We start from the raw sequence: 114,224 nt of genomic DNA on the forward strand, positions 1-114,224 counted from the left end.
ACGACAACCTGGGGGTCCCCCCGGCCGGAGGCTGGGGGATGAGCGTGCGTGCCAGGCCCCACCGGCCAGGAGGGACTTTGACGACACGACCTAGACCGCGCTGCCGCAGATCACGTCGTACGGCCGGCCGATCGACATGGTCAGTTCCATCGGCTCGGTGGTGCCGGCCGGGCACTCCTCCTTGGTCTTGGCGAGCTCCAGGACCTTGAACCCGTCCGCGCCGGCGGACGCGCAGGCGACTTCCTGCGCCGTCGAACTCACGCAGTCGCCCTTCACCAGCTGTCCGCCGCCCGCGCCCGCGTCGCCGGGGTGGTCGCCGGAGAGATTGCGTCCGCAGACGGTGTGGGTCGGGATGCCCCCGCCCTTGTTCTTGTCCTTGGAGGAGGACCCGTAGGAGATCGACACCCGGATCATCACGTCCGTGCCGGCCGGGCACTGGATGGAACCGGGGAGGATCCCGGCGGAGGTGACCTCCAGGGCCTTGAACGTCGCACCGGAGTCACCGCAGTCGAAGGCCCGGAATCCGTCCGGCGCGTCGTCGGGGTCGGGTCCGCCGCAGTCGCCGATCTTCCACGTCCCCTCCTTCTGCGACGAGGAGGACGAGGAGCCCTTGTCGCCGGACAGGCCGCCGGTGCACGCGGCGGTGAGGCCGAGGACCGCGGCGACTATCACCGCCCCCGCGACACGGCCCATGCGCCCGGGGCCGGGGGGCGGGGTACTGCTGTGCGCATCCATGCTGCTTCTCCTCGTGAAATGGCGCCGGCGTCGTGCTCGGCGCGATGTATCCGGTGTGGCCGATGTATCGGGTGCGGCCGGTTCGGCCGGTGCGGGCGGGTGGGGTGCGCGGTGCGCGAACCGGTCGGCGGCGCGCCGTCCGAGCTTCTCGACGGGCAGCACGCCCGCGGCGGCGGCCAGTCCTTGCCCGCTCGTTCCTTTGCCGTTGACGACCGCCCACATCCTGTGGTGGAAGGTATCCGAGGCCGAAGCGTACGCGTAGAGCTTTTCGCGGAGCATGCACGGCATGGCGAGGAGCGCCGGCACCCAAGGGTGCACCGCCCAGCGCACCGCGCATGGTGAGACAGTGACGCTCTCTGTTGCCGCCCGGACACCGGGTCAGCGCCACGACCGCGGACTACGACGAGCACCATCTGCGCCGACTGCGCCTGGTGCGTACGCTGATCCAGGTCGGCCGGGTGTCGGTGGCGACGGCGCGCGAAGTGCTCCGGCACATCGACGACGACTCCCTGGGCAGGACGATCCGACTGGGCGCGGCGCTGTGGGCGCTGCCGCACGTACCGGAGCCGGACGAGGGCGACGAGGCCGTGGTCACCGCGCGCCGCGAGGTGGACCGACTGCTGGAGATGCTGGGCTGGTCGGCCGCCCGGGAACTCGCCACATCTCGCCCGACCACCGGGCGCTGGTGGTGGCGGTGGCCTCCCCGATCCGGCTCGACTATCCGTGGGACGCCGAACTGATGGCACCCTACGCCCGGTTGACGCACCAGGTGGCCGTCCGGGACCTCGACTTCGTGGACACCTACCCCTCGGAGTCGGAGAAGGTGGAGGCGGCGGTCGCCGCCGCGATCCTCTTCGAACCGGTGCTGAAGGCGATGCACCGGCTGGCCCAGGAGGAGGAGGCGGCCCGCGGGGACGGGCTGTCGTGACGGCGGGCCGGCCGCGCCCGACGGGCGGCGTCGCGCCCGGATCGGCTCAGCCCGCGGCGAGGGCCTGCGCCAGACCGAGCGCGGGGCAGCCGAAGAGGTCGGAAAGCACGCGCTGTTGGCGTTCGGTCAGGGAATGGACGAAGACCACCGCGTCGGCTCCGGTCAGCTCGCGGGCCGCGGCCACCTCACGGACCTTTCCGTAACGGAGCACGGTCCGCGAGGAGTACGGCAGGGCCATCTTCCGCACACCGCCGTCGGAGACGCCGCGGCGCTGTACGAATCGGCCCACGATCCGGGCGCCGCGCACCGTCAGGTCCGCGGCGGCCGCGTCCATGACCGTGGTGAAGTCCTTCCGCTTCGCGGAGAAATACCCGACGAGCACGAACTCGGCCCCCGCGAGGGGCGGCAGCGCGACCGGTGCGTTCCGCCGGCCTGCCGTGGTCCGGACACGACGGCCGGGGCGCCGGGCCCGCTCGCGGTGCTGGTGCATGCCCGCCACCGTAGGGCGTGGCGGGCGGCGACCGCGACGAGTTTCCCCGCGGCGCCCTCTCCGCCGCGCCTTCCCCCGGCTCGCCGGGCGGCCCCGGGCTACTCGAAGCGCGCGGTGTCGCCGGCGCCGCGGCGTACGATCTCCGCCTCACCGCTGGAGAAGTCGATGACCGTGGTCGGCCTGGTGCCGCAGTCGCCGGAGTCGACCACGGCGTCCACCTCGTGGTCGAGCCGTTCCTTGATCTCCCAGCCGACCGTCATCGGCTCGTCCTCGTCCGGCAGCAGCAGGGTGCTGGAGACCAGCGGCTCACCGAGCTCGGCGAGCAGGGCCTGGGTGACGAGATGGTCGGGAATCCGGACGCCGACCGTCTTCTTCTTCGGGTGCATCAGCTGGCGCGGCACCTCCGACGTCGCGGGGAGGATGAAGGTGTAGGGGCCGGGCGTCGCCGCCTTGATCGCGCGGAACACCTTGTTGTCGATGTGTACGAACTGCCCCAGCTGGGCGAAGTTCTCGCACACCAGGGTGAAGTGGTGACGGTCGTCGAGGTCCCGGATCGACCGGATCCGCGCGAGGCCGTCACGATTGCCCAGCTGGCAGCCGAGCGCGAAGCAGGAGTCCGTGGGGTATGCGATGAGCGCGCCGGCCCGGATGCTGTCCGCCACGCCGCTGATGGTGCGCCGCTGGGGATTCTCGGGGTGCACGTCGAAGTACTTGGCCATCCGCCGAGCCTACGGGACCCCCGCCCCCCACTCGGCCGGCCCGGCGGCGGCCTCCTGGGGCAGCGCGGTGCGCAGGGCCGACCTGTTCTCCCGCCAGGCCGTACGGATGTGCGCGGCGAGGCGGTCCTCCAGCAGGGCGGTCGCCGCGCAGCCGAAGGCGACGTCGGCCTCCAGGGCGGGCTCGTCGGCGAGCAGGCCGCCGATGACGTCGCGGCGTACGACCTGTTCGTGGACGGCGTCGGCCTCCACGTGCTCCGCGTAGAAGTGCTCGGCGGCCGGCCCCGCTCCGCAGCGACGCATGGCGTGGGCCAGGCGGCGGGAGCCGGGTGAGGAGGTGACCTCGACGTGTGCGAAGTGTCCGACGAGGGCACCCCGCAGCGCCCGGTGCAGGCCGAAGAGGGACATCAGGTTGACGGTGGCGAGCAGCGGCGCCGGGGCCTGCTCGACATAGCGGCCGTACGTGGGGTCCAGGCCGAGGTCCGTCATGAGGTCGGCGAAGAGGCGGGCGTGGATCCGGTCGGCGTGCCCGGCGCCGAACTCGTCGTACTCGATGGCCACCATCGCGGCCTTGGCCCGGCCGGTCAGCCGCGGGATGACCCAGGCGTGCGGATCGGCCTCCTTGAGGTGGTAGAGCGAGCGCAGGGCGGCGTACTCGCGCAACTGCCAGAGCTCGCCCTCGGTGCGCAGCTGGTGGCTGAGGCTGCCGGAGAGGTCGACGGGCTCGACGAGCAGCGGGGCGAAGGCCTCCTCGACGGTCCGCGGCGCGTCGGCCAGGTCGGCGCACAGGGCGTCCAGGAAGCGGGATTCCAGTGCCTGGCGCAGCCGCAGGAGGTCCGGATCCCATTCGCGGTCGTCGTCGACGCCGCCCCAGCCCCGGTAGTGGAGTTCGTACAGCAGGCAGAGGGCGAGCTGGAGGTCCTCGCCCCAGGGGTCGGCCTCCACGACGGATCCGGAGGAGTAGGCGGGTGGCAGGCAGGTACGCAGGGCCGTGACCACGGCGCCGGACAGCTCGCCGCGCGGCTGCGGCAGGCCGGGGCCGGTGGGGCGGGCGCCGGTCGGGCGGGGGGCGGCGGTCATCGGGAGGTCCTGTCCTCGGGGTCGGGGGCGGCGCCGGGAGCGGTCCGCTGGCGGGGGCGGTGGCTGGTGTCGCACCAGGGATAGGCGCGGCTGCGGCGGCAGGTGCACACCGCGACCATGAACCGGTCGGAGCGGGCGATCGTCCCGTCGTCCAGGACGATCTCCACCGGGCCCTCGACGAGCAGCGGGCCCTCGGGGGTCCCGGGGATCTCGGGGGTCTCAGAGGTACCGCGCACGGATGATCACCAGCTCTTCCCATTCCTCACCGTGGTCCGCCAGGCCCCTGCTCTCCAGCCAGGCCCGCCGGGAACGCAGTACGGGCCCCCACCGCACGGGGTCGCGCGAGGTCACCCCCGCGGACAGCCCGGCCCGACGCAGCTGGTCCACCGTCCGCTGGGCCCCGCACATGTCCGAGTGCACCATCAGCAGGACGCCGCCGGGGCGCAGCAGAGCCGGGGCCCGGCCGCAGATCCGGTCGATGACGTGACGCCCTTCGGGCCCCGCGTCCCAGGCCCGCCCGGGGCCGCGCGACGGCGGCAGGGGTTGGGGCGAGGGTACGTACGGAGGGTTCGCGAGGATCATGTCGAAGCGCCGGCCGCGGGTGCGGTCCACGAAGTCCCCGTGCAGGACCCGCAGCGGCAGCCGCTCCCGCAGGGCGTTCAGCCGGGCGGTGGCCACCGCCGGCCAGGACACGTCCACCGCGGTCACCCGGGCTCCCCTGGCCGCCGCACGCAGGGCGAGGGCGCCCGTGCCGGTGCCGATCTCCAGCACGTCCGTCGCCGGTCCCAGCTCCTCCCGGACCAGTGCGTCCGCGAGGAGACGGGTGTCGGCCTGGGGGCGGTAGACACCGGGCAGCGCGATCAGCTTGTGCGGGTCTTCTCCTGTGGTCGGGATCAGGACGGATCGGGGCACCTCTCACCTCCGGCTCGGGCCGTGGTCCGCGCTGCGGATCAGGGCGTGGACTCGACAGAGGGCGGCTACCCCGTACCGCCCGCTTCATCCGCCCCGCGGATCTGCGGGCGGCGGGGTGGACCGTGGGCGTTTGAACCGGCGAGACGGCGGCAAGGCGCCGCACATGACGCGAATCGGGTACACGATGATGACCGAACAGGCCGGACCCCGTGAGCTGGTGAACCACGTGGTCGGCGCGGAGCGGGCGGGTTTCGACTTCTCCGTCATCTCCGACCACTACTTCCCCTGGCTCGACTCCCAGGGACACGCGCCCTACGCGTGGAGCGTCCTGGGCGCGGCGGCGCAGGCCACCACCCGCATCCCACTGATGACGTACGTGACGTGTCCCACGTTCCGCTACCACCCCGCGGTGGTCGCGCAGAAGGCAGCCACGATGCAGCTGCTCTCCGACGGGCGCTTCCGGCTGGGGCTCGGCTCGGGGGAGAACCTCAACGAGCACGTCGTCGGCGGCGGCTGGCCCGCCGCGCACGTCCGTCTGGAGATGCTCGAAGAGGCCGTCGACATCATCCGGGCCCTCTTCGGCGGGGGTCTGGTCAGCCACCACGGCCCCCACTTCGACGTCGAGAACGCCAAAGTGTGGGACCTCCCGGAGGAGCCGCCGCCGATCGGCATCGCCGTGTCCGGCGACCGCTCCTGCGAACTCGCCGGCCGGCTCGGCGACCTCGTGATCGCCACCGAGCAAGAGCGGGAACTGCTGGACGCGTTCGACCGCAACGGAGGAGCGGGCAAGCCGCGCGTCGGCCAGCTCCCCGTCTGCTACGACACCGATCGCGACGCGGCGGTGGCGCGGGCGCACGAGCAGTTCCGCTGGGCGCTCGGCGGCTGGAAGGTCAACGCCGAACTGCCCGGCACCGCGGGCTTCGACCAGGCCGCGCAGCGGACCCGTCCCGAGGACGTGGCGGACGCCATCGCCTGCGGCGACGATGTGGAGGCGGTCGTCGAAGCGGTACGCCCCTACGCCGAGGCGGGATTCACCGAGGTCGCCCTCGTCCAGATCGGCGGCGGCCACCAGGAGCCCTTCCTCGACTGGGCCGAGGCGAAGCTGCTGCCCGCCCTGCGGGAGCTGTGAGCGCGGACGGTCTCAGCCGCCCCGGCGCTGGTCGCGGGTGTCCCGGCGGAGCCGGTCGGTCTGCTGGACCAGGGCGTCGATCCGGGCGGTGAGGTCGGGATGGCCGGCCTGGAGATGGGAACGGGCCGCGATCAGCGGGGCCACGAGCGCGGCGGCGTCGTCCCCGGCCAGGGCCTGGTCCAGCACTCCGATGGGTGTCCGGGCGGTGGCGGGCAGGCCGGGGAGGGCGGTGACGGCGGCGGCGAGCCGGCGCAGGTCGGCGGCGTGGGCGCGGGCCCAGGCGGTGACCGACCGCTCGGCGGCCCGCAGGTCGCGCGTGGCCTGGACGCGCTCATCGCCCGTGCTCCCGGCGGTGCCGGGGCGCAGCCGCAGGTAGCGGCGTTCGGCGGCCTGCCGACTGGCGACGCCGAGGGGGCCGGCGAGGTCGGCCCAGCTCGCCCCGGCGTCCCGGGCCGTTTCGATCAGACCGCTCTCCCAGCCGGCCAGCTGCTCACGGACCTGGCGCAGGAGCAGGAGGGCCGCCATGGCCTCGACGGGATCCGCCGTACCCGGGCCGGGTTTCCCTGGGCCGGGCGTGCCCGTATCGGCCGAGCGAGCCGTGTCGAGGGCCCGCTCGATGCTGCCCAGGGCGGTGGCGGCGGCGAGGAAGGACGTGGGACCGGGCTCGGGGGAGGAACGGGGGTGGTCCGAGGGCATCGAGGCCTCCTGAGCTGATTGTCATCGATCTGGTGACTTCTTGCTTGTCATCGTTTCGATGACATGTTACAACGGTGTCGAGTTGAAGCGCATGGGCAGTGCCTGCCCGAGTCGACTGGAGGTGTTTCGCGATGCTGATGCGGACCGACCCGTTCCGCGAGCTCGACCGGATCACGGAGCAGCTGATGAACCCCGGCACGTGGTCGAGGCCGACGGCGATGCCGATGGACGCCTACCGCGAGGGTGACGAGTACGTCGTGGCCTTCGACATCCCGGGCGTCTCCACCGAGGCGATCGACATCGACGTCGAACGCAACATGCTGACCGTGAAGGCCGAGCGCCGGCCCTCCGGGAACACGGACGACGTGCAGAGGGAGCTGTCCGAGCGACCGCTGGGCATTTTCTCCCGCCAGATCATGCTTGCCGACACGCTCGACACCGAGCACATCAAGGCGGACTACGACGCGGGTGTCCTCACCCTGCGCATCCCGATCGCCGAGCGGGCCAAGCCCCGCAAGATCGCCATCGGCGGCACGTCCGAACCCAAGCAGATCAGCGGCTGAACCGGTAGTCCACCGTCCGCGGAGGGCGGGGACCCCGACCCCCTCCGGCATCCCCGTCCTCCGCCCACCACGCGGGGGCACCGGCCGCCTCGACCGGCGCCCTCCTCGCACCGAAAGGAAAGCGCACCCCCATGTACCGTCGGCCCGCACCGGCACGTCCCGCACCGGCCCTGACGTTCGAGCAGCTGCTGGAACGCGTGCAGTACGAGGGCGCCTACCCGAACCGCGAACGCGCCGAGCGGGCCGTCCGCGACGTCCTGGCGGCCCTGGGCCGCCGGCTCACCGGCGACGAACGCGTCGAACTCGCCAGCCGGCTGCCCGCCCCGGCGGCACTCGCCTTCACCGCGGAGATTCCCGACATCCGGCAGCTCACCGGCTGGGAATTCGTGAAGGACCTCGCCGCGCGGTGCGGAGGCACGCTCGCCACCGCACGCTGGGACACGGGAGCCGTCCTCGGCCCCGTCGCCGACCTCGCCGGTCCCGAGCTCGTCGAGCGGATCCTGGCCGGGCTTCCCGACGGCTATGCCCTGCTCTTCGGCCAGGCGCAGCTGCGACCGCCCCGGGCCGCGGCCTAGACTTTCGTACGATTCCCGACGGGTCGCCGGACGGAGGAAGGCTCATGAACGAGGAACCGATCGCGGACGTCGAGCCTGCCGCCATCGAGCCCGCCGCCGTCGAGGTGGGGTCGGAAGTGATCACCGTCCGCCCCACCGGCGCGATCGACCTGGAGCACGTCGAGGGGCTGCGCGCGGCACTGCTCACCGCGCTCGCCCACACCGGCGGCCCCGACGAGGTCGTCGTGGACCTCAGCGGTCTGACGTTCTGCGACTCATCCGGACTGAACGCGCTGCTGCGGGCGCGGATCGTCGCCGAGGATCGCGGCCGGACCCTGCGCCTGGCCGCGCCCACCCGGCAGTTCCGCCGTCTGCTGGAGGTCACCGGCACCGAGAACCTCTTCGCGATCGACGAGACCCCGCCCGCCTGATCCGCGCCGCCGGGAGGAGCGCGTGTGCTCCGTGCGGGTTCACTTGGGTCCCCGTTCGGCCGCAGGGCCGAGTTTATGATCATCGTTTTGGCTCCGGATCGTTTGGATGCTGCCATCCGGCCGTACGAGATCTGGGAGGGCCCGCATGGTCATGCCGCGGACGCAACGGACCACGAGGACGCGACCAGCCAGGGTGCTGGGCGCCGCGGCGGTGGTCGCGGGAGCCATGCTGGTCGTCGCCGCGGCGCCGGGCCGACCGCCCGGGTCCGACACCGCGCACAGGTCGTTGGCGGGCGCCCCCCGGGAGGCGGCGGTCACGCTGCTGGTCGGGCGGGCACTGGACGAGAGCCCTAGGTCCGTCGGCGGTGGCTGGTGCGCGGCGAGGACGTTCCGGACCGGGCTGTGCGGCGACTGGCGGGAGCAGCGCGTCCTGGCCACCGCCGGGGGAGTGGGCTCGCTCCTGTGGAACCCGCCCCTCGGCGACGCGGCGCACGCCGCCCGCGCGGACGTGCCGGCCACGGACGCCGGCGGTCCGCTGGAGATCGCCCTCGCGGACGCGGGACGCCTCACCGATGTGACCGTGAGCGACGGGCACGGCCGCCATCTGGCCGGTGACCTCGCCCCCGACAGCGGGCGCTGGCGCAACACCGAGCCGCTGCGCGCGGGCCAGAGTTACACCGTGCGGGTCGCCGCACAGGACGCGGCCGGCACACCGGTCGGCGTGAGCTTCGCGTTCCGCACGGCGCCGCCCGCGGCGGCGAGCGGCCGGCTGACGGTCGAGTTCGGGCCCGGCCCCGGCACCTACGGCGCCGGGAAGATCGTGACCGCCACCCTCAGCCGCCCCCTGCCCGCCGACGACCTCCAGGCCCGCGCCCGGCTGGAGCAGGCACTCCAGGTGACCTCCGAGCCCCACGTCGAAGGGGCCTGGCACTGGGTCGACGACGAGACGCTGCACTACCGGCCGCGTACGTACTGGCCCGCCCACGCCGAAGTCCGCGTCAGCAGCGGTCTCGACGGAGTGGAGTTCGGCGAACACGGCTACGGCGGTCCCTCCGACCCCCTGCGGTTCACCGTCGGAGACCGGATCGAGGCCGTCACCGACTCCGCCGCCCACGAGATGACGGTACGCCGCAACGGACAGGTCATCAGGAAGATCCCGGTCACCACCGGCAAGGCCGGCTTCCGGACGCGCACCGGCATCAAGGTGGTCCTGCGCAAGGAGTACAAGGTCCGGATGCGCGGGGACACCGTCGGCATCCAGCGCGGCACGAAGGAGTTCTACGACCTGCCCGTCTTCTACGCGACCCGGGTGACCTGGAGCGGCGAGTACGTCCACGCCGCGCCCTGGTCGGTCGAGTCCCAGGGCGAGGAGAACGTCAGCCACGGCTGCACGGGCATGAGCACCGAGGACGCGGCCTGGTTCTTCCACACGGTCCGCGAAGGGGACATCGTCGAGGTGGTCAACAGCGGCGGCGAGAAGATGGCCCCCTTCGACAACGGCTTCGGCGACTGGAACATGGACTGGCGCACCTGGCTGGCGGGCAGCGCCCTGACCGCCGCCGAGGTACCTCCGCAGGACAGCACCCCCCTCACCCCCTCCCGGCTTCATCCGACGACATGACGGTCGGCGCCGGCCTGCGAGCGGGTTCCGGTCCGGAGTCCGATCCGGAGTCCGATCCGCTGGACCCCGCCTCGACCCGGTCGCGCCGCGCGCTGCTCGCGGGAGCGGTCGGCAACTTCGTCGAGTGGTACGAGTTCGGGGTGTACGGCTGCTTCGCGACCGTCATCGCCGCCCACTTCTTCACCCCTCAGTCGGTAGCGGGCACGGCAGGGGCGGGCACGGCGGGCGCCGGGCCGCTGGTCGCCACGTACGCCTCCTTCGCGCTGGCCTTCTTCTTCCGCCCCGCCGGAGCCCTGCTGTTCGGCCGGCTCGGTGACCGCATCGGCCGCCGCCCCACCCTCATCCTCGTCGTCGGGCTCATGACGCTGGCCACCACCCTGATCGGGCTGCTCCCGACCCAGGCGACGGCCGGCGCTGCCGCGCCCTGGCTGCTCACCCTGCTGCGCGCCCTGCAAGGCCTCTCCGCGGGAGGGGAGTTCGGCGGTGCCGTCGCCCTGATGACCGAGTACGCGCCCCCCGGCCGGCGCGGCCGCTACGGCGCCTGGCAGTCCTTCACCGTCGCGCTCGGCCTGCTCACCGGCGCCGCGACCGCCGCCCTGCTGGCCTCGCTGCTCTCCCCGGCCGCCCTGCACGACTGGGGCTGGCGCATCCCGTTCCTGCTGGCCCTGCCCCTCGGACTGGGCGCCCTGTGGCTGCGCGCCGGCCTCGCGGAACCGCCCGGATCCCCGGCGGCGGCCCCGGCGACCCCGAAACCCCCGACCGCCACCGCCACCGGCACCGGCACCGTCGGGGCCGTCGCGCTCGGCATCGGGCGCATCATGGGCTGGTCCGCGGCCGGGTACACCTTCCTCGTCGTCCTGCCGTCCCACCTCCAGTCCACGCTCGGCGCGTCCTTCCAGGAGGCCCTGATCGCCACCACCCTCGCCAACCTCGGCTTCGCCGCCTCCATCCTGCCCGCCGGAATGCTCAGCGACCGGATCGGCCGGCGCCCCGTCATGCTCTGCGGGGCCCTCACCGTCGTCGTGTTCTCCCTCCCGCTCCTGCACCTCCTCCAGGACCCCGCCGCCTCCGCACCGGCCAAGGCGGTCGCCGTCCTCGGCGCGGGCGCGGCGGTCGGCCTGCTCGCCGGACCGGGTCCCGCGATGCTCGCCGAGATGTTCCCCGCGTCCGTGCGCTGCACCGGCCTCGGAGTGGCGTACGCCCTGGCCAACGCGGTCTTCTCCGGCTGCGCCGGCCTCGCCATCACCGCCCTGACCGCCGGCACGGGCAGCACCGACATCCCCGCCTACTACGCGGCCGGCGCCTGCGCCCTGAGCGCCGTCGCCCTGGCGGGCCTGCGCGGCGACGACCACCGCCGGCCGCTGCGATGAGGGTCGTCGGCCTGATGTCGGGCACCTCGTACGACGCCGTCGACGCGGCGGCCGCCGAGCTGACGATCGAGGCCGGGAGCGAGGGGGAGGGGGACGTGGTGCGGCTGGTTCCGCTCGGCATGGTCAGCGCCCCGTACGACGACGCCCTGCGCACCGCGCTCGCGGCGGCCCTGCCGCCCGCGCCCACCACCATGGCCGAGGTGTGCCGGATCGACACCCGCATCGGACAGGCCTTCGCCGGGCTCGCCGTCCGGGCCGACCATGAACTCTGCGCAGGACGCGCGGAGTTGATCGCATCGCACGGGCAGACCGTCTACCACTGGGCGGCCGGCGGCCAGGTGCGCGGCACCCTCCAGCTCGGACGCCCCGCCTGGATCGCCGAGGCCACCGGCTGCCCCGTCGTCTCCGACTTCCGCCCCGCCGACGTCGCGGCCGGCGGCCAGGGCGCCCCACTGGTGAGCCTGATCGACCTGATGCTGCTGCGCGGGCGTCCCGGTGCGCCCGCCGCCCTGAACATCGGCGGGATCGCCAACCTCACCGCCCTGCCCGCCACCGGCGCGCCGGTGGCCTTCGACACCGGCCCGGGAAACGCCCTCCTCGACACGGCGGTCCGCGAACTGACCGCGGGGCGGCTCGACTACGACGAGGACGGCGCCCTCGCCGCCGCCGGCCGGATCCACGAACCACTGCTGGGCGCGCTGCTCACCGAGCCGTACTACCGGCTGCCGGCCCCCAAGACGACCGGCAAGGAGCTGTTCCACCCGGGATACCTGGGTGCGGTGCTGGCCGGCTTCGGCGCCCTCGCGCCGCAGGACGTCCTGGCCACCCTCACCCGGCTCACCGCCCGCACCATCGCCGACGCGCTGCGTCCCCTCGGCGTCACCGAGGTCATCGCCTCCGGCGGCGGCACCCGCAACCCGGTCCTGATGTCCATGCTCCGCGAGGAACTGGCCGCCGGAACCGCACTGCTGACCTCCGACGCCCTCGGCCTGCCGACCACGGCGAAGGAGGCGTACGCCTTCGCCGTCCTCGGCTTCCTCACCCTCCACGGCCTGCCCGGCAACGTCCCCGCGTGCACCGGCGCCCGCGGGCCCCGAGTCCTCGGCTCCCTCACTCCGGGCCGGCGCCCCCTGCGGCTCCCGGCCGGCCCCACCCGCCCGCCGAGCTCCCTCGTCGTCGCGGGAGAGGCGAGCGGTGGGCACCGCCCGGTCCGACGTACCGCCGACCGAGGGCAGACGGGCCGACTTCCCGCGCGTCCGGAACCGGGGCGCGGCGGCGGTGGTTGACTGGGCGGCATGCCGCTCGACGCCTACGGTGTGCTCTCGGGGACGCTGCACCGCCACTTCCGCGACCAGCCCGACACGCAGGGGGACTGGTTCCACGTCAACCTGGAGGTCGACGCTCCCGCCGGCCGGTACCACTGCGCCATCGACGTGGACAGCAAGCAGTCCACCACCGGTGTCCAGTGGAAGGTGTTCACGCTCGCCGCCTCGGTACTCGACCCGGTGCCCGGCCTCGGATACGGATACCACGAGCTCTCCATGACCTCGGGCTCCGGCGCCCTCGACTACCTCAGGCATCCCGCCCTCGTGGACCGCCCGGGCTGCCTCTTCGTACGCAGCCCCCCGGCCTGGCTGCGGGCTCTCCTGGACCGGCTGAACCCGCCCCGGCCCTGGATCTCGGGCTCCAACCTCGACGCGGCCCGGGCCCTCGAACCCCTCCTCGTCCCCGGCAGGGGGATCCTGATCTTCGGGGAGCCGTTCACCTTCGGCCTCGGCATGCACAACATCCACCAGAACCAGGGTGATCCGTACGGCACCCAGTGGTGGGCCGAGAACGGCATCTGGCAGGACGGGGCGACCCTCACCCGGCGGCTCGACGGCCAGTACGACGTCTTCCTGAACAAGTTCTCCACCCAGGCCGACCAGACCGACGCGGCCGGCCATCCGGTCCAGGTCGTGTCGGCCTAGAAGCTCACGACCGGGCCACGCTGTGAGGGATACGCATGACCGAGAACGAGACCTCCCCCGCTTCCGCCCCGACCAGCCGTCGGGCGGCGCTGCTCACCGCCGGATCGGCCGCGGTCGCCGCGCTGACGGCGGCCTGCTCCGGCCCGGGCGGGATGCGGACGGCCGCCGGAGCGCCGTCGGCCGGCGCGGCCGCACCGACGCCCTCGGGCGCCCGCAGCACCCCGGCCTGCGTCCTGACCGCGGAATCGGGTGCCGGACCGTACTACCTCGACCTCGACAAGCTGCGGTCGGACATCACCGAAGGCAGGCAGGGAGTGCCGCTGCGACTGGAACTGACGGTGGTCCAGGTGTCCGGGGGCTGCCGGCCGCTGCCGTCCGCCGCGGTCGACGTATGGCAGGCCGACGCCTCCGGCACCTACTCCACCGGCGGGGCCACCTTCCTGCGCGGCACCCAGGTCACCGACGCCGCCGGGCGGTGCGCGTTCCGCACGATCGTGCCCGGCTGGTACGCGGGTCTGGCCCCGCACATCCACTTCAAGGTGCGCCCCGACGCCCGTACGGGGACGACCGCGCAGTTCTTCTTCCCCGAGGACTTCCTGCTGAAGGTGTACGCGCGCGAGCCGTACGCGCGCCGCCCCGTGCCGAAGCACCCCAACGGCCGGGACAGCCGCTACCGCGCCTCCGGCGCCGCCACCACGCTGGCGCCGGTACCCGACGGCGCCGGATACCGCGCCGCGTACACGGTGGGGATCGCCTGAGGAGGTCCCCCCGCGGCGTAACTCGATTCCGCGGAGCCGGTCCCTCTGCCACCCTCGGCGTATGCCGGAAACCGCCAAGCCCCGTCAGGACGACGGGATGGCCCTGAACCGTGCGCTGTGGGACGCCCGTGCCCGCGTCCACGGCTCGACTCCCGCGGACAGGTTCTGGCAGGGCTCACGATGCGGCACCTCGGCGAACACACCGCCACCGAACTCGACCCCCGCGGCATGCTTCCCCGAGGTGAGGACGGCCTGTACCGGCTCCCGTTCGGGGACTCGTACCTCCCGGTCCTCTACTCCCTGCGCGCGGTGTCACCGGGCTCCGGCCGGCCCTGAGGCGGGACCTCATCCGTACGCGCGGTCACGTGCGTGGGCATCGGCGTACCGGCCGGGAAGGTCTCGCCGAGGACGGTGTCGAACAGCGTGGTGACCTCGTGGGCGCTCAGGCCCCGGTCGCGGGCCTGCCGCATCCACGCGCCGAGCTCCGTCCGTGAAGGGGACTCCGGCGCGGTCTGCGGGGTGGCCAGTGAGCGGGTGATGAAGGTGCCCGAGCCCTGCCGTACCTCCACCAGACCCGACCGCTCCAGCTCGCGGTAGGCCTTGAGGGTGGTGTTGGGGTTGACCTTCGTGGTGGCGGCGACCTGCGCCGCGGTGGGCAGCTTGTCCCCCTCGGTGAGCGCGCCCATGCGCAGTGCCTGCTCCACCTGGTGGACGATCTGGAGGTAGGCGGGCAGACCGCTGCGGCGTTCGATGCGGAACACGACCACGGTGCCCGCCTCCTTGATCTTTCGTAGGGGCTTTCAGACTAGGTGTTCGTCCATCGGGGTCCGCGCTAGAGCGGCCCGCGACGCGTGCGCCACAGGAACACGGTGATGCTGACCGCGGTGAGCGCGAGGAAGCCTCCCGCGGCGGTCCACTGCATGCCCGCCATCTGGTCGCGGCCGAAGTACTCCCAGACCGAGTCGACGATGCCGAGATCGGCCCGGCAGGCCTGCGGGGACGTCTCGTGTACGCAGGTGCCCCATCCGTAGAGCTCTCCCGACGCCGTGCCGATCCACTGGTCGACCTGGACGACGCCGTCGAGTACGGCAGGCTCCCGGCTGTCGAGGGGGAAGGTGAGCCGCCGCGGTGTGGCCAGCTGGTCCCTCAGCATGCCGGCCACGAACAGGACGACGGTCGAGGCGACGAACGTGGCCGCCATGGCGGGCACGGCCCGGCGGGCCAGCGCGCCGATCGCGATCCCGAGCGACGTGGTGCACAGGGCCGTCGCCACCAGGACCGGGCCGGTGGTGTCGAAGAGGGAGCCGGTCAGCCAGTCGGCCGGGGCGAACGGTCCGAGCGAGCGCCACCACCAGGCGTAGAACAGGCTGAGGATCCCGGTCGTCACCGCCACCAGTGCCAGCGCGAAGCACAGCTTCCAGAGCAGCCAGTGGCCTCGGGACACGGACTGCGTGGTGACGAGCCGCGCGGTGCCTTGCTCCTGGTCCGACGCGATGAGCGGCGCGCCGAGGAACACGCCGAGCAGCAAGGGAAGGAACGCCAGGTTGCTGCCGAAGGAGTCGAGGTCGTTGCTGATCCGGTTCCGCACATCGCTGTCGATGGCATCGGCGGGCTTGGTGGGCCAGCCGGCGGCTTGGAGGCTGTCCAGCATCGCGCCGCGCTGGTAGACGATCCAGGCCGCGCCGAGGACGGTCACCGCCGCGCAGACGATCAGGGCGGCGCGGTGCTGGCGGGCCAGGAGCCAGGCCAGCCCGCGCAGTCGGCGGGGCTTGGCGGGTACGGCGTCCTGGCCGGTCCGGCCGGGGGTCAGCGTGCTCATGCCGCGTGCTCCTCTCGGTGACCGGGGACAGCGCTCGGGGAGAGCAGTGCGGGCGCCTGCGGGGAGCGGAGATAGGAGAGCAGGAGCTCTTCCAAGCTGGGTTCCGTCAGCTGCCATTCGGCGTTCATCGGTCCCTGGCGTCGGACCATGGCGGTGAACTGCCGTCCGGAGGTGCGCACTTCGATCACCGTGTGCGAGCCCAGGGCGGCCGGCAGGCCGTCTTCGGTGGTCAGCCCGGTGACCAGGGTGTGAAGGGGGACCAGTTCGTCGGCGTCGCCGGCCATCCGCACCCGCCCGCCGGCGAGTACGAGTACGTAGTCACACATGTGCTCTATCTCGCTGAGCGCGTGGGAGGACATCAGTACGGTCGTGCCGTGCTCGGCGGCCTCGGACAGGAGCAGCGAGCCGATCTCGTCCCGGGCGACCGGGTCCAGATCGGCCATCGGCTCGTCGAGGAGGAGCAGTTCGGGGCGCTTGCCGAAGGCGAGCGCGAACGCCACGCGGGTGCGCTGGCCGCCCGACAGGTCTGCGATCTTCGCCTGCAAGGGCACGTCGCCGGCGCGTACGATCCTGGCCGCCACCGCCTGGTCCCAGGCGGGGTTCAGCTCCTGCCCCATGCGCAGGGTCTCCGCCACCGTGAACCTCTTGAACAGCGGCTTGTCCTGTCCGAGGTAGGCCCACCGGGTCATCGAGTCGCGCGCGGCGACGGGCAGGCCGAAGACGCTCAGCTCACCGGCCGACGGCTCGACGAGACGGGCCGCCAGGCTCAGCAAAGTGCTCTTGCCGGCCCCGTTGGGCCCCACCAGGGCGGCGATGCGGCCGGCCGGGATCCGAAAGGAACAGTCCCGCAGCGCCCAGCCCCGGCGGTACCTCTTGCCCAGCCCGCGTGCCTCGACGGCCCACCGGATGTCGGCCGCGTCGGAAGTGGTCATGTCGCCCACGGCGTCCCCCTTTTCCCTAATTCCACTAGATGACTAATGGAATCATGGACGCATGCCGAAGTGGGTGTCAACCGCGAGGCCCCGAGCCCTTGGGCCCGACCGGATCAGAGGCCGCCCGGCTGCGCCGCCAATCGGTGCAGACGCAGCGCCAGCTGGAGTTCCAGGGCTCGGCCCGGACTGTTCCAGTCCTGCCCCAGGAGGTGCGCGATCCGCTCCAGGCGCTGCACGACGGTGTTCACATGGACGTGCAGCACCGCTTTGGTCCGGGTGAGACTGCCGCTCTGCGCGAAGTACGCCTCCAGCGTGCCGGTCAGGTCCGTGCCACGGGCGGCGTCGTAGTCCAGCACGGGCGCGAGCGTGCTCCGTACGTACCCGGCGACCCCCGACCGGTCGCCGAGGAGTACGCCGACGAAGCCGAGTTCGCGCAGGGCGCCGCCCTGACCGCTCTGGCCCAGTGAGCGCAAGGCGCACAGACAGCGGTGCGCCTCGGCGTGCGCGGCCGGCAGACCGGCCGGACCGGTGGTGGGACCGGCCGCGCCGACGGTGACCTCGGCGGCCACCGCCTGCCCCAGTTCGGCGGCGAGCGTACGGGCGGACGCCCCGGGGTCCTCGGCGGGTACGACGAGCACGACCTGACCGTGGTGCAGCCCTGCCAGCCCGTCGAGGGCCTGCGCCCGACGAGCGGCCGCGGCGAGCAGCCGCTGCCGGTCCGCCGTCGCACTGTGGGTGACGAACACCCCCAGCGGACGGCCCAGGCCGATGCCGAGCCGGCGGGCACGGGCGGCCAGACTTCCGGGATCCGGATCCCCGGTCGTGGACAGCAGATCGTTCAGCAGTTCGCCGCGGACCCGGTCCTCGGTCTCGGCGACCGAGCGGCGCACCAGCAGGAGCAGCGCCGCGACGACGCCGGCCCGTTCGAACAGGAGCCGGTCCGCGTCCGAGAGGTCCTCGCGCCCGGTCAGGGCGATACTGCCGAGCAGTTCGGGCCCCGCGAGTACCGCGCACACCCAGGTCCCGTCGAGCGCGACGGCCCGGCCGCTGGTCCGGGAGGCGGCGACGGCCCGGGCGGGCGGGGCCGCCGGGTCGCACGACCGGGCCCCCGTACGGGCCAGTTCGGCCCCTTCGGAGTCGTGGATGAGGACGCCACCGCCGAGGATGGCCGCGATCTCGGTGGCCACGGCGGTGGCGTCGCCGCCGCGCAGCACCAGGTCGGTGAGCTGGTCGTGGGCGTCCTCGGCGCGGCGCAGGGCCTCGCTCTGGGCGCGGATGGTCGCGGTGGCGGAGTTCAGGTCGACGAGCGCGGCCCGGGTCTCCTCCAGCAGCCGGGCCCCGTCGATGGCGATGGCGGCGTGGTCGGCGAGCGAGGACAGCAGCGCGACCTCGTCGGGCGTGAACGCGCGCGGCGTGCGGTCGGCGGCGTAGAGGACCCCGATGACCTGGGCGCCCACCCGCAGCGGCACGCCCAGGATCGCCCGCAGCCCCTCTTGGAGGACGGCGCTGTCGATGCCGTCGGTGTGGTGGAAGCGGGTGTCGCCGTGGTAGTCACCGGTGGCGTACGGGCGGGCGGTCTGGGCGACGAGGCCGCCGAGCCCTTCCCCCATGCCGAGCCGGACACGCTGGAAGGCGGCGGCGACCGAACCCTCGGTGACCCGCATGTACGTGTCGCCCGCCGCCTCGTCGTTCAGGGACAGGTAGGTGACGTCGGTGCCCAGCAGCATCTTGGCCCGGTGCACGATGGCCCGCAGTACGGCGTCCAGTTCGCGCAGGGCCGCCAGGTCGCTGGCGGTGTCGAAGAGCGCGGTCAGCTGGGCCTCGCGGCGGCGGTGCTGGCTGAGGGTGCGCCGGATGCGCAGCGCCACCTCGGTGTCCTCGGCCAACGCGGCCAGCTCGCCCGCGGACGCGCCCGCCGCCTGGGCGCGCTCGGTGGGCCGGGCGAACTCCTCGGCGGCCGCGCCCCGGGCCAGGAGGTCCAGCAGCTGCCGCGGACCGGATGGGGTGGTCACGGTGGGGAGCATACGGCGGCCGGCTTTCGGGGGGCAGATGCCCGCCGTACGAGGCCCCGGGGAACGGAAAGGCGAACGGGACCGGACGGCACGGCGGGCGCGGGAGCGGGCGTATCGGAAGGAGGCGGTCAGCCGCCGAGCGGGAGCGAGTCCCGCGCAGGCGCGTCGCGGCGCTTGCGGGGGAGCGAGGCCGCGGGGCCGTCCTGCGCGAGGTCCCGGCCGCGGGTCTCCTTGGCCACCAGAACGGTCAGGGCGGTGACCAGGGCCGCCGCGCAGAGGTAGACGGAAACGGGGACGGAACTGCCGTAGTCCTTGAGGAGTTCGACCGCGATGATGGGGGCGAGCGCGCCCCCGATGATCGAGGCGAGCTGAGAGCCCATGGAGGCACCCGAGTAGCGGACCTTGGTGTCGAACATCTCGGAGATGAACGCGGCCTGCGGCCCGTACATCGCCCCGTGCAGCAACAGGCCGACGGTCACCGCGAGCGCGATCACGGGGAAGGACTCCGTGTCGAGCAGGGCGAAGAAGGCGAACGCCCAGCCGGCCATGCCGACCGCGCCGATCAGGGTGACGGGACGTCGCCCGATCCGGTCCGAGAGGGCGCCCCAGAGCGGGATGGTGACGAAGTGGACGGCCGAGCCGATCAGTACGGCGTTCAGCGCGTCGCTCTTGGGCAGCCCCAGGTGCACGGTGACGTAGACGAGCAGGAAGGCGGTGAGGATGTAGTACGAGATGTTCTCACCCAGCCGCGTGCCGATCGCGGTGAGCACCTGACGCCAGCTGGTGCGGAACACCTGGACGACCGGAGGCTGCTCCCTGACACCCGCGGCGGCTTCCTCGGCCGCCTTGCGCCGGGCCTCGATGAACACCGGGGATTCGGAGACGGAGAGCCGGATCCACATGCCGATCACCACGAGGACGCCGGACAGCAGGAACGGGATGCGCCAGCCCCAGGCGAGGAACGCCTCCTCGGACTGGACGGCGGCCAGCAGCGCCAGCACGCCGGTGGCCAGCAGGTTCCCGCCGGGCGCCCCGGCCTGCGGCCAAGACGCCCAGAAACCACGACGGCGCTCCCCACCGTGCTCGGAGACCAACAGGACGGCGCCACCCCATTCACCCCCGAGGGCGAAGCCCTGAACCAGCCGCAGCACGGTCAACAGGATCGGGGCGCCGACACCGATGGTGGCGTGCGTGGGCAGCAGACCCATCGCGAACGTGGCTCCGCCCATCATCAGCAGGCTCACCACCAGGAGCTTCTTACGGCCGACCTTGTCGCCGAAGTGCCCGAAGACGATCCCGCCGAGCGGCCGGGCGGCGAAGCCGACGGCGTAGGTCAAGAACGCCAGCATGGTGCCGACCAGCGGATCGCTGGAGGGGAAGAACAGGGTGTTGAACACCAGGGCGGCCGCGGAGCCGTAGAGGAAGAAGTCGTACCACTCGATGGTGGTGCCGACGAGGCTCGCTGCGACGATCCTTCGGATACCTGACCGGTCCGGCGAAGCCGATGCGGGGGAGACCATGTACACCACTTCCAGCGCTGGGCGGGGACGTTCCCGTGTCGGCACAACGTAGAAGCCCCCAGGTCAGCGGCGTATGTGGCAGCACATCACAATCCGGCACCGCCTTATGTGCCCGGCCGCTACACCACCTGAGCCGACGCCTCCCGCGCCCCCGACGGGAGGGCTCCAAGCCCGTACCGGAATTGCAGAGTTGCACCCGATTCGGAAGGGCGGTGCTGGCTCCCGTGCTGGTTCGGTGCTGACTACGGAGAGTTGATGGCGTCCCATGTTGCTCTAAAAGGGTGCACGCCTGACCGGCGGGCGGGCCGGCGCGGGAGGCGGCCACGGGTCGGGTGCGTGCTGATCCCGTGGGCGGAGGGTTGGTGGTGTGCTGCCAGCGGTTGCGGACGGCGGTGAAGTCGGCGAGCGCGCGGCGGCTTCCGGTGACCCGCTGGTGAGGGTTGGCCGGGTCGTCGGCGTACGCCTTGACCCGGGTCGCGGTGGTGGCGGCGGTTGCGAGCAGGGCACGGGTGAGGATCCGTTCTCCCCAGTGCTCGGGCGCGCCGGCCGGTGTCGAGAGCAGGGCGAGGAGGTCTGCCGGTGGGAGGTCCTCCGTGAGCAGGCCGCAGTGCTGCGCTTCCCATAGCACCGCGACGTTGTCGACCGGGTCGCCGCGCTGCGCGAGGGCGGTAAGGCACCGGAACAGCTGTCCGTACAGGGGCACGGCGAAGTCGCCGGGGTGCAGCCGCCGCATGGACTGCAGGTCACCGGCCCGGGCGATGGCCGTTTCGACCCCCGCCTTGGCTCACCCGCCTCTCGAACGGGCCGTCACCAGCTGAGGACGCCCGAGCCGCTGCCGCTCATCGTGCGGGTCTGGAGGGTCCTATGCGGACCGGTCCCACGCCGGGGGAGGTGTGGACCAGCGGACGGCCCACGGGGGGAGGCAGTCCGGCGCTGTCGGTCAACGACTGCTCCAGCTCTACGAGGCTCCCGTGGTACAGCGGCCAGGGTTCGTGCTGCACAGGTGTTCGCCAGAGGCGGCCCGCGCGCATCGAGTAGGCGGACCATCGTGCGGTCAGCCACCGATCCAGCGGGGCCGCCTCGTCGACCGGTGCTCCTGGCCGAACGTGGATCCGGTATGTGCCTGCCCCGTCTTGCCGTCTGCCGCTGTAGCGGAGGCTTTCCCCGTCGGCCTGCACGGTGAGGTCCGCCAGGTGGTAGGGCACGCCGACGCACCGGGCTGCGAGCATCAGTGGGTTGGCTACGTCGAGGCTGAGGAACCACAGGCCGCCGCTGCCATCGGGTCGCCGCACATAGGTACGCAGATTCGTCTCCGCGAAGTCGGAGCGGGGCAGCGTCAGCAGGCCCACGAGCTTGACGTCGCTCATGACGAACGGCGTGATGCTGACCCAGGCCGATCCGTCGAACAGGTCGGCGCGCAGCGCGGGCGGCAGCAGCGCCTGCACCGCTTCTTCGGGGCAGCGCCAGTGCACCATCGTCTGGTATCGCCAGTGCATGGTCAGCATCGGCAGCCGCACCGCGTGCGGCGCCACGGCCGGTGGAGGTCCACCGGGCGGTGTGGTGTTCACGGACGCCCCCTTTCCGGGCGCACGCTGCGTCGCGCGCGCTTGTCAGTCGCTGCCTCTCCGCACGGGGGGTCTACCCGCTGGGTGCGGGTTGGTGCGGTTCCGCGCGGTCGCCCGTACGGCGGGCGAAGCGTGCAGGTCGCCCGGGCGCTGGTGGCGGTGTGGTTTGGGCTCGTGCGTGGTGGACAGGCGCCGGGCGTGCCGTCCTCCGGTGCTCCCGGGTGGCAATCGGCCCACCGACCGGTGGCGGCGTGCGGGAGGTCGTCATGAGAGGTACCAGGTGGACCACGGCGGCAGTGGTAGTGGCCGCGGCGGTGGGGCTGGGCGCGTCGTCGGTGGTGGCTGCGCCGAGTCCGGGGAGCGCGGACGCGTCGTTCGTGCAGATGGCGCACCAGGGCAACCTCGCGGAGATCGAGGCCGGGAAGGACGCGCAGAAGAACGGGCAGGACACGTGTGTGAAGGATGCGGGCGCCCTGCTGGTGCGTGATCACACCAAACTGGACGCGGACCTGTCCGGTCTCGCCGCGAAGGGCAAGGTGGAACTGCCAGACGCGCCGACACCCGAACAGCAGGCCACACTGAACAAGGTCACGGCCCTGGCCGGCTCGTCGGGCTATGACAAGGCCTGGCTGGCCGCTCAGGAAGAGGCCCACACCAAGACCCTCGCGATGATCGACAAGCAGATCAGCCAGGGCAAGGACGCCGAGACGACCGACGCGGCCAAGAAGGCCCGTCCCGTGGTGGCCATGCATCTGGACATGGTCCGTGGCGGCACCTGCCACGCCGTGTAGATGGCTGTCACCGGGGTGGCAGCCATGAGTGGCTCATGCCGTCAGGCTCGCGGTCAGTGCATGAGACGGGCGTGATATCGGCACCCCACCGGCCGGGCCGATGGCGCGGGGCCGGATGAGCAGGTCCAGGAGCAGGCGCCTGTCAGCTCTCGGAGATGCCCAAGTGGTCGTGGAGGCGGTGCTGCGCGGCAGGCTGACGGGCGCTGGCTGCCTGGCCGCGTCCTCCCCACGGTAGGCGAGTCGCACCCGAAGCCTCGGTCCCAGCCGGAGCCACCCTGGGAATCCACCACGAGGCACTCACGCCGAGGGCTGTGGCGCCGAGGTGGTCGTACCGACGGCCGCGGTCGGGGTTCGCGCGGCATGCGAGCTGTCCGCCGGGTGCGCGGGGCTCGTCGGGGCCGAGGGCGTGGCTTCCACCTGGGTGGCGGCGGGGGCCGCCACGACGGCCCCCACCTCGCTCTTGGGGCCGGGGAGCAGGGCCGTCACCAGGCAGACGAGGACCCCCGCTGCGGTCAGCATCACCGCCGTTCCCGTCATCAGCCTGTGTCTACGCCTGCGCTGCCGCGCGGCCTGCCGTGCAGTCTGCATGTCTGTCCTTCGGAGATTCGAGTCGAGGTGCACCGCTTGGTCGCCGCAGGATGCGAAAAGGTTGCCGACACGGGCCGGGCAACCGGGTCCCGTATCGGTCCGCTCACCCGGCGGGGGAGTGCGGGGAACCGGGCTGGGCGGCACGGATGCCGCGCGGAGAGGCTCCGAACGCGCGGCGACAGGCCTTGTTGAACACCTGTAGGTCGGGAATGCCGACCGACGCGGCGACGGCGGGGACGGAGAGCGTGGTGGCCTGCAGGAAGTGGCGCGCCCGTGCCATGCGCCGGGCCCGGATGTAGCCGACGACCGTCTCCCCCGTCGCGGCGCGGAAGAGCCGCGTCAGGTGGTTGTGGGAGACACCGGCAGCCGCCGCGATTTCCGGTACCGTCAGAGGTTGCCCCAGCCGCGCCTCGATGAGGGCCACGGCGGCTGCGACCGCCGGATGAACGGCCCGCGTGTTCCGCTCCGTCGGAGGGGCGAGCTGGGCGACCCGCCACAGGGCGGCCCACACCTCGGCAGCGGCCCGTGCCGGGGTGTTTGGCCAGGCGGCCAGCGCCTGCTGCAACTGGGCGGTGAGCGAGGCGAGATCGGGGCCGGCGTGCTGGACCATCGGAATGCTGCGGGGGGTTCCACCTGAGCCCAGGCGGAGGTGGACGTAGAGGTGTGGGGAGCGGCCCCGGTAGCGGTAACGGACCTCGGCGCCGGGCGGTACGAGGCTGACCCGGCCCGGGCGGATCGCGTACTGCGTGCCGTTTACCGTCAAGTCGGCCTCGTAGTCGTACAGATGGAGCTGCCAAAGATCCGGCAGTGAAAACACGTCCACGTGGCCGGCCGGCCCGTGCACGCCGATGCCGACGGCGGCGAGAGTCGGAGGCTCGTCAAGGTGGGCGAGGGCCGTGTGCGTGGTCACGTGTTCTACCACTGTGTCCGCAAGCCCGCTTCGGGGTCGCGAGCCTCAACCCCGCGTGCTGGGCACCGTGGTGAGAATCGACCAGTGGAGGGTGAACGTGGCCCACGCGGCGCGCGGCCGCCGGGCCTAGCGTGAACGCCGTGGAGAACAGGCAAGAGCTACTCGATTCGGTGCGGATGGCGCGGTTCGTGGCGCGCGGGTCGCTGCGACTGGACGCGGTGGTCCCGGCGGAAATGAACACTGATGGCCTGGCGGTACTGGCCGACGGGGTGCCGCCGGTGCGGTACGGGACGCCGCTGTCCGAGGCCTATGCGCAGGGATCCTTCGTCCGTCGGCTGCTGGATCTTCCGCAGGTGGCAGGGGCCCTGCACAGCCTCGTGGGCCCGGAGCCGTGGGTGGACCACCACTTCGCGCACACCCGCGAGCCCCACGGCGGCGACGCGCAGCCGCTGCACGGGGACGCCATCATCGACGTCCGGCCGGACGCCTTCGACGTGCAGTTGATGTACTTTCCGCAGGCGGTGACGCTGGAGATGGGCGGAACGCTCACCGTGCCGGGCAGCCACCTCCGGCGGATCAACGAGTCCGACACCGGCCGCTACCAGAACCTGCGCGGCCAGGACCGACTGGTCTGCCCGGCCGGGACGGTGGTGTTTCTGCACCACGGCCTCTGGCACGGGGGCCGGCGCAACGACAGCGACGCGATGCGCTACATGTTCAAGATCCGCTTCAATCCCAGGGTGCGTCAACAGCGCCTGTGGAACACCTCGGATCTCGACGACCCGCAGGTGGCCGCGGAGCTGGACTCGATGTTCGCGTGGTACGAGTCGGCGACCGGTCGACTGGAGCGGTACAACCGCATCCTGCTGTGGCGGGTGCTGACCGGCGACGACGACTTCGACCTCGACCACTGGGTGACCAGGGTCTCCAACCGCCCTGCGGAGGCACAGGCATGACGACCGAAGCGATCCTCCCCGTGCCGGCGGAAGGCGCCGCGCCGGTGCTGCGGCAGCAGGTGCTGGTCCTGTACTTGGCCACCTCGGCGCTGGACTCCCATGTCGTGGGCTGGTCGCTGTAGACGGCACGGGCCGCACCTCGCCCACCACGGGCGACAGCGACGAGCCGCCGTACGAGTCGGGGGTGGCGGCGCTCCGGGCAGGCTGGCGGCTGATCCAGGCCGCTCAGCTGATCCCGCCGTACCCGGGTCATGAGTACGACGTCTCCTTCCTCAAGCACGAGTTCTTCTTCGAGCGGATCGTCGACGCGCGAGCGGAGCCGCAGGAGGCGGACTCCCGGTAGGCGGGGCACTCCTCCTCGTGCGGGCGGCCCCGTGCCGAGGAGGGGCAAGGTCAGGCTCCGGCCTTCCGCTTGTTGTAGACGTCGAAGCCGACCGCAGCCAGCAGTACCAGGCCCTTGATCACCTGCTGGTAGTCGGTACCCACGCCGACCAGCGACATGCCGTTGTTCAGCACGCCCAGCACCAGACCGCCGGTGAGCGCACCGAGGACGGTTCCCACACCGCCGCTCGCGGAGGCGCCGCCGATGAACGCGGCGGCGATCGCCTCCAACTCGAAGTTGATGCCGGCTTGCGGCGTACCGGCGTTGAGTCGCGCGGCGAAGACCAGCCCGGCCAGAGCCGCGAGGACGCCCATGTTCACGAAGGCCAGGAAGACGACCCGCTTGCTCTTCACCCCGGACAGCCTCGCCGCCGCCTCGTTGCCGCCGATGGCGTAGGTGTGCCGGCCGAGGATCGAGTTGCGCATCACGTATCCGAAGCCGACCAGCAGGACGCCGAGGATCAGCAGAACGATCGGCACCCCGTGGTAGCTGGCCAGCAGCAGCGTGAAGGCCACCACGGCCGCGGTGATCGCGCCGAGCTTCACCAGGAACAGCCCGGCCGGAAGCGGTTCCAGCCCGTACGAGCGGGCCCGCCGCCGTCCGCGCACCTCCTGCAGGATCGCGACGGCCAACACCACGAGGCCCAGCAGCAGGGTGAGGTTGTGGTAGTCGGTGTCGGGGCCGACCGAGGGGAGGAAGCCGCTGCTGATGTTCTGGAAGCCCTTGGGGAACGGAGCCACCGACTGGCCCTGCAGGAGGATCTGGGTTCCACCGCGGAACAGCAGCATGCCGGCCAGCGTGACGATGAACGAGGGGATCCCGAGATAGGCGATCCAGAACCCCTGCCAGGCTCCGGCGAGCGCCCCGATCAGCAGCGCGGCCACCAGGGCCACGGGCCACGGCACCTGGTGCTTGACCATCATCACCGCCGCGGCCGCCCCGACGAAGGCGGCGAGCGACCCGACCGACAGGTCGATGTGCCCGGCGATGATGACGATCATCATGCCGATGGCCAGGATGAGGATGTAGCCGTTCTGCTGGATCAGATTGGTGATGTTGAGCGGCTGGAGCAGGATGCCGTCCGTCCAGATCTGGAACAGCAGCACGATCAGGGCCAGCGCGAGCAGCATCCCGTACGGGCGCAGGTTTCCGCGCAGGGCTCGGGCCAGTACGGCACCGGCCGACGGTCGTTGGCCGGTCTCCGGTGTGCCGGGCGTGGTGTCTGGGGTGGTTTCGGTCTGGGCCATGCCTCACACCTGCTTGTCGGGGTACGCCGCGCTCATGGTCATGAGCCGCATGAGGGATTCCTGGGTGGCGTCCGCGCGGGTCACCTCACCGGTGATCCGGCCTTCGGCCATGGTGTAGATCCGGTCGCACAGGCCCAGGAGTTCGGGGAGTTCGGAGGAGATGACGAGTACCGTCTTGCCCTGGGCGGCGAGTTCGGCGATGACGGTGTAGATCTCCGCCTTGGCGCCGATGTCGATGCCCCGGGTGGGTTCGTCGAGGATCAGCACCTCCGGCTCGGCGAAGATCCACTTGCTGAGGACGACCTTCTGCTGGTTGCCGCCGCTGAGCTTGCCGGTCTCAGCGAACACCGAGGGGGCCTTGATGTTCATGGTCCGCCGGAACGATTCGGCGATCCGGGCCTCCTCGTGCCGGTTGACCCAGCCTCGCCGGGCGACCTTGCCGAGGGAGCTCAGCGAGATGTTCCGGCTGATGTCGTCGTTGAGGTGGAGGCCGAACTGCTTGCGGTCCTCGGTCACGTACGCGATGCCGTGCCCGATCGCCTCCGGCACCGTCCGGGTACGGATCTCCCGGCCGTGCAGCCGCACCCGGCCGCCGGTCCACCGTCCGTACGAGCGGCCGAAGACGCTCATGGCCAGTTCGGTGCGGCCGGCGCCCATGAGACCGGCGATGCCGACGATCTCGCCTCGACGGACGTTCAGCGAGGCGCCGTCGACCACCCTCCGCCGGTGGTCGATCGGGTGTTGGACGCTCCAGTCCTCGATCTCGAAGGCGACCTCGCCGATCTCCGGGGCGCGCTCGGGGTAGCGGTGTTCCAGGTCGCGGCCGACCATGCCGCGGATGATCCGCTCCTCGGAGATGCCCTCGGGACCGATCGCGATGGTCTCGATGGTCCGCCCGTCGCGCAGGATGGTGACGGCGTCGGCGACCCGGGCGATCTCGTTCAGCTTGTGCGAGATGAGGATGCAGGAGATGCCCTGAGCCTTGAGTTCGAGGATCAGGTCGAGCAGCTTGCGGCTGTCCTCGTCGTTCAGAGCGGCCGTCGGCTCGTCCAGGATGAGCAGCTTGACCTTCTTGGCGAGCGCCTTGGCGATCTCGACCAACTGCTGTTTGCCCACGCCGAGATCGGCGATCCTCGTGTGCGGGCTCTCGTCGAGTCCGACCTGCCGGATCAGTTCGGCGGCGTGGGTCAGCGTCCGGTGCCAGCTGATGACGCCCCGAGTGGCGTGCTCGTTGCCGAGGAAGATGTTCTCGGCGATGGACAGGTAGGGCACCAGCGCGAGTTCCTGGTGGATGATCACGATGCCGCGCTGCTCGCTGGCCCGGATGTCCCGGAACCGGCAGGGATCGCCCTCGAAGTAGATCTCGCCCTGGTAGCCGCCATGAGGGTGGACCCCGCTGAGTACCTTCATCAGTGTGGACTTGCCGGCGCCGTTCTCACCGCAGACGGCGTGCACCTCACCCGCGGCGACGGTCAGGTTGACCTCGGAGAGAGCCTTGACACCGGGAAACGTCTTGCTGATCGACCGCATCTCGAGAACGGGTCGGGCCATGGTTGTGCATCCGTATCGTCTGGGCGGTGCGGTGCCGGGCGGTCTCCCGGGCGTCGCACCGCCGGTTCGGCGTCGCCGGACCCGTCGGTCGGGCCCCGGGGGCTACTTGAGCTGGTCCGCGGTGTACTGGCCGCTGTCCACCAGGACCTTCTGGTAGTTCTCCTTGTCGACGCTGACCGGCTGGAGCAGCTGCGCCGGTACGGACTTGACGCCGTTGTCGTACTGGCCGGTGTCGTTGACCTCCGGCTTGCCGCCGGTCAGCAGCGCGTCGCCCATCTGGACCGCGGCCTTGGCCAGTTGGCGGGTGTCCTTGTAGACGGTCTGGGTCTGCTCCCCCGCGATGATCGACTTCACCGAGGCCAGCTCGGCATCCTGGCCCGTGACGACGGGCAGTGACTGGCCGGTGCCGTAGCCGACGCCCTTCAGCGAGGAGATGATGCCGATCGAGATGCCGTCGTACGGCGAGAGCACGGCGTCGACGCGTGCGGCGGTGTACGACTTGCTCAGCAGGTTGTCCATCCGGGACTGGGCGAGACCGCCGTCCCAGCGCAGTGTGGCGATCTGGTTGAAGGAGGTTTGGCCACTCTGCACGACCAGCTTCTTGTCGTCGACGTACGGCTTGAGGACGCTCATCGCACCGTTGAAGAAGAACGTGGCGTTGTTGTCGTCCGGCGAGCCGGCGAACAACTCGATGTTGAACGGGCCCTTGCCGTCCTTGAGACCGAGCTTGTCGACGATGTAACTGCCCTGGAGGACGCCGACCTTGTAGTTGTCGAAGGTCGCGTAGTAGTCGACGTTCCCGGTGCCGCGGATCAGCCGGTCGTAGGAGATGACGGGGACGTGGGCGTCGGCGGCCTTCTGCAGCACGTTGGTGAGCGAGGAACCGTCGATGGCGGCGATCACCAGCAGCTTGGCCCCCTTGGTGATCATGTTCTCCACCTGGGAGACCTGGTTCTCCACGACGTTGTCGCCGTACTGGAGGTCGGTCTTGTAACCCTTGGCCTGGAACTCCTTGACCATGTTGTTGCCGTCGTTGATCCAGCGCTCGGACGACTTGGTCGGCATCGCGATGCCGATGAGGCCCCCTTTGGCGTCCCCGCCGGCCCCGCCGTCGCCCGCTCCGTTGGCGCTCTGGCCGCAGGCTGCCAGCGACAGCGTCAGACCCACGGTGACAAGGCCCGCTGAAAGCTTCCGCACAGTTCCTCCAGTGATGTTCCGCGACCGGCACGGTGCGACCCGGCTGGGCGACCGGAAGCGGTCGAGCGGGGCCGGCCGGGAGCCGTTTCCTCGCGCCGTGCGAAGTCGGGGGTTGCACCGGCTCCGGCCTGGCGATACCTGAGTGTTAACGCTAACAAGAGTGCCGTCAAGGGTCTGTTCGGATCACGTCGCGCGAGCACCCGGGAGCGGGTGCTCGCCGCCATCCGGGAGCTGGACCACCGGCCCAACTCCGCTGCCCGGCCCGATTACCCCTCCACCCTCCTGCGCCCGGGGGGAGGAGTGCCGCTCGACGACGGTGTACCGCTTCTCGGTCGAGTAGGAAGACTGGCCTCGTCCTCGCGGGCAGCAGCTGGACAGTGGCGGCGGCATCGCCCCTCGAAGTGTCGAAGCGCTTGAATGCGTGGCGCGGCCCACGAGGCGTTGCGCGTTCGGTAAGGGCCTGAATAAATATAAATCTTGTTTTATCAGGGACGGTTGACAGTGGCACTGGTTCGTGTCAGCGTCGAAGCGCTTCGACGAATGGTCATAACGCCCAGCCTGCCGAGGGGTTGTCCACGTGAGTTCCCTGTCCGCGTCCGCAGCCGGACTGCCTCCCTTCCGTAATCCAGCGCTACCGCTGCGCAAGCGGGTCGACGACCTGCTCGAACAGCTCACGCTCGACGAGCGGATCGCGATGCTGCACCAGTGCGCACCGGCCGTCCCGCGCCTCGGCGTCGGCTCCTTCCGAACCGGCAGCGAGGCCCTGCACGGGGTCTCCTGGCTGGGGGTGGCGACCGTCTTCCCGCAGGCCGTCGGTCTCGGCGCCACCTGGGACGAGGGCCTGGTGCGCCGGGTCGCCGAGGCGGTCTCGATCGAACTGCGCGCCTTCCACCGCCACCGCCCGCCCGTTGTCGGCAGCGCTCCCCACAGCCTCCAGGCCTGGGCGCCCGTGCTGAACCTGCTGCGCGACCCGCGCTGGGGGCGCAACGAGGAGGGATATTCCGAGGACCCGGTGCACACCGGCCGTCTCGGGGAGGCGTTCTGCCGGGGCCTGTCCGGCGACCATCCGACCTACCTGCGGGTGGCCCCGGTGCTCAAGCACTTCCTCGCCTACAACAACGAGGACGACCGCTGCACCACCTCCTCCGGGCTGCGCCCGCGCGTGCTGCACGAGTACGACCTGGCCGCCTTCCGCCCCGTCGTCGCATCCGGCGCCGCGACCGGCGCCATGGCCGCCTACAACCTCGTCAATGGCCGTCCCTGCCACGTGAGCCCGCTCATCGAGTCGGAGCTGCGCCGTTGGGCGGAGCCGACCGGCCACGAGCTGTTCGTGGTCAGTGACGCCGAAGCCCCGTCCAATCTGGTCGACCTCGAGGAGTACTTCGACGACCACGCCGAGTCCCACGCGGCGGCGCTCAAGGCCGGCATCGACAGCTTCACCGACCACGGCGAGGACAGCGCGACGCCGGTCGGCCGTCTGCGCGAGGCCCTGGAGCGCGGCCTGATCGACGGGACCGACGTGAACCGCGCCGTCGGGCGGCAGCTGGAACTCCGCTTCCGGCTCGGCGAGTTCGACCCTGAACTGGACCCCTACGCCGGTATCGGGCCCGAGGTCATCGACTGCACCGAGCACCGCGAGCTGGCGCGGCGTGCCGCGACCGAGTCGGTGGTGCTGCTCAAGAACGACGGCCTGCTGCCGCTCGACGCGGCGCGGACACCACGGATCGCCGTCATCGGCCCACTCGCCGACACGCTGTGCGAGGACTGGTACAGCGGCACCCTGCCCTACGAGGTCGGCGTCGCCGCCGGACTCGCCGAGGCGCTCGGCGTCCACGGCGGCGAGGTGGTGTGCGAGGAGGGCGCCGATCGGATCGCGCTGCGCTCCGGCACCACCGGGGAACTGCTCGGCAAGACCGCCTTCGACGTGGCCGACTGGGGCCGCGGCGTACTGACCCTGCGCGCCGCCGACACCGGTCGCTACCTGAGCCTCAAGGGCGACGACTCACTGGCGGCCGACCAGGAGGTGCTCAAGAGCTGGGAGATCCACGAGACCTTCGGGCTCGAACCGGCCGGGGACGGTGCCGTGGTGCTGCGCTCCGTGCTCACCGGACGCTACGCCGCCGTGGACCCGGCCGACGGCGGGGTGAGCGTCACCGCCTTGACCCCGGACGCCGCCGAGCGCTGGCAGCGGGAGCTGCTGCGCGACGGCGCGGCCGAGGCGCGGGCGGCCGCCGAGATGGCCGACGTGGTGGTCGTCGTCCTCGGCAACCACCCGATGGTCAACGGCCGCGAGACCGAGGACCGCGCGGGCCTCGACCTCCCCGAGACGCAGGACGCACTGCTGCGCACGGTCGCGGCCGTCTGCCCCGAGACGGCGCTGGTGGTGATGAGCAGCTACCCGTACGCCGTCGACTGGGCCCAGGAGCACCTGCCCGCCGTGGTGTGGACCTCCCACGGTGGGCAGGAGACGGGCCACGCGCTGGCCGCGGTGCTGCTCGGGGAGGCCGAGCCCGCCGGCCGCCTGCCGCAGACCTGGTACCGGGGCGAGGACCCGTTGCCGGACCCGCTCGACTACGACGTCATCAAGGCCGGCTGGACCTACCAGTACCACCGGGCCGCGCCCCTCTATCCCTTCGGCCACGGGCTGTCCTACACCGACTTCGCCTACCGCGACCTGAGCCTGTCGCAGCCGTCGATCGGCCAGGACGGCTCGGTCGACGTCACGGTGACACTGGCCAACACCGGCCGACGGACCGGCAGTGAGGTGGTCCAGCTCTACGTCCGGGCGCTGGACGCCCGCTACGAGGCCCCCCGGCGGCGCCTCGCCGACTTCCGCAAGGTCCGCCTGGAGCCGGGCGAGAGCCGGGAGCTCAGGTTCTCGCTCCCAGTCGACAGCCTCGCCCACTGGGACATCGCGACCGGCGCCTTCACCGTCGACCCCGGCGGATACGAGATCACCGCCGGCTGCTCCGCCGAGCACCCGGTCCTCACCGCACCGCTCACGGTGACCGGGCCGGCTCCCGAGCCCCGCGTGGTCGTCGGCCGACGAACCCTGACCGTCGACTTCGACGACCACGCGGACACCACCATCGTCGACGCCACCCGCGCCGCCGGCGACGCGGTGACTCCGGCCGATCCGGCGCGGCCCGCGACGCTCCTCTTCCGTGACGTCGATCTCTCCGGGGCGGTCCGCGTGGAGGCCGAGACCGCCCTCGAGAACGCGGGATCCGGGGAGGCGCGGCTGGAACTCCGGGCCGGTGACCGGCTGCTGGCGGAGATCGGTGTTCCCGTCACCGGCAACCGCTACACGTGGACGACCGTCGCGGCCGAGCTCGCCGCTCCGCCGGCCGGCGTCCACGACCTGCGGCTGACGCTGCACGGCGGCTTCCGTCTGGCCGCCTTCAGCTTCACCACGTCCGGCGGGACCGCCTGAGGCCCGCACCCGCGAGACCGGCGGCCCGTCCGAGGGGGGCGGGACCGCCACCCCTCCCCGCACCAGTGCCCGGACCCGCGGGGCAAGGCTGACTGTGGCCGCCGAGCTCCGTTGCCTCGTCACCTCTCCGACCGGAGGAAACCCCCATGCCGCTCACAGACCTCGACGCGGACGAACTCGTCCGCTACCGGCCAGAGTTGTCCGACCCGGCGGATTTCGACGCCTTCTGGCAGCGGACCCTTGCCGAAGCCCGGTCGCACGACGGGGCGACCAAGGTGGAACGGGTCACCGCCCAGCACCTGCTGAGCACCGTCGAGGTCGACGACGTGCGCTTCCCCGGCTGGAACGGCGAGCCGGTGGCCGCCTGGCTGCTGCGGCCGCGCAACGCTGCCGGACCGCTGCCGGTCGTCGTCACCTACATGGGCTATGGCGGCGGTCGAGGACTGCCCACCGAGCACCTGTTCTGGTCCGCCGCAGGCTACGCCCAACTCGTCGTCGACAGCCGGGGCCAGGGTCACGACACCCCGGACCGGGGCGTGGGTGACGGTACGCAGTGGGTCGAGGGCTTCATGACCCGCGGCATCGACTCTCCAGACGACTACTACTACCGGCGATTGGTCACCGACTGCGTGCGCGCCGTGGACGCGGTCGCGGAGCTGCCCGGACTCGACGGCCGTCGGATCGTGGTGGCCGGAGGCAGCCAGGGCGGCGGTCTGGCGCTCGCCGTCGCCGGTCTCGCCGGGGACCGCGTGGCGGCGGCGATGCCGGACGTCCCGTTCCTGTGCCACTTCCGCCGTGCTGCCGCGATCTGCGGCGACGGCCCGTACCAGGAGATCGCCAAGTACCTGCGCTGGCACAGCCGCCACCGCGTGGAGCCGGCCTTCGCCACCCTCGACCGCTTCGACGGCGTCCACTTCGCCCGGCGGGCCACCGCGCCGACGCTGTTCAGCGTGGGCCTGATGGACCCCGTCTGCCCGCCCTCCACGGTCTACGCCGCCTTCAACCACTACACGGGAGAGGACCGCACCATGACCGTGTGGCCGTTCGGCGACCACGGCGGCGGCTGCGGCTCCAACCCGCCCGTCCAACTGGCCTGGCTGCGCGAGCGCGGCCTGGCGCCGGAGCTCTGACCGCCCCGCACCACCGGACCGCGCGCCCGGCCGCTCCACGCACTGAGCCCCGCCCCGAGACCGAGGAGCCCGACAGACCTATGAGATGCCGCCCATGACCACCCCGGCCTTCCCGGAACTGCCCGCCGGGTTCCGTTTCGGGGCCGCGACGGCCGCCTACCAGATCGAGGGCGCCCACGACCAGGACGGCCGAGGCCCGTCCATCTGGGACACCTTCAGCCACACTCCCGACCGTACGCTCGACGGCGCCACTGGCGACACGGCCTGCGACCACTACCACCGCCACGGCGAGGACGTCGCCCTGCTGCGCGGGCGGGGCGTCAACTTCTACCGCCCGATCACCGTCGCCGCCGCCCCGCACCGCGAGGCCGACCCCGAAGTGCGCACCGCCGTGGACATCGGCGTCACCGAGCTGGACCCGTACGGGACCCGGCACACCACCATGGGATGGCCCGTCGTCCCGGACGCGCTCACTGAATTGCTCCGCGAACTCCACGCCCGCTACCCGCGGCTTCCGCCGGTCTGGATCACCGAGAACGGATCCGCCGAGGCCGACACCGTCGGCCCCGACGGCCGGGTGCACGACACCGAGCGGATCGACTACCTCGCGGACCACCTCGCCGCCGTCGCCGACGCCATCTCCGCAGGGGTGGACGTGCGCGGCTACTACGTCTGGTCGCTACTGGACAACTTCGAGTGGGCGCGCGGCTACGGCCGGCGCTTCGGCCTGGTCCACGTCGACCACGACACCCTGACCCGAACGCCCAAGGACAGTTACCACTGGTACCGGGGCCTGATCACCGCGCACCGCGCGCGGACGGAGGAACCCGCACGATGAAGTTCACCGACGGCTACTGGCTGATGCGTCCGGGCGTCACCGCCCGCTACGCCACCGAGGTCGCGGACGTCCGGGCGGACGAGCACCGGATGACCCTCTACGCGCCGGTGAAGCACGTGCGGGGCCGCGGCGGCACGCTCAACAGTCCGTTGCTGACCGTCGAGTGCTGGTCGCCGGCCGAGGGCGTGATCGGGGTCCGCGTCACCCACCACGCCGGTTCGGTGCGGCGGGGGCCCGAGTTCGCGCTGCCCGGCGCGCAACCGGATGCCGGAAAGGTGTACCGGGACGGCGCGGTGGTCGAGCTCAGTACGGGTGAGCTGTCGCTGCGGGTGGACACCTCACAGCCGTGGCACCTGGAGTTCACCTCCGGCGGGCGGATGCTGACCTCCGTGGGCGAGCGCGGCACCGGCTTCGCCACCGACGCGGCCGGCCGGCACTTCATGCTGGGGCAACTTTCCCTGGGTGTAGGAGAGTCGGTGTACGGGCTGGGGGAGCGGTTCACCCCGTTCGTCAAGAACGGGCAGGTCGTGGACATCTGGCAGGCCGACGGCGGCACCAGCAGCGAACAGGCGTACAAGAACATCCCCTTCCACCTGACGAACCGGGGCTACGGGGTCTTCGTCAACCACCCCGGCAAGGTCAGCTACGAGGTCGGCTCCGAGTCGGTCGGCCAGGTCCAGTTCAGCGTCGAGGACCAGGCGCTGGAGTACTTCGTCGTCCACGGCCCGACCCCGAAGCAGATCCTGGAGCGCTACACCGCGCTCACCGGCCGCCCCGCCCTGCCGCCGGCCTGGGCGCTGGGCCTGTGGCTGACCACCTCGTTCACCACCGACTACGACGAGACCACCGTCAACCGCTTCGTCGACGGCATGGCCGAGCGGGGCATCCCGCTGAGCGTCTTCCACCTCGACTGCTTCTGGATGCGCGAGTACCAGTGGTGCGACTTCGAGTGGCACTCGGACACCTTTTCCGACCCGGCCGGCATGCTCACCCGGCTGGGGCAGCGGGGACTGCGGATCAGCGCCTGGATCAACCCCTACATCGCCCAGAAGTCGGCGATGTTCGAGGAGGGCATGCGCGACGGCCATCTGGTCCGCCGCCCGGACGGGAGCGTGTGGCAGTGGGACCTGTGGCAGCCCGGCATGGCCCTGGTGGACTTCACCAGCCCCGCCGCCCGCGACTGGTACACCGGGAAGCTGCGCACCCTGCTGGACCAGGGCGTGGACTGCTTCAAGACCGACTTCGGCGAACGCATCCCCACCGATGTCGTCTGGCACGACGGTTCCGACCCGGAGCGGATGCACAACTACTACACCCACCTGTACAACCAGGCCGTCTTCGAGCTGCTGCGCGAAGTGCGCGGGGAGGGCGAGGCGCTGCTCTTCGCCCGCTCCGCCACGGCGGGCGGCCAGCAGTACCCGGTCCACTGGGGCGGCGACTGCGAATCCCACTTCAACGCCATGGCCGAGTCACTGCGCGGCGGACTCTCCCTCGGCCTGTCCGGCTTCGGCTTCTGGAGCCACGACATCGGCGGCTTCGAGGGCACTCCGACCCCGGCCGTGTTCAAGCGCTGGGTGCAGTTCGGTCTGCTCTCCTCGCACAGCCGGCTGCACGGCAGCAAGTCGTACCGAGTGCCGTGGGACTACGGGGAGGAGGCCGTCGAGGTCACCCGGGAGTTCACCCTGCTCAAGCACCGCCTCGCCCCGTACCTCCAGCGCGCCGCGCAGCAGGCGCACACCACCGGTGTCCCGGTGATGCGCGCCATGGTGCTGGAGTTCCCCGACGACCCGGCCGCCGCCACCCTGGACCGGCAGTACATGCTCGGCGACGACCTGCTCGTCGCCCCGGTCTTCACCGACGACGGCACGGTCGAGTACTACGTGCCGGAAGGGGTATGGACCAATGTGCTGACGGGTGATCAGGTCACCGGTCCGCGCTGGGCCCGTGAGCAGCACGGCTTCCACACCCTGCCGCTGCTGGCCCGCCCCGACTCCGTCATCCCGCTCGCCGCCGACGACCAGCACCCCGTCTCCGCCTGGGCGGACGGAGTCGAGCTGCGGGTACACGCCTTCGCCGACGGCGCCGAGCACACCGTCGTGATTCCACGCACCGACGGCCCCGGTGAGGTGGCCCGCTTCAGCCTGCGCCGCCAGGGCGACCGCCTCCATGTGACCACCGACAGCCCGCGTCCCTGGCAGCTACGGTTCGGCGGGCCGGCCGGAACCGTCCACGCCCAGCCCGCCGGCACCCTGGAGGCCGGCCTCGTCTACCCGGCCTGAGCCGGGCGCCGGGCGAAGGTGTCGGCCCCCTGGCGGCTGGCTCGTGGCGGCTGGTTCGTGGCGGAGCCGGGCCGTGGAACGTCACGGCCCGGCTCATGGGGACACCGGCTCAGCGGGCGCCGAGGAGGTGTTCGAGGGCGAGCTGGTCCAGGTGCTCGAAGGCCATGCCGCGACGGGCGGCGGCATCGACGTCGAACTCGTCGAAGGCGGACCGGTCGGCCAGTAGCCCGGCCAGGCCGTCCTCGGCGGTGGGGAGGGCCAGTTCGGGCAGTCGGGAGGCGTCGAGTGCGGCTTGGACCTCGGGATCGGCCCGGAATGCGCGGGAACGCTCCGCCAGAAGCAGGTAGTTGCGCATGCAGGCGGCCGCCGAGGCCCAGACGCCGGCGGAGTCCTCGGTGCGCGGCGGCTTGAAGTCGAAGTGGCGGGGGCCGTCGTAGCCGGCCGACTCCAGCAGGTCGACCAGCCAGAAGGCCTGGCGCAGGTCGCCCGCGCCGAAGCGCAGGTCCTGGTCGTACTTGATGCCGGACTGGCCGTTGAGGTCGATGTGGAACAGCTTGCCGTGCCACAGGGCTTGGGCGATGCCGTGCGGGAAGTTCAGCCCGGCCATCTGCTCGTGGCCGACCTCCGGGTTGAGGCCGACCCGATCGGGCCGGTCCAACTCGTTGATGAACGCCAGGGCGTGGCCGATGGTGGGCAGCAGGATGTCGCCGCGCGGCTCGTTGGGCTTGGGCTCGATCGCGAAGCGCAGGTCGTATCCCTGGCTCTCGACGTACTCGCCCAGCAGGTCGAAGGCCTCCTTCAACCGGTCGAGGGCGGTGCGCACGTCCTTGGCCGCGCCCGACTCCGCGCCCTCGCGGCCGCCCCAGGCGACGTAGACCGAGGCGCCGAGTTCCACGGCCAGGTCGATGTTGCGGATGGTCTTGCGCAGCGCGTACCGGCGCACGTCCCGGTCGTTGGCGGTGAAAGCGCCGTCCTTGAACACCGGGTGGGTGAAGAGGTTGGTGGTGGCCATCGGCACCTTCAACCCGGCCGTGTCGAGTGCGGTGCGGAAGCGCTTGACCGCCTGCTCGGGTGCGGTGTCCCCGGCGGCGAAGGGGATCAGGTCGTCGTCGTGGAACGTGACCCCGTAGGCGCCGAGTTCGGCCAGCCGCTGGACGGTCTCGACCGGGTCGAGTGCGGGTCGGGTGGCGTCGCCGAAGGGGTCCCGGCCCTGCCAGCCGACGGTCCACAGGCCGAAGGTGAACCTGTGCGCGGGGGTGGGGACGAGCGGGTCGCTGGTCATGAGGCGCTCCGGATCAGGGCCGAGGGCTATTTGTAATGACGAAAAACAAATTAGTATGCCGAGACGCCAGAAGGAACCCCACCGGAGGAACGCATGTCTGCTCAGCGTGTCGTGATCGGTGTCGACAGCTCGACCCAGTCCACCAAGGCCCTCGCCGTCGACGTGGAGACCGGCGCCGTCCTGGGCGAGGGCCGCGCCGCGCACACCGTCAGCGCGGGCGCCGGACGCGAGAGCGACCCCGAACAGTGGTGGCGGGCGCTCGGCGAGGCCGTGGCGCGCACCGGCTGGGCGGATCGCGCCGCCGCCTGCTCCATCGCCGGCCAGCAGCACGGCCTGGTCACCCTCGACACCGCCGGCCGGCCGGTGCGCCCGGCACTGCTGTGGAACGACGTCCGCTCCGCCCCGCAGGCCGCCGAACTCACGGCCGCGTTCGGCGCGGCAGAGCTCGCCCGCCGCACCGGAAGCGTCCCGACAGCCGCCTTCACGGCCACCAAGTGGGCCTGGCTGCACGCGAACGAGCGTGCCGCCGCCGACCGCGTCGCGGCCGTCCGGCTTCCCCACGACTTCCTGACGGAGCGGCTGACCGGTGAGGCGGTGACGGACCGCGGTGACGCCTCGGGAACCGGCTGGTGGGGCCCGGACGGCTACGACCAGGACGTCCTCGGCCGGATCGGCCTCGACCCCGGGCTGCTGCCACAGGTCCTCCCGCCGGGCGCCCCGGCGGGCGTCGTCCGAGCCGGGATGCCACTGCGCGAGGGCGCGCTGGTGGCCACCGGGACCGGTGACAACATGGCCGCCGCCCTCGGGCTGGGCCTGACACCCGGACGGCCGGTGCTGAGCCTTGGCACCTCCGGCACCGTCTACGCCGTCGGCCGCACCCGGCCCGCCGACCCGAGCGGAACCGTCGCCGGCTTCGCCGATGCCCTCGGCGGCTGGCTGCCGCTCGCCTGCACGCTCAACTGCACCCTCGCTGTCGACCGCTTCGCCGCGCTCGTCGGCCGCGACCGCGAGGACGTCGAGGGAGGCGGCACGGTGGTGGTACTTCCCCATCTGGACGGCGAGCGCACTCCGGACCTCCCGTACGCTTCCGGCCTGGTCCACGGCCTGCGCCACGACACCACGCCGGGACAGCTCCTCCAAGCCGCCTACGACGGCGCCGCCCAAGCCCTGCTCGCGGCCCTGGACGACGTGCTGCGCGCCGGAGGCGAGAACCCCGCCCCCGACGAACCCCTGCTGCTGATCGGCGGCGGAGCCCGCGGCAGGGCGTGGCAGCGGACCGTCCTGCGGTTGTCCGGCCGAGCGGTTCAGGTGCCCAAGGCCCAGGAACTGGCAGCGCTCGGGGCCGCCGCCCAAGCCGCCGCACTGCTCACTGGTGAGCCCGCCGACACTGTCGCCCGGCGCTGGCGGACCGCCGAGGGCCGGGTACTGGAACCCGTGGCCCGTGACGACGCCACGCTCGAACGGATCACCAGTACGCTGCGGCGGGCGCGGGCGTTGCAGGAGGTCCCGCCGGGAGAGCGATAGGAGGGTCGGCTCCATGACGGGGATCGGCAGGGCGAGCGGGGGCATGGAGCCCGCGCCCGCCTCGCAGCAGGGGATGCGGCGGCAGAACCTCGCGGTGGTGATCGGAGCGGTCGCCGCGCACGGCCCGCTCTCTCGGGCGGACGTCGCCGGGCACACGGGCCTGACCAGGCCGGCCGTCTCCTCCATGGTCGACGAGCTCATCGGTCGCGGAGCTCTGACCGAGACGGAGACCGCGCCCAGCGGACGGGTCGGCCGCCCCGGACGGGCACTGGCCCTGAACGATCGGGGTCCCGCTGGCCTCGGCCTGGAGATCGGAGTCACCCATCTCGCCGCGTGCGTCGTGGACCTGCGCGGTGAGCCCCGGGTGTGGCGTCGCGTGGAGCGGGCCAACGCGGGCCGGCCGGCCGGGCAGGTACTGGCGGAGGCCGCCGCGCTGGGCGCCGAGGCGGAGTCCGAGGCCGCCGCCCTCGGGCTGCGCGTCGAGGGCCGCGTACTGGCCGTGCCGGGCGTGGTGCCGAACGAGCCGAGCGGGCTGGTCGCGAACGCGCCCAACCTCGGCTGGCAGGCAGTGCGCCCCGCCGACCACTGGCCCGACCCCGACACCGTGCCCGAGCCGGAGAACGAGGCCAACCTCGGGGCCCTGGCCGAACAGTGGCACCGGGGAAACCCGGCGGAGACCTTCGTACACGTCTCCGCCGAGGCCGGAATCGGCGCCGCGCTGGTCGTCGGCGGACAGCTGTTCCGGGGCGCCCGGGGCTTCGCGGGCGAACTCGGCCACCTGCCCGTCCACCCGGAGGGCGCCCCCTGCGCCTGCGGGGCGCGCGGCTGCCTGGAGCAGTACGCGGGCGAGGCGGCCGTGCTGCGCGAGGCCGGGCTGGCGGCCGTCGGCGACCCGGTGACTCTGCTGGCCGAGCGGGCGGGCGCCGGGGACGCGTCGACCCTGCGCGCCCTGGACCGCGCAGGACGGGCCCTGGGCCTCGCCCTCACCTCGGCGGTGAACCTGATCGACCCGGACCACCTCGTTCTGGGCGGCGCCTACGCCGAACTCGCCGACTGGCTCCTCCCGTCGATACGCGCCGAACTGGCCGCCCGGGTCACCGTCCGGCCCTGGACCCCGGAGGCGGTACGCCCCTCCGCCCTGGGGCGGCGCGGACCGGTGCTGGGCGCGGCATGGACGACCGTCCGACAGATCATCGCCGATCCCACCCGGCTGCCGGCCCCTCCCGCACCGTGACGACGACGCCGTCGGCGTCACCGGAGCGCGGGCACGACCCGCCGCCACCGGGTCGCCGTGGGAGGAGGGGCCTGGGCCCGCGGGGGTGGAGGTGCGACGGGGCGGTCAGTCGTCGATCGCTCGCAGCGGGTCGTCGCCCAGGCTGGCGGCCAGCCACTGCTCCACGGCCGTGATGTGGACGGTCGCGGCGGAGGCGGCCAGCAGGGCGTCGCGTGACTGGAGCGCGCGGAGGATCTGCTCGTGGTCCTGGTGGGCGTTGTCCAACGCGTGACGGGTCCGGCTGCCGCGGACGATGCGGACGCGCTGGGTGCGGGTGGAGAGTACCCGCAGGAGCATCGACAGCACGGGATTGCCGACGGCTTCGACGATCCTGAGATGGAAGGCGATGTCGTGGGCGACGAACTCCTCCACGGTGGTGGCGGCCCGGGACCTGTCGAGGATGTCGCGCAGTTCCTGGAGGTCCTCCGGCGTCAGCAGGGCAGCGGCCAGCCCGGTCGCCTGCGGTTCCAGCAGTCGGCGTACCTGGACCAGTTGCAGTGCCGTGTGGCCCTGGGAGACATCGGCGGCGAAGGAAAGGCTCTCCAGCAGGAGATGGGGCTCCAGGCTGGAAACGTACGTGCCATCGCCCTGGCGGGTGATCAGGATTCGCATGGCTGTCAGCGCCCGGACGGCCTCGCGCAGCGAATTCCGGGACAAGCCGAGTTGTCCGGCGAGGATCTCCTCCTTGGGCAGGCGGGAGCCGGGCGCGAGTTCGCCGTCGAGGATCATCGCCTTGATCTTGTCGATCGCCTCGTCCGTCAGTGCCACTAACGTGCCTCTCAGTGCCGGGTGTGTGCGGAGCCGCTTGCGGGACGTGGCTATTCCTGCTTCTCGCCGGACGCGAATCGGGAGATGACCAGGGCGACGATGATGATGGCGCCATTGAGGAACTGGTTCCACAGGGGCGGTACGCCCGCCAGCGTCATGACGTTGACGACGAGCTGGAGGGTGAGGATGCCGGTGAGGGCGCCGAAAACGGAACCCTTGCCGCCGTTGAGGCTCACTCCGCCGATGACGGTCGCGGCGAAGACCTGGAAGATCCAGCCGCTGCCCTGCGTGGCGGAGATGGAGCCGTAGTGCCCCGTATAAAGTATACCGGCGAACGCGGCGAGCACGCTGCCGAGGATGAGGACGACCCACACGGTGCGGTCGACGCGGACGCCCGCGGTGCGGGCGGCCTCGGCATTGCCGCCGATCGCGTACAGCGCCCGGCCGTGCCGGAGCCAGGCCAGCGCACTGCCGCCGACCGCGAAGAGCAGCGCGCACACCCAGATCGCGGCGGGCACGCCCAGCCAGGACGCCCTGCCCAGGTAGGTGAAGGACGAGGGCAGCTCGACGATGGACTGGCCTTCGGAGAGGGCGACTTGCAGTCCGCGGAGCAGGGTCAGGGCGCCGAGCGTGACGATGAAGCCGTTGAGGCGCAGCTTGAGGATGAGGAAGCCGTTGACGGCGCCGATCAGCGCCCCGACCAGCAGGCAGAGCGGGACGGCCGTCCACTCGGGGAAGAGGCCGAGTCCGGTGAACCGGCCCCCGCTGGTGGGCAGGATCAGCCACACGGCGATGACGGGAGCCACGCCGATGGTGGACTCCAGGGACAGGTCCATCCGGCCGGCGATCAGGATGAAGGTCGTGGCGAGCACCAGCAGGCTCAGCTCGGTGGACTGCTGAGCCACACCGATCAGGTTGTCGGCGGTGAGGAAGGCCGGCGAGACGATGTACCCGATCAGGCCCAGGACGTCGCCATGGTGGATACCGTCCTTCGTGTACGGAGGCTGGGGCGATGAGGGGGTGTGGGGAGAGGCCGCGATCGGGGGACGGGGGGTTGTCCGTTCCCGACCGCGCGCGGTGCGGGGGCCCGCCGGTCATCAGCCGACGTTGTTGCCCCACAGGGTCGGGTCGTCGACGTTGTCCTTGGTGACCAGCGGAGCGGGGAGCTGGTCCTCCAGGCCGTTGGGCAGCTTGATGATGGTGGAGCCGTGGTCGGTCGCACCCGGCTGGAAGGTCTTGCCCTCGGCGGCGGCCTTGGCGTAGTACAGCGCGTACTTGGCGTAGAGGTCGGCGGGCTGGGAGACGGTGGCGTCGATCCGGCCCTTGCGGATGGCGTCGAACTCCTGCGGGATGCCGTCGTTGGAGACGATGCTGATGTGGCCCTTCTGTCCGGCGGGCTGGAGCAGGCCCTTCTGCTCCAGCAGGGCAAGAGTGGGCTGCAGGAAGACACCGCCCGCCTGCATGTAGATGCCGTTCAGGTCCGGGTGCTGCGCGAGCAGGCTCTGCAGTTTGGCGGAGGCCACGTCGCCCTTCCAGTCGGTGGGCAGCTCGAAGACCTTGATCTGCGGGAACTTCGTCTTCATGCACTCCGCGAACGCCTCGGAGCGGTCGCGACCGTTGATGGAGTCGAGGGCGCCCTGGAACTCGGCGACCTTGCCCTGGCCGCCCAGCTGCTTGCCGAGGAACTCGCACGCCTTGGTGCCGTACGCCCTGTTGTCGGCTCGGACAACCATGTAGACGGCGCCCTTGTCGGGCCTGGTGTCGACGCTCACCACCGGGATCTTCTTCGACGCGAGGGTCTCCAGGGTGGAGGTGACGGCGCCGGTGTCCTGGGGTGCCATGACGACGGCCTTGGCGCCCGTGTTCTGGAACACCCGCATGTTGGCGACCAGCTTGGTGACGTCGTTCTGCGAGTTGCTCAGCGGTAGCGCGTTGATGCCGTCGGCCTTGATGTCGTTCTTCAGGTACTGGGCGTAGGAGTTCCAGAAGTCGGAGTCGGAGCGGGGCAGGTCGATGCCGATGACCGACTTGCCGCCGCCCGGGGCGGCCGAGCCGGCGCCCTCGCGGTTGCACGCGGTAGCGAGGGCCAGCACCGCGAGGACGGCTGCGGCTGCGGCGGTGGAGCGGGTTCGAGTGGGCTTCATGGCCGTGTTCTCTCCTCAGCCAGGGGCGCGGGGCGCAGGGCGACGGTGGGCGGGGTGGCGTACGCGTCTTGCGGAAGGCGGCGGGGGCGCCGGACGGGCGCACCGAATGATCCGGCCAGTCCTCCGATGTATCTCGGACGGGACGTTACGACGACGTTGCCGAGGTTGACAAGAGTGCGCGACCAGGCGATGTGCTGGGCCATCGCGCCGCAGAGCGTGGTGGTATCGCCCCGACTCCGTTTGACCCGCCCGATGTCCGACTGCACGGGCAACGGCGTTTCACGGAACGTGCCCCGGACCGCCCGGGATTCATCGGATGGCGGGGCGTGCGGTGTTCCCCTGTCCCCGGGCGACCAGGGGAAGAGCCGCGCTGTGAGAGCGCCGACGGAAACGGCGAGGAAATACATCCGAGGAATCCATTGTCAGCTGCGATCTCCGTGCCTAAAGTCGCTGTGGTCCGGGATACATCCGATGACTGACAGGCCACGCGGATGACCGGAGCCCGTACGAACGGCAAGGGAGCTGCCCGGTGAAACTGCTACGAGTCGGATCCCCAGGTGAAGAGCGGCCCGCCGTACGCGTCGACGACGGTCGGCTGCTGGACGTGTCCTCCGTGACCCGGGACATCGACGGCGTCTTCCTCGCCTCCCGGGGGATCGACCGGGCCCGTGCGGCGGTCTCGACGGGAGAGCTGCCCGAACTGGACCGCGACGGCCTGCGCATCGGGGCGCCCGTCACCCGCCCCGGCAAGGTCGTCTGCGTCGGCCTGAACTACCGCGAACACGCCGCCGAGACCGGCGCGGCGGTTCCCGCGCGTCCGGTGGTGTTCATGAAGGACCCGGGCACGGTTGTCGGCCCGTACGACGAGGTGCTGATCCCCCGTGGATCGGTGAAGACCGACTGGGAGGTCGAACTCGCGGTCGTCATCGGCCGACGGGCGCGCTACCTGGACGGACCGGATGCCGCGCGGGCCGTGATCGCGGGGTACACGATCAGCCACGACGTATCGGAGCGGGAATTCCAGCTGGAGTACTCGCCGCAGTGGGACCTCGGCAAGTCGTGCGAGACCTTCAACCCGCTCGGCCCGTGGCTGGTCACCTCCGACGAGGCCGGCGACCCGCAGAACCTCGGCCTGTACCTGAGCGTCAACGGTGTGAAGCGGCAGGACGGTCACACCAGCGACATGATCTTCACCGTCGACCACATCGTGTGGTACCTGAGCCAGTACATGGTCCTGGAGCCGGGCGACGTGATCAACACCGGTACGCCCGCGGGCGTGGCTCTGGGCCTCCCCGGCACTCCCTACCTGCGCCCCGGCGACACGGTCGAGCTCTCCGTCGACGGCCTCGGCAGCCAGCGCCAGACCTTCGCCCAAGCGTGAAAGGCAGCACCACCTTGACTGCAACCTCCGCTCGGATCACCGCCGTCGACACCTACGATGTCCGCTTCCCCACCTCGCGGGAACTGGACGGCTCCGACGCGATGAACCCGGACCCCGACTACTCCGCCGCCTATGTCGTACTGCGCACCGACGCCGGCGACGGACACGAAGGACACGCCTTCGCCTTCACCATCGGACGCGGCAACGACGTCCAGGTCGCCGCGATCGACGTACTGCGGCCCCACGTCGTGGGCCGCTCCCTATCGGAGCTGTGCGCCGATCCGGGATCGGTCAGCCGCGACCTGATCGGCGACAGCCAGCTGCGCTGGCTCGGCCCCGAGAAGGGCGTGATGCACATGGCGATCGGCGCCGTGGTCAACGCCGTGTGGGACCTGGCGGCCAAGCGGGAGGGCAAGCCTCTGTGGCGGCTGCTCGCCCACGCCTCGCCGGAGTGGCTGGTCTCCCAGGTCGACTTCCGCTACATCGCCGACGCCCTCACCCCCGAGGACGCCCTCACGCTCCTCCGGGAGGGCCGCACGGGGCTCGCGGAACGTGAGGCAACCCTGCTGGAGAGCGGATATCCCGGCTACACCACCTCCCCGGGCTGGCTCGGCTACACCGACGACAAGCTCACCCGGCTGGCCAAGCAGGCCGTAGCCGACGGCTTCACGCAGATCAAGCTCAAGGTCGGCGCCGACATGAGCGACGACATCCGCCGGCTGCGCACCGCCCGTGCCGCCGTCGGTGACGGCATCCGCATCGCCATCGACGCCAATCAGCGGTGGAACGTACCCGAGGCGATCAGGTGGACCACCGCGCTCGCCGAGTTCGACCCGTACTGGATCGAGGAGCCGACCAGCCCCGACGACGTCCTCGGCCACGCGGCCGTACGGCAGGCCGTTGCCCCCGTGAAGGTGGCCACGGGCGAGCACGTGCAGAACCGGATCGTCTTCAAGCAGCTCCTCCAGGCCGGCGCCATCGACGTCCTCCAGATCGATGCGGCGCGGGTCGCCGGGGTCAACGAGAATCTCGCGATCCTGCTGCTCGCCGCGAAGTTCGGGGTGCCGGTGTGCCCGCACGCCGGCGGAGTGGGACTGTGCGAGCTGGTGCAGCACCTGTCGATGTTCGACTACCTTGCCCTCTCCGGAACCACCGAGAACCGCGTCATCGAGTACGTCGATCACCTCCACCAGCACTTCATCGAGCCGGTGGTGATCCGGGACGGGCACTACACCGCGCCGCTCGCCCCCGGCTTCTCCGCCACCATGCGTGAGGAGTCCATCGCCGAGTACCTCTACCCGGACGGCACGTTCTGGGTGGCCGACCGCGCCGCGCAGAAGGAAGCGGCATGACCGAACTGACCGGCCTCAGGGCTCTCGTCACGGGCGGCGCGTCCGGTATCGGGCTCGCCACGGCCCGCGCGCTGGCGGCGCGGGGCGCGGCCGTCGCCGTACTCGACCTCGATCCGGAAGGCGTACCCGAACCGCTGCTCGGCCTCAAGGCCGACGTCGGCGACGACGCCTCCGTACGCGCCGCCGTGGAGGAGGCGGCCACGCGGCTCGGCGGCATCGACATCCTCGTCAACAACGCGGGCATCGGTGCCGCCGGCACCGTCGAGGACAACCCCGACGAACAGTGGCACCGCGTCCTGGACGTCAACGTCATCGGCATGGTCCGCACCACCCGGGCCGCCCTGCCCCACCTGCGCCGCGCTGCCATTGCCCGTCCGGGCACTGCGTCCGTGGTCAACCCCTGCTCCATCGCGGCCACCGCCGGACTGCCGCAGCGCGCCCTGTACTCCGCCAGCAAGGGCGCCGTGCTGTCCCTCACCCTGGCCATGGCCGCCGATCACGTCAGTGAGGGCATCCGCGTCAACTGCGTCAACCCCGGTACCGCCGACACCCCGTGGGTGGCCCGGCTGCTCGACGCCGCCGACGACCCCGAGGCCGAACGGGCCGCCCTCAGCGCCCGCCAGCCGATGGGCCGTCTGGTGACCGCCGACGAGGTGGCGGCCGCCGTCGTCTACCTGGCCGGTCCGGCCGCGGCGTCCGTCACCGGCACCGCGCTCGCGGTGGACGGCGGCATGCAGGGACTGCGGCTGCGCCCGGCGGCCCGGTCGTGAGGACCACCAGCCTGGGCGGCACCGCGGTACCGGTCTCGGAGCTCGCCCTGGGCTGCGCGGCCCTCGGCAACCTCTACCACCCGGTCACCGACGAGGCCGCCCGCGCCACCGTGGACGCGGCCTGGGACGCCGGTGTCCGCACCTTCGACACCGCCCCCCACTACGGACTGGGCCTGTCGGAACGGCGGCTCGGTGCCGCCCTGCGCGGCCGCCCCCGCGACACCTACACCCTCTCCACGAAGGTGGGCCGGCTCCTCGTGCCGAGCCCGCGGGGCGGCCCCGGGGACGAGATGGACCACGACCTCGCCCACGGCTTCGCCGTCCCGGCCACCCACCGCCGGGTCTGGGACTTCAGCGCCGACGGAGTGCTGCGCTCCCTCGAGGCCAGCCTGGAACGCCTCGGCCTCGACCGCGTCGACATCGCCCTGCTGCACGACCCGGACGACCACGCCGAGCAGGCGCTGCGCGAGGCGTACCCGGCGCTGGAGCGGCTGCGCGGGGAAGGCGCGGTCGGGGCGATCGGCATCGGCATGAACCGGTCCGCCCTGCCCGCCCGCTTCCTGCGCGAGACCGACATCGACGTGGTGCTCCTGGCCGGCCGCTACACCCTCCTGGAACAGGACGGGCTCACCGAACTGCTCCCGGAGGCGGCCGCCCGCGGCCGCAGCGTCGTCATCGGCGGAGTGTTCAACTCCGGTCTGTTGACCGCCCCCCGGCCGGGTGCCACCTACGACTACGGGCCGGCCCCGCAGCCGGTGCTCGACCGGGCACTGCGGCTGCTGGCGGTCACCGAGCGCCACGGCGTGCCGTTGCGAGCCGCCGCGCTGCGCTTCCCGTTCGGCCACCCGTCCGTGGCGAGCGTCCTGACCGGTGCCCGTTCCCCCGAGGAGGTGCGCGACACCGTCGAGCAGTTGCGGCGCCCGATACCGGACGCCCTGTGGGACGAGCTGCGCGCCGAGGGCCTGCTGGACCCGGACACCCCCGTACCCGTCACCGCGCCCATAGGGGAAACCCCGTCGCCGAAGGAGCCGTCATGGAAGGAGACGTCATGAAGGTCGCCCTGCACACCAAGGTCCGCGTCGACCGCACCGAGGAGTACGACGCCGCGCACCGGCAGGTGCCCGAGGAGCTGACCGCAGCCATCCGCGCCGCGGGGGTGAGCGAGTGGACGATATGGCGCAGCGGCACCGACCTGTTCCACGTACTGGAGGTCCAGGACTACCAGGCGGTGATCGCCGAACTCGAGAAGCTGCCGGTCAACATCGCCTGGCAGGCGCGGATGGACGAGCTGCTGGACGTCGTCCACGACTACTCCGCGCAGGGCGCGGACGCCTCGCTGCCGGTGGTGTGGGAGCTGTGACCGGGGCGGACCACGGGCCGGGAATCGTGGACGCCCACCACCACGTGTGGGACCTGTCCGTGCGCGACCAGGACTGGATCACCGGGCCCGAACTCGCCCCGCTGCGCAGGGACTTCTCGCTCGCCGACCTGACACCGCAGGCCCGCGCGGCCGGTGTCACCGCCACCGTGCTGGTGCAGACGATCACCGTGCCGGAAGAGACCCCCGAGTTCCTGGCCATGGCCGCGCGCAGCGACCTGGTCACCGGCGTCGTCGGCTGGACCGACCTGACCGCACCCGACGTCGCCGACACCCTCGCCGGGCTGCGGGCCGGCCCCGGCGGGGAGCACCTGGTGGGCATGCGCCACCAGGTGCAGGGCGAGCCGGACCCCCGCTGGCTCGTGCGCCCGCAGGCACTGCGCGGCCTGACCGCGATCGCCGGAGCGGGACTCGTCTACGACCTCGTGGTGAAGCCGCACCAGCTCGCGGCCGCCGTAGAGGCCGCGCAGCGCCTGCCCGGCCTCACCTTCGTCCTCGACCACCTCGGCAAGCCGCCCATCGCGTCCGGCGAACTCGCCCCCTGGGCGGAGCGGATCAGGCGCCTCGCCGCCCTTCCCAACACCGTCTGCAAACTCTCTGGCATGGTCACCGAGGCCGACTGGGGCTCCTGGACGGTCGATGACCTGAGGCCGTACGCCGACACCGTCCTGGACGCCTTCGGCCCCGGGCGGCTGATGTTCGGCTCCGACTGGCCCGTCTGCCGGCTCGCCGCCACCTACGCCGAAGTCGTCGCCGCCGCCGGCGACGTGACGGCCGGGCTCAGCCCGGCCGAGCGCCGCGACGTCTTCACCGGCACGGCCGTGCGGACCTACGGCCTAGTCACCGCACCCCCGGTCCCGCCCCAGGAATCCCCATGCGCATAGCCCTTTTCATCACGTGCTTCAACGACACGATGTTCCCCCGCACCGGCCGGGCGGTGACCGCACTGCTGGAACGCCTCGGCCACACCGTGGAGTTCCCGCGGGACCAGACGTGCTGCGGCCAGATGCACTTCAACACCGGCTACCGGCCCGAGACCATGCCCATGGTGCGCCGCTTCGCCGAGGTCTTCGCGGGCTACGACGCCGTCGTCGCTCCCTCCGGGTCCTGCGCGGGCATGGTGCGCGACCACCACCGGGTGGTGGCCGCCCAGTACGGGGACGCCGCCCTCACCGAGGCGGTCGAGCGAGTGGCGCCGACGGTGTACGAGCTGTCGGAACTCCTCGTCGACGTCCTCGGCGTCACCGACGTAGGCGCGTACTTCCCGCACCGCGTCACCTACCACCCGACCTGCCACTCGCTGCGCATGCTCCGGGTCGGCGACCGGCCGCTCAGGCTGCTGCGCGCCGTGAAGGGCATCGACCTCGTCGAACTGCCCGCCGCCGAGTCCTGCTGCGGCTTCGGCGGCACCTTCGCGCTGAAGAACGCAGACGTGTCCAACGCCATGCTCGCCGACAAAATGCGCCATGTCATGGGCACCGGGGCCGAGTTCGTGTCCGCGGGCGACAACTCCTGTCTCGCGCACATCGGCGGCGGCCTGTCCCGCCTGCGTACCGGCGTCGGCACGATGCACCTGGCCGAGATCCTGGCCTCCACGGAAGGGGACGTACGGTGAGCGGCGCCGACAACGTCGTATGGCTGGGCACCCCGGCCTTCCCCCAGGCGGCGCGTACCGCGCTCGCGGACACCCAACTGCGGGCGAACCTGCGCCGGGCGACCGGCACCATCCGGGACAAGCGGCTGGCGGTCGCCGCCGAACTGGAGGACTGGGAGGAACTGCGCGAGACGGCCGCAGCCGTCAAACGTCACACCCTGCGCCACCTCGACCACCATCTCCTCCGCCTGGAGAAGGCAGTGACCGCCGCGGGCGGAGTGGTCCACTGGGCGGCGGACGCCGCCGAGGCCAACCGCATCGTCACCTGCCTGGTGCGGGCGACCGGCGGCAGTGACGATGAAACGCGTGAGGTCGTCAAGGTCAAGTCGATGGCGACCCAGGAGATCGGCCTCAACGAGGCGCTCGCCGACGCCGGCATCCGCGCCTACGAGACCGATCTCGCCGAACTCATCGTGCAGTTGGGCCGCGATCGCCCGTCCCACATCCTGGTGCCGGCCATCCACCGCAACCGCTCCGAGATCCGGGAGATCTTCCGGCGGGAGATGGGGGAGTGGGGAAGGCCGGCTCCCGAAGGGCTCTCCGACGATCCCCGCGATCTCGCCGAGGCGGCCCGGCTCCACCTGCGGGAGAAGTTCCTGCGGGCCAAGGTGGCCGTCTCGGGCGCCAACTTCGCCGCCGCCGACACCGGGACGGTGGTGGTGGTGGAGTCTGAGGGCAACGGGCGGATGTGCCTGACCCTGCCCGAGACGCTGATCACCGTGATGGGCATAGAGAAGGTCCTGCCGTCCTTCGCCGACCTGGACGTCTTCCTCCAGCTCCTGCCCCGCTCGTCGACGGGCGAGCGCATGAACCCGTACACCTCCCTGTGGACCGGCGTCACCGAGGGCGACGGCCCCAGGAACTTCCACCTGGTCCTCCTCGACAACGGCCGCTCCGCGACGCTGGCCGACGAGGTGGGCCGCCAGGCCCTCGCCTGCATCCGCTGCTCGGCGTGCCTGAACGTCTGCCCGGTGTACGAGCGCACGGGCGGCCACGCCTACGGATCCGTCTACCCCGGCCCGATCGGCGCCGTACTGACCCCGCAGCTCGTCGGCATCGAGAACGCGGCCTCCCTGCCCTTCGCCTCGACCCTCTGCGGCGCCTGCTACGACGCCTGCCCCGTGAAGATCGACATTCCCGAGGTACTGGTCCATCTGCGTGCCAAGGCCGTGGAGGCAGGGCGGCGGAACAGGCGCCTGCCCACCATCGAGGCGCTCGCCATGAGGGCCGCGGGCGCCGCCATGTCCTCCCCGGGCCGACTGGCTGCGGCCCAGAAGCTCGCCGCCCTCGGGGCCCGGCTGGTGGCCCGTGACGGCAGGATCGGCGCCCTGCCGGGTCCGTTCGCCCGCTGGTCCGACAGCCGTGACACGCCCCTGCCGCCCCGGGAGACCTTCCGTGCCTGGTGGCGCCGGACGAGAACACCCGTGAACGAGGACAGCCCTGCGACGACGGAGGGGAAGGGAGAACGATGAACGGCCGCGAGACCGTCCTGAGAGCGGTACGGGGAGCCCTGGCCGACGTGCCCGGATCGGAGAACCCCGACGACATACCGATCCCGGCCACTCCACGCGCCGACCACGCGGGACCGGACGTCGTCGGGCTGTTCGCCGAGCGTGCCGGCGAGTACCGCGCCACTGTGGTCCGAGTTCCGGCGGCCGGTGCGGCGGCGGCCGTCGGGCGCGCGCTGGCCCGCACCGGTGCACGGACCCTGGTGGTGCCGCCCGGGTTTCCCGAGTACCTGCTCCCGGAGGGGCCCTGGTCGCGGCTGGAAGACACGCCGCCGCTGACGGTGGGACAACTCGACGGGGCGGACGCCGTGGTCACCACCGTTGCCACCGCGATCGCCGTCACCGGCACCGTGGCCCTCGACCACGGACCCGGCCAGGGACGCAGGGCCCTCACCTTGTTGCCGGACCAGCACGTCTGCGTGGTCCGGGTGGACCAGATCGTCCCCGACGTGCCCGAGGCGCTGAGCCGGCTCGACCCCCGCCGGCCGCTCACACTCATCTCCGGCCCCTCGGCCACCAGCGACATCGAGCTGGAGCGTGTCGAGGGCGTGCACGGGCCCAGAACCCTGGACATCGTCCTGGTGGTGGACGCATAGCGCCCGGTGCCGTGCCGCATCACTCACTGAAACGTTTCGTCATCCCCAGTCCACGCCCATCCATTTCCAGGAGTCGAACGATGTCCTCCTCCCCCCTCAGCCGACGCTCCCTGATCAAGGCCGCTGCCCTCGCCGGCGGCGCCGCGGCGTTCGGTCTGCCGCAGGCCTTGTGGCCCGCCACCGCCCAGGCCTACAACGTCCCCTCGAAGCTGGACTGGTGGTACCAGGCCAGGTTCGGCATGTTCATCCACTTCGGGTCCTACTCCTACCGCGGCCACGGCGAGTGGGCGTTCTCCGCCGAGAACTGGAACAAGGCCGACTACCAGACCCAGGTGACCACCCCGTTCAACCCGAACAACTTCAACGCCGCCACCATCGCCGAACTGGCCAGGAACGCCGGCATGAAATACCTCGTGATCACCGCCAAGCACCACGAGGGCTATGCGATGTGGGACTCCGACGTCGCGGGCTTCACCGACACCACCGGCACCAAGCAGTACAACCTGCGCGACTACAACGGCTACCAGCCCGACCTGCTGGCCCAGCTGAAGACCGAGTGCGAGAAGCGGGGCATCAAGTTCGGGCTCTACTACTCGATCCTGGACTGGAGCCACCCCTCCCAGACCATCAACCGGGGCACCCTCTTCTCCGACATGTCGTCGCAGACCGCCCGCACCGCCTACATCAACGACATGAAGGCCCAGCTGCAGGAACTGCTGGACCGCTACGACCCGGCCCTCCTGTGGTTCGACGGCGACTGGTGCGCCAACCCGGCCGGCCCCACGCTCACCGACTGGTGGACCAAGGCCGACGGCGAGGACCTCTACAGCTGGCTGATGGCCCGCAAACCAGGACTCGTCATCAACGAACGTGTCAAGCGGGACCTCGGTCTGGGTGACTTCGCCTGCCCGGAGCAGACCGTGCCCGCCACGCCGCTGGACCGGCCGTGGGAGACCTGCGCCACCATGAACGGCCAGTGGGGCTACACCGACTGGGCCGAGGACAACTACAGGCCCGTGAAGGACATCGTCCAGGAGATGGTCACGGTCGTCTCCCGGGACGGCAACTACCTGCTCAACATCGGCCCCAAGGGTGACGGCACCGTGACCGCCGCGACGACGACGGTACTGGGCGGACTCGCCTCCTGGATGGCCACCCACGCCGACAGCATCCACGGCACCAGCGGCAGCCCCTTCGCAGGCGAGCCGTCCTGGGGCAGGATCACCAAGAAGAACGGCAAGCTCTTCGCCCACGTCTTCACGTGGCCGACGGGCGGCACCCTGCCGATCCCGGCGGTCCACAACACGATCAGCCGCGTCTACTTGATGAACAATCCATCGGTTTCGCTCTCCTACACGGCCAGCGGCGGCCAGATCAACGTCAGCGTGCCGCCCACAGCGCCCAGCGCGACCGACTCCGTGGTCTGCGTGGAGGTCAGCGGCATGCCGGCGGTCCTCGCGGGCGGCGTCTACCGGCTGGTCAGCGCTCACAACGGCAAGGCCCTCGACAACGCCAACACCACCACCGAGGGCGGCCAGGTCATCCAGTGGACCCCCAACGGAGGTTCCCCGCAGCAGTGGACGGTCACCGACCTGGGCCATGGCTACTACAAACTGCTCTGTGTCCGCAGCGGCAAGGCCCTCGACGACAACGGCAGCACCTCCGACGGCGCGGTGATGGTGCAGCGCACCGACAGCGGCGGTCAGGGACAGCAGTGGGCGGTCACCGCGCTGGGCGGGGGTGCGTTCCGGCTCACCAACCGGCACAGCGAAAAGGTGCTGGACAACTCCTACGCGAGCGGGGACGGAAACCCGGTCATCCAGTGGTCCGCCAACGGCGGCGCCGCGCAGAACTGGAACATGACCAAGATCGGCTGAGCGTCCTCGGGGTGGCGTGCCGAGGGCACGCCACCCCGGCGCGCTCGGGCTTGATGCGGACCTCAGACGGAGAAGGCGACGCGCGCGAGCCGCACCGGGCCGCGCAGTCCGAGTCGTCGGCGTACCAGGTTTGCGGGAGGCGGCCGGCGGGCGAGACGTCGCCGGCCAGCGTCCGGGCCAGGGCCGTGCCGGCCGCCTGGCCGCCTGGCCGCCGTGGGCCGTCCACAGCAGCGCCGGCACCTCCGCGTGATCGACCGCGTACGGCGCCGAGGTGAGCTTCGGGTCCTCCGAGTAGCCCTCCTCGTTGCGGCCCAACAGAGGGTGGTCCGATCTTCTCGTCGGGGGTGAGCCGCGACAGAAGGTCGTCGACGCGCTTCGCGACAGGCAGCTGAGGATCGCGGAAAGGTGGTGGTGTGTGCGGCGTGTGTGCGGACATCTGGGATCCCCCTGAGTGGAGCGATGAATGTATTCGAAGCGCTTCGATGCTCATCAGGCACCAGGGTGAGTGTCAAGAGATCAGCACCGTTACATCAAGCAGGGCAGACGAAGAGTCCCTGCCAGACCTCGGAAGAATCTCGGAAGCGACCCTTGTGCGCCCCTGGGTGTTCCCTTAACCTCGCTGCAACATCGAAGCGCTTCGACTGCCAATCGCGTCGCAGTCGTTTTGGATGACCGCTTCAGCTCCGTCAGTTCCAGTCACGACACCGCAGCCGACGGCCCACCGCCGGGTGTCCAGGTGCGCCATGAAGGGTTGACGCAATGACGCCGAATGCCGCCTCCTCCGGACCGAGCCGGAGAAGCTTTCTCGCCTCCACGGCGATCGCCACCGCAGCGGTGGCCGGGGGGATGCCGCTGCTCACCGCCTGCGGCGGTTCGGGCAGCGGGTCGCCAGAGGGGACCACGGCGGGCAAGGGCGCCGACAAGCTGCTCCCGACATACGTCGCCAGCACGGTCGCCAAGCCGGACCTTCCGTCGAAGAACGGTTCGTCGGACGGCTACATCGCCAAGGTCGACCTCGCGGCCCTCGCCACCTCGGTCCCGGACAAGCTCGGCACCGGCGCTCCCCTCAAGGTCATGTCCCCGCTTTGGGGCACCCCGCCGAAGGCCGGGTGCGCGTACTACGAGGCGGTCGACGCGGCGGCGGGCACCAAGGTCACCTGGCAGAACCAGGACGGCATCACCTACGGCGAGAAGCTCGGCGCCGTCCTCGCCTCCAACTCCGTACCCGACATGGTGGTCGTGGCCAACTGGCATCTGGTCGGCAAGATCGCGAACGCGGTCACCGCGAAGTTCATGGACCTCGGCCCCTACCTGGCGGGCGACAAGGTCAAGAAGTACCCGAACCTGGCCGCGATTCCGTCCGACGCCTGGCGCATGGGCATCTTCGGCGGCGCGCTGCGCGGTATTCCGATGTCCGCCGCCCCCGCGAGCTTCATCGTGCCCTACTACCGCAAGGACCTCTTCGACAAGAACGGCTGGTCCGTACCCAAGTCGGCCGACGAGTTCCTCAGCTGGGCCAAGGACGCCACCAGTGCCAAGGCCAAGGTGTGGGCCTGCGGTGACATGAGCTGGGTCTCGGGGAGCATCTTCGGCGCCTGTCCCAAATGGAACATCGATGACGACGGCAAGCTGAGGTACGCCATCGAGCGGCCCGAATACCTCGAAGCCCTGGAGTGGACCCGCAAGCTGTTCGACGCCGGCGTGGTCCATCCCGACGACAGCGCGCGCTCCGGCGACGCGGGCCAGCGCTTCACCGCCGGACAGATCCTGGTCTTCAACGGAGACATGTCCGCCTGGTACCAGAAGGCAGCCGAACAGGCCCAGGCCAACCCGGGCTTCCAGATCGACGCCATGGACATCTTCGGAGCCGACGGCGGCAACCCGACGCTGTGGGCGTCCTCGCCCGCCACCCTCTGGTCGCTGATCCGCAAGGGCGCCTCGAAGGAGACCGTGGAGAACGCGCTGGCCGCCGCCAACTTCTCGGCAGCGCCCTACGGCACCAAGGAGCGGATGCTCGTCGACTACGGCGTCGAGGGCACGCACTACACGGTCAAGGACGGCGCCCCCGTCAAGAACGACCAGGGCAACTCCGAGGTGATCAACGCCTGGTCGATGCTTGCGGCCCCGGCTCCCTACTTCGCCCACCCCGACTTCCCCGATGTCGCCCGCAAGCAGGTCGAGTGGCAGCAGCGGATGGGGACCTTCATGAAGAAGACGTCCACGTACGGCATGACCATCGTCGAGCCGACCCGCTACGCCAACATCGCCAGCCAGCATGAGCAACTGCAGATCGACTACGTGCGGGGTAACAAGAAGCTTTCCGACGTGCAGGCCGCCATCTCCACCTGGAGGTCCTCCGGCGGCGACGAGCTGCGCGACTGGTACAAGGAACTCCTCGACAAGAACGGCAGCGGCAACTGATGTCCATCACGGCCGGGAGCCGGCCCGACGGGACCCGTGCCGCCGCGGCCGTCGAGGAGCCGACGGTCGCGGTCGCCACCGCCGCGGCGAAGGCACGGGCGCCGCGCGGGACGAGCACGGCCGGCAAGGTTCCCTGGCGGATCCGGCTGCGCCGCGACCGCACGCTCATCCTGATGACGGTGCCCGTCATCGTGCTGCTGTTGCTCTTCAACTACGGCCCGCTGCTCGGCAACATCGTCGCCTTCCAGGACTACGACCCGTACCACTCCAGCAACGGCATCACGGCGATCTTCCACAGTCCCTGGGCCGGCGTGGAGCAGTTCGCGCGGATGCTCGACGACCCGCTGTTCTGGAGCGCCACGAAGAACACCCTCGTGCTGTTCGTGCTCCAACTGGTGCTCTTCTTCCCGATCCCCATCGCTCTCGCGCTGCTCATCAACAGCGTGATCCGGCCCCGGGTGCGGGCCGTGGCGCAGGCGATCATGTATCTGCCGCACTTCTTCTCCTGGGTCCTCGTGGTCACCGTCTTCCAGCAGATCCTCGGCGGCGCGGGCATCCTCGCGCAGACCCTGGAGCAGCACGGGTGGAGCGGCTTCGATCTGATGACCGACGCGGACCTCTTCAAGTATCTGGTCACCGCGCAGGCCGTGTGGAAGGACGCAGGCTGGGGGATCATCGTCTTCCTCGCGGCCCTGTCCGCCGTCAGCACCGACCTGTACGAGGCCGCCGCCATGGACGGCGCGGGGCGCTGGCGACGCATGTGGCATGTGACGCTGCCCGCGCTGCGCCCGGTGATCGCGCTGCTGCTGGTCCTGCGGGTGGGCGACGCGCTGAGCGTCGGATTCGAGCAGTTCCTGCTCCAGCGGGACGCGGTCGGCGCGGGGGTCAGCGAGGTCCTCGACACGTACGTGTGGAACATGGGCATCCAGAACGGCGACTTCAGCTACGCGGCCGCGGTCGGTCTGGCCAAGGGACTCATCGGAATCTGTCTTGTCCTGGGCGCGAACAAGTTCGCGCACCTGCTGGGCGAGCAGGGGGTGTACAAGAAATGAGCCTCAACACGCAGCTCATCCGCAGCCTCAAGGCTCCCGCCCGCCCCGCGTGGGAGGAACCGCCGAACAAGGCAGGACTCACCGCCAAGAGCGGCTTCCTCCTGCTCTGCTGCCTGGGGGTGCTCGGTCCGCTGTGGATCGTGATCATCACCAGCCTCTCTCCCAAATCCGTGATCGACCGGGTCGGCGGCCTCGTCGTGATCCCCCAGGGCATCACCTTCGTCAATTACACCGAACTGCTCAGCGGAGGCCAGGTCAGCCGGGCGATCACGGTCTCGGTCGGTGTCACGCTCTTCGGCACGCTGTTCTCGATGACGGTGTCGGTGCTGGCCGCCTACGGCCTGTCGCGGCCAGGGAGTCTGGGCCATCGGTTCTTCCTGATGACCATGATGGCGACCATGTTCTTCGGGGCCGGGCTCATTCCGACGTACCTTCTGGTGCAGTCGCTGGGCCTCACCGACTCCTACCTGTCGCTGGTCCTGCCGAGCGCGGTCAGTATCTTCAACATCCTCGTCCTGCGAGCCTTCTTCATGGGGATCTCACCCGAACTCACCGAGTCGGCACGCATCGACGGGGCCAGTGACCTGCGCATCCTGCTGACCATCATCATGCCGCTGTCGCGCGCGGTGCTGGCCGTCATCTCGCTGTTCTACGCGGTCGGCTACTGGAGTGCCTGGTTCAACGCCTCCATCTACCTCACCGACCAGGAGATGATGCCACTGCAGAACGTGCTCATCCAACTGGTCCAGAAGAACACCGAGGCGCCGACCGGCCTCCAGCAGGCGGTCCGCACCGGACAACTCTCCTCGCTGGGGCTGCAGATGGCCGTCATGGTCCTCGCGCTGATCCCCGTCGCGGTTGCCTCCCCCTTCGTCCAGCGGCACTTCAAGAAGGGCATGCTCACCGGAGCCGTCAAGGGCTGAAGCCCCTTTGGTCCGAGTCCCGCCGCAGTGCGCAGCTCGACTTCCCCTTCGCAAGGACCGAGGTATGTCATGAGCACGTCTCACCTCAGCAGACGCTCCGTTCTCTCCGGGGAGCCCGTCTGATGCCCGGCCTGAGCGATACGACACGAGGCCGTCTGCTCTTCGGCGGCGACTACAACCCGGAGCAGTGGCCCGAGGAGACCTGGCACGAGGACGTACGGCTGATGAAGGCGGCCGGGGTCAACTCGGTCACCCTCGGAGTCTTCTCCTGGTCGACGCTGGAACCGGAGCCGGGCGCCCGGGAGTACGGCCGGCTGGACACGCTGATGGACCTGATGCACGAGAACGGCATCGGGGTCGTCCTCGCCACCCCGACCTCCTCGCCCCCGCCCTGGATGGGCCGGCTGCACCCGGACACGCTGCCCGTCACCGAGGACGGCCGCACCGAGTGGTGGGGCGGCCGGCAGCACTTCTCGCACTCCAGCGCCACCTACCGGCGCTACGCCGCCGCCATCACCGAGGACCTCGCCGCCCGCTACGGCGGCCACCCGGCCCTGACGATGTGGCACGTCAACAACGAGTACTGCACCTTCGACTACGGCGACGAGGCCGCGGCCGCCCTCCGCCGCTGGCTGCGCGAGAAGTACGGCACCCTCGACGACCTCAACGAGGCCTGGGGCACCGCCTTCTGGAGCCAGGGCTACGACACCTGGGAAGGCATCCTGCCGCCCCGCCTGCCCCACTACACGCGCAACCCCACCCAGGTGCTGGACTTCCGGCGCTTCACCTCCGACATGCTCCTGGAGTGCTACGTCGCCGAGCGGGACATCGTTCGCCGCTACACCCCGCACCTGCCGGTCACCAGCAACTTCATGCCGCTGTGGATCGGCCAGGACGCCTGGCGCTGGGCCGAGGAGGAGGACGTCGTCTCCGTCGACATCTACCCGGATCCGCGCGACCCGCTGGGCGCCCAGAGCGGCGCCCTCGTCCAGGACATGACCCGCTCCCAGGCGCGCGGGCCGTGGATGCTCATGGAGCAGGCCGCCGGACCCGTCAACTGGCGGGGCGTGAACCATCCCAAGCCCCGGGGTCTGGGCCGGCTCTGGTCCCTGCAGGCCGTGGCCCGGGGCGCCGACGCCGTCTGCTACTTCCAGTGGCGGCAGTCCCGGCAGGGCGCGGAGAAGTTCCACTCCGGCATGGTCAGCCATGCCGGGGAGGAGGGCCGGACCTACCAGGAGGTCAAGCGGCTCGGCGCGGAGCTGGAGCGGATCGCCGCCGAGGTGACCGGCCGCAACATCACCACGGACATCGCGGTCCTGCACGACTGGCACGCCTGGTGGGCCGGCGCCCAGGACGGCCGCCCGTCCAACCAGGTGGACTACCCGGACATCCTGCGCGCCTGGCACCGAGCCCTCTGGCAGGCGCACTTCACCACCGACTTCGCCCATCCCGAGCACGACCTGACGCCGTACTCCGTGGTCATCGTGCCGCAGCTGTACGCGCTCACCGACGCGGCGATCGACAATCTCCTCGCCCATGTCCGCCGGGGCGGCACCCTCGTCTGCGGCTTCCAGACCGGCGTCGCCGACCAGGACGACCGGGTCCGCGCCGGCGGCATGGATCTCCGGCTGCGCGAGCTGTTCGGCATCCGCACCCTGCACGAGTGGTGGCCGCTGGACGCGGGGGAGACCGTTACCTGCGAGGGCTTCAGGGCGTCCCTGTGGTCCGAGGAGCTGGAGGCCGACGGCACCGCCGAGGAGACCGTGCCGTACAAAGGCGGTGAACTCGACGGCCTGCCCGCCGTCCTGCGCAAGGGCCGGGCCTGGTACGTCTCCACGCTCCCGGAGCCGGAGGCGCTGCGCGACCTGCTGGCCCGGATCGCCGACGGCGCGGGCGTCCGGCCGGTGCTCGACGGCCTTCCCGAGCAGGTCGAGGCCGTTCAGCGGGGCGAGGCGCTGTTCGTGCTCAACCACGGCCGCGAGCCGGTGACCGTCGAGGTGCCCGGCATCCACCACGACCTCCTGACGGGAACGGCCGTCACCGACCGGGTGACCCTCGGCCGCTACGGCGTGGCGGTGCTCCGGCAGTGACCGCGATCAACGGGCCCGTCCACGGCACCTGGGAGCCGCACCCGGCCGCCCGCCGGGAGGACCACGCCGCCCTCCTGCCCGTGCTGCCGCCGTCCCTCCCGGCGGGCCGGCTCACGGGCGTACGAAGTCAGGACTTCTTCCGGCGACGCTCAGCCGATCGATCCCCTCGCCGGAGAGGACCACGTCCTCAATCAGGAGGCGCGGTTGTGCCCCCACTTTTCCCCCCACCCATGGAAGGGACACCATGGCCAAAAGCACGATACGCAAGATCACCACGGCGGTACTGGCCCCGGCGACGGCTCTCGGTGCCATCGTCGGCCTGGCCGCCGCCCCCGCTTCGGCAGCAGTCTGGAACTCCTGCGACCGATGGGGCAGCGCCGGCCTGGACGGCTACAAGCTCTACAACAACGTCTGGGGCTCCGGCACAGGAAGCCAGTGCGTCTGGGCCAACTCGGGGACCGGCTGGGGTGTCTGGGCCAACCACCCCAACACCGGCGGCATCAAGTCCTACCCCAACTCAACGAAAACGATCAACAAGACGATCGACTCCCTCGGCTGGCTCACCAGCAACTACAACGTCAGCGTCCCGTCGTCCGGCGCGTACAACACGTCGTACGACATCTGGGACACCGACCACCAGTACGAGATCACGCTCTGGGTCAACTCCAACGGAGCGGTCGGCCCGATCGGCACCTGGCAGGCCAACGTCACGCTCGGCGGCCACAACTGGAACGTCTACAAGGGCACCAACGGGTCGAACCAGGTGTTCTCGTTCCTGCGGACGTCCGACTCCAACTCCGGCACCGTGGACATCAAGCCGATCCTCAACTGGATCGCGTACACCAAGGGCTGGATGCCCGGCAACGAGACGATCGGCGACGTCCAGTTCGGCTATGAGATCACCTCGTCGTCCGGCGGCCTCGACTTCACCACCAACAACCTGACCATCACCGGCGGCTGAGCCGACATCAGGGCCGAGGTCGGTCCGCGTCCTTGGGGCGCGGTCGACCTCGGCCCCGCTGCTGTCGGGGTCAGGAGGTGGTTGAGGGCGCCGGCCCTGTACTCTCCCGAACCGTCAACTCGGGTGCGAGGAGCACGACTTCGTCGGTGCCGCAGCCGTCGAGCTTGGCGACCAGACGCTCCACCGCGTGCCGGCCCATCTCCTGCGCGGGGATGGAGACCGACGTCAGCCGCACCGAGGCCTGTACGGCCACCTGGTCCGGGCAGATCGCGACCACCGACACGTCCTCGGGCACGGCGCGGCCCTGGCGGCGCAGCAGGGCGAGCAGCGGCTCGACCGCCTGCTCGTTCTGCACGACGAACCCGGAGGTGTCCGGGCGCTCGTCGAGGATGCGGGCGAGGGTGACGGCCATCGCGTCGTAGCCGCCCCCGCACGGCCGGTGCAGCACCCTGATGTCCAACTCCCGTGCCTTGGAGCGGAGTCCGTCGAGGGTGCGCTCGGCGAAGCCGGTGTGCCGTTCGTAGACCGCGGGGGCCTCGCCGATGACGGCGATGTCGCGGTGGCCGAGCATCGCCAGATGCTCGACGCACAACGCGCCGGTCGCCTTGAAGTCGAGGTCGACGCAGGTCAGCCCCGAGGTGTCGGCGGGCAGTCCGATCAGCACGGACGGCTGGTCGGTGCCGCGCAGCAACGGCAGGCGCTCATCGTCGAGTTCGACATCCATCAGGATCATCGCGTCGGCGAGTCCGCTGCCGGTGACGCGGCGGACGGCGTCGGGGCCCTCCTCGCCGGTCAGTAGCAGCACGTCGTACCCGTGCGTCCGGGCCGTCGTGGCGACCGCGATGGCGATCTCCATCATCACCGGCACGTACATGTCGGTGCGCAGCGGAACCATCAGCGCGATGATGTTCGACCTGCTGCTGGCCAGGGCGCGCGCGCCCGCGTTCGGGTGGTATCCCAGGTCGCGGATGCTCTGCTCGACCCGCAGCCGGGTGGTCATGGAGATGGACCGCTTGCCGCTGAGGACATAGCTCACCGTGCTCGCCGACACTCCGGCGTGCTGGGCGACCTCGGCGAGGGTTACCATCCAGCTCTCCCAGTTGTGAAGCGCTTCGACGTGCGCGCGTATCATTTATGTGTAGTAGACCCTGATCCTAGCGTCAGGCTGGCCGCGTGTCCATCAATGCGTCGAAGCGCTTCGACACTCTCTGGACGGCTGACACCAGGGCCCACCCCATGACGGCGGGTGAGCCGTCCTGCCGACTTGCCCTGGCCGCCCGGGGGAGCGGGCGGCCAGAGCGAGGGCGCGGCAGGTCAGGAGACCGTGCCGGTGACCGAGTTTCCGGCCTTGGTGACGTGGTAGGTGACGGTGGTGCCGCTGTAGAAGTGGAAGATCAGCGTCGCCGGTTCACCGTCGCGGAGCGCGTTGAGGAACTGGGGCGTCAGGATGATCGTGCCGTTCGGGTAGTCCGGTGAGAACGCCCTGTTGAACTCCTGGAACGGAGTCCAGTCCGTCTGGCCGGCGTTGGTGCCGTCGGCGTACGTGGCGTGCATGGTCGCCAGGTCGTTACCCCGGTACTGGGTGGGGACGGTGAACGAGTCGGTGGTGCCGGTGGCGTCCGACAGCGCCGGAACGTCGTTGGTGACGATGTCGATGTTCCAGGGCAGCCCACGGGTGAACCGGGCCTGGAGCGTCGAGTTGACGCCGTAGGCGCGGTTGCCGACCAGGCGGGTCAGGGCCTTGGCGGTGAAGGTCAGCTGGTTGCCGGAGACGGTGTAGTCCTGTCCCGCGGCCAGCTTGGTGCTGCCCTGCCACACCCCTCGGAAGCTGGTGCCGTTGAGGTTCAGGGTGAGGGACTTGGCGGTGACCGGGCTGGACTTCGGCACGAAGACCTTGTCGAAGGAGGCCGTACCCGAGCGGGTGGTCCAGCTCGACTTGATCCAGGCGAACAGGGCCGGGTCACGCCACTGGAGGGTGTCGCGGTTCAGGTAGGCGAAGGGGTCCCACAGGGCGGTGGTGATGCCGTACTTGCGCGCCCCGTGGCCCACGTGCTCGAAGTACTTCAGCGCCTCGCCCCGCTCGACGCGGGAGGGGCTGAAGTGATTGGGCCAGTCGAGCAGACCGTACTCGCCGAGATAGAGCGGGATGCCCTTGGCGACGAAGGTGCGGTGCATGCCGGCGAAGGAGTCCTCCAGGTGCTTCTGCGCGACGTCGTCGTACAGGGTGCCGCCCGCGACGTTCACGCTGAACGGGTACCAGCTGTAGAAGTGCACGGTCGCGACCAGCTGACGGTCGTTCAGCGCGCTGATCGTGGCGTACAGGTCGTCCATGAGGGGCTGGTCGCCGCTGCCGGCCTGCGTGGTCAGGACGAGCAGGCGGTTCGTGTTCACGCCGCCCGAGGAACGGACGATGGAGTGGAAGGAGACCTGAAGCTCGTGCAGGAACTGGGTCCTCTGCGCTGCCGTGGCGTTGTCGAACTGCGGCTCGTTGATGCCCTCGAAGAGCAGGGAGCGCGGCCGGTCCCGGAACGCCGCGGAGATCTGGTTCCAGGTGGAGTTGAAGCGGGCGACCACGTTGTCGTGGTCGGTGGACATCTTCGAGGCCCACAGCCACGAGTCGTGGTGGACGTTGAGCACGACGTACAGGCCGCTGGCCAGCGCCCAGTCGACGAGCTGCTTGACACGGGCCATGTACGGGGCGTCGATGGTGTACGGCGCGGTGGCGGACTGGTGGCCGCTCCAGGTCACCGGGATACGGACGCTGCGGAACCCCTGCGCGGCGATGGTGTCGAACGTCGCCTTGGTGGTCTGCCCGTTGCCCCAGGACCCCTCGTCCGGAATGGCGTCCAGGGTGTTGCCCAGGTTCCAGCTGGGCTGCATCCGCGCGACGGCGTCCACGGGGTTGTCCGGAACCCAGACCACCGGCCACGACGGCTTCCGGTGGCCATCGGGCGCGGCCAGCGCGGTGCCGCCGGTCAGCCCCAGCATGACGACCAGCGTCAGCAGCAGGGCGGCGAGGCGGCCTGGGCCCCGGCTGCGGTGCTGCGCGGCGTGTCGTATGTCCTTCATGTGTCATGCCTTTCCGTCGGTCGTACGGGTGGAGGGGGCCTGGTTCAGCCGTCGAGGGGCTCGTAGTCGAACCAGTCGAAGTGGACGGAGCCTTCCGCGGCGTACATGCCGATGACGCGGCCGGTGAAGCCGCCGGCGACCTCGGTCGACAGGTAGCGGCCGTCCAGGGTCGCGAACTCGGTGTACGTGCCGTCGGGCTGCTCGACGCCGAAGGAGACGACGTCGGGTCCGGTGCGCGGTCCGTGCGGCGACGGCGGCTGCGCGATCGTGACGGCGAGGACCACCGGCCCGGCGGGCACGGACCGTGCGGCCACGACCGTGCGCAGGGAGCCGACGCGCGCGATGACCCGTACCTCCGTGCCGGACACCTCGATCGCGTAGTGGTGCTGCTCGTCGAGCCGGACGGCAAGGCCGCCGCGCCCTGTCGTCGGGTCGGCCAGGGTCCGTGCCCGGCACGCGAGGTGCTGCTGGCGTCGGCCGGTGAACACCACGTCGGGTTCGTCGAGGGAGCTGCCCCGCGCGCGGAGGGTCAGCCAGCTGGGGCGCTCCTCGGTGGTGCAGTGTTCGGCGGGCCGATCGCGCGGGGAGATCCAGGACGGTCGCAGTTCGGCGAGCTCGAAGTCGTCCCGCTGCTCCTCTACAGGGCTGGGGGAGAGCGGCCACGGGAGCTCGGGCAGGTCCAGGGCGACCTCGCCGACGACCGGCCAGTCGTCCACCCAGGTCACGGGGGCCAGGAAGGTCTCCCGGCCGAGCACGTGCCAGCCCGGCGTGCCGCCGCCCGGCCGGACGCCGAGCAGGACCATCCACCAGGAGCCGTCGGGGCCTTGGACCAGATCGGCGTGCCCGGTGTTCTGGACGGGGTGGTCGGTGCCGCGGTGGGTGAGGATCGGGTTGGCCGGGCACGGCTCGAACGGGCCGGCAGGCGTACGGCCGCGGGCGATCGACACGGCGTGGCCGCGTTCGGTGCCGCCCTCGGCGATGAGCAGGTACCAGTAGTCGCCGATCCGGTACAGGTGCGGCGCCTCCGGGGCCTTGGCGCCGGGCCCGCCGGACCAGACTCTGTGCGGTGTTCCGTACGTCTGCCCGGTGGACGGGTCGATACGGAGCTGCGAGCCCCCGGCGACCGTGCACCAGCAGGTGCCGTCCTCGTCCCAGACCAGGTCGGGATCGATGCCGGGGACACCCGGCGCCCAGACGGGGTCCGACCACGGTCCGGCGGGGTCGGTGGCCGTGACGATCAGGTTGCCGCCGCCCTCGCTGCAGTTGGTGACGATCAACCAGAAGCGGCCGTCGTGGTGGCGCAGGGTGGGGGCGTAGATCCCGCCGGAGGACGGCATGGAGGCGGGCAGACGCAGTTGGTCAGGGCGGTCCAGGGCGTTGCCGATCTGCGTCCAGTGCACCAGGTCGCGGCTGTGGAAGAGGGGTACGCCGGGGAAGTACTCGAAGCTGGAGCAGGCCAGGTAGTAGTCGTCGCCGACACGGCAGACGCTGGGGTCGGGGTGGAAGCCGGGGATCACGGGGTTGGCGGAGCGTCCGTCCGGCTGGCGCAGCGGGGGCACCCGATGGTCCTCTCGTCGATTCGTGATGCGGGGTGGGGTGGTTCAGGGCCTGTGTCAGGGAGCGCCGGGGTCCGTGGGGGTGATGCGGAGCAGGACCGCGGACGGCGCGGTGGGCAGGGTCAGGCTCAGCTCGGCCATGTCGGCATCCAGGCGGAAACGGCCCGACCGACCGAGGGGTAGAGCAGGTCGACACGGGCAGCGGTGCCCCGTAGCCGGGGCAGGTGAAGCGTCGCCGTGGCGTCGGTTCCGGGGGCGGCGCCAGGCGGTGAGGTAGGTGATGGCGGGAGTGTGCAGGGCCAGGGCGATCCAGGGGTCGTCCCAGGCGGGAAGGCCACAGCGCCGCGTAGGCCGCCTTGTCCCGCTCTTCGCACTCCCAGCGCCAGCCCCCGCCGTTGTGCTCGATCTGCCGCACCCAGGTGCGGCCGGTACGCCGGTCCGTCAGGCCGCCCATGGGGAGGCGTCCGCAACTGGACCAGGTGCCCTGTCCATTGAGGGCGAAGCCGGCTCTGCCGTGCCCGTTGGCCACCCGTCCGCCGTGGGCAGGTGTGGTCAGGCGCATCGGCTGTCGCTGCCGGCGGCATTCGGCGAGCCAGTCGTGCTCCGCCCACAGCAGGTCCGCGGCGTCGATGGCCGCCGGATCCTGGGATGTCAGGCAGCCCACCGCGAGCGAGCTGACCGACTCCAGGTGCGGCGCGGCCCGCCCTTCGTTGCGCAGGGTCACCTCGCCGCGGAGCACGGGGATGCCGTCCGGTGATCGGTAGGTCACCTCCGCGACCAGCCCGGTTTCCGGATCGTGGAGGTGGACGGTCAGTGTGTGCCAGTCCCCGTCGTGGGTCGCGCGGTGGCTCCGGTGGCGCAGACGCCCGCCGAGGTCGGTCCCGATCAGGCGGTCGCCCGACCAGCCACGGCCGTGACCCGCGGCCGTCACCTCCACCAGGGGCAAGGATGCACCGGGGATGCTCCGCCGCTTCGCCGGGCAGTCCGAGGTGCGTGAGGCGCGGGCTGCAGTCGTCATCGAGGGCGATCGCGAGGTGAAGGGCCTCGTGCCCCCAGTGGAAGGGCCCTTGTTCCTTGGCCATGGCGGCCCTTTCGAGATCAGTGCCCGCGCAGAACCGCGCAACCGCCGGGCGGCAGTTCGTGCGCGAGGGCATCGGTGAGCAGGTCGTGGGCGGGTTCCGGCAAGGGCACGGCCTCGGGGGTGTGGTTGAGTAGGACCTGCCAGCGGCGGCCGTCGGGTGCGTGCCGGGTGACGGCTTCGACACCGGCCGGCAGGCCCGGCACGTCCGGTTCGACACCGGCCTCCTTCAGCAGGCGGCCGACCAGGGCGGCGTAGTCGGCGTCGTCCAGGCGGGTGGAGAGGTACCAGCCCTGTCCGATGCCGGAGCGGTGCCGGGTGAGGGCGGGGCTGCCCGTGAGCATGCCGTGGGTGTAGGTGGCGAGCGTCTCCGCGCCCTCGGTGCGAAGGGACTCGCTCCAGACCGTGCCGTGCGACCCGTCCGACAGGGTGATGCGTTCATCCGTCCGCAGCGGCCGGTGCTCCTCGACGCGGATGCCCAGCACCTCGCGCAGCGGGCCCGCGGGATAGCCGCCCAGCCGGGCGTGCATGCGGTCGTCCACGAATCCGCTCGCGTGCTGGACGAGGAGCGTACCGCCGCCCTCGACGTAACGGCGCAGGTTCTCGGCGCCCTTGTCGGACAGCAGGAACAAGGACGGGGCGATGACCAGCCGGTAGCTGCTCAACTCGTGCTCCGGGTGGGCGAAGTCGGCCGTGACCCCCGCGTCCCACAGCGCCCGGTGCGCCTCGGCGAGCGGCGCGTGGTAGTCCAGCCGGGCGGAGGGCAGGCCGTCCACCTCCAGCGCCCACATGGCGTCCGGGTCGTCGAGTACGGCGACCGGCGCGGTGACCGTGGATCCCGCCAGCTCGCCGAGCCGGGCGACCGCCTCGCCGGTCCGGGTGACCTCACGGAAGATACGGCTGTCGGGACCCGCGTGCGGCAGCATCGCCGAGTGCCAGGTCTCGGCACCGGCCCGGGACTGGCGCCACTGGAAGAAGAGCGCCCCCTCCGAACCGCGCGCGATGTGGCCGAGGCTGTGGCGCAGGATCTCGCCGGGCTCCTTGCCGAGCACCTGGTCGCCGTCGTAGAGGGTGTTGGTGCCCTGTTCCATCAGCAGCCACGGGCGGCCGCCGGCCAGGGAGCGGGAGCGGTCGGCGTAGAAGGCGACGTGGGCGGAGGAGTCCAGGCCCGGCTCGGACGGATACTGGTCGGAGGTGACGACGTCGAGTTCGCGTGCGAAGGCCCACAGGTTGAGCCTCAGGTAGTAGGGCAGCATCAGGTTCGTCGTCACCGGGCGGTCGCTGTGCGCGCGGATCGCGTCGCGCTGTTCGCAGTACGCGGCGATGATCTCGTCGCCCCAGAAGCGGTGGAAGTCCACTGTCTGGCCGGGGTTCTTGTGGTACTGCGTCGCGCGCGGCGGCAGCACCTGCTCCCAGGACGTGTAGCGCTGGCTCCAAAAGGCCGTTCCCCAGGCCTCGTTGAGGACGTCCAGTGAGCCGTGGCGGGCACGCAGCCACACCCGGAACGCGGCGGCCGCGTGGTCGCACCAGCAGAGCGTGCCGTACTCGTTGTGCACGTGCCACAGAGCGAGGGCGGGGTGCTCGCCGTACCGCTCGGCGAGCGCGGAGGCGATCCGGCGGGCCGCGCTGCGGTAGGCGGGGGAGGCGAGGCAGTACGTGTCGCGGCTGCCGTGGACGAGGCGGGTGCCGTCGGCCCGGACCGCCAGCGCATCGGAGTGGGCCAGGGTGAACCAGGGCGGCGGGGAAGCGGTCGGGGTGGCCAGGTCGACGGCCACGCCGTTCGCGTGCAGGCGGTCGATGTGGGCGTCGAGCCAGGTGAAGTCGTAGCGCCCCTCCTCCGGTTCGAGCAGGGCCCACGAGAAGACGCCCACCGTGGCCAGGTTGACCCTGGCCCGGCTCATGAGCTCGTCGTCCTCCTTCCAGACCGGCTCGTCCCACTGCTCGGGGTTGTAGTCCCCGCCGAAGGCCAGGCCACCCAGGCGGTCGGTGATGCTGCGAGTCGTCATGACGGTTCCTCGGGTACGGAGAGTCGAGTCGTGCTCCGACGGAGCGTCAGAACCGATGGAAGCAGCACTCGGCGACGGTCTTCCTGCGGCGACGTCGAAGCGCTTCACCTCAGGCGACAAAAAGTAACGGACAAGTTTCGTATGAAACAAGGGCCTCTGCCGCGAGAGTGACTTCCACTGGCCCATTGACGGCATGTCAGGACTGGTGGTGGCGTCGAAGCGTTTCGACGCACATGCTTCGACGCGAGCCGTACGGCCACGCGCCGATTGACGTTTTTCCAGGACCGGATCCCGGAAGGGGCTCAGGTCCCGGGAGCGGGGTCATCCGGCGGTCAGAGCGGTCCACTTCTGGTTGGAGCCGCCGTGGCAGTCCCACAGGTGGAGCTGCGTGCCGTCGGCCGTGGAGAAGCCCGGATCGTCGAGGCAGCGACCGGAGGCGGGGTTGCGGTAGCCGCCGTTGTAGGGCTGCCAGACCTGGTTGACGCCGCCGTGGCAGGCCCAGATCTGCACCTTGGTGCCGTTGGCGGTGCCCCCGCCGGCGGCGTCGAGGCACTTGCCGGTGACGCCGGACTCCACGTGTGCGGCGGCGGGGGCCGGGTTCCTCAGCCACCCGGCGCCGTCCGCGGCCTGGATGCCGCGGTGGAAGGCGTCTGCCGTCTTCTGGTAGCCCGTGTCGTTGGGATGCAGGGTGTCGGCCAGGTCGCTCGTGGTCAGGCTGCTCATGTCCACGTACGCGACGTGCTTGCCCGCGGCCTGTGCCTCGCTCACGATTCGGGGGATGGCCTGGTTGTACGCGGCCCTGTACTGCTCCTCCGAGCCGCTGGTGGACACGACCAGGGAGGCCACGAGGACGGTCGCGTCGGGGGCTGCGGCGGTGATCTGGTTGACCAGCGACTTCAGCCGGGCGGTGGCGGTGGCGGGCTGGTAGCTCCCGTTGAGGTCGTTGGTGCCGATCTTCAGCGTCACGACGTTGGGCCGGTAGCGGGTCAGCGAGGCGTCGGCGAGTGCGGCGATCTGGTCGATGCGGTATCCGGAGTGGCCTTCGTTGTCGAGGTCGGACATCGAACCGCCCCGCAACGTGCCGACGAAGTCCAGCGGATGGCCGTCCCCCGCAAGCTTGTCCCACAACGGACCCCGGTAGCCGTTGCCCGTACTGCTCCCCACACCCCAGGTGATCGAGTCGCCCAACGGCATGACCCGCAAGGGCGTGGTCGAGGCGGCGGAGGCAGGGGGCACACCAACGGCTGCCACCCCGAGCGTGGCAGCGACAAGAGTGATGAGTGGTAGAAACCGAGGCTGTCTCATGCGGGCGCCCTCTGCTGCGAGTGATTGCTCAATCAACTGGACCGAACGCCGTTCCGTCAGCGGTCCGGCCTGTGGGGTGCGTGGGTGCGCGATGGTGGTTCGGGCGGTCAGCAAGAGGAGTTGGTCTGGGTGAGCAGGCCCATCCGCCAGGGCAGGTGGATGTAGTCGGTCTCGGCTTTGGGGTCTATGCCCTGGTAGACGTACTGCAGCCGGCGCGGATTGATGGTCAGGGTCTGGTCGTTGCCATCGCGGACCATCTCGCCGTGACTGATGTCCTCGGTCCAGACGCCGCCCGGGAAGGCAACGTTGTTGCGGCTGGCGAAGGGTTCGTTCTCCGTGGCGGCCAGGGGGGTCCAGCTGCCGGTGAGGCTGGTCGAGGTGAAGGAGCGGAAGTAGCGCCGGCCCGAGGAGTTGCTGATGGCCTCCTGGAGCAGCAGGTACTGATTGCTGCCGGCGACCTTGTACACGTTGGTCGCCTCGAACAGGTTGTTCTTCGTGTCCGACAGCACCATCTGGGTGTTCCCCAAGCCGTTCGGGAAGTTCGCCAGGCTGGTCTGGGCGCGGTAGATGTGCCCGTTGTCGTCACTGAAGAACAGGTGGCAGTTGGTGGTGTCACAGATGACCCAGAAGTCGATCCAGGTGCCCTTGCCCTTGTTGTCCTTGACGATCTGCGGCTCCTCGGACATGAGGAGGCGGGGTGCGGACCACGAGTGCGGGTCGGCCGGGTTGGTGCTGGTGGAGTAGGTGGGCGGACCGGTCTGGTAGACCATGTACCAGAGGTTCTGCGGCGCGAAGTAGAACACCTGGGGCGCGGCCCGGTAGCCGGTACTTCCGCTCGTTCACGGCCACCAGTCTGGACGGCTCATGGACGCCCCAGGCCGCGACCGAGAGCAACCCCTTCGCCGGCAAAGCCAACAGTGGCGCCACCTGGACCAACGACATCAGCCATGGCGAACTGATCCGCACCAGTGCCGATCAGACCTTCACCGTCGATCCCTGCAATCTGCAATTCCTCTACCAGGGGCGCAACCCCAACTCCGGCGGCGACTACGGCCAATGGCCCTACCGGCCGGGTCTGCTGACACTGCAGCGCTAACGACCGAGCTCCTCCAGGTCGGTGGGGTAGGGCACGGTGATAGTGAGGGTCGCGGGGACCAGCGTCCAGCGGGGATCGTGAGGATCGATCTCAGGAGTCACGTCGCCGAGCTTACGAACTTGGGAGCCTCAGAACGACGAACCGAGACGACGCCCAACGAGGGTCGCTGACCTGCGGAATCTCACGACCGCTTCATAAGTGCAGCCGATATGAAGCGGTCGTGATCGTCGCCCCCGTGACGACATTTGTACAAGACCGAGGGCCGGCAGCCCAGGCATCCTCCCGTGTATGGGTATCTACGACAGTAAGCATGTGCACGGGATGCACGGGATGCACGTGGTCCACGACGGCCCGCGGGAGGCGCCGCCGCTAGTGCTCATCCACGGATCGGGGGCCTCGGGCAGCTCCTGGGGCCCGGTGGTGCCGGCACTGGCCAGCCGGAATCACGTCATCCGGATCGACCTCCCGGGCCACGGTCAGTCCCCGCCCGCGCCGTCGTACGACGTGCCTGAGCAGGCAGCCAGCCTCGCCGCGGCGCTCGATGAGCTCGGCCTTCGTCCGGTCACCGTGGCCGGGCACTCCAGCGGCGGATACATCGCCACCGCCCTCGCCGAACAGCGCCCGGACCTGGTGGGTTCGCTCGCACTGATCAGCAGTGGCCCGAGTCCCGACGCGCTCCTTCCGCAGCCCGTCCTCCTTCGGGTCCTGATCGACCCGCCGCTCGGCCCACTTCTATGGAGAGTCCGTTCCGACGGGATGATCCGCCGGGGGGTGACCGCGGTGTGCAACCGCCCGGTGGACGTCCCGGACGAACTGGTCGCCGACGTACGGGGCATCGGCTACCGCACGTTCAGGACGGTGCTGCGCCAAAACGGCGCGTACATCGCCGAGAGGAGCGTACCCGCGCGCCTGACCGCACTCGACGTCCCGGTTCTGGTGATCTTCGGCGCCGCCGACCCCCGCTGGGAGCCGTCTTCGGCGCACGACTACGACACGGTGCCGAACGCGCGAGTCGAGCGGCTGCCCGACGTCGGGCACTTCCCCATGCTCGAAGCGCCGGAGGCGACCGGCGAGTTGCTGCTGCGCTTCGCAGCGAACGGGCCGCTGACACCCATCGCCTAGCCTGGTGCTGTGAAGTCCACCGAATCACCACCTGACTGGGCGTCGGTGGAGGTCGCCGTGCCCCGGCAGCCGGGCCGGCTGCCGGGGGTCAGCATGGCTGGGTTCCGCCAACGTGCTCCGGCACCCGTGGATATCGCCATGGTCGCGCACCCCTCGGTCACTCTGTTCGTGGACCTGAGCGACGGAGACAGCCTTGTCTACGACGCCCACGGCCGGCGCGAATGCGGCAGCACGGTCGTTGGACTGGTACCGGGCGACCTTCGGCTCGGAGGCCGGGCGGCCGGGGGGATCGAGTGCCTCCAGATCCGGTTGTCGCCGGTCCTGGCGGTTGCGGTGCTCGGCGCATCGACCGACCTCAGCGGGACGGTGGTCTCCCTGGAGGATGTCTGGGGCCGCGACGCCGGGCGAGCCGAGGAAAGGCTGCGGGCCGCCGCGTCGTGGGACGAGCGGTTCACGATCGCAGCGGATGCCCTTGGCCGACGGATGAGCGCCCGCCCGTCGCTTGATCCAGAGGTGGCCGCTGCCTGGTGGCTGATGCTCACCAGCCGGGGACGGGTGCGCGTCGACAGCCTGGCGAACGAGGTGGGATGGAGCCGTAAGCGCCTGTGGTCCCGCTTCCGGTCCCAGATCGGCCTCACCCCCAAGCACGCCGCCCGGCTGGTGCGCTTCGACCACGCCGCCCATCTCCTCGCGGCGGGTAACGCCGCCGCCCACGTGGCGGCCGCAAGCGGCTACGTCGACCAGGCCCACCTCCACCGCGAGGTCAAAGCGTTCACCGGGATGACACCCACCGCCGTAGCCGCTGCGCCGTGGCTCGCCATCGATGACGTCGCGTGGCCGACTTCGTTCGCGGACCTGACACCGTCGACGTCTCCGATCCGTCAGGTTCCGGCGAAGTGAGCTGAGGTCCTCGGCTGGTTCCCCGCACGCCGCCCCGGTACCGATGGCGAAGGGTGGGTGCTCGCCGTCACGGGCTCGGCCACCGTCCCCGGATATCGCATCAGCTTCGATACCGAGACCCGCCCAGGTCGTCGCCGCAGCCGCAGCCGCAGCCGCAGCCGCAGCCGCAGCCGCAGCCGTGGCCGAGGTCATGGCCACCTCCGAGCCCGTGCGCTTGCTCTGACCGGCCCCGGACGCTGCTGCTCGGCACCAACGCCCTGCCCGACCTGATGACGATGAAGGAGAACACCTTGGACCCGGAGCTCACGGTCGGCGAGATCATCGACCGTCTATCCGCCTTCGACCGCAACGCTCCCCTGCGACTGGCCATCAACCGTTCTTCCCGATGGAGCACACGGTGGGAGGCGTCGTCGGCACCGTAGACACACAGGGCCGGCCCGTTGTCTTCCTCGCGGAACGAGGCGAGCAGCTCGGCCCCCTACCCCAGCCTGTGGCCGTGGACCTGACCTGGCACGATTCGGTCGAAGCCCCGTCCCGCAGGCGTCGAAGCGCCACCGGCAACCAGTGACCCGTTGCGCATCGCCCTGGAGGCGCCCCTGAACTCCCGCTCCTCCCGCTACCCGTCCGCCCCCGACCACAGCACGTTCTACTGGGTCACCCCCCGCCACCTCGCCGGTGACGACGGCGTCCTCGCCGACCGGATCTCCGACACGCTCGCCGAGTCCGGCTGGACGAGCTGGACGACCGCCCGTAGCACCTGCTCCTGCTGAGCCCGAACGGGCTGTGCGGCGCCGAGTGGATTCGCACTGACAACGCCTTCCTCCTCGGAGGCCTGCCCGTGGCTGGCAGATCTCCGCCCGCACGCGGCGCAACAGTGGCCTGGCGGAGTGGAAGGCCTACTTCACCCCCGGCACCCCGCACGAGGCCGTCGCAGACTTCGTGCTCGCCGTCGAGGCCCGCACCGATCCCGCCGTCAACTACGCCGGCCCCGAGGCCGTCCTGACAGCGCTGTCCGGCATGGGCTGGCCCCGCGACTTCGACCACCCGGACACCACCGCCTGGGATCCCGGCCTGTCAGCGGGCTTCACCTGGGGGCCGCTGCCCGCCGACATCCAGGACGGTGACCCGCGCCCGGACTTGGTGGGCTGGCAGGCATGGGCCGAGCCGGTTCTCAGCGCCCCCTACCTGTGGTGCGCGACCTTCAGCGCCAGCGTCCCGCACGACCTGGTCGCGAGCTTCGCCGCTTCGATCGCCTCGCCGGCCCCGGTCCGGCGCCGCCTTCTGCCCGAACTCGCCATGGAACGCCTCACCGTCAGACTTCCCAGCTGACCAACCCGCCGCCCCATCCCGATTCGGGCTGCCGTCCGGCACACTCCATGCCAGACAGCGGGCCGATTTGGCATGCCCGCACCCCTCGCCGCTCAGGAGGCCCTTTGTCCCACGCCCTGATCCGACTTTCCATCGGCCGCACCAACGGCGTCGCCCACTACGGCGTGATGCTCCGGAACGACGGGCCTCTGACGGCGTGCGCCACGCACTCACCCGTCCTCGCCCCGATCGGCGAACACACAGCCCATCACACCTGCCAGAACTGCGCGCGGCCCTACTGGCCCTGACGACAGGTTGCTACATCGCCGGCCGCAAGCAGCTCTGACCGACGCCACCGCGTCCAAAGGTAGTGAGCCCCGTTGCCGGGGCTCACTTGTGCCGCTAGTGCGGCCAGGCCGGGAGGCGGTCAGGTATCCCGTACGTGGTCATGCCCATCGGTCACGGTGATTCGCGCAGGAACAGGGCTCCGCAGCTGTGACAGATCGGCACCTTGCCCGTGCCCCAATCGTCGGTGGATCGCGTCGTCGCGGCTGGACTCAACTCGCGGCCACACATGGCCGTCGTGTCTTCCTGGCGTACTACGTGCCAGTTCTTGACCTTGGCATCGGGATCTCGGGGCGCGTTGCCGTCGGCGTATTCCGCTCGAAGTTCGTGCTCCACGTGGGGATCTCCTGTCTCTGGTCATGGGCTGGAGGACCGCACCTCCGGTCAGGGAGGCAAGATCACAAGCACTCTACGAGCGGCGGTCTTTGGGCGACGTGCGGGACGCCGTACTCGTCCTTCGTGCCGTCCTTCAGTGGATGTGGACTGCGAGATACAGGTCGCTACGGTTTCCCTCATTGTCTGGGTATCCCATTCCTGGCAGTACGAGGAACGTGCCCGAGCTGATGTCCGGTGCGAAGGTGATGGTGACTGACTGGGGTGTACCCGGGACGTGACCGGAGCCTGAGCATGATCGGCAAAGCCTCTTAGTGGTCATTCCCCGTCCGCTGCAGGCGGAACACGTCTCATGTACGTTCGCCAGGAGAGCTATGGGTCCGCCTGACGCGGCTGCCGCGTGGCTAAGGCGCAGTTCCTGGATGGCGGGGCCCTCATCGACGGGCACTCCGTTAAAGGCGTCTTTCAACCGTCCCCATAACGGCGAGCGCGGGGGTGCGGGGACGATCTCGAGAAACGTTGGCCTGTGCGCGGACTCGGCGTGAGGATCGACGAGCCGGGTGTTCTGGGGCGTCTTTAGGCGTAGGACGTGCTCCGCGGCTGCGGCGATGTCAGCGAGGATTGCGGCGGGAAGCCAGGCATGCGCCGGGTCAGGGGCAGGGATTTCCCGGAGAGCAGCGCTCAGGGGTGGGCGCCGATACGGATTCTTGTCGAGAAGTGCTGCCAGCAAGTCGGCGATGTGGGGGGAAAGGCCTGCGAGATCTGGCGGCTCGTGAACGGACCGGTATTGCACCTGCTCCCAGCGTCCCTGTCCGAAGGGGTGCCGCCCAGTCGCCGCATAGGCAAGGACTGCTCCGAAGGCGAAGAGATCAGCGCGCTCGTCCGCTGTCGCGGTGGTGAGGTACTCGGGTGCCATGTATCCGATCGTGCCGACGGCTTGGCCCACGTTGGTCAGGGCACTGTCGTTGTGTGTGCGGGCGATGCCAAAGTCGATCAGGCGTGGACCCGTGTGCGACAGCAGGACGTTGGCAGGTTTCAGATCTCGGTGAACCGTGCCAGCCTCGTGAACGGTGTGCAGAGCGGTTCCCAGCCGGTGAGCTATACCTGCCCAAGCGGGCGTTCCCAATGGGCCGTGCCGGATGACCGCGTCAGCAAGCGTGGGGCCCGCGATGTATTCGGTAGCCAGCCATGGCTGGGCCGCATCCGTGTCTGCAGCAACGATCTTGACCAGTCCCGGTCCCGTCATTCCTTGCGCGACGCGAACTTCGCGCATGAACCGGCGGCGGAACTCGCTGTCGCTCGCGTACTGGGGGCGCACCACTTTGAGAGCGACCACGTCGCCCTGCGGCCCGCGACCGATGTAAACCACACCCATTCCACCTTGACCAAGCCGGCCCAGGAGCTGGTAGCCGCCGAGCTCCACTGGGTCATCCATCAGTAGCTGCTGCACTCGTCCCCCGTCTACATTGGCCCACGCAGCATGCCACCCGCTGGTGTCCGCTTGGGCAAGCGACTTTGCGGACTTCTTTCCGGTCGTAGATACCCAGGCGACAGGAATACGACCGCTGCGGACTTCGCCGCGCCACCGGCAGACGCGCCTGCGCCAACTGCGCCCACCTCACCCAGGCCCTGGACGCACTGCGCCAACGAGCGGGAGACCTCACCCTGCCTGCGGCGGAGCCTTGTCACAGTGGCGACGGCACGCCGTGGACTCTCCGCGGCGGAGGTCAGCTCGACGTTCCGACCCCCGGAGCTCACGAGTGCCCACCTGCCTGCGCCTGTGGGCAGACGAGGAGATCACCAGCTCAGTCCATTCGGCGAATCGCTGTTTCCAGTGCACCGCGCCTCCTCGGACTGGTCCCGGATCAACCTGTCGCTAGGCAAGGTGGCCGGCGTCGAACGCGTCGAGGAAGCCGTGCGGCGTCTGCACCTTCGGTATTCGACCAGCGTGATCCAGGTCCTCGACGCGGGCACCCCATTCGGTTCGTTCACACCGCCCAGGGCATTGTTGCGAAAGTGCTGGCCACAGCCATTCGTTGACGGGTGATCGCCGGCCTCCGTGGACCACCTGCCCTCGCGCGCAACGGCGTTGGTAGATTCCGGGATCATGGGTAGAAACGCCTGGGTGACCAGGTTCTTGGGTGGGGGAGCGCTGCTGTTCGCGGTGCTGGCCCTGTGGACGCTGTTGTTCCACGCCGGTATGTCGGTGTACCGGCCGGACGTGGCCGTACTCGGGGCAGTGGCCCTGGCGCTGGCCGCCGGATGGGTGTGGTCGGGTTCCCGGCCGATCCCGGTCACGCCACCGAGGCAGGTCGAGCCGGTGCCGGCGCCGCCCGCGAAGCTGCCCTGGAAACGGCCGTTCCGGGACTTCCTGCCCTTGCTGCTGGCCGTGGTGGTGGTACTGCCGGCCCTGGCCGTGGCCACCGAGTTGGCGACCCGCCCGGACGGCAACGACCTGAAGCGGATCGCGGCGATACAGAAGGCCGGCGCCGAGGTGACCCGGGGCACCATCGCCGGGGTCCACCGGGTGAATAGGCAGGAGACCAAGATCGCGGTGGCCACCGGCGACGCGACGGTCGAGGTGCCCCTGCACGCCCCCGGGGGCGGCAGTACGGGCACCAGGCGCCTCGAGGTGGTGAACGGGCATTTCGAAGTCCGGTTCGCGGTGGGCCGTACGCTCACGCCGGGCGAGGCACTGCGCGGCCTCCCCGGCGAGCCCGCTCTGGTGCTGCACGCCCCGTCGGCGCCCGAACTGGGCGGCGTCGTGGACGCTTCCAGCCACATCGAGCGGTACCTGGAGTCGGACTCCCCGCTCGCGTTCTCCCTCCCGCCCATGACCACCCTGATCGGCCTCGGCGTCGGAGCGGTCCTGACGTTCTTCGGGTCGCTGATGTTCGTCCGGATCCGTCCGTCCGACCCCGCCCTCCGGACCCTGCGTGAGGACGCGGCCGCCGGGTCGGCGCTGCCCGCCGTACGGGCACGGCTCATGGCGGCCCGGCGGAACGAACACACGACGTTCGGAACGGTGGACGGCACGGTCCGGGTGAGATCGGACCACAAGCTGCGCTTCGCGCTGGAGGACGGATCCGAGCTGCTGATCGGCAACGAGACCCTCGAACCGGCCGGGCTCGCCCTCCTCGCGGCGCGCATGGGGGAACGGCCGGGCTGGCTGTGCGGTGCCCGGAACTGGCGCCTGATCCGCAACGACGAGCAGCCGGTCGCCTTCGTCACCGACGAGGGGGAGGTGGCGTGGCTGAAGATGGACCGCGAGGAATTCCAGCGGGTCCTGGAGCCCGCCACGCCGGTACAGCCCGACCCGGAGCGCCCGGCACGGCTTTCTCCGTGGCCCACCACTGTGGTGCCCGGGGCCCACTGGCCCTGGCTCGGCGGCATGGCGCTGTCCTACGGACTGGTCGTGCTCGTGCTGATGGTGCCGATGTCCTGGCTTGCCGCGTCGCTGACGACCGCACTCGCCGCGGCCGTTGCCGTGGCGGCCTGGGTGGTACTCGTGCGGCGCCGGGCGGCCCTGTCCGACCGGACGGGCCGCTGGGAGGTCCGCGCGACCCGCGACCCGGAACTGGGCCCGGCCTGACGGCTCCGAGCGGTCCCGGGGGAAGCGGGGACAGGCCCTGGTTCCAGTCGACGCTGCACCGAGAGCCTGGAGATCGCTGACGTCTATCTGCCTCCGATCACCCGGCTGATGTCCAAGCGCGCGGTGAACTCGTCGAACGCGGTAGGTACTTCCGTCTCGCACTGGGACAAGACGGCTTGGTCCAGGTGGCGCCACCGCATCCCGTCGGCATCTGGCGGGACGGCCGCGACCAGCTGGTCCAGCGGTTCCAGCGGTTCCAGATGGCGGGCCACCGCCCATGGGGCGCCTCGGCAAACTGTCGGGGTGGGCGGTGTACTGCCGGCTCTCCGGACTGGTGGCGGCGCCGCACGGATCACGGCAGCGCCGTCGAGACGGAAACGCCAAGTGCACTGCCATCACACGGCGGAGGATTCATGACCCGTACGGCGCCGTCACCCCCAGCCCTCCCCGCACCCAGGGACCTCTGCCCCGTAGAGGGATCTCAGAGGGTGGCTGTGCGGTGACCGGACTCCGCGTGCTCCAGATACCCGAGACCTGCGGTTGGAACGACTACGTCGCACTCCAGGAGAGCCACCTCGCGGCCCAGGGGGCCGTGGTGCTGCGCCCGGGGCTGTGCCGCGACGAACCAGGGTTCGCCCCCGGAGACCTCTCCCACCTGTTCGGTGCGGTGCCGGACATCGTGCACCTGCACTGGCCGGAAATGCTCGCCAGGTTGCTCGGCGACGCCGAGGCGGTCGCCCTCCTGCGGAAGTTTGCCGCCAGGGGTGCGTGTCTGGTGCGGACGGTGCACGACCTCGCCCCTCACGAAGAGGGGGCACACGGCAACGCGGGGTTCATCGATGAGGTGGACTCGCTCACGCACGGCGTCCACTTCTTCACCAAAGAGCACGAGTTGGCCGCACGCCGTATTCGCAGCCGCCTGCCCGGCCCGGCGCTGCACCTGCCCCACCCCAGATACCCCCTACGGGGTGGAAGCCCGGAAGGTAGCGGACCCGCTCGTGAACTGCCGGGATCTCGGTCAGGGCTGGAGCAGGTGGACTGGGTGGCGCTGCCCTACCAACGGGTGTGGTCCAGCGGCGTGCTGGTGGCCGCGGCGCAGCAAGGCCGCCGCATCCTGTCACCGCCGCCGGTGGGATGGGACGCCTACGGGCCGGCGCTCGACGATTGGCAGATCGTTGAGCCGTGGGACGACGATGTGGCCGTGCTGCGCTGGCAGGAGGCCCTGACCGTCCCGCCGGAAGGGCAACGGAGGGTGAGCGGGCCGGGATCGCTGGCCCTGCCGCAGTGGGACGCGGCGGCGGACGCCCTGGGCGAGTTCTACCACCGAATCCTGGCGGCCTAGGTGCTCCACCGCATCGTCGTAGGAGCGGCGGGCTTCATCGGCCGCCCGCTCGCCGCACACCTCGCCGCCCAGCAGGGACGCCTTCTCCTCATCGACTCCGAACCCGCCGGGCCTCCCACCGGCACGGTGCAGGGATGGCATGCCGTCGACTGCCCCACGGAACCCTTCACCCAACTGGTCGACGGCACGCCGCCGGATGGGGCGGATCGGCGCGATGCCTTGGCTACCTCCAGCGATCGCGGTTCGGTGGGAGAGCTCGGCCTGGCGTAGGGCGGAGTGGGCCGCCGCCGGTGTTGCCTCCTCGATCGGGCAACGGGAAACACCGGGAAACCCCTGGCGGCAGCCGGGGCGGGGACGACACGGTGGGCGCGCCGCATCCGCAGCCACGAAGGAAGAACCGTGAGCATCAACAAGCGCACCGCCGCAGCCCCCACCGGCCTGCGGACCCGCGTCCGCAGGTCCGAGACGGCGGCGACCGCCGCGGCCCCGGTCGCCGGCGGACTGACCCTGTTCGGGCCCGCACCGGCGGCCCACGCGGCGGCCTCGGACTGAACGAGGGTATCGAGATCAGCTACGGCGAGAACAGGACCAGCGCCGCGCAACGCACGAAGAACGACCCCGACCGGAGGTTCCGGACCTGCGGTTCGACGCGGTCCGGTATCCATCGCACCACCTGGTGGTAGCCGTCGACGGCTTCCCGCACCGACTGCCGCCCGTATCCGACCGTCCGACACATTGACCTCGGAGGAAACCCATGAACCTCTCCCGTACCGCGCTCGCCCTCACCTCGGCCGCCTGTCTGGCCGCGCTCGGCACACCGGCCCACGCGGCCCCCGGCTCCGGCTCCGGCTCCGCCGCCGCGCCGGCGACGCACTGCGTCGTGGTGGTCGACCCGTTGAAGCCCGGCCAGGACGTCTCCGACGTCGTCTCGCGTACCTGTTTCACCGGCCGGGACGCCTCGGCCCGCGCGGACGCCTCCGTGGCGTCGACGGCGGCGTCCGTGCAGCTCATGACCTGGGCGACGGACCACAGTTATGGCGGGGAGTACACCCACGTGTGGGGCAGCGCCTACTGCGACAGCTCCGGCTACAGCTTCCGCCCGAACAGCTGGTGGTCGAGCCGCCTCTCCTCCTACCTGGTGGACGGCGGCTGCACCAAGTCGTACGCGTCCGGCCCGCGCGGAAACGGCTCCTTCACCGGCGATGTCCCGTACGTCGGCAACACGCTCAACGACGCCGTGACCTACATCAAGATCTGGCGCGGCTGACACACGGGTGGGCGGGCCTTCCCGGGCCCGCCCCACCCGTAAGACGCTGATGACCCGCTGAGGCGGGACGAGACGCGGCGCCACGCGCCGCGAGGGGGAAGGCATGAGAGCAAGACGACTGTGCAGCGGCCTGGTCACCGCACTGGTGACGGCTCTGCTGTTCACCCTGGCCCCGGCTGTCGCCAAGGCGGCCGGGACCGGGGTACAGAACTGGTGCGGCGTGCAGGGCGCCGCCACGGCGGCCGCGACCCGCGCCATCGACGCGGCCTGCGCGGCGTGGCGCGACGGCACCGTGTACACGTGGGGCGGCGGCCACGGCCCCGCTCCCGGCCCCACCGTCGGGCGCGTGGATTACTCGAGCGTCGAGACCATCCGGCAGACCGTCAACGACCCCCGCACCAGGGGCTTCGACTGCTCCGGCTTCGTACGGTGGGCCTGGTACCAGGCGCTCGGCGGGGACGTGCTGGGCAGTGGCAACACCAAGATGATGTACGGGGCCGCGGGGCGGACGTACCAGCGCGTCACCGCCGCGGGCGGCGGCACACCCGCGGTGTCGGACCTGCGACCCGGAGACCTGGTCTTCACGGGCGCGGGAGGAACCGCCGAAGACATCACCCACGTGGTGCTGTACCTCGGTGGCGGCTACACCGTGGAGGTATGGGAGTCCGGGAAGAGGGCCCGCGTCATCGACATCCAGTACCGGGTCGACGCCAAAGTGCTGGTCGGCGCCATCCGCATCCCCGAGGGCGTCTCCCCTCCCCAGCCGGGAGACGGAGGCATGCAGCTCACCTGGGGGACGGGTGTGGCGGTCAAGGCGCACCCCCATCTGTCGGCCGGCCTGGTCACCAGGCTTCCCGGGCCGGAGTCCGTCCGGGTCAGGTGCCAGCAGCACGGCGAGCGGGTGACGGCCGAGGGCCACACCAACGACGTCTGGAGCTACCTTCCTGACCGTGGGGGCTGGATCAGCAACATCTACCTCAGGGGACCGGCCTGGCTGCCCGACGTCCCGATCTGCACCGGCTCCGACAGCGACCCCGACATCGGACCAGGTGGCGGCGGGGACATCACCCAGGGCGCGTTCTACGGCACGTGGGGCAGCAACGTCGCCGTCATGCCCGGACCGTCCACCACCTCGGGCACAGCCCTGACCCGGTTGTCCGGCCCCACGACCGTGAAGGTCACCTGCCAGATCCGTGCCCAGAGCGTGACCTCCGACGGCTACACCAACGACGCCTGGTCCTATCTGCCACAGTACGGCGGCTGGATGACCAACATCTACGTGAAGGGCGCCGCGTGGCTGGTCGGCGTTCCGGCCTGCGACGGCAAGGGAACCTCCACGCCGCCCGGTGCCAGCCCCCACAGCACGTGGGGCTCTGGAGTCGCGGTCCTCAGCCACCCGTCCACCGGCTCGGCGGTGATGGCGCGGCTGCCCGGGCCGACCAACGTGGCCGTCTCCTGCCAGAAGCGCGCGAGCACCGTCACCGAGTCGGGGTACACCAACAACGCCTGGTCCTACCTCCCCGAGTACCAGGGCTGGATCTCCAACATCTACATGAAGGGCGACGCCTGGCTGGCGGGCGTGCCCGACTGCGGCGCCACCTCTGGCGGTTCGACGCCGCCGCGCTGCACCGACGGGAGCACCCCCACATCGACCGGCGCCCGGTCCCCCCGGACCACCACCGTCTGGAGCCGTACCGTCGAGTTGCGCTACAGCGACACCACCGAATGCGCCTGGGGCAGGATCAGCAACGGCTCGGTCGGTGACGAGGTGTGGGTCGACCGCAGCGTGGACGGCGGAAGGAGCTGGGACCGGCTCGGCTACACGAGGATCACCTCCGGGCGGGAGGTGTTCACCCCTCAGTTCGACGACCACGCGGTGCTGATGCGGGCCTGCGGAAAGGCCGGCGACCGTGTGGAGATCTCCTGCACGGGCTGGTTCTGACCGCTCCGGCATCCGTCCATCCGACACCCGTTCCTCCTCAAACCGACCCTGCGCAGAGCGCCCTCTGAGACCCTCCGGTCCCAGAGGGCGCTCTGCGTCCCCTCATCCCCTCCCACCCCGCAGTCGCGTGACGCACGCCACATAGCCCGCGCCCCGGGAACCGCCGTTGTCAGTCCTGCGCCTGAGACTGGGACGGAGACGTTGACGACGTCCGCCGACGCCAGGTGATGCGCGGGCCTCCCGCGCGCGGGAGGCAGGGGTGACATGGACAGGACACAGGACGCGGCACCGGACCCGGGCGCCGCCGCACCGCACGCGCCGAACCGGCCCTTCGGCGCGGCCGTTCGCGAACTGCGCCTACGACGCGGCCTGTCCCTGGCGGAACTCGCCCGGCGCACCCACTACAGCAAGGGCTACCTCAGCAAGATCGAGACCGGCGGGAAGCCCGTCAACGCGGACCTCGCCCGCCTGTGCGACGAGGCCCTGTGCGCCGAGGGCTCACTGCTCGCGCTGCTGCCGCCACCGACCGGCAGGAGCACCGCCGCCACGACGGCCCGGCACCTCCACGACGCGGCCTCCGCCCGCGCGGCCTCGTACCCGTACCGCGGTCTCGCCTCGTTCGGCACCGAGGACGCCCACCTCTTCTTCGGCCGCGAGCGGGCGACCGCCGCACTGGTAGAACGCCTCGCGCGGCGGGTCGGGACCGGCCCGCTCGCCGTCGTCGCGCCCTCCGGCGCCGGCAAGTCCTCCCTGCTGCGCGCCGGGCTCGTTCCCGCGCTCGCCCGCGGCGACCTCGCCCTGCCCGGGTCCGGCCACTGGCCGGTCGCGCTCTCCACCCCCACCGCCCACCCGGTGACGGCCCTGCTGCGTTCCCTGCGCTCCGTCCTCCCGGCGGCCGCCACCGAGCGGCTGCGCGAAGTTCCCCCCACCGGCGAGGACCTCGTCGACGCACTGCGCGGCTGGGCCGCGAACCCGGCAGAGGCACCCTCGGAACAGGCGCCCGGCAGCCCCGGCGCCCAATTCCTGATCGTCGTCGACCAGTTCGAGGAGGCCTTCTCCCTCTGCGACGACGAGGCCGAGCGCCGGACCTACATCGACACCCTCGTCGCTCTCACCACCCCCACGCCCGACGGCGGTGCCGCCCTCGCCGCCGTCGTACTCGGAGTACGCGCGGACTTCACCGGACGGTGCCTCGACCACCCGCCCCTGGTCCCCGTGTTCACCCACGGCCTGTTCGCGCTGGGCGCCATGAGCGCCCCCGAACTGCGGGAATGCATCGTACGGCCCGCCGAGGACTGCGGCTTCGACCTGGAAGCGGGCCTGGTGGAGCTGCTGCTGCGCGATCTGGACGCCGCCCGGGCCACCGGCCCCGCCGCCGACGGCCACACCGTCCACGCGCCGGGCACCCTCCCCCTACTCGCCCACGCGCTCATGACCACCTGGCGGCAGGGCGCCGGCAGGACCATGACGGTCGCCGGATATGTCGCCGCCGGCGGCATCCGAGGCTCGGTCGCCGCCACAGCGGAGGCCGTGTTCACCGGACTCGACGCTGTTCACCAGGAAGCCGCCGGTGCGATGCTGCTGCGGCTGGTCCGGGTAGGGGAGGATACCGAGAACACCCGCCGCCTCGTCGGCACCGACGCTCTCCTCGACCGCCTTCCCGATCCGGCGGCCGGCAGGGCCGCCCTCGACGCGTTCGTGGCCGCCCGCCTGGTGACCGTCGACTCCGACACCGTCGAGATCGCCCACGAGGCACTGCTCCGGGCCTGGCCGCGGCTGCGCGGCTGGATCCACGCCGACCGCGCGGGCCTCGTACTGCGTCAACAACTGATCACAGCCGCCGCCGAGTGGGAACGCGAGCGCCGCGACCCGGCGGCCCTCTACCGCGGCACCAGGCTGGCCGCGGCGCTCGAATGGGCCGAGGCCTCCGGCCGCCGCACCGAACTCGGCGCCGTGGAGGAGGAGTTCCTCACAGCGTCTACCGAACAGGAGGAGCGGGCTCGGCACATGGTCCGCAAACGAGCCCGTCAGCAGCGCAATCTACTGGGGGTCCTCGCGGTACTCCTCGCGGTGGCGGTACTGGCCGGCGGCCTCGCGTTCCATCAGCGGCTGGCGGCCGACGACCAGCGGCGGACGGCACTGTCCCAGGCGATGGCCGCCCGCTCGGCGGAGCTGGCCGCCGGGCAGCCGGAGGCGTCGATGCTACTCGCCGCCGACGCCTACGCCACCGCCCCGACCACCGAGGCCCGAGGCGCCCTGCTCAGCACGCGGGCACAGGCGTTCGCCGGTCGACTGACGGGCCACTCGGGGCCGGTGAACTCGGTGGCGTTCGCCCCGGACGGCCAACTGCTGGCCTCCGCTGGTTCCGACGGCCAGGTCCGGCTCTGGCAGGCGGCCGGAGCACGCCGCACCTCGACCGTCCTGCGGGGTCACCGCGGCCCCGTCCGATCCGTGGCGTTCAGCCCGGACAGCCGCTCCCTGGCCTCGGCGAGCTCCGACGGGACCGTCCGAGTGTGGACGGTGAACGACCAAGGCGCTGCGGGTGTCCTGACCGGGCACCTCGGTCCCGTCCGGGCCGTCGCCTACTCCCCGGACGGAAAGGTCCTGGCCTCCGCCGGTGCCGACGGCACCGTCCGCCTCTGGGACACGGCGCGACACCTCCCCACCGCGGTACTCACCGGACACGACGACGAGGTGCTCACCGTCTCCTTCGCTCCCGACGGCCGCACCCTGGCCACCGGCGGCGCCGACCGGGCCGTCCGGGTCTGGGATGTGGCCACCCGCACGCGGGTCGCCGACCTGCCCGAACACGGCGGCGACGTGCTGGCGGCGGCGTTCAGCCCCGACGGCCGCGCACTCGCCACCGCCGGCGCGGACCGTACGGTCCGGCTGTGGAGCACCGAGAGATGGCAGCAGACGAGCACGCTCACCGGCCACGACGACGACGTCAACGGCCTGGCGTACGGGCGGGACGGCCACACCATCGTGTCGGCCAGCGGCGACGGCACCGTCCGGCGCTGGGACGTCGCCGCGCGCCGCGTCATCGACACCCTGGCCGGCCACACCGACTACGTCCTGGCCGTCGGCGTGGCTCCGCACGGCGAGCAGCTGGCAACGGCCGGATTCGACCGCACGGTCGCCCTGTGGAACCTCGACGCCTCCACTCTGGTCGCCCACCCCTTCACCGAGGCGTGGAAAGCCGCGTTCAGCCCGGACGGGAAGTGGCTGGCGTCAGCGGGCGCGGACCGCACGGTGCGGGTATGGGACGTCGCCCGACGCCGGGCCGTCGCCGTACTCACCGGCCACGAGGGCACCGTCTTCGGCGTGGCCTTCGATCCGGACGGGAAGTGGCTGGCCTCGGCGGGCGCGGACCGCACGGTGCGGGTATGGGACGTCGCCCGACGCCGGGCCGTCGCCGTACTCACCGGCCACGAAGGTACGGTCTTCGACGTCGCGTTCAGCGGCGACGGGAAGTGGCTGGCCTCCGCAAGCGCGGACCGGACCGTCCGGCTCTGGCACACCGACCGTCTCGCCCGCGATGAAACGGCCGTGGTGTTACGGGGCCACACGGACTTCGTCAACTGCGTGGCCTTCGGCGCGGACAGCCGGACGGTGCTCACCGGAAGCGACGACCTCTCGCTGCGGCTGTGGGACGTGGACGGCCACCGCCCGGCGGCGACGCTCACCGGACACACCGGTTCGGTACGCGGCTGCGCCGTCGCCCCCGACGGCCACACGGGAGCCAGCGCGGCCAACGACGGAACGGTGCGGCTGTGGGACCTTCCCGGCCGACGCGCCTCCGCGACGCTGGGCGGACACAGTGGCTCCGTACGCGGCGTGGCCTTCGCGCCGGACGGCCGCACGCTCGCCAGCAGCGGCAACGACCGCACGGTCCGGTTGTGGAACACGGTCGGACACAGCCTGGTCGCCACGCTCGCCGGCCACACCCAGGCTGTCTGGGGCGTGACCTTCAGCCCGGACAGCCGCATGGTGGTGAGCAGTGGCAACGACGGAACGGTGCGGCTGTGGGACCCCGACGAGGGACGCCGCCGCCGAGCGATCTGCGACCTCACCGGCCCGGTGACTCCCACCCGATGGCGCCATCTTCTCCCCGCTCACCGCTACGGCCCTGTCTGTGAAGGACCCTGACCGAGGCGGTTCACGGTAATCGCCCCAGAACGCAGAAGAGCCCCGCACCACAAGGTGTGGGGCTTTCCCGCAATGATCGTTCGGCGTAGTCCTACTCTCCCATAGGGTCCCCGTCCCGCGAGCAGAGGATCTGATGCTCATTCAGGCGGCGTAGGAAGGGATACGGCCGCCCGCGGAGCGCTCTGCGCCGACCGGCCGTATCCCGCCTCAGGCATCACGCGTCGATGATCACCGGGATGATCAGCGGTTTGCGCCGGTAGGTGCGAAATGCCCAGGAGGCCGCTGCGCGGGCGATGAGCTGTTCGAGCTGGACCGCGTCCCCGACGCCTTCCGCTGCGGCGGTGGCCAGGGTCTTTTCGATCACGGGGATGAGGGGTGCGAAGGTGGTGTCGTCGTGTTCGAATCCGCGGGCCAGGAAATCGGGGGCCTCGGCCAGCGTCCCCGTGTTGGCGTCGACGATGGCCACGACGGTGACCACGCCCTCCTGGGCGAGGGTGACGCGGTCCTTGAGGGACGCCTCGGTGGCGCCGCCGACCGTCATGCCGTCGACGTACACGTTGCCGGCCGGGACCTTGCCGGTGATGGAGGCGCGTCCGTCGACGAGGTCGACGACGACGCCGTCCTCGGCGATGACGACCCGGTCGGGGTCGACGCCGGTACGGATGGCCAGGTCGCCGTTGGCGCGCAGGTGGCGCCATTCGCCGTGTACGGGCATCACGTTGCGGGGTTTGACGATGTTGTAGCAGTAGACGAGTTCACCGGCGCTGGCGTGTCCGGAGACGTGCACCTTCGCGTTGCCCTTGTGGACGACGTTGGCGCCCCACCGGGTCAGGCCGTTGATGATCCGGTAGATGGCGCTCTCGTTGCCGGGGATCAGGGAGCTGGCGAGCAGGACGGTGTCGCCCTTGCCGATACGGATCTGGTGGTCGCGGTTGGCCATCCGCGCCAGGGCCGCCATGGGCTCGCCCTGGGAGCCGGTGCAGATCAGGGTGATCTTGTTGTCCGGGAGCTGCTCCAGTTCCTTCAAGCTCACCACCAGGCCGGAGGGGACCTTCAGGTAGCCGAGTTCGCGGGCGATGCCCATGTTGCGGACCATGGACCGGCCGACGAAGGCGACCTTGCGTCCGTGTTGGTGGGCGGCGTCCAGTACCTGCTGGATGCGGTGGACGTGGCTGGCGAAGCTGGAGACGATGACCCGTCGGGGGGCGGTACGCAGGACCTGCTCGATAGCCGGGTTCAGCTCGCGCTCGGAGGTGGTGAAGCCGGGGACCTCGGCGTTGGTGGAGTCTGTGAGGAAGAGGTCGACGCCCTCCTCGCCGAGGCGGGCGAAGGCGCGCAGGTCGGTGATGCGGTCGTCCAGGGGGAACTGGTCCATCTTGAAGTCGCCGGTGTGGAGCACCATCCCGGCGCCGGTGCGGATGGCGACGGCGAGGCCGTCCGGGATGGAGTGGTTGACCGCCACGAACTCGCAGTCGAACGGGCCGAACTTCCGCCGGTCGCCCTCGCGCACCCGCACCGTGCGGGGCCTGATGCCGTGCTCTTTGAGCTTCGCCTCAAGGAACGCCAGTGTCAGCTTCGAGCCGACGACGGGAATGTCGGCCCGCTCGCGCAGCAGGTACGGCACGCCTCCGATGTGGTCTTCGTGCCCGTGGGTCAGTACCACGGCCACGATGTCGTCCAGCCGGTCCCGGATGGAGGTGAAGTCCGGAAGGATGACATCGACCCCCGGCTGGTGTTCCTCGGGGAACAGCACGCCGCAGTCGACGATGAGCAGCTTGCCGGCGTGCTCGAAGACGGTCATGTTGCGGCCGATTTCACCCAGGCCGCCCAGAGCGGTGACTCTCAGCCCTCCGGCGGGCAGCGGTGGGGCGGCTTTCAGTTCGGGATGGGGATGACTCATACCCTGACGTTACTCGGAAGGGAATCGCCGGCCATCTCTCCACCCCCTCCGCCAACGGCGTGGTGAACAGGAGCGAGCTCCTCATCGCGGCCGCCGGCGCCCGCCCGGAGGCCCGTGACCTGCCCTCCCGGCTGCCCGTACGAGCTCTTCTTCGCCTCCTGCGACGACCTCGTCGGGCAGTTCGACTACGAGGTCGACCCGGACGACGTCGTCACCACCAACGGTGCGGGGGAGAGGCGAACACGTCCCGGCGCTGAAGCGCGCGGTGCAACTGCTCCAGCACGCGAGCATCAGCGCTCGGACAGCGCCTTCAGGGCGGTGTTGAGCGTGAGGACGTTGACGCGGGGCTCACCCATGAAGCCGAACGTGCGGCCCTCGGTGTGGTCCTTGACCAGCTTCTCGACCTGGGCGACGGTCAGGCCCGGATTCCTCTCCACCACACGGTGGATCTGGAGCCTGGCGTACGCGGGGGAGATGTGCGGGTCCAGGCCGGAGCCGGAGGAGGTGACGGCGTCGGCCGGCACGTCCTCGGGCTTCACGGCGTAGGACGCCGTGGAGTTGTCGGCGATGACGGCGTTCTTGGCCTCGGTCACCGCTTTGATCAGGTCCTCGTTGTCGCCGGCCTTGTTGGTCGCGCCGGAGAGGATCAGCGAGTACCGGGTGTTGACGGTGTTGCCGCCGAGGCCGTTGGAGGGGCGCGGCTGGAACCACTTCAGGTCCGGCTCGGCCGCCTCCTCGGGGTCGTCAGGGTTGTGCTTCGGGAGGGTGTACGTCTGTCCGATGAGGGAGGAGCCGACGACGTTGCCGTCCGCGTCCTTGATCTCGGAGCCGTTGGCCTGGTCGCTGAAGGCGGTCTGGGCGATGCCGGTGACGGCGAGCGGGTAGAGCACGCCGCAGACGACGGTCAGGACGAGGAGGGCGCGGAGTCCGGCGCCGAGCAGGCGGGCGGTGGCGGATACGGAGTTGTTCATGGTCGCCTAGCCGATTCCGGGGATGAGGGAGATGAGGAGGTCGATGAGCTTGATGCCGATGAACGGGGCGATGAGGCCGCCGAGTCCGTACAGCCCGAGGTTGCGGCGGAGCATTTTGTCGGCGCTGGTCGGCCGGTACCGGACACCCTTGAGGGCGAGCGGCACCAGGGCGATGATGACCAGCGCGTTGAAGATGACCGCGGAGAGGATCGCCGACTCCGGGGAGGCCAGGCCCATGATGTTGATCTTGTTCAGGCCCGGGTGGACCACGGCGAACATGGCCGGGATGATCGCGAAGTACTTCGCGACGTCGTTGGCAATGGAGAACGTCGTGAGCGCGCCCCGGGTGATGAGGAGCTGCTTGCCGATCTCGACGATCTCGATCAGCTTGGTGGGGTTGGAGTCCAGGTCCACCATGTTCCCGGCCTCCTTGGCGGCCGAGGTGCCGGTGTTCATCGCCACGCCGACGTCCGCCTGGGCGAGGGCGGGCGCGTCGTTGGTGCCGTCGCCGGTCATCGCGACGAGCTTGCCGCCGGCCTGTTCCCGTTTGATGAGGGCCATCTTGTCCTCGGGGGTGGCCTCGGCGAGGAAGTCGTCGACGCCGGCCTCCTCCGCGATGGCCTTGGCGGTGAGCGGGTTGTCGCCCGTGATCATGATGGTTTTGATGCCCATGCGGCGCAGCTCGTCGAACCGCTCGCGCATGCCCTCCTTGACGACGTCCTTGAGGTGGATGACGCCGAGCACGCGGGCGCCCTTCTCGTCCTCGACGGCGACCAGGAGCGGGGTTCCGCCGGCCTCGGAGATGCGGTTGGCGAGGGTGTCGGCGTCCTCGGAGACCTGGCCGCCCTGCTCCTTGACCCAGGTGATGACCGAACCGGCGGCGCCCTTGCGGGTCTGCTTGCCGTCCACGTCCACACCCGACATACGGGTCTGGGCGGTGAAGGCGATCCAGGTGGCGTGCGACAGCTCGCCCTGGTGGCGCTCGCGCAGCCCGTACTTCTCCTTCGCCAGAACGACGATGGAACGGCCCTCGGGGGTCTCGTCCGCGAGGGAGGAGAGCTGCGCGGCGTCGGCGAGCTCGGCTTCCGTGGTGCCCTTGACCGGGACGAACTCGGCGGCCTGGCGGTTGCCGAGGGTGATGGTGCCCGTCTTGTCCAGCAGGAGGGTCGAGACGTCTCCGGCGGCTTCGACGGCCCGCCCGGACATGGCGAGGACGTTGCGCTGGACGAGCCGGTCCATGCCGGCGATGCCGATGGCGGAGAGCAGCGCGCCGATGGTGGTGGGGATCAGGCAGACCAGCAGCGCGGTCAGTACGATCATCGACTGCTCGGCGCCCGCGTAGATCGCGAACGGCTGGAGGGTGGCCACGGCCAGCAGGAAGACGATGGTGAGGGACGCGAGGAGGATGTTCAGTGCGATCTCGTTGGGGGTCTTCTGCCGGGCCGCGCCCTCGACGAGGTTGATCATGCGGTCGATGAAGGTCTCGCCGGGCTTCGTCGTGATCTTGATGACGATCCGGTCGGAGAGCACCTTCGTACCGCCGGTGACGGCGGAGCGGTCACCGCCGGACTCGCGGATGACGGGGGCGGATTCGCCGGTGATGGCGGACTCGTCGACGGAGGCGACGCCTTCGACGACGTCTCCGTCGCCGGGGATGATGTCGCCGGCCTCGCAGACCACCAGGTCGCCGATACGGAGCTCCGTACCCGGCACCGGTTCCTCGCTCGTGCCGTCCTTGGTCAGTCGACGGGCGACGGTGTCGGTCTTGGCCTTGCGCAGGGTGTCGGCCTGGGCCTTGCCGCGGCCCTCGGCGACCGCCTCCGCGAGGTTCGCGAAGATCGTCGTCAGCCACAGCCAGGCGGTGATCGCCCAGCCGAACCAGTCGCCCGGGTCCTTGGCCGCCAGAACGGTCGTGACCACCGAGCCGATGAGGACGACGAACATCACCGGGGACTTGACCATCACCCGGGGGTCGAGCTTGCGTACGGCGTCGGGGAAGGACTTCAGCAGCTGTTTCGGCTCGAAGAGCCCTCCGCCGACGCGGCCGCCGTCCGGCTTGTGGCCGGTGGGCACGTCCTGGTGCGGTGCGCGGGTCGGAGTCATGGTCGGCATGACGTCTTCTTCTTGCTTCCTTGTGTCGGAGGTCATGACGCCAGCCCTTCGGCGAGCGGACCCAGCGTGAGGGCCGGGAAGTAGGTGAGGCCGGTGATGATGAGGATCGTGCCGACGAGCAGCCCGGCGTAGAGCGGCTTGTCGGTGCGCAGGGTGCCCGCGGTCTCGGGGACGGGCTTCTGTCCGGCGAGGGAGCCGGCCAGGGCGAGGACGAAGACCATGGGCAGGAAGCGGCCGAGCAGCATCGCGATGCCGATGGTCGAGTTGAACCACTGGGTGTCGGCGTTGAGGCCCGCGAAGGCCGAGCCGTTGTTGTTCGCTCCGGAGGTGTAGGCGTAGAGGATCTCGGAGAAGCCGTGCGCGCCGGAGTTGGTCATCGAGTTGGCCGGGGTGTCCAGCGCCATCGCCGCCGCCGTGAAGCACAGCACCAGCGCCGGGGTGATCAGGATGTAGCAGGCCGCGAGCTTGATCTCGCGGGTGCTGATCTTCTTGCCCAGGTACTCGGGGGTGCGGCCCACCATCAGGCCGGCGAGGAAGACGGCGATGATCGCCATGATCAGCATGCCGTAGAGGCCGGAGCCGACACCGCCGGGCGCGATCTCGCCGAGCTGCATGCCCAGCAGGGTGATCCCGCCGCCCAGTCCCGTGTAGGAGGAGTGGAAGGAGTCGACCGCGCCGGTGGAGGTGAGGGTCGTGGAGACCGCGAAGATCGAGGAGGCGCCGATGCCGAACCGGGTCTCCTTGCCCTCCAGGGCGCCGCCCGCGGCCTCGAAGGCCGGGCCGTGACCGGCGAACTCGGTCCACCACATGAGGACGACGAAGACGACCCAGATGGCGCCCATGGTCGCGAGGATCGTGTAGCCCTGCTTGACCGATCCGACCAGCTTGCCGAAGGTCCGCGTCAGCGAGAACGGGATGAGCAGGATCAGGAAGATCTCGAAGAGGTTCGTGAAGGGGGTCGGGTTCTCGAAGGGGTGGGCGGAGTTGGCGTTGAAGTACCCGCCACCGTTGGTGCCCAGCTCCTTGATGACCTCCTGTGAGGCCACCGCGCCGCCGTTCCACTGCTGCTGCCCTCCCAGGCCGTGCCCATTCACAAACTGGCCGACCTCGTGGATGCCGGAGAAGTTCTGGATGACCCCGCAGGCGACCAGCACGACCGCGCCGATCACCGAGATCGGCAGCAGGATGCGGACGGTGCCGCGGACCAGGTCGGCCCAGAAGTTGCCGAGTTCACCGGTGCGGGAGCGGGCGAAGCCCCGTACGAGGGCCACCGCGACGGCCATGCCGACGGCGGCCGAGACGAAGTTCTGCACCGCGAGGCCGCCGGTCTGCACGACGTGGCCCATGGCCTGCTCGCCGTAGTACGACTGCCAGTTCGTGTTGGACACGAAGGAGGCGGCGGTGTTGAAGGCCTGGTCCGGGTCGATCGACACGAAGCCGAGCGAGCCGGGCAGGCTGCCCTGCAGGCGCTGCAAGGCGTAGAGGAAGAGCACACTTACCGCGGAGAAGGCCAGGACACCGCGCAGGTAAGCGGGCCAGCGCATCTCGGCGGTCGGGTTGGCGCCGATGGCCTTGTGGATCCACTTCTCCGGCTTGTAGTGCTTCTCGGAGGAGTAGACGCGGGCCATGTAGTCGCCGAGCGGACGGTATGCGAGCGCGAGGGCGGCGATCAGCGCGAGCAGCTGGAGCACACCAGCGGTTTCGGGGCTCATGCGGTGCTCAGAACCTCTCCGGGTACACAAGGGCGAGGACGAGGTAACCGAGCAGGGAGACGGCCACGACGAGGCCGACGATGTTCTCGGCGGTCACAGCTTCGTCACCCCCCGGGCGATGAGCGCCACCAGCGCGAACACCGCGACCGTGACGAAGACGAAGGCCAGGTCGGCCATCGCGAGCTCCTGGATGAAGTGATGAGACGGAAATCGGCCGGGTGGCCGGTGGCCATCTCATCGCGTCTTCACCCAGGCGCCGCGACGTCTTGACGGGGTTCATACGGGCGCAGCGAAACCCTTGACGCCCTCCATACGCCCGAAGCCGCCTCCGGCCGCGAAGTGCGGCCTTTGTCCCTGCGTAGAGATGCCGCCCGCTCCGGGGCGGCGCCCGGCTGCGACTGCCGTACTCCGTCAGGAGTGCGTGAAGACCGGGGCGTCGGGCGTATGGATCTCGCCAGGAGTGCGGGCAACCAGCCCGTACGGCTCAGACGCTGTCCTCACTTTGCCCACTCGGAGGATCGGCGACATGGCCATACACACAGGAAAGCCGACCACGGCCGCACAGGGCGGCCCTGGCCCGGAGGAACCCTCTGCCATCGGCGCGGCGGGGTCGGGCGAGCGGCACAGGCTCACCGCGCTCCAAGGCCTCGCCGCGCTATCGCTGGACGCGATGGCATCAGCGGCCTTGAATGCGGCCAGAACCTGCTTCCCTGACCAGACATCGGCGTCCGCGTGACGCGGGACGACGCGGGACGACGCGGGACTCACGCCGTGGCGACCTCGTACCAGGCCCCGCCCCCGACCGGAGCCGGATCGAAATCGAAACGCGGCCCCGACACCCGGCCGAGCGCGACCAGGGCGACCGATGTCGTCGACCACCACCTGCCCCGCCGCACCTGGGCCGCCTGCACCAGGCAGGAGGAGCTCGCGGCAGGTGCGGCGTCCGCACTGGCCACAGCCGGCCAGGCGCCCCAGGCCGCGGCCGTCCCCCCGGTTGCGGGTTCCGGGCGCGGTACAGCCTCCAGACGTCGGCGGGCGTGCTCAACGCGGGCCGGCGACCGCTGGCTCCTCGCCGACGGCACCGCGGTACGACTACCCGGGGCGACCAGGCCGTCCTCCGCGATCGCATGCATCCCGGACGTGAGCTCGTACGTTGTCAGCCGCTGCTCGGACCAGCTCATTACCCTCACCCCGGCCCGATCCGCGTACACGAGGTGAAAGGGGTCGTAGCGCTCCAGATCAAGACCTGTGAGGCTTCCCGTTCTCGTCATCGTCAGGGGTACATCGCCCCGGGACCTGCGTGAAGCCGCATGAGCAGGCACCCCTGCCCCATTGAGCAGACAAGCCAGGCGCTGCCCACGCCCCTCACCATGCGCGGCGCCGACCGGGGTACCCCGATCCAGCGCAAAAACGGCCCCCGAAACCGTTGCTCCCCGGCAAGCTCATACCCCCGTCCAAACCTCGATATCCGTGGGGGTGTCAGTTCCCCTCGGTTTCGAAGGTGCGCAGCAAATCGGCGGCGACGCTCACGGCAATGGTCGCGGGTTCCTTGCCAGTGATGTCGGCCAGCCCGATCGGGGTCTTGATCCGATCGATGGTGGCCTCGTCGTGACCGCCCTCGGTGGCGAGGCGTTTGCGGAACCGCACCCACTTGGCGGCCGACCCGATCAGCCCGATGGAGCCGAGATGGGTGGTGCGCAGTGCGGCGTCGCACAGAGCGGCGTCCTCGGCGTGATCGTGGGTCATGATCAGGACGTGGGTGCCGCGCGGCAATTCCGCCAGCACTTCCTCGGGCAGCAGCGGCGTGTGACGCACGTGGACCTGCGCCACCGCGTCTGCCAGCACGTCGAGCCGCTCCTCGGTGAGCATGTCGGAGCGGCTGTCGATCAGATGGAGGTCGAGGTCCTGACGTGCCAGGACGCGCGCCAGTTCCAGCCCGACGTGCCCGACGCCGAAGATCGCCACCGCCCGTACCACCGGCAGCGGTTCGAGAAGCACCGAGACCGTGCCGCCGCAGCACTGCACGCCATGCTGGTTGGTGACCTTGTCGTTCAGGGCGAAATCGATCAGCTCCGGTTCCGGCTTGGACGCGGCGATCGTCTCCCGGGCCCGATCGATCGCGACGGCCTCGACATTGCCGCCACCGATCGAGCCCCACGTCTCGGTCCGCCCCACCACGAGCTTCGCACCGGCGTCGCGCGGGGCATGGCCGTGCACGGTCGCGACGGTCACCAGCACGCCGGACTCCCGGCGTGCCCGCAACCGTGCGACCGCGGCGACCCACGTCATGTCAGGCACTGCTCAACGCTTCCGCGTCGGTGCGGATCTTGCCGTCGGCCGGCCCCGTTCCGGCGTGGACGCCGCGGGCGTCACCGTTCCGGGAGGCATCGCCCTGGCGAGCCGCCTGGATCGCCCAGTACACCGCCTCCGGCGTCGCGGGCGAGGCCAACTCGACGCTGACCCCGCTCGGCCCGAACGCGGCGGCGGCCTGCCGCAACGCTTCTCGCACCGAGAACGCCAGCATCAGCGGGGGCTCACCCACCGCCTTGGACCCGTATACCGCGCCCTCTTCGGTGGCGTTCTCCAGAAGCGTGACGTTGAACTCCTCGGGCATCTCCGAAAAGCTCGGCAGCTTGTAGGTGCTCGCGGCCTGCGTCAGCAGCCGGCCGCGGTTCGGCCCGTCACCGTCGTCCCAGCGCATGTCCTCGAGCGTCAGCCAGCCCGCGCCCTGTACGAAACCACCCTCGACCTGACCGATGTCGATCATCGGGGACAGGCTGTCGCCGACATCGTGCACGATGTCCACCCGCCGTATGCGGTACGCGCCGGTGAAGCCGTCCACCTCCACCTCGGCCGCGGCGGCGCCATGGGCGAAGTACTTGAACGGCGACCCCCTGAACGTCTTCGCGTCCCAGTGCAGGCCCTCGGTCCGGTAGAAACCGGCCGCCGACAACTGAACCCGCTGGAAGTACGCGGTGCGTACCAGGTCGTCCCAGGCCAGTTCCTTGTCGCTGCCCAGGGTGCGCGCGACGCCCTCGACGATGCGCACGTCCGAGGCGTTCGAACCCAGCTGGGTGGCGGCCACCCGCAGCAGCCGCTCGCGCAACTGCTCACAGGCGTTCTTCACCGCCCCACCGTTGAGATCCGTCCCGGCACTGGCGGCGGTGGCAGAGGTGTTGGGCACCTTGTCGGTTCGCGTCGGGGCCAGCCGCACCTTGTGCAGCGGGATGCCCAGCGTGGTCGCGGCCACCTGCAGCATCTTGGTGTGCAGACCCTGGCCCATCTCGGTGCCGCCGTGGTTGATCAGGACGGAGCCGTCCTTGTAGATCAGCACCAGAGCGCCGCCCTGGTTGAAGGCGGTGAGGTTGAACGAGATGCCGAACTTGAGGCCGGTGACCGCGAGTGACCGCTTGGTGTTCGAGTGTGCGGCATTGAAGGCGGCGATCTCGCGCCGGCGCTCGGCGATGCCGGCGTTGTCCTTGACCTGCTCCCAGACGGCGGAGATCCGTTCGGGCTGAACGACCGGCTGTCCGTACGGCGTCGACTGACCCTGCCGGTAGAAGTTGCGCTCCCGCAACTCCATCGGATCCAGGCCGAGGAGCGGTGCGCACCGGCCCATGATGTCCTCGATCACCAGCATGCCCTGCGGTCCGCCGAAGCCGCGGAAGGCGGTGTTGGAGACCTTGTTGGTCTTGGCGATGCGACCGGCGATGCGCGCGTGGGGAATCCAGTAGGTGTTGTCGATGTGGCACAGCGCGCGGGCCACCACCGGCTCGGACAGATCCAGGCTCCAGCCGCCGTCCGCGGTCAAGGTGGCGTCCAGGGCCTGGATGCGGCCGTCGGCGTCGAAGCCGATCTTCCACTCGGCGTGGAACCCGTGCCGCTTACCGGACATGGTCAGATCCTGAGTGCGGTTGAGCCGCAGCCGAACCGGCCGGCCGGTCAGCTTGGCGCCGAGCGCGGCGACGGCCGCGAACCCGTGCGGCTGCATCTCCTTGCCGCCGAAGCCGCCACCCATCCGCAGACACTGCACGGTCACCTCGTGGCTGTGCAGACCGAGCACGTGCGCGACGATTTCCTGGGTCTCCGAAGGATGCTGGGTGCTGCTCTGGACGAACACCTGCTCGGCCTCGTCGATGTGGGCCAGCGCCGCGTGCGTCTCGAGGTAGAAGTGCTCCTGGTCGGAGAACTGGAACTCGCCGGTGAACACGTGGGCGGAGTCGGCGAAGCCGGCGTCGACGTCGCCGGTCAGCATCACGGGCCGAGCGCCGTGAAAACTGTTGGCCGCGATCGCGTCCTGCAGCGTGACCAGGGAGGGCTGCTCGTCGAGCTCCACTTCGACGGCCGCCGCACCGAGCCGGGCCGCCTCCAGGGTCTCACCGAGCACCCAGGCGACCGCGTGGCCGTAAAACATGACCTCGTCGGGGAACAGCGGTTCGTCATGCTTCATACCGGCATCGTTGACGCCGGGCACGTCCGCACCGGTCAGCACGCGGACCACGCCGGGCACGGCGAGCGCGGGCTCGGTACGCAGCGCGGTGATCCTGCCGTGGGCCTTCATGACCTGGACCGGGTACGCGTGCAGCACGTCCTTGGTGCGATGGACCAGGTCGTCGGTGTAGAGCGCTGTGCCGGTGACGTGCTGGACGGCACTCTCGTGCGGCATCGAGACGCCGACGACCGGCTTTTCGGGGCGCTCGGACAAATGGCTCATGAGGAAACCGCCTCAGTGTTTGTCGCGGGTTGCGCGTACAGCTTCAGCAGGCTCTGGCCGAGCATCGCGGAGCGGTAGTCGGCGCTGGCGCGGTGATCGTTCATCGGAGTGCCCTCGGCCCGCAGCAGCGGGGCCGCGGCCTCGATGGTCTCCGCCGCCCACGGCTTGCCCTCCAGGGCCGCCTCTGTGGCGAAGGCGCGAATCGGGGTGGCGGCCACGCCGCCCAGGCCGATGCGTGCCTTGCGGACGATCCCGTCCTCGATGTCGAGCGCGAAGGCGACCGCCACGCTGGAGATGTCGTCGAAGCGCCGCTTGGCGATCTTGTGGAAGGCCGCGACCGGCGACAGCGGCAGCGGGACGCGCACCGAGCGGATCAGCTCGCCGGGACGGCGCACGCTCTGCCGGTAGCCGGTGAAGTAGTCCGCCAGCGGGACCTCGCGCTCACCGTCGGCGTCGGCGAGCACCACCGATGCCTCCAGCGCGAGCAGCACCGGTGGGCTGTCGCCGATGGGGGAGCCGGTACCCAGGTTGCCGCCGAGGGTCGCACCATTGCGGATGAGCCGGGATGCGAACTGCGGGAACAGCTCGGCCAGTAGCGGGACTTCGCCGTCGAGACGACGCTCGATCTCGGTGAGCGTCAGCGCCGCCCCGATCTCGATGGAGTCGGATTCGACGCGCAGCTCCCGCAATTCGGGCAGCCGGTCGACGGCGACCACGCAACCGGCGCGGCGGGAACGGATGTTCACCTCCACACCCCAGTCGGTGGAGCCGGCGACCACCACCGCGTCGGGCCGCTCGCGCAGCAACCGCAGCGTTTCGGCCAGGGTGCTCTTCCGCAGGAACGCACTGCCGTCCTGGGTGTATTCGGTCGCGACCGGTGCGGGCGGGGACTGCTCGCGACGCTGCGCGAGCGGGTCCTCATCGGTGGGCGTACCGACGGCGAACGCGGCATCGCGAATCGGGCGGTAACCGGTGCAGCGGCACAGGTTTCCGCTCAGCGCGTGCAGATCGAACCCGTTCGGACCGTGCAGGGCGTCGGTGCTTTCGGTCGAGTCCGCGCCGTCGGTCGAGCCCGCGCCGTCGGCCGAGTCCGCGTGCGGGCAGCGGCCGGGTCGGTAGTACTCGGCGGCCATGCTGCAGATGAATCCCGGCGTGCAGTAACCGCATTGGGAGCCGCCGCGGACCGCCATCTCCTCCTGCACCGGATGCAGGGTGGGTGGCCTGCCGGGTTCACCGGTGGTGGCGAGACCTTCGGAGGTAATGATCTCCTGACCGTCGAGCGCCGCGACCGGGACCAGACAGGCGTTTACCGCCACCCAGTCGGTGGGCTTGTTCACCCCGGGACGGGCCACCAGGACCGAACAGGCGCCGCATTCACCTTCGGCGCAGCCCTCCTTGGTGCCGGTGAGGCCACGCGCGCGCAGAAAATCCAGCACTGTGGTGTGGGGCGCAGCCGGTGAAATCGGTGTTTCTTTCCTGTTGACCGTGATCCGCGCCGCTACCATGACGGGCCTTCGTTTCGGTGCGCGATCGGTCGATTCATCATGTTCGCCAATTTCAGGCAGCTTTCTGTGTTCAGACGCGCCACGTGAGAAGAGCGGGCGCAAAACGGCACGCAACAGCGAGGTGCCGGGAAATGGTCACGGGAAACCCGGAATGTGCCGCGGACGGGCACGTGAGAAACGGCGTGCTCAGCAGCCGTGCGCGATCCGACCCGGAACCCAGACAGTGCACTGGGCGAGGCGACCAAGATCAGAGCTGATGTACATCCGCTGGTCGCCTCCTTTCGGGAGTTAGTGGTCGGCGTCTACCGCAAATTAGTGGCTGGGGCTACGGAGGTCAAGAGGTTGACCTCCGCGTCTCGAGAAGCGATCGGAATCGAGGTCGGGTACGACGAAGAGGGCGAGGTAGCCACCAAGTTCGGCCTGTGAGGTCGGGCTCGATCGGCGGCGCGAGGGCTGGCTGACGGCCACGGGACGGGGCGCCGAAGCCGGCCGTACTCGGCTCGGTTACTCTCGGCGCCCCTGACGCTCACTCTGCGATCCGGGCAAACCGCGACCGACATCGCCACTCGGGAGACGCCGACCATGAATACGCCACCATCGCCCCTTGGAGCAGAGCGGACTGACGGATCAGCCGTCCGGATCGGCGCTCTCGTTCCGCTGACCCGGCCCGGCTGGGTCGAGGCCGGCCGACACTTGCTCGCTGGAATCGAGCTGGCCGTTCGCGACGTCAACGACGCCGGCGGGATCGTCGGAAGACCACTCGAGCTGGTGGTCCGAGACACCGCGGCTGATCCACAGAGGGCTGCGGCGGCCGTAGACGAATTGGCTCGCCTGGGCGTGGCTGCTTTGGCGGGGGAGTATCACAGCGTCGTCGCTCGCGCCGCTGCCGCCAGGGCCGACGCCCTCGGCCTGCCGTTCCTGTGCTCGTCAGCGGTTCTCGACGCGCTCACCGACCAGCCGACGGAATGGGTCGCGCGCCTCGCCCCGGCGCAGTCCCACGGCTGGCAGGTCTACGCGGACTTCCTCCTGGGCGCCGGCCACAGTCGCATTGCCGTAGCAGTCGAGCCGAGTGTCTACTGGGCATCTGGGACCCGCATTCTGCGGGACTACCTCGCCCCACGTGGCGGCACCGTCATCGAACTCGACGTGCGCGCGCTCGCTCCCACGGCGGTGTGCGACGAACTCGTCGACAATCGAGCGACAGCCCTCCTTCTTCTGGTCGGCCACCCGGAGCCGGCCGTGCCGATCGTCAAGTCTGTCCGCCGCGACCAGCGCCTCGCCGAGATCATGATCGGTGCTCCGGCCGGGCAACCGGAGTTCGCCGAATGGGCGACGTTGCTGGGCGACGACGGCGCCGCGATCCCGTTCCTGCGCTACCTGCCCGAGCGCCTCGGCGCACTCGGTGCACGAGTCGAGACGGCCCTCCGCGAGCGGCTGGCCGAAGCGCCCTCCTTCGTCGCCTTCGAGGGCTACGACACGGTCACCGTCCTCGCCGATGTGCTGCGTTCTCACGGCGCGGACGCGGACCGGGCGCGCACTGCCGAATCCTGGCCGCGCGTCGCGGTCGAAGGCACCCGCGGGGAGATCCGGTTCTCCCGCACGCCAGGCATCAGCGTGTGGCAATGGGCTTGGACGCCAGTCCAAGTCGTTGATCGGGATCCGGCGGAACCCGATCGCTTTCGGATCCTCCACGCCGGCTGAGAGAGCAAGGAGGTCCGCCTGACCGGACCCGTCCGAACTTAAGGCCGGCTACCTGTGAAGCACCGGGCGCGCCCCGCCGCCTCGGCGCGAACGCGACCCGCATCTCGACACGGGCCGGCTGCTGTCCCAGCCACAGGTGGATGCGCCCACCGACCCCGTGTCACACCGGCGTCCGGTAGTGCGGGCCGGGGCCGGGGTCGGGGTCGGCTGCTGCGCGACGAACGCGCTCTGTTTCAGCGGTGTGTTCGCGAATGCATCGGCAAGTTACGTGTATGTGTGGGTGGTTCGAAGAGTGTGGTCATCCTGCGGAGCTGACGAGGAGGTCTCTTTAAGAAACCTTGTTGAATAACGCTGACCGCCGGGGCGGCCTTGAATCAACTCCGTTAATCGGTCAGGGTTTCGAGCTGACCCCGGGAGATCTTCCGGCTCCGGACGGGTCAGGCGACACGCTTTGACGCCCCACACGTCAACACGAGGAGTGCTCACTTCATGTCAACTCGCAAGCACGCACGCACACGTTCGCGCGGCCTCCGGGTCTTTGCGGTGGCCACGGGAGTCGCCACTGCAACCGGCGTTTGCGTGCTGCTGTCCCCCCTCGCCGGCGCGACCCCTCCTGCCGAGGGAACGGTTTACGGGCTCGGCGCACCCGGAGCGCTGAGCGGCAGCTACATCGTCATGCTCGACCAGGACGCGGACAAGCAGGCACTCGCCAAGAAGTACGGTGGTGAGCTGAAGCGCACCTACACGTCCGCGGTCAACGGTTTCTCCGCAACAGGGCTTTCGGAGGCCGACGCCAAGCGACTTGCCGCCGACCCGGCCGTGGGCAAGGTCGTCCAGAACAAGAAGTTCTCCATCAACAGCACCCAGGACAACCCCCCGTCGTGGGGCCTCGACCGGATCGACCAGGCGCAGACGGTGGGGGACAAGAAGTACACCTACCCCGACGCGGGCGGCGAGGGCGTCACGGCCTATGTCATCGACACCGGCGTGCGGATCAGCCACAAGGACTTCGGCGGCCGGGCCGTACACGGCTTCGACGCAGTGGACAACGACCAGAGCGCCGACGACGGCAACGGGCACGGCACGCACGTCGCCGGGACCATCGCGGGCACCTCCCACGGGGTGGCCAAGAAGGCCAAGGTCGTCGCCGTCCGTGTGCTTGACGACAACGGGTCCGGCACCACCGAGCAGGTCGTGGCGGGCATCGACTGGGTGACGCAGCATCGCAGCGGGCCCTCGGTCGCCAACATGAGCCTCGGCGGCGGCGCCGACGAGGCGCTCGACGAGGCGGTACGCCGGTCGATAGCCGCTGGTGTCACCTTCGCCGTCGCGGCGGGCAACGAGTCCACCGACGCCGGGCAGGGCTCTCCCTCGCGGGTCCCGGAGGCCGTCACGGTGGCCTCCAGCACGGCCGGCGACTCGCAGTCCTCATTCTCCAACTTCGGCTCGGTCGTGGACCTCTACGCACCGGGCTCCGACATCACCTCCGCCTGGAACGACAGTGACAGCGGCACGAAGACCATCTCCGGCACCTCGATGGCGACGCCGCACGTGGTCGGAGCGGCGGCCCTCTACCTGGCCGGACACAAGGACGCGTCGCCCGCCGAGGTCGCACAGGCCCTGACCGCAGGAGCGACCTCGGGGAAGATCACCAACCCGAGCAGCGGAACCCCGAACAAGCTGCTGAAGGTGTCCGCGCAGTAGGTGGAGCCGTCCGTGAAGGCGCCGGGGCCGTCGCACCTGAGGGGGGTGCGACGGCCCCGGCGTACACCCCGGCGGCGATTTCCGTGAGGTCAACCGGCGCGCCCGTAGTGGACGTTCCTACTCCAGATTCGTTCCAGCCGTACTCTGGCGCCCGGGCGGGGTGCGTGCCAGATCTTGTCGCGGCCGGCGTAGATGCCTACGTGTTCCACAGTCGATCCCCTGGGAAAGAACACCAGGTCACCCAATGCGCGTTTGTTCCGGGGAATGCGAGACGTGTGCTTGTACTGCTGCTCGGCGGTACGCGGCAGCTTTCTGCCGGCTCTTCGGAATGAATAGAGCGTCAGGCCTGAGCAGTCGAACCGTTTTGGTCCTGTTGCACCGCGGGCATACGGTGCGCCTTCCTTGGAGGCGGCCACGGCCACCGCCCTGACGCCGTACGACGTTGCCGCGTTGGCGGATGACATGGGGCCGGCCAGCGTGCTGGTGGTCAAGAGGCAGAGCAGCAGCATGACGCGAGGGGGGCCGAATTCGGTAGAGCGGCGAACAAGTCGGTGAGCCCGTCGGGCCTTACGGGATTCGGATTCGGTCCTGGAGACGGACATCGTGGTACCTCCGCGTTCGGATGCGACAGCGGTCGATCGGACACGTATGAAGATCCTGCTTTCAATGTCGTGATTCCTGGCGCCTAACGGCCGACCAGTTTTCTCCGATGCCGCCAAAAATCCACTTCCGGAGACGGGGTGAGCCGTATCGGTTCGGTAACAAATCCGCGAACATATGCACATCGCCCGGCGGTCGTAGCGCCTCGTCGATGATGTGATCGCGCGCGCTTCCCGCCGGTGTAAGGAGGCCGGAGCGGTTGCGTGAGCACGACGAATGGTGGCTCGACGTCGGGCGATCATGCGCGCCCGGAACCCGCCCGGGCCGCTCCGGCACCGCCTCGGCGCGTTCTGCCCGGTCCCCCGGGTGCTCCCGGAGGCGACCTCGGGCCTTCCCGGCCTCGGTGCCGCATCAGGTGACGTCGACCCCGCGCCAGGCGGGCGGTGTCTGCTCAGAGCGCCGGCGCCCGCTGCCGCCGAAGCCGCCCCGGCCGTCCGGGGAGGCGGGTCGCATGGGGATGATCGTGCCGGTGGAGGTGGGCGTCGTCGTGGAGGCACCGAGTGCGCTGGGGGCCACCCGTATGGCTCCCACGCCAATGGCGGCCTTGAGGAGGGCGAGGCGGTGGATGCTGGTCATGGCGTTCTCCTTCACGATGGGGGACCGGGGGCGCGGTCGGTCGGTGGGGATGCGCGGGTCGAACGGCAGGGGTGCTGTGTACGTGTCCACCGGCGGGATCCGGATGAAGCCTCCGTCCGTTGCCCGGTGTGAGCTTGTCCATCCATGAAGCCCCGGCGAGAGGCGCCGCGTCACGACACTGAATCTCGGGGCTTGACAGCACCGAGGCCGGACGTCCAGCCGCCGGAGGTGCCGTGCGTCCTGATCACGCGGATCCGGGTCAGCAGAAGGGCCCGCCCACATCCCCTCGCTGTTTGGGTGAGAGCTGCTGGGGCAGGCGGTTCTTGAAGCGGTGGACGGCACCCCGGTTGCCGGGCCATCCGGCCCGGAGCTGTCGCCTACGTCACTGCGCGGTGGACCGAGAGGGAGAGGGCCGGCGATGGACACCTCCCGTGACCAGATACCCCGTGTCGTGGTCGGCGTCGACGGCTCCCCGGCTTCCTATGAGGCGTTGCGGTGGGCCATACGCCACGCCCGTCTCATCGGGGGGAAGGTGGACGCGGTCGCGGCTTACGACATCCCTGGGGCGGTGGGCTGGTCCGCTCCGGTGGTGGACGCGGACTTTGATGAGGGACGGGCCAAGCAGGCTCTGTCCGACGAGGTCAAGACCGTGCTCGTCCAGGCCGGTGACGTGCCGATTCAGGAGCACCTGGTGCGAGGCAACCCGGTCGAGGTGCTGACGGAGTCATCGGCCGACGCGGAGCTGCTGGTGGTGGGAAGCAGGGGCTGGGGAGGCTTCGCCCGCCTCCTGCTGGGCTCCGTCAGCCAGCAGTGCGCCCTGCACGCATCCTGCCCGGTGGTCATCGTCCGCCCGCCGTCGAACCCGCCTGACCGGGGGACGAGCCCGGAGGAGACGGCATGATGCCGGAAGAGACCAGTGTCTCCGTGGACGGATCCCCGTGGGCCTGTTCCAGTTCCAGGCACCAGTGCTGATGATCGTCGGGGGCAGCGATGCGTCGCGGGAGGAGCGATGAGCAGTGCCACGCTTGACCGGCATGCTGGGATCAGGGCGGATGCTCTGCCGCTGGACACAGGCCGGTCCTTTGATCCGCTGCTGGAGCGGATCGGCGACGCCCGCTTCGTGCTGCTGGGCGAGGCGTCGCACGGCACCGCCGAGTACTACCGCCGGCGCGGCCGTTGGCTGCGCCGCCACAACGACGCGCTGCCCGCGCACCGCCGGGTGGGCTTCTTCGGCCTGGACGTCCACTCGCTGTGGGAATCACTGCACGCGGTACGCGACTACCTCACCGAGCACGCCCCCGACCAGGCCGACCACGCCCGGCAGGCCTACCTGTGCTTCGAGCCGTACGCCCGCGACCCCCAGAGCCCACCGGCATGTGACACGGGCCGCATCAGGAAGGAGTGATGCGCCATGGCCTTCAAGGACCGAGAAGACGCGGGCAGGCGACTGGCCTCCCGCCTGGCGGAGCTCGCGGACGCCCAGGGGTGGGCCGATCCGATCGTGCTGGCCCTTCCCCGAGGCGGCGTCCCGGTCGGCGCCGAGGTCGCCTCCGTCCTCGGCGCGCCCCTGGACGTGCTGGTCGCGCGCAAGATCGGCGCACCCGGCCAGCCCGAGTACGGCATCGGCGCGATCGCAGGCGACGATCCGCCGCTGTTCGACCTCCGTGCCCTCAGACTCCTCCACGTCACCCCCGACGAACTGAAAGAGGACGTCGCCCGTGAGCGGACCGAGCTGCACCGCCGCGAGCGCCTCTACCGCAAGGACCGGCCCGCATTGATGTTGCGCGACCGCACCGTGATCCTGGTCGACGACGGGCTCGCCACCGGCGTCACCGCCCACGCGGCGCTGCGCCGCATCCGGGCCGAGCACCCCGCCCAGGTCATCCTCGCGGTTCCGGTCTGCAGCACGCGGGCCGCGGAGGAGCTGCGCCGGGAAGCCGACCAGGTCGTCTGCCTCCAGCCCCACCAGTACCTGCACGCGGTGGGCGTCTGGTACGAGGACTTCGCCCAGGTCCCAGACCGGGAGGTGACGGCCATCCTGGAACGCCAACAGGCGAACCACTGACCACCCGCAGGCGCGAACCGCTCGCCCAGGCCGACCGGCGAGACCCGGGGAGGTCAGCCATGCGGCGCCGGCGGCACCGGCTGAGCCGACGGCATGTGAGGGCGTAGGAAAACCGTTCGATTCAGCGCTGGCAGAGGCCGACGGGCGTGGCGCGTCGCCCGAACCGGTATGCGACGACGGAGGTGGCGATGGCGACGATGCGGGCCTGGGTGGCCCCGGCCGCCCACCCCGGGACGGTGGAATGCGTCGAGCTGCCCGTCCCGGTCCCCGAGGCGGAGGAACTGCTGGTGGAAGTGCACGCGTGCGGGGTGTGCCGTACGGATCTCCACGTACGCGACGGCGACCTGCCGCCCCACCTCGAGCGGGTCGTACCCGGCCATGAGGGCGTCGGCGAGGTCGTCGCGATCGGCAGCCGGGTCACCGCACCCGGGGTCGGCACCCGGGTCGGCATTCCCTGGCTGCGCGGGACATGCGGCACGTGCCGGTACTGCGTACGGGGCCAGGAGAATCTGTGCCCCGCGTCCGTCTACACCGGCTGGGACGCGCACGGCGGCTACGCCCAGTACGCGACCGTGCCGGCGCCCTACGCCTACGAGCTCCCGGCCGATCACCCCGCCGAGGAGCTGGCCCCGCTGCTGTGCGCCGGGATCATCGGCCACCGGGCCCTGCGCCGCGCCGACCTGCCCGGGGGCGGGCGGCTCGGCATCTACGGATTCGGGGCGTCCGCCCACCTCACCGCGCAGCTCGCCATCGCTCAGGGCGCGGTGGTCCACGTGTTCACCCGCTCCGAGGCCGCCCAGGCGCTCGCCCTGGAGCTCGGCGCCGCATCGGCGGGCGACGCCCGGGCGCGGCCCCCCGAGCCGTTGGACGCGGCGATCCTCTTCGCTCCGGCCGGCGACCTCGTCCCCGTAGCCCTGGAGGCACTGGTCGGCGGGGGGACGCTGAGCATCGCGGGGATCCACCTCTCCGACATCCCCTCGCTGAACTACGAGCGGCACCTCTTCCGGGAGCGGACCGTCCGCGGCGTCACCGCCAACACCCGCCAGGACGGACGCGAGTTCCTCGCCGCCGCAGCCGAGCACCGGCTCCGAGCGACCGTGACCGCCTACGACTTCTCCCACGCCGACACAGCCCTGGACGACCTCGCAGCGGGGCGGGTCCATGGAGCGGCGGTCCTGAAGATGCCCGCCTCTTGACTGCCTGGCGATTCCCGTCCCACCCGACCGCGCTCGCCGCCGCCCACTACGACGTGGAGCGCAGCCGCGATGTCACTCGTCGTCCTCGCTGCGAAGCGGTAGGAAGGCGATGCACTCGACGTCGATCTGGTCGGAGAGCTCCACCAGCACACGGGCCAGACTGAGTGTCGTGCCGGGGTCGAGTTCCGCCTCGCCCTCGTACATCGATTGCAGCCACCCGGCCGCAAGGCGGCGCAGCAGGGATGTGACCTGGTCGGCAGGGATCAGTAGCCGGCCACCCGCCACGGGGATCAGGTGAACGGACGCGTTCATGGCGGTATCTCCTCCGCTCCGCCGGCCGGTGTGACGACGCCGACGAGCACGCCGTCCTCGCTCTCCACCATCCCACAGGCATGGCAGGAGGCCGCCACATGGCGACATGGGTGGTCCGACGCGGCCGGCCACGGACCGCATGGGCGCTGGAGAGCGACGGACAACCCATCATTGAGCGGGGTCTTGTCAACTTTGTTGAGGAGAGTTATATAGGTGGTGTCGCCACGTGCATTCGTGACCCGTGGGAAAGGAGTGAAAGACGATGCTCATGCGAACGGACCCCTTCCGTGAACTCGACCGGCTGACCCAGCAGGTCCTGGGAACCGCGGCACGGTCGGCGGCCATGCCCATGGACGCCTTCCGTGAAGGTGACGCCTTTGTCGTCGAGCTTGACCTGCCCGGTGTCGACCCCGAGTCCATCGATCTCGATGTTGAGCAGAACGTCCTCAACATCAAGGCGGAGCGGCGGACCACGGCCTCCGGAGACGACAGAGAGGTGCTGATCGCGGAGCGCCCCGCCGGCACTTTCAGCCGTCAGCTCTTCCTCGGCGAGACCCTCGAGACCGACCGCGTCGAGGCCTCCTACGACGCTGGTGTGCTGCGGCTGACCATCCCGGTCGCCGAGCAGGCCCAGCCACGGAAGATCGAGATCAGGGCCGGGAGCGGCTCGCACAAGGAGATCAACGCCTGACGGATGAACGGCTGAACGGCTGAACAGTCCAGTGCCCGGCCCGGCGGCTACCGGCTGGGCCAGGCACGCGGATGTGATCAGCTCACAGTCGCAGAGGCTCGTCCGCGGAGCTCGGCGGGTGGTCCCAGCTGCTCCGGCTGGGCGTGTGCCGCGGAGCCGAGCAGGGGCGCGCCCCGTCGCTCGGGCCGGTGACGGGCCGCGTCGGTGATCTTCTCGCGCGGCGTGTCGGCCGCTCCGGGTGCCGCGGGGATGAGCCTGCGGGCCAAGAGGCGACCAACCCAGTGCCGACCGCACACGGGGCACGGTGAGGCACCGGCGGGGGTGTACGGCGAGGGCACGGCGATGCCGTCGCAGGAGAAGTACTCCCAAGTCCCGCCTCCGTCGTCGCTGTACTGCTGGACGTCATAGTCGATACTCCAGTCGTGCCAGCAGCGGCCGCACGTGAATTCCACCCGTTCCAATGCCAGTGCGGTGATCATGTCCTCTCGCCCCCTTTCGGCTGCGCGTGGTCCTACTCATCGATATACCCGTCAGCGGTTACCTTGACAACACCGCGGGCGGGTTTTATGACTGGTGGCAGAGAGGGCTCATTCCGGTTATCCGGAGGTGAGGGCAATGGACGGCTCACGGCCGTCGCGCGACCATTACGCCGTCCTCGGGGTCCGGGCGGAGGCGTCCCCAGAACAGATCACCAGCGCCTACCGCGCGCTGATCCGCGCCCTGCACCCCGACACCCGCCCGAGCGGACCAGCCGCCGATGCGGAACTCGCCGAAGTCATCGATGCCTACCGGACCCTTCACGATCCACTGCGGCGGTCCCTCTACGACGCCGAACGCCGCCGTCCAAGGCAGCAGCCCGCCGGCCATCCGGTACGGATACCCGTACGTGTGCGGTCGTGCACCGCGGACACTGCGAAACAGCCGTATCCGTGGCCCCGGGCGGGCTCCCGTACGGTTTTCTACCCGACCACCTCGCAGCCGTACGGAGATCCGCTCGACCGGCTCATGGCATGGCTGCTTTACCACATATAGCCCTGCAATAGCTGCTCGCCCCGGGTGGCCGTCGCCAGAATTCAGGTCGCCTCAATGGCACCCATTGCGCGAGTCCGAAGAAGCAGAGAAACCACGCTCTGACCACGGGGACGCGGCAAGTGGCGCAGGACATCCGAACGCGACCCCGTCAGCGACACCGGCGGGCGTTGAGCCGGGCGGCCTGGCGCGTGAGGTGGTCGCGTTCGGCGAGGTTGGGTGCCTTTTGGGCTGCCTCGGCGTACAGCCGTGCCGCCGTCGCCGGGTCGCCGTCGCGCTCGTGGAGGTACGCGGCCACCGCGGTGTGGCGGGGCAGTGAGTGGTCCAGTGCCGCCAGCGCCGCCAGGCCGGCTCGCGGTCCGTCGGCCTCGCCGACGGCCACCGCGCGGTTGAGCCGGACGACCGGGCTGTCGGTCAGGCGTGCGAGTTCGTCGTACCACTCGACGATCTGCACCCAGTCGGTCTCCTCGGCGGTGGGCGCGTCAGCGTGGAGTGCCGCGATGGCGGCCTGGGCCTGGAACTCGCCCAGCCGGTCGCGGGCGAGGGCCGCCTGAAGGATCTCGACGCCCTCGGCGATCGACCCGGTGTCCCACCGGCCGCGGTCCTGCTCGGCGAGCGGCACCAGGCTGCCGTCGGGCGCGGTCCGGGCGGCGCACCGGGCGTGGTGGAGCAGCATGAGGGCGAGCAGCCCCGCCACCTCGCCGTAGAAGATGTGGCGAGCGTCGATCACGGCCGCGAGCTGCCGGGTGAGCCGGATGGCCTCGGCGGCCAGGTCGACGTCGCCGGAGTAGCCCTCGTTGAAGACCAGGTAGAGGACGCGCAGCACGGTGGCGACGTCGCCGGGCTGGTCGAACCGCACGCCGGAGACGGTGCGCTTGGCCCGGCTGATGCGCTGCGCCATGGTCGCCTCGGGCACCAGGTAGGCCCGGGCGATCTGGCGGGTGGTCAGCCCGCCGACGGCACGCAGCGTGAGGGCAACCGCGGACGACGGCGTCAGCGACGGGTGGGCGCACAGGAAGTAGAGCTGGAGCGTGTCGTCCACCGCGGGCGGGGGCCCGGGCGCGGGCTCCTCGTCGACGCGGTCCTCACGCCGGCGGCGGGCGGCGTCCGCCCGGGTCGCGTCGAGGAACCGGCGCCAGGCCACGGTGACCAGCCAGCCCTTCGGGTCCCGCGGGGGGTCGGCCGGCCAGACGCGGACCGCCTCGACCAGCGCGTCCTGCACGGCGTCCTCGGCCGCCGCGAAATCGGCTCCGCGGCGGACGAGGATGCCGAGCACGCTCGGGGTGAGGCTTCGGAGCAGGGCCTCGTTCATCGGTGAGGTCACTCCGTGATGGTGGGCGACACACCGTAGAACGGGCGCAGCTCGAGCCACTCGTGGATCGGCTTCCCGCCCGCTCCGGGGGCGGCCGACAGTTCCCCGGCCAGCTCGACGGCGCGCTCGTAGCTGTCGACGTCGATCACCATCCAGCCGGCGATGAGGTCCTTGGTCTCGGCGAACGGGCCGTCGGTGACCGGCGGGCGACCCTCGCCGTCGTACCGGACCCACGTCCCCTCGGGGGCGAGCGCCTGGCCGTCGACGAACTCGCCGGTCCCCTCGAGGCGGGCCGCGAAGTCCCGCATGTACTGCACGTGCGCCGAGATCTCCTCCGGCGTCCACCGGTCCATGGGAACGTCGTTGACCGCAGCCGGGGCACCGCGGTAGTGCTTGAGCAGCAAGTACTTGGCCATCGTGTTTCTCCTCGGTGCTGATGCGACCCATTGTGGTCGCGTTCACTGCGGGGACGGAGCCGGTCACGGGTTCTCGACATCGCCGTCCGATTTTTTTGACTCTCGTCGATGTGTGCGGTCCTGGCGCGTCGGGGTGGGCTTCGTGGCGGCACGATCTCCCGGCGGCCGCCGCTCGCCCTACCTGTGGGATCTGCGGCGAATAGTGGGTAGCCGGACAGTATGAGCGAGCAGAACCCGGCCAAGGACGTAGAGGAATGGGTGACCGGAGACGAGCCGGCGACCGGGCCACAACTGAGCTACCTGCATACCCTGGCGAGGGAAACGAGCGAGGAGATCCCGCCGAACCTCACCAAGGCCGAGGCCTCCAGGATGATCGACCGGCTACAGAAGGCATCGCCCAGGACCGGCGCCTCAGGGGACGCCGGCGCGGAAGGCAGCGAGCCCGGTGGGAGAACCAGCTGAGCCGCCCGGCACCTTGATCAGCCCGGCGCCGAACCCCAGACGGAACAGCCGCCGGCCCAGCATCCACAGCACCGCCTCGTCAGGGCCACTGGGTCCCCGTACGTCTGCTCCACTGTGGGCCCGGTGGCTCGGGAGGCGGTGTGGTGCCCGGCCGCAGGGGCAGGGCGAGGAGCATGCCCGTGACGAAGCCCGCGACGTGCGCGAGGTAGGCCACCGTGCCGGCGGCGGAGACCACGCCGCCGTAGGAGTACACGGCCTGGAGGGCGAACCACATCCCCAGCACCACCCAGGCCGGCAGCCTCAGCGGCAGGAAGATCAGGAAGGGGACCAATACCCAGATCCTGGCCAGCGGATACAGCACGAGGTAGGCGCCCAGTACCCCGGCGATCGCACCGGAGGCGCCGATCAGCGGGGTCGCCGACGAGGCGTTGGCCAGCGCGAAACCGTATGAGGCGGCGTACCCGCACACGAGGTAGAAGAGCGCGAACCGCAGGTGCCCCATGCGGTCCTCGATGTTGTTGCCGAAGATCCACAGGAACAGCAGGTTGCCGAGCAGGTGCAGCCAGCTCCCGTGCAGGAACGTCGCGGTCAGCACCGACAGGGGCGGGCTCTTCTCGTACCCGGGCGGCCCGATGACGCAGCCGGGACCGGCCGGGCCGAAGCCCACGTCTCCCGTGGGCACCAAGCGGGGGATGCGCTGGTGGATCAGCTCCTGAGGT

The 114,224-nt window shown here is 70.7% G+C and carries 97 protein-coding genes and 7 pseudogenes (1 of these 104 running past the window's edge); 57 read left to right on the forward strand and 47 right to left on the reverse strand.

The features are described 5' to 3' along the window. Positions 1–90 precede the first annotated feature (90 nt). Positions 91–735, reverse strand: a complete 645-nt coding sequence (locus ACWDYJ_RS05755) for a hypothetical protein (protein WP_451564208.1) — start codon at positions 733–735, stop codon at positions 91–93. Between the two features lie 356 nt (positions 736–1,091). Between ACWDYJ_RS05755 and ACWDYJ_RS05760 the strand changes: the two are divergent. Next, positions 1,092–1,663: pseudogene (locus ACWDYJ_RS05760) on the forward strand (MerR family transcriptional regulator); the annotation flags it as partial. 46 nt (positions 1,664–1,709) lie between these two features. Here the strand turns inward: ACWDYJ_RS05760 and ACWDYJ_RS05765 are convergent. From ACWDYJ_RS05765 to ACWDYJ_RS05785, 5 genes are all read right to left on the reverse strand, one after another. Next, a complete protein-coding gene (locus ACWDYJ_RS05765) occupies positions 1,710–2,153 on the reverse strand; it encodes an HflX-like GTP-binding protein (RefSeq protein WP_451564209.1) in 444 nt (147 codons plus the stop codon). A gap of 98 nt (positions 2,154–2,251) precedes the next feature. Then, positions 2,252–2,872: an L-threonylcarbamoyladenylate synthase gene (locus tag ACWDYJ_RS05770; protein ID WP_451564210.1), complete on the reverse strand. Its 621-nt coding sequence runs from the start codon at positions 2,870–2,872 to the stop codon at positions 2,252–2,254. Between the two features lie 9 nt (positions 2,873–2,881). Continuing rightward, complete coding sequence (locus ACWDYJ_RS05775; RefSeq protein ID WP_451564211.1) at positions 2,882–3,949, reverse strand: iron-containing redox enzyme family protein; 1,068 nt, start codon at positions 3,947–3,949, stop codon at positions 2,882–2,884. Next, positions 3,946–4,185 carry a CDGSH iron-sulfur domain-containing protein gene (locus ACWDYJ_RS05780; protein WP_451564212.1) on the reverse strand — a complete coding sequence of 80 codons (240 nt, stop codon included), beginning with the start codon at positions 4,183–4,185 and terminating at the stop codon, positions 3,946–3,948. The genes ACWDYJ_RS05775 and ACWDYJ_RS05780 overlap by 4 nt, the downstream gene beginning before the upstream one ends. Continuing rightward, positions 4,169–4,861: a HemK2/MTQ2 family protein methyltransferase gene (locus tag ACWDYJ_RS05785; protein ID WP_451564213.1), complete on the reverse strand. Its 693-nt coding sequence runs from the start codon at positions 4,859–4,861 to the stop codon at positions 4,169–4,171. Before ACWDYJ_RS05785 ends, ACWDYJ_RS05780 begins: the two co-directional genes overlap by 17 nt. Positions 4,862–5,024: 163 nt before the next feature. Here ACWDYJ_RS05785 and ACWDYJ_RS05790 point away from each other — a divergent pair, with 163 nt between their 5' ends. Next, complete coding sequence (locus tag ACWDYJ_RS05790) at positions 5,025–5,990, forward strand: LLM class F420-dependent oxidoreductase (RefSeq protein ID WP_451564214.1); 966 nt, start codon at positions 5,025–5,027, stop codon at positions 5,988–5,990. 12 nt (positions 5,991–6,002) lie between these two features. Here ACWDYJ_RS05790 and ACWDYJ_RS05795 read toward each other — a convergent pair whose 3' ends face one another. Next, positions 6,003–6,686 (reverse strand): HSP18 transcriptional regulator, encoded by a 684-nt coding sequence (locus ACWDYJ_RS05795; RefSeq protein WP_451564215.1) that lies wholly within the window; start codon positions 6,684–6,686, stop codon positions 6,003–6,005. A gap of 131 nt (positions 6,687–6,817) precedes the next feature. On the opposite strand from ACWDYJ_RS05795, the gene ACWDYJ_RS05800 reads away from it, so the two are divergent. The 8 genes from ACWDYJ_RS05800 to ACWDYJ_RS05835 all read left to right on the forward strand — a co-directional run bounded on the left by ACWDYJ_RS05800 (position 6,818) and on the right by ACWDYJ_RS05835 (position 13,953). Further along, the gene (locus ACWDYJ_RS05800; protein ID WP_451564216.1) at positions 6,818–7,249 is read left to right on the forward strand and encodes an Hsp20/alpha crystallin family protein; all 432 of its coding nucleotides are present in this window, start codon (positions 6,818–6,820) and stop codon (positions 7,247–7,249) included. A gap of 131 nt (positions 7,250–7,380) precedes the next feature. Next, positions 7,381–7,824, forward strand: coding sequence for a DUF2267 domain-containing protein (locus ACWDYJ_RS05805; protein ID WP_451564217.1), 444 nt, complete (start codon positions 7,381–7,383; stop codon positions 7,822–7,824). Between the two features lie 44 nt (positions 7,825–7,868). Next, on the forward strand, positions 7,869–8,234 hold the full coding sequence (locus ACWDYJ_RS05810) for an STAS domain-containing protein (RefSeq protein WP_451564218.1): 366 nt from the start codon (positions 7,869–7,871) through the stop codon (positions 8,232–8,234). A gap of 193 nt (positions 8,235–8,427) precedes the next feature. Continuing rightward, complete coding sequence (locus tag ACWDYJ_RS05815; protein WP_451564219.1) at positions 8,428–9,855, forward strand: Ig-like domain-containing protein; 1,428 nt, start codon at positions 8,428–8,430, stop codon at positions 9,853–9,855. Further along, positions 9,852–11,225, forward strand: coding sequence for an MFS transporter (locus ACWDYJ_RS05820; RefSeq protein WP_451564220.1), 1,374 nt, complete (start codon positions 9,852–9,854; stop codon positions 11,223–11,225). Before ACWDYJ_RS05815 ends, ACWDYJ_RS05820 begins: the two co-directional genes overlap by 4 nt. After that, complete coding sequence (locus tag ACWDYJ_RS05825) at positions 11,222–12,511, forward strand: anhydro-N-acetylmuramic acid kinase (protein ID WP_451564221.1); 1,290 nt, start codon at positions 11,222–11,224, stop codon at positions 12,509–12,511. The genes ACWDYJ_RS05820 and ACWDYJ_RS05825 overlap by 4 nt, the downstream gene beginning before the upstream one ends. Before the next feature lie 9 nt (positions 12,512–12,520). Further along, positions 12,521–13,195 (forward strand): DUF2278 family protein, encoded by a 675-nt coding sequence (locus ACWDYJ_RS05830; protein ID WP_451564222.1) that lies wholly within the window; start codon positions 12,521–12,523, stop codon positions 13,193–13,195. A 35-nt stretch (positions 13,196–13,230) separates the two neighbouring features. Next, a complete protein-coding gene (locus tag ACWDYJ_RS05835; protein WP_451564223.1) occupies positions 13,231–13,953 on the forward strand; it encodes a dioxygenase family protein in 723 nt (240 codons plus the stop codon). A 293-nt stretch (positions 13,954–14,246) separates the two neighbouring features. Here the strand turns inward: ACWDYJ_RS05835 and ACWDYJ_RS05840 are convergent, their stop codons facing one another. From ACWDYJ_RS05840 to ACWDYJ_RS05865, 6 genes are all read right to left on the reverse strand, one after another. Further along, entirely contained in the window at positions 14,247–14,720 is a 474-nt protein-coding gene (locus tag ACWDYJ_RS05840) for a GntR family transcriptional regulator (RefSeq protein WP_451564224.1), read from the reverse strand. 65 nt (positions 14,721–14,785) lie between these two features. Beyond that, positions 14,786–15,772, reverse strand: a complete 987-nt coding sequence (locus ACWDYJ_RS05845; protein WP_451564225.1) for an ABC transporter permease — start codon at positions 15,770–15,772, stop codon at positions 14,786–14,788. Beyond that, positions 15,769–16,713: an ABC transporter ATP-binding protein gene (locus ACWDYJ_RS05850; RefSeq protein ID WP_451564226.1), complete on the reverse strand. Its 945-nt coding sequence runs from the start codon at positions 16,711–16,713 to the stop codon at positions 15,769–15,771. Before ACWDYJ_RS05850 ends, ACWDYJ_RS05845 begins: the two co-directional genes overlap by 4 nt. Positions 16,714–16,817: 104 nt before the next feature. Beyond that, positions 16,818–18,728 carry a helix-turn-helix domain-containing protein gene (locus ACWDYJ_RS05855; RefSeq protein WP_451564227.1) on the reverse strand — a complete coding sequence of 637 codons (1,911 nt, stop codon included), beginning with the start codon at positions 18,726–18,728 and terminating at the stop codon, positions 16,818–16,820. A 116-nt stretch (positions 18,729–18,844) separates the two neighbouring features. After that, positions 18,845–20,236 (reverse strand): MFS transporter, encoded by a 1,392-nt coding sequence (locus ACWDYJ_RS05860; RefSeq protein WP_451564228.1) that lies wholly within the window; start codon positions 20,234–20,236, stop codon positions 18,845–18,847. An 839-nt stretch (positions 20,237–21,075) separates the two neighbouring features. Then, positions 21,076–21,804, reverse strand: coding sequence for a YqjF family protein (locus ACWDYJ_RS05865; RefSeq protein ID WP_451564229.1), 729 nt, complete (start codon positions 21,802–21,804; stop codon positions 21,076–21,078). Positions 21,805–22,067: 263 nt separating this feature from the next. Between ACWDYJ_RS05865 and ACWDYJ_RS05870 the strand changes: the two genes are divergently transcribed. After that, entirely contained in the window at positions 22,068–22,592 is a 525-nt protein-coding gene (locus tag ACWDYJ_RS05870) for a DUF4142 domain-containing protein (protein ID WP_451564230.1), read from the forward strand. A 297-nt stretch (positions 22,593–22,889) separates the two neighbouring features. Here the strand turns inward: ACWDYJ_RS05870 and ACWDYJ_RS05875 are convergent, their stop codons facing one another. Further along, positions 22,890–23,129, reverse strand: coding sequence for a hypothetical protein (locus tag ACWDYJ_RS05875; protein ID WP_451564231.1), 240 nt, complete (start codon positions 23,127–23,129; stop codon positions 22,890–22,892). 154 nt (positions 23,130–23,283) lie between these two features. After that, positions 23,284–24,090 carry a helix-turn-helix transcriptional regulator gene (locus ACWDYJ_RS05880; protein WP_451564232.1) on the reverse strand — a complete coding sequence of 269 codons (807 nt, stop codon included), beginning with the start codon at positions 24,088–24,090 and terminating at the stop codon, positions 23,284–23,286. A gap of 176 nt (positions 24,091–24,266) precedes the next feature. Between ACWDYJ_RS05880 and ACWDYJ_RS05885 the strand changes: the two genes are divergently transcribed. Together ACWDYJ_RS05885 and ACWDYJ_RS05890 are read left to right on the forward strand one after the other, a co-directional pair. After that, complete coding sequence (locus ACWDYJ_RS05885) at positions 24,267–25,046, forward strand: phytanoyl-CoA dioxygenase family protein (RefSeq protein WP_451564351.1); 780 nt, start codon at positions 24,267–24,269, stop codon at positions 25,044–25,046. Further along, a pseudogene (locus ACWDYJ_RS05890) lies at positions 25,043–25,389 on the forward strand (hypothetical protein). The gene ACWDYJ_RS05885 and the pseudogene ACWDYJ_RS05890 overlap by 4 nt, the downstream one beginning before the upstream one ends. A 50-nt stretch (positions 25,390–25,439) precedes the next feature. Here the strand turns inward: ACWDYJ_RS05890 and mmsB are convergent. The 3 genes from mmsB to chvE all read right to left on the reverse strand — a co-directional run bounded on the left by mmsB (position 25,440) and on the right by chvE (position 29,423). Then, positions 25,440–26,675: a multiple monosaccharide ABC transporter permease gene (mmsB, locus tag ACWDYJ_RS05895; protein WP_451564233.1), complete on the reverse strand. Its 1,236-nt coding sequence runs from the start codon at positions 26,673–26,675 to the stop codon at positions 25,440–25,442. Between the two features lie 3 nt (positions 26,676–26,678). Continuing rightward, complete coding sequence (gene mmsA, locus ACWDYJ_RS05900) at positions 26,679–28,226, reverse strand: multiple monosaccharide ABC transporter ATP-binding protein (RefSeq protein WP_451564234.1); 1,548 nt, start codon at positions 28,224–28,226, stop codon at positions 26,679–26,681. Positions 28,227–28,328: 102 nt separating this feature from the next. Beyond that, on the reverse strand, positions 28,329–29,423 hold the full coding sequence (gene chvE / locus ACWDYJ_RS05905) for a multiple monosaccharide ABC transporter substrate-binding protein (RefSeq protein ID WP_451564235.1): 1,095 nt from the start codon (positions 29,421–29,423) through the stop codon (positions 28,329–28,331). Between the two features lie 586 nt (positions 29,424–30,009). On the opposite strand from chvE, the gene ACWDYJ_RS05910 reads away from it, so the two are divergent. The 4 genes from ACWDYJ_RS05910 (at position 30,010) to yicI (ending at position 37,103) form a co-directional block, all read left to right on the forward strand. Continuing rightward, the gene (locus tag ACWDYJ_RS05910; protein WP_451564352.1) at positions 30,010–32,856 is read left to right on the forward strand and encodes a glycoside hydrolase family 3 C-terminal domain-containing protein; all 2,847 of its coding nucleotides are present in this window, start codon (positions 30,010–30,012) and stop codon (positions 32,854–32,856) included. A gap of 146 nt (positions 32,857–33,002) precedes the next feature. Further along, complete coding sequence (locus ACWDYJ_RS05915; RefSeq protein WP_451564236.1) at positions 33,003–33,986, forward strand: acetylxylan esterase; 984 nt, start codon at positions 33,003–33,005, stop codon at positions 33,984–33,986. A 94-nt stretch (positions 33,987–34,080) separates the two neighbouring features. Beyond that, a complete protein-coding gene (locus ACWDYJ_RS05920; protein ID WP_451564237.1) occupies positions 34,081–34,824 on the forward strand; it encodes a family 1 glycosylhydrolase in 744 nt (247 codons plus the stop codon). Then, the gene (gene yicI / locus ACWDYJ_RS05925) at positions 34,821–37,103 is read left to right on the forward strand and encodes an alpha-xylosidase (RefSeq protein WP_451564238.1); all 2,283 of its coding nucleotides are present in this window, start codon (positions 34,821–34,823) and stop codon (positions 37,101–37,103) included. The genes ACWDYJ_RS05920 and yicI overlap by 4 nt, the downstream gene beginning before the upstream one ends. A 109-nt stretch (positions 37,104–37,212) precedes the next feature. On the opposite strand, the gene xylA is transcribed toward yicI, so the two are convergent. After that, entirely contained in the window at positions 37,213–38,385 is a 1,173-nt protein-coding gene (gene xylA, locus ACWDYJ_RS05930; protein ID WP_451564239.1) for a xylose isomerase, read from the reverse strand. A 93-nt stretch (positions 38,386–38,478) separates the two neighbouring features. Here xylA and xylB point away from each other — a divergent pair, with 93 nt between their 5' ends. After that, complete coding sequence (gene xylB / locus ACWDYJ_RS05935) at positions 38,479–39,909, forward strand: xylulokinase (RefSeq protein ID WP_451564240.1); 1,431 nt, start codon at positions 38,479–38,481, stop codon at positions 39,907–39,909. 13 nt (positions 39,910–39,922) lie between these two features. Continuing rightward, a complete protein-coding gene (locus ACWDYJ_RS05940) occupies positions 39,923–41,143 on the forward strand; it encodes an ROK family protein (RefSeq protein ID WP_451564241.1) in 1,221 nt (406 codons plus the stop codon). 105 nt (positions 41,144–41,248) lie between these two features. On the opposite strand, the gene ACWDYJ_RS05945 is transcribed toward ACWDYJ_RS05940, so the two are convergent. The 3 genes and pseudogenes from ACWDYJ_RS05945 to ACWDYJ_RS05955 form a co-directional block, all read right to left on the reverse strand. Then, positions 41,249–41,950: a FadR/GntR family transcriptional regulator gene (locus ACWDYJ_RS05945; RefSeq protein ID WP_451564242.1), complete on the reverse strand. Its 702-nt coding sequence runs from the start codon at positions 41,948–41,950 to the stop codon at positions 41,249–41,251. Positions 41,951–42,000: 50 nt separating this feature from the next. Then, positions 42,001–42,918, reverse strand: a pseudogene (locus tag ACWDYJ_RS05950) (ABC transporter permease); the annotation flags it as partial. A gap of 129 nt (positions 42,919–43,047) precedes the next feature. After that, positions 43,048–44,094: a sugar ABC transporter substrate-binding protein gene (locus tag ACWDYJ_RS05955; RefSeq protein ID WP_451564243.1), complete on the reverse strand. Its 1,047-nt coding sequence runs from the start codon at positions 44,092–44,094 to the stop codon at positions 43,048–43,050. Between the two features lie 529 nt (positions 44,095–44,623). Between ACWDYJ_RS05955 and ACWDYJ_RS05960 the strand changes: the two genes are divergently transcribed. From ACWDYJ_RS05960 to ACWDYJ_RS06005, 10 genes are all read left to right on the forward strand, one after another. Next, positions 44,624–45,475 (forward strand): fumarylacetoacetate hydrolase family protein, encoded by an 852-nt coding sequence (locus ACWDYJ_RS05960; RefSeq protein WP_451564244.1) that lies wholly within the window; start codon positions 44,624–44,626, stop codon positions 45,473–45,475. Between the two features lie 14 nt (positions 45,476–45,489). Continuing rightward, positions 45,490–46,827: an L-fuconate dehydratase gene (locus ACWDYJ_RS05965; RefSeq protein ID WP_451564245.1), complete on the forward strand. Its 1,338-nt coding sequence runs from the start codon at positions 45,490–45,492 to the stop codon at positions 46,825–46,827. After that, entirely contained in the window at positions 46,824–47,597 is a 774-nt protein-coding gene (locus ACWDYJ_RS05970; RefSeq protein ID WP_451564246.1) for an SDR family NAD(P)-dependent oxidoreductase, read from the forward strand. Before ACWDYJ_RS05965 ends, ACWDYJ_RS05970 begins: the two co-directional genes overlap by 4 nt. After that, on the forward strand, positions 47,594–48,649 hold the full coding sequence (locus ACWDYJ_RS05975; RefSeq protein WP_451564247.1) for an aldo/keto reductase: 1,056 nt from the start codon (positions 47,594–47,596) through the stop codon (positions 48,647–48,649). Before ACWDYJ_RS05970 ends, ACWDYJ_RS05975 begins: the two co-directional genes overlap by 4 nt. Further along, positions 48,646–48,957, forward strand: coding sequence for an L-rhamnose mutarotase (locus ACWDYJ_RS05980; protein WP_451564353.1), 312 nt, complete (start codon positions 48,646–48,648; stop codon positions 48,955–48,957). Before ACWDYJ_RS05975 ends, ACWDYJ_RS05980 begins: the two co-directional genes overlap by 4 nt. Continuing rightward, positions 48,954–49,859: an amidohydrolase family protein gene (locus tag ACWDYJ_RS05985; RefSeq protein WP_451564248.1), complete on the forward strand. Its 906-nt coding sequence runs from the start codon at positions 48,954–48,956 to the stop codon at positions 49,857–49,859. Before ACWDYJ_RS05980 ends, ACWDYJ_RS05985 begins: the two co-directional genes overlap by 4 nt. Further along, entirely contained in the window at positions 49,850–50,590 is a 741-nt protein-coding gene (locus tag ACWDYJ_RS05990) for a (Fe-S)-binding protein (protein ID WP_451564249.1), read from the forward strand. The genes ACWDYJ_RS05985 and ACWDYJ_RS05990 overlap by 10 nt, the downstream gene beginning before the upstream one ends. Then, entirely contained in the window at positions 50,587–52,101 is a 1,515-nt protein-coding gene (locus tag ACWDYJ_RS05995) for a LutB/LldF family L-lactate oxidation iron-sulfur protein (RefSeq protein ID WP_451564250.1), read from the forward strand. The genes ACWDYJ_RS05990 and ACWDYJ_RS05995 overlap by 4 nt, the downstream gene beginning before the upstream one ends. Next, positions 52,098–52,733: a LutC/YkgG family protein gene (locus tag ACWDYJ_RS06000; protein ID WP_451564251.1), complete on the forward strand. Its 636-nt coding sequence runs from the start codon at positions 52,098–52,100 to the stop codon at positions 52,731–52,733. Before ACWDYJ_RS05995 ends, ACWDYJ_RS06000 begins: the two co-directional genes overlap by 4 nt. Positions 52,734–52,813: 80 nt before the next feature. Then, on the forward strand, positions 52,814–54,610 hold the full coding sequence (locus tag ACWDYJ_RS06005) for an alpha-L-fucosidase (RefSeq protein ID WP_451564252.1): 1,797 nt from the start codon (positions 52,814–52,816) through the stop codon (positions 54,608–54,610). 106 nt (positions 54,611–54,716) lie between these two features. Here ACWDYJ_RS06005 and ACWDYJ_RS06010 read toward each other — a convergent pair. Continuing rightward, positions 54,717–54,886: pseudogene (locus tag ACWDYJ_RS06010) on the reverse strand (glycoside hydrolase family 3 C-terminal domain-containing protein); the annotation flags it as partial. 483 nt (positions 54,887–55,369) lie between these two features. Here ACWDYJ_RS06010 and ACWDYJ_RS06015 point away from each other — a divergent pair. From ACWDYJ_RS06015 to ACWDYJ_RS06035, 5 genes are all read left to right on the forward strand, one after another. Further along, positions 55,370–57,031 carry a Tat pathway signal sequence domain protein gene (locus ACWDYJ_RS06015; protein ID WP_451564253.1) on the forward strand — a complete coding sequence of 554 codons (1,662 nt, stop codon included), beginning with the start codon at positions 55,370–55,372 and terminating at the stop codon, positions 57,029–57,031. Then, positions 57,031–58,083 carry an ABC transporter permease gene (locus ACWDYJ_RS06020; protein WP_451564254.1) on the forward strand — a complete coding sequence of 351 codons (1,053 nt, stop codon included), beginning with the start codon at positions 57,031–57,033 and terminating at the stop codon, positions 58,081–58,083. The genes ACWDYJ_RS06015 and ACWDYJ_RS06020 overlap by 1 nt, the downstream gene beginning before the upstream one ends. Continuing rightward, positions 58,080–59,006 (forward strand): carbohydrate ABC transporter permease, encoded by a 927-nt coding sequence (locus ACWDYJ_RS06025; protein WP_451564255.1) that lies wholly within the window; start codon positions 58,080–58,082, stop codon positions 59,004–59,006. Before ACWDYJ_RS06020 ends, ACWDYJ_RS06025 begins: the two co-directional genes overlap by 4 nt. A 122-nt stretch (positions 59,007–59,128) precedes the next feature. Then, complete coding sequence (locus ACWDYJ_RS06030; protein ID WP_451564256.1) at positions 59,129–61,096, forward strand: beta-galactosidase; 1,968 nt, start codon at positions 59,129–59,131, stop codon at positions 61,094–61,096. A gap of 244 nt (positions 61,097–61,340) precedes the next feature. Beyond that, the gene (locus ACWDYJ_RS06035; RefSeq protein ID WP_451564257.1) at positions 61,341–62,057 is read left to right on the forward strand and encodes a glycoside hydrolase family 12 protein; all 717 of its coding nucleotides are present in this window, start codon (positions 61,341–61,343) and stop codon (positions 62,055–62,057) included. 70 nt (positions 62,058–62,127) lie between these two features. On the opposite strand, the gene ACWDYJ_RS06040 is transcribed toward ACWDYJ_RS06035, so the two are convergent. From ACWDYJ_RS06040 to ACWDYJ_RS06065, 6 genes are all read right to left on the reverse strand, one after another. Further along, positions 62,128–63,144, reverse strand: a complete 1,017-nt coding sequence (locus ACWDYJ_RS06040) for a LacI family DNA-binding transcriptional regulator (protein WP_451564258.1) — start codon at positions 63,142–63,144, stop codon at positions 62,128–62,130. A 227-nt stretch (positions 63,145–63,371) separates the two neighbouring features. Then, positions 63,372–65,126 carry a cellulase family glycosylhydrolase gene (locus ACWDYJ_RS06045; RefSeq protein WP_451564259.1) on the reverse strand — a complete coding sequence of 585 codons (1,755 nt, stop codon included), beginning with the start codon at positions 65,124–65,126 and terminating at the stop codon, positions 63,372–63,374. Positions 65,127–65,170: 44 nt separating this feature from the next. Then, a complete protein-coding gene (locus ACWDYJ_RS06050; protein WP_451564260.1) occupies positions 65,171–66,685 on the reverse strand; it encodes a glycoside hydrolase family 43 protein in 1,515 nt (504 codons plus the stop codon). A 1,095-nt stretch (positions 66,686–67,780) separates the two neighbouring features. Continuing rightward, positions 67,781–69,766 (reverse strand): beta-galactosidase, encoded by a 1,986-nt coding sequence (locus tag ACWDYJ_RS06055; protein WP_451564261.1) that lies wholly within the window; start codon positions 69,764–69,766, stop codon positions 67,781–67,783. 321 nt (positions 69,767–70,087) lie between these two features. Then, a complete protein-coding gene (locus ACWDYJ_RS06060) occupies positions 70,088–71,071 on the reverse strand; it encodes a GDSL-type esterase/lipase family protein (protein ID WP_451564262.1) in 984 nt (327 codons plus the stop codon). A 107-nt stretch (positions 71,072–71,178) separates the two neighbouring features. Then, on the reverse strand, positions 71,179–71,874 hold the full coding sequence (locus tag ACWDYJ_RS06065; RefSeq protein WP_451564263.1) for a non-reducing end alpha-L-arabinofuranosidase family hydrolase: 696 nt from the start codon (positions 71,872–71,874) through the stop codon (positions 71,179–71,181). Positions 71,875–71,894: 20 nt separating this feature from the next. Here ACWDYJ_RS06065 and ACWDYJ_RS06070 point away from each other — a divergent pair. The 7 genes and pseudogenes from ACWDYJ_RS06070 to ACWDYJ_RS06100 form a co-directional block, all read left to right on the forward strand. Beyond that, positions 71,895–72,167 (forward strand): annotated as a pseudogene (locus ACWDYJ_RS06070) (non-reducing end alpha-L-arabinofuranosidase family hydrolase); the annotation flags it as partial. 288 nt (positions 72,168–72,455) lie between these two features. Then, positions 72,456–73,289: an alpha/beta fold hydrolase gene (locus tag ACWDYJ_RS06075; RefSeq protein WP_451564264.1), complete on the forward strand. Its 834-nt coding sequence runs from the start codon at positions 72,456–72,458 to the stop codon at positions 73,287–73,289. Positions 73,290–73,298: 9 nt separating this feature from the next. Next, positions 73,299–74,189 (forward strand): helix-turn-helix domain-containing protein, encoded by an 891-nt coding sequence (locus tag ACWDYJ_RS06080; protein ID WP_451564265.1) that lies wholly within the window; start codon positions 73,299–73,301, stop codon positions 74,187–74,189. A 9-nt stretch (positions 74,190–74,198) separates the two neighbouring features. Beyond that, positions 74,199–74,412: pseudogene (locus ACWDYJ_RS06085) on the forward strand (DUF317 domain-containing protein); the annotation flags it as partial. A gap of 349 nt (positions 74,413–74,761) precedes the next feature. Then, positions 74,762–74,959 (forward strand): hypothetical protein, encoded by a 198-nt coding sequence (locus tag ACWDYJ_RS06090; protein ID WP_451564266.1) that lies wholly within the window; start codon positions 74,762–74,764, stop codon positions 74,957–74,959. A 79-nt stretch (positions 74,960–75,038) separates the two neighbouring features. Continuing rightward, positions 75,039–75,101: pseudogene (locus tag ACWDYJ_RS06095) on the forward strand (hypothetical protein); the annotation flags it as partial. Positions 75,102–75,128: 27 nt separating this feature from the next. After that, positions 75,129–75,518: a DUF317 domain-containing protein gene (locus ACWDYJ_RS06100; RefSeq protein ID WP_451564267.1), complete on the forward strand. Its 390-nt coding sequence runs from the start codon at positions 75,129–75,131 to the stop codon at positions 75,516–75,518. A 438-nt stretch (positions 75,519–75,956) separates the two neighbouring features. On the opposite strand, the gene ACWDYJ_RS06105 is transcribed toward ACWDYJ_RS06100, so the two are convergent. Both ACWDYJ_RS06105 and ACWDYJ_RS06110 read right to left on the reverse strand, forming a co-directional pair. Beyond that, positions 75,957–76,178, reverse strand: coding sequence for a hypothetical protein (locus ACWDYJ_RS06105; protein ID WP_451564268.1), 222 nt, complete (start codon positions 76,176–76,178; stop codon positions 75,957–75,959). Positions 76,179–76,311: 133 nt separating this feature from the next. Beyond that, complete coding sequence (locus ACWDYJ_RS06110) at positions 76,312–77,625, reverse strand: protein kinase domain-containing protein (RefSeq protein ID WP_451564269.1); 1,314 nt, start codon at positions 77,623–77,625, stop codon at positions 76,312–76,314. Between the two features lie 675 nt (positions 77,626–78,300). Here ACWDYJ_RS06110 and ACWDYJ_RS06115 point away from each other — a divergent pair. The 7 genes from ACWDYJ_RS06115 to ACWDYJ_RS06145 all read left to right on the forward strand — a co-directional run bounded on the left by ACWDYJ_RS06115 (position 78,301) and on the right by ACWDYJ_RS06145 (position 88,467). Then, on the forward strand, positions 78,301–79,767 hold the full coding sequence (locus ACWDYJ_RS06115) for a hypothetical protein (protein WP_451564270.1): 1,467 nt from the start codon (positions 78,301–78,303) through the stop codon (positions 79,765–79,767). Positions 79,768–80,266: 499 nt separating this feature from the next. Further along, the gene (locus ACWDYJ_RS06120) at positions 80,267–81,109 is read left to right on the forward strand and encodes a hypothetical protein (RefSeq protein WP_451564271.1); all 843 of its coding nucleotides are present in this window, start codon (positions 80,267–80,269) and stop codon (positions 81,107–81,109) included. Next, positions 81,110–81,379 (forward strand): hypothetical protein, encoded by a 270-nt coding sequence (locus ACWDYJ_RS06125; protein ID WP_451564272.1) that lies wholly within the window; start codon positions 81,110–81,112, stop codon positions 81,377–81,379. Between the two features lie 129 nt (positions 81,380–81,508). Continuing rightward, positions 81,509–81,661 (forward strand): hypothetical protein, encoded by a 153-nt coding sequence (locus tag ACWDYJ_RS06130; RefSeq protein ID WP_451564273.1) that lies wholly within the window; start codon positions 81,509–81,511, stop codon positions 81,659–81,661. A 202-nt stretch (positions 81,662–81,863) separates the two neighbouring features. After that, the gene (locus ACWDYJ_RS06135; protein ID WP_451564274.1) at positions 81,864–82,376 is read left to right on the forward strand and encodes a hypothetical protein; all 513 of its coding nucleotides are present in this window, start codon (positions 81,864–81,866) and stop codon (positions 82,374–82,376) included. A 103-nt stretch (positions 82,377–82,479) separates the two neighbouring features. Further along, a complete protein-coding gene (locus ACWDYJ_RS06140) occupies positions 82,480–84,318 on the forward strand; it encodes an NlpC/P60 family protein (protein WP_451564275.1) in 1,839 nt (612 codons plus the stop codon). Positions 84,319–84,582: 264 nt separating this feature from the next. Further along, the gene (locus tag ACWDYJ_RS06145) at positions 84,583–88,467 is read left to right on the forward strand and encodes an nSTAND1 domain-containing NTPase (protein WP_451564276.1); all 3,885 of its coding nucleotides are present in this window, start codon (positions 84,583–84,585) and stop codon (positions 88,465–88,467) included. Between the two features lie 214 nt (positions 88,468–88,681). On the opposite strand, the gene ACWDYJ_RS06150 is transcribed toward ACWDYJ_RS06145, so the two are convergent. From ACWDYJ_RS06150 to ACWDYJ_RS06190, 9 genes are all read right to left on the reverse strand, one after another. Continuing rightward, positions 88,682–90,367, reverse strand: a complete 1,686-nt coding sequence (locus ACWDYJ_RS06150; protein ID WP_451564277.1) for a ribonuclease J — start codon at positions 90,365–90,367, stop codon at positions 88,682–88,684. Between the two features lie 290 nt (positions 90,368–90,657). Next, positions 90,658–91,338 carry a potassium-transporting ATPase subunit C gene (locus tag ACWDYJ_RS06155; protein ID WP_451564278.1) on the reverse strand — a complete coding sequence of 227 codons (681 nt, stop codon included), beginning with the start codon at positions 91,336–91,338 and terminating at the stop codon, positions 90,658–90,660. Positions 91,339–91,344: 6 nt separating this feature from the next. Continuing rightward, positions 91,345–93,486 carry a potassium-transporting ATPase subunit KdpB gene (gene kdpB, locus ACWDYJ_RS06160; protein WP_451564279.1) on the reverse strand — a complete coding sequence of 714 codons (2,142 nt, stop codon included), beginning with the start codon at positions 93,484–93,486 and terminating at the stop codon, positions 91,345–91,347. Beyond that, positions 93,483–95,162, reverse strand: a complete 1,680-nt coding sequence (gene kdpA, locus ACWDYJ_RS06165; protein WP_451564280.1) for a potassium-transporting ATPase subunit KdpA — start codon at positions 95,160–95,162, stop codon at positions 93,483–93,485. The genes kdpB and kdpA overlap by 4 nt, the downstream gene beginning before the upstream one ends. A 7-nt stretch (positions 95,163–95,169) precedes the next feature. Beyond that, positions 95,170–95,259 (reverse strand): K(+)-transporting ATPase subunit F, encoded by a 90-nt coding sequence (gene kdpF, locus ACWDYJ_RS06170; RefSeq protein WP_063789431.1) that lies wholly within the window; start codon positions 95,257–95,259, stop codon positions 95,170–95,172. 667 nt (positions 95,260–95,926) lie between these two features. Further along, on the reverse strand, positions 95,927–96,118 hold the full coding sequence (locus ACWDYJ_RS06175) for a hypothetical protein (protein ID WP_451564281.1): 192 nt from the start codon (positions 96,116–96,118) through the stop codon (positions 95,927–95,929). A 523-nt stretch (positions 96,119–96,641) separates the two neighbouring features. Next, positions 96,642–97,451, reverse strand: coding sequence for a xanthine dehydrogenase accessory protein XdhC (gene xdhC / locus ACWDYJ_RS06180; RefSeq protein WP_451564282.1), 810 nt, complete (start codon positions 97,449–97,451; stop codon positions 96,642–96,644). A gap of 1 nt (position 97,452) precedes the next feature. Then, the gene (xdhB, locus tag ACWDYJ_RS06185; protein WP_451564283.1) at positions 97,453–99,876 is read right to left on the reverse strand and encodes a xanthine dehydrogenase molybdopterin binding subunit; all 2,424 of its coding nucleotides are present in this window, start codon (positions 99,874–99,876) and stop codon (positions 97,453–97,455) included. After that, positions 99,873–101,381 carry a xanthine dehydrogenase small subunit gene (locus ACWDYJ_RS06190; RefSeq protein WP_451564284.1) on the reverse strand — a complete coding sequence of 503 codons (1,509 nt, stop codon included), beginning with the start codon at positions 101,379–101,381 and terminating at the stop codon, positions 99,873–99,875. The genes xdhB and ACWDYJ_RS06190 overlap by 4 nt, the downstream gene beginning before the upstream one ends. 582 nt (positions 101,382–101,963) lie before the next feature. Between ACWDYJ_RS06190 and ACWDYJ_RS06195 the strand changes: the two genes are divergently transcribed. Next, entirely contained in the window at positions 101,964–103,082 is a 1,119-nt protein-coding gene (locus ACWDYJ_RS06195) for an ABC transporter substrate-binding protein (RefSeq protein WP_451564285.1), read from the forward strand. A 489-nt stretch (positions 103,083–103,571) separates the two neighbouring features. Continuing rightward, positions 103,572–104,786, forward strand: coding sequence for a S8 family serine peptidase (locus ACWDYJ_RS06200; RefSeq protein WP_451564286.1), 1,215 nt, complete (start codon positions 103,572–103,574; stop codon positions 104,784–104,786). Between the two features lie 89 nt (positions 104,787–104,875). Here the strand turns inward: ACWDYJ_RS06200 and ACWDYJ_RS06205 are convergent, their stop codons facing one another. Further along, positions 104,876–105,295, reverse strand: coding sequence for a C40 family peptidase (locus tag ACWDYJ_RS06205; protein ID WP_451564287.1), 420 nt, complete (start codon positions 105,293–105,295; stop codon positions 104,876–104,878). A gap of 502 nt (positions 105,296–105,797) precedes the next feature. Then, the gene (locus tag ACWDYJ_RS06210) at positions 105,798–106,022 is read right to left on the reverse strand and encodes a hypothetical protein (RefSeq protein ID WP_451564288.1); all 225 of its coding nucleotides are present in this window, start codon (positions 106,020–106,022) and stop codon (positions 105,798–105,800) included. Between the two features lie 418 nt (positions 106,023–106,440). On the opposite strand from ACWDYJ_RS06210, the gene ACWDYJ_RS06215 reads away from it, so the two are divergent. From ACWDYJ_RS06215 to ACWDYJ_RS06230, 4 genes are all read left to right on the forward strand, one after another. After that, the gene (locus ACWDYJ_RS06215; RefSeq protein ID WP_451564289.1) at positions 106,441–106,923 is read left to right on the forward strand and encodes a universal stress protein; all 483 of its coding nucleotides are present in this window, start codon (positions 106,441–106,443) and stop codon (positions 106,921–106,923) included. Between the two features lie 108 nt (positions 106,924–107,031). Continuing rightward, entirely contained in the window at positions 107,032–107,427 is a 396-nt protein-coding gene (locus ACWDYJ_RS06220) for an erythromycin esterase family protein (RefSeq protein ID WP_451564290.1), read from the forward strand. Between the two features lie 6 nt (positions 107,428–107,433). Beyond that, a complete protein-coding gene (locus ACWDYJ_RS06225; protein WP_451564291.1) occupies positions 107,434–108,087 on the forward strand; it encodes a phosphoribosyltransferase in 654 nt (217 codons plus the stop codon). Between the two features lie 197 nt (positions 108,088–108,284). Then, on the forward strand, positions 108,285–109,283 hold the full coding sequence (locus tag ACWDYJ_RS06230; protein WP_451564354.1) for a zinc-dependent alcohol dehydrogenase family protein: 999 nt from the start codon (positions 108,285–108,287) through the stop codon (positions 109,281–109,283). Positions 109,284–109,355: 72 nt separating this feature from the next. On the opposite strand, the gene ACWDYJ_RS06235 is transcribed toward ACWDYJ_RS06230, so the two are convergent. Further along, positions 109,356–109,595: a DUF6213 family protein gene (locus ACWDYJ_RS06235; RefSeq protein ID WP_451564292.1), complete on the reverse strand. Its 240-nt coding sequence runs from the start codon at positions 109,593–109,595 to the stop codon at positions 109,356–109,358. Positions 109,596–109,857: 262 nt separating this feature from the next. Here ACWDYJ_RS06235 and ACWDYJ_RS06240 point away from each other — a divergent pair, with 262 nt between their 5' ends. Further along, positions 109,858–110,286: an Hsp20/alpha crystallin family protein gene (locus tag ACWDYJ_RS06240; protein ID WP_451564293.1), complete on the forward strand. Its 429-nt coding sequence runs from the start codon at positions 109,858–109,860 to the stop codon at positions 110,284–110,286. Positions 110,287–110,363: 77 nt separating this feature from the next. Here the strand turns inward: ACWDYJ_RS06240 and ACWDYJ_RS06245 are convergent, their stop codons facing one another. Further along, the gene (locus ACWDYJ_RS06245) at positions 110,364–110,765 is read right to left on the reverse strand and encodes a hypothetical protein (RefSeq protein ID WP_451564294.1); all 402 of its coding nucleotides are present in this window, start codon (positions 110,763–110,765) and stop codon (positions 110,364–110,366) included. A 136-nt stretch (positions 110,766–110,901) separates the two neighbouring features. Between ACWDYJ_RS06245 and ACWDYJ_RS06250 the strand changes: the two genes are divergently transcribed. Beyond that, positions 110,902–111,318 (forward strand): J domain-containing protein, encoded by a 417-nt coding sequence (locus ACWDYJ_RS06250; protein ID WP_451564295.1) that lies wholly within the window; start codon positions 110,902–110,904, stop codon positions 111,316–111,318. Between the two features lie 148 nt (positions 111,319–111,466). Here the strand turns inward: ACWDYJ_RS06250 and ACWDYJ_RS06255 are convergent, their stop codons facing one another. Together ACWDYJ_RS06255 and ACWDYJ_RS06260 are read right to left on the reverse strand one after the other, a co-directional pair. Beyond that, on the reverse strand, positions 111,467–112,627 hold the full coding sequence (locus ACWDYJ_RS06255; RefSeq protein ID WP_451564355.1) for an RNA polymerase sigma factor: 1,161 nt from the start codon (positions 112,625–112,627) through the stop codon (positions 111,467–111,469). A gap of 8 nt (positions 112,628–112,635) precedes the next feature. Next, complete coding sequence (locus ACWDYJ_RS06260; RefSeq protein WP_451564296.1) at positions 112,636–113,043, reverse strand: YciI family protein; 408 nt, start codon at positions 113,041–113,043, stop codon at positions 112,636–112,638. A 219-nt stretch (positions 113,044–113,262) separates the two neighbouring features. On the opposite strand from ACWDYJ_RS06260, the gene ACWDYJ_RS06265 reads away from it, so the two are divergent. Beyond that, the gene (locus ACWDYJ_RS06265; protein WP_451564297.1) at positions 113,263–113,505 is read left to right on the forward strand and encodes a DUF3072 domain-containing protein; all 243 of its coding nucleotides are present in this window, start codon (positions 113,263–113,265) and stop codon (positions 113,503–113,505) included. Between the two features lie 79 nt (positions 113,506–113,584). Here ACWDYJ_RS06265 and ACWDYJ_RS06270 read toward each other — a convergent pair whose 3' ends face one another. Then, positions 113,585–114,224, reverse strand: the 3' portion of a protein-coding gene (locus tag ACWDYJ_RS06270; RefSeq protein ID WP_451564298.1) for a rhomboid family intramembrane serine protease. 182 nt of this gene lie beyond the right edge of the window; only the last 640 of its 822 coding nucleotides appear in the window; its start codon lies off the right edge, out of view — the gene reads right to left on this strand; the stop codon is at positions 113,585–113,587.

It is taken from the genome of Streptomyces sp. NPDC003042, assembly GCF_053591315.1.

Excerpts from the sequence above, each read along its gene's own strand:
- ACWDYJ_RS05790 (WP_451564214.1), top strand. The coding sequence starts at position 5,025 with ATGACGCGAATCGGGTACACGATGATGACCGAACAGGCCGGACCCCGT.
- ACWDYJ_RS06235 (WP_451564292.1), bottom strand. The coding sequence starts at position 109,595 with ATGAACGCGTCCGTTCACCTGATCCCCGTGGCGGGTGGCCGGCTACTG.
- ACWDYJ_RS05870 (WP_451564230.1), top strand. The coding sequence starts at position 22,068 with ATGAGAGGTACCAGGTGGACCACGGCGGCAGTGGTAGTGGCCGCGGCG.
- ACWDYJ_RS05825 (WP_451564221.1), top strand. The coding sequence starts at position 11,222 with ATGAGGGTCGTCGGCCTGATGTCGGGCACCTCGTACGACGCCGTCGAC.
- ACWDYJ_RS05800 (WP_451564216.1), top strand. The coding sequence starts at position 6,818 with ATGCTGATGCGGACCGACCCGTTCCGCGAGCTCGACCGGATCACGGAG.
- ACWDYJ_RS05980 (WP_451564353.1), top strand. The coding sequence starts at position 48,646 with ATGAAGGTCGCCCTGCACACCAAGGTCCGCGTCGACCGCACCGAGGAG.
- ACWDYJ_RS05810 (WP_451564218.1), top strand. The coding sequence starts at position 7,869 with ATGAACGAGGAACCGATCGCGGACGTCGAGCCTGCCGCCATCGAGCCC.
- mmsB (WP_451564233.1), bottom strand. The coding sequence starts at position 26,675 with ATGGCCCAGACCGAAACCACCCCAGACACCACGCCCGGCACACCGGAG.
- yicI (WP_451564238.1), top strand. The coding sequence starts at position 34,821 with ATGAAGTTCACCGACGGCTACTGGCTGATGCGTCCGGGCGTCACCGCC.
- xylB (WP_451564240.1), top strand. The coding sequence starts at position 38,479 with ATGTCTGCTCAGCGTGTCGTGATCGGTGTCGACAGCTCGACCCAGTCC.
- ACWDYJ_RS06245 (WP_451564294.1), bottom strand. The coding sequence starts at position 110,765 with ATGATCACCGCACTGGCATTGGAACGGGTGGAATTCACGTGCGGCCGC.
- ACWDYJ_RS06205 (WP_451564287.1), bottom strand. The coding sequence starts at position 105,295 with ATGCTGCTGCTCTGCCTCTTGACCACCAGCACGCTGGCCGGCCCCATG.
- xylA (WP_451564239.1), bottom strand. The coding sequence starts at position 38,385 with ATGACCAGCGACCCGCTCGTCCCCACCCCCGCGCACAGGTTCACCTTC.
- ACWDYJ_RS05955 (WP_451564243.1), bottom strand. The coding sequence starts at position 44,094 with ATGAAGCCCACTCGAACCCGCTCCACCGCCGCAGCCGCAGCCGTCCTC.
- ACWDYJ_RS06020 (WP_451564254.1), top strand. The coding sequence starts at position 57,031 with ATGTCCATCACGGCCGGGAGCCGGCCCGACGGGACCCGTGCCGCCGCG.
- ACWDYJ_RS06025 (WP_451564255.1), top strand. The coding sequence starts at position 58,080 with ATGAGCCTCAACACGCAGCTCATCCGCAGCCTCAAGGCTCCCGCCCGC.
- ACWDYJ_RS05835 (WP_451564223.1), top strand. The coding sequence starts at position 13,231 with ATGACCGAGAACGAGACCTCCCCCGCTTCCGCCCCGACCAGCCGTCGG.
- ACWDYJ_RS05940 (WP_451564241.1), top strand. The coding sequence starts at position 39,923 with ATGACGGGGATCGGCAGGGCGAGCGGGGGCATGGAGCCCGCGCCCGCC.
- ACWDYJ_RS06195 (WP_451564285.1), top strand. The coding sequence starts at position 101,964 with ATGAATACGCCACCATCGCCCCTTGGAGCAGAGCGGACTGACGGATCA.
- mmsA (WP_451564234.1), bottom strand. The coding sequence starts at position 28,226 with ATGGCCCGACCCGTTCTCGAGATGCGGTCGATCAGCAAGACGTTTCCC.
- ACWDYJ_RS06075 (WP_451564264.1), top strand. The coding sequence starts at position 72,456 with ATGGGTATCTACGACAGTAAGCATGTGCACGGGATGCACGGGATGCAC.
- ACWDYJ_RS06030 (WP_451564256.1), top strand. The coding sequence starts at position 59,129 with ATGCCCGGCCTGAGCGATACGACACGAGGCCGTCTGCTCTTCGGCGGC.
- xdhC (WP_451564282.1), bottom strand. The coding sequence starts at position 97,451 with ATGACGTGGGTCGCCGCGGTCGCACGGTTGCGGGCACGCCGGGAGTCC.
- ACWDYJ_RS06055 (WP_451564261.1), bottom strand. The coding sequence starts at position 69,766 with ATGACGACTCGCAGCATCACCGACCGCCTGGGTGGCCTGGCCTTCGGC.
- ACWDYJ_RS05875 (WP_451564231.1), bottom strand. The coding sequence starts at position 23,129 with ATGACGGGAACGGCGGTGATGCTGACCGCAGCGGGGGTCCTCGTCTGC.
- ACWDYJ_RS06035 (WP_451564257.1), top strand. The coding sequence starts at position 61,341 with ATGGCCAAAAGCACGATACGCAAGATCACCACGGCGGTACTGGCCCCG.
- ACWDYJ_RS05970 (WP_451564246.1), top strand. The coding sequence starts at position 46,824 with ATGACCGAACTGACCGGCCTCAGGGCTCTCGTCACGGGCGGCGCGTCC.
- ACWDYJ_RS05820 (WP_451564220.1), top strand. The coding sequence starts at position 9,852 with ATGACGGTCGGCGCCGGCCTGCGAGCGGGTTCCGGTCCGGAGTCCGAT.
- xdhB (WP_451564283.1), bottom strand. The coding sequence starts at position 99,876 with ATGAGCCATTTGTCCGAGCGCCCCGAAAAGCCGGTCGTCGGCGTCTCG.
- ACWDYJ_RS05770 (WP_451564210.1), bottom strand. The coding sequence starts at position 2,872 with ATGGCCAAGTACTTCGACGTGCACCCCGAGAATCCCCAGCGGCGCACC.
- ACWDYJ_RS06135 (WP_451564274.1), top strand. The coding sequence starts at position 81,864 with ATGAACCTCTCCCGTACCGCGCTCGCCCTCACCTCGGCCGCCTGTCTG.
- ACWDYJ_RS05755 (WP_451564208.1), bottom strand. The coding sequence starts at position 735 with ATGGATGCGCACAGCAGTACCCCGCCCCCCGGCCCCGGGCGCATGGGC.
- ACWDYJ_RS05915 (WP_451564236.1), top strand. The coding sequence starts at position 33,003 with ATGCCGCTCACAGACCTCGACGCGGACGAACTCGTCCGCTACCGGCCA.
- kdpA (WP_451564280.1), bottom strand. The coding sequence starts at position 95,162 with ATGAGCCCCGAAACCGCTGGTGTGCTCCAGCTGCTCGCGCTGATCGCC.
- ACWDYJ_RS05795 (WP_451564215.1), bottom strand. The coding sequence starts at position 6,686 with ATGCCCTCGGACCACCCCCGTTCCTCCCCCGAGCCCGGTCCCACGTCC.
- ACWDYJ_RS06260 (WP_451564296.1), bottom strand. The coding sequence starts at position 113,043 with ATGGCCAAGTACTTGCTGCTCAAGCACTACCGCGGTGCCCCGGCTGCG.
- ACWDYJ_RS06145 (WP_451564276.1), top strand. The coding sequence starts at position 84,583 with ATGGACAGGACACAGGACGCGGCACCGGACCCGGGCGCCGCCGCACCG.
- ACWDYJ_RS06060 (WP_451564262.1), bottom strand. The coding sequence starts at position 71,071 with ATGAGACAGCCTCGGTTTCTACCACTCATCACTCTTGTCGCTGCCACG.
- ACWDYJ_RS06150 (WP_451564277.1), bottom strand. The coding sequence starts at position 90,367 with ATGAGTCATCCCCATCCCGAACTGAAAGCCGCCCCACCGCTGCCCGCC.
- ACWDYJ_RS06255 (WP_451564355.1), bottom strand. The coding sequence starts at position 112,627 with ATGAACGAGGCCCTGCTCCGAAGCCTCACCCCGAGCGTGCTCGGCATC.
- ACWDYJ_RS05885 (WP_451564351.1), top strand. The coding sequence starts at position 24,267 with ATGGCGCGGTTCGTGGCGCGCGGGTCGCTGCGACTGGACGCGGTGGTC.
- ACWDYJ_RS06005 (WP_451564252.1), top strand. The coding sequence starts at position 52,814 with ATGTCCTCCTCCCCCCTCAGCCGACGCTCCCTGATCAAGGCCGCTGCC.
- ACWDYJ_RS05830 (WP_451564222.1), top strand. The coding sequence starts at position 12,521 with ATGCCGCTCGACGCCTACGGTGTGCTCTCGGGGACGCTGCACCGCCAC.
- ACWDYJ_RS06250 (WP_451564295.1), top strand. The coding sequence starts at position 110,902 with ATGGACGGCTCACGGCCGTCGCGCGACCATTACGCCGTCCTCGGGGTC.
- ACWDYJ_RS06140 (WP_451564275.1), top strand. The coding sequence starts at position 82,480 with ATGAGAGCAAGACGACTGTGCAGCGGCCTGGTCACCGCACTGGTGACG.
- ACWDYJ_RS05845 (WP_451564225.1), bottom strand. The coding sequence starts at position 15,772 with ATGAGCACGCTGACCCCCGGCCGGACCGGCCAGGACGCCGTACCCGCC.
- ACWDYJ_RS06265 (WP_451564297.1), top strand. The coding sequence starts at position 113,263 with ATGAGCGAGCAGAACCCGGCCAAGGACGTAGAGGAATGGGTGACCGGA.
- ACWDYJ_RS06040 (WP_451564258.1), bottom strand. The coding sequence starts at position 63,144 with ATGGTAACCCTCGCCGAGGTCGCCCAGCACGCCGGAGTGTCGGCGAGC.
- ACWDYJ_RS06000 (WP_451564251.1), top strand. The coding sequence starts at position 52,098 with ATGAACGGCCGCGAGACCGTCCTGAGAGCGGTACGGGGAGCCCTGGCC.
- ACWDYJ_RS05765 (WP_451564209.1), bottom strand. The coding sequence starts at position 2,153 with ATGCACCAGCACCGCGAGCGGGCCCGGCGCCCCGGCCGTCGTGTCCGG.
- ACWDYJ_RS06155 (WP_451564278.1), bottom strand. The coding sequence starts at position 91,338 with ATGAACAACTCCGTATCCGCCACCGCCCGCCTGCTCGGCGCCGGACTC.
- ACWDYJ_RS06190 (WP_451564284.1), bottom strand. The coding sequence starts at position 101,381 with ATGGTAGCGGCGCGGATCACGGTCAACAGGAAAGAAACACCGATTTCA.
- ACWDYJ_RS06230 (WP_451564354.1), top strand. The coding sequence starts at position 108,285 with ATGCGGGCCTGGGTGGCCCCGGCCGCCCACCCCGGGACGGTGGAATGC.
- ACWDYJ_RS06215 (WP_451564289.1), top strand. The coding sequence starts at position 106,441 with ATGGACACCTCCCGTGACCAGATACCCCGTGTCGTGGTCGGCGTCGAC.
- ACWDYJ_RS05920 (WP_451564237.1), top strand. The coding sequence starts at position 34,081 with ATGACCACCCCGGCCTTCCCGGAACTGCCCGCCGGGTTCCGTTTCGGG.
- ACWDYJ_RS06225 (WP_451564291.1), top strand. The coding sequence starts at position 107,434 with ATGGCCTTCAAGGACCGAGAAGACGCGGGCAGGCGACTGGCCTCCCGC.
- ACWDYJ_RS05990 (WP_451564249.1), top strand. The coding sequence starts at position 49,850 with ATGCGCATAGCCCTTTTCATCACGTGCTTCAACGACACGATGTTCCCC.
- ACWDYJ_RS06045 (WP_451564259.1), bottom strand. The coding sequence starts at position 65,126 with ATGAAGGACATACGACACGCCGCGCAGCACCGCAGCCGGGGCCCAGGC.
- ACWDYJ_RS06220 (WP_451564290.1), top strand. The coding sequence starts at position 107,032 with ATGAGCAGTGCCACGCTTGACCGGCATGCTGGGATCAGGGCGGATGCT.
- ACWDYJ_RS05860 (WP_451564228.1), bottom strand. The coding sequence starts at position 20,236 with ATGGTCTCCCCCGCATCGGCTTCGCCGGACCGGTCAGGTATCCGAAGG.
- ACWDYJ_RS06240 (WP_451564293.1), top strand. The coding sequence starts at position 109,858 with ATGCTCATGCGAACGGACCCCTTCCGTGAACTCGACCGGCTGACCCAG.
- ACWDYJ_RS06015 (WP_451564253.1), top strand. The coding sequence starts at position 55,370 with ATGACGCCGAATGCCGCCTCCTCCGGACCGAGCCGGAGAAGCTTTCTC.
- ACWDYJ_RS05805 (WP_451564217.1), top strand. The coding sequence starts at position 7,381 with ATGTACCGTCGGCCCGCACCGGCACGTCCCGCACCGGCCCTGACGTTC.
- kdpB (WP_451564279.1), bottom strand. The coding sequence starts at position 93,486 with ATGACCTCCGACACAAGGAAGCAAGAAGAAGACGTCATGCCGACCATG.
- ACWDYJ_RS05855 (WP_451564227.1), bottom strand. The coding sequence starts at position 18,728 with ATGCTCCCCACCGTGACCACCCCATCCGGTCCGCGGCAGCTGCTGGAC.
- ACWDYJ_RS06200 (WP_451564286.1), top strand. The coding sequence starts at position 103,572 with ATGTCAACTCGCAAGCACGCACGCACACGTTCGCGCGGCCTCCGGGTC.
- ACWDYJ_RS05775 (WP_451564211.1), bottom strand. The coding sequence starts at position 3,949 with ATGACCGCCGCCCCCCGCCCGACCGGCGCCCGCCCCACCGGCCCCGGC.
- ACWDYJ_RS06210 (WP_451564288.1), bottom strand. The coding sequence starts at position 106,022 with ATGACCAGCATCCACCGCCTCGCCCTCCTCAAGGCCGCCATTGGCGTG.